The sequence below is a fragment of the Peribacillus sp. NPDC094092 genome, assembly GCF_050279365.1.
Lineage (GTDB): Bacteria > Bacillota > Bacilli > Bacillales > DSM-1321 > Peribacillus.
On record NZ_JBNNUC010000007.1, the window covers coordinates 93,115 to 189,841 of the forward strand.

General features: G+C 34.3%; 91 protein-coding genes and 11 pseudogenes (1 of these 102 cut by a window edge). 32 read left to right on the forward strand and 70 right to left on the reverse strand.

Features of this window, described 5'->3' with window-relative positions:
- The 10 genes and pseudogenes from ACQKNS_RS24200 to ACQKNS_RS24245 all read left to right on the forward strand — a co-directional run.
- A protein-coding gene (locus tag ACQKNS_RS24200; protein WP_427645795.1) for a sulfatase-like hydrolase/transferase crosses the window boundary here: on the forward strand, positions 1-93 show its 3' portion. The gene continues 1,413 nt to the left of window position 1, outside the view; 93 of the gene's 1,506 nt are visible here — the last part of the coding sequence; the start codon falls outside the window, past its left edge; it ends in the stop codon at positions 91-93.
- Between the two features lie 39 nt (positions 94-132).
- Positions 133-1,098 (forward strand): formylglycine-generating enzyme family protein, encoded by a 966-nt coding sequence (locus ACQKNS_RS24205; RefSeq protein ID WP_427645796.1) that lies wholly within the window; start codon positions 133-135, stop codon positions 1,096-1,098.
- A 54-nt stretch (positions 1,099-1,152) separates the two neighbouring features.
- Positions 1,153-2,049: a LysR substrate-binding domain-containing protein gene (locus ACQKNS_RS24210; RefSeq protein WP_427645797.1), complete on the forward strand. Its 897-nt coding sequence runs from the start codon at positions 1,153-1,155 to the stop codon at positions 2,047-2,049.
- 290 nt (positions 2,050-2,339) lie between these two features.
- A pseudogene (locus ACQKNS_RS24215) lies at positions 2,340-2,745 on the forward strand (NUDIX domain-containing protein); the annotation flags it as partial.
- Positions 2,746-2,886: 141 nt separating this feature from the next.
- Positions 2,887-3,297 (forward strand): hypothetical protein, encoded by a 411-nt coding sequence (locus ACQKNS_RS24220; RefSeq protein ID WP_427645798.1) that lies wholly within the window; start codon positions 2,887-2,889, stop codon positions 3,295-3,297.
- Between the two features lie 311 nt (positions 3,298-3,608).
- Entirely contained in the window at positions 3,609-4,433 is an 825-nt protein-coding gene (locus ACQKNS_RS24225) for an STAS domain-containing protein (RefSeq protein WP_427645799.1), read from the forward strand.
- 347 nt (positions 4,434-4,780) lie between these two features.
- The gene (locus tag ACQKNS_RS24230) at positions 4,781-5,089 is read left to right on the forward strand and encodes a hypothetical protein (protein WP_427645800.1); all 309 of its coding nucleotides are present in this window, start codon (positions 4,781-4,783) and stop codon (positions 5,087-5,089) included.
- Positions 5,090-5,291: 202 nt separating this feature from the next.
- Positions 5,292-5,921, forward strand: coding sequence for a TetR/AcrR family transcriptional regulator (locus ACQKNS_RS24235; protein ID WP_427645801.1), 630 nt, complete (start codon positions 5,292-5,294; stop codon positions 5,919-5,921).
- Between the two features lie 22 nt (positions 5,922-5,943).
- Complete coding sequence (locus tag ACQKNS_RS24240; RefSeq protein ID WP_427645802.1) at positions 5,944-6,108, forward strand: DUF2197 domain-containing protein; 165 nt, start codon at positions 5,944-5,946, stop codon at positions 6,106-6,108.
- Positions 6,109-6,365: 257 nt separating this feature from the next.
- Positions 6,366-6,848 carry a DinB family protein gene (locus tag ACQKNS_RS24245; RefSeq protein ID WP_427645803.1) on the forward strand — a complete coding sequence of 161 codons (483 nt, stop codon included), beginning with the start codon at positions 6,366-6,368 and terminating at the stop codon, positions 6,846-6,848.
- A gap of 1,265 nt (positions 6,849-8,113) precedes the next feature.
- Here ACQKNS_RS24245 and ACQKNS_RS24250 read toward each other — a convergent pair.
- Positions 8,114-8,388 (reverse strand): annotated as a pseudogene (locus ACQKNS_RS24250) (alpha-ketoglutarate transporter); the annotation flags it as partial.
- A 549-nt stretch (positions 8,389-8,937) separates the two neighbouring features.
- Here ACQKNS_RS24250 and mntA point away from each other — a divergent pair.
- The 4 genes from mntA to xerS all read left to right on the forward strand — a co-directional run bounded on the left by mntA (position 8,938) and on the right by xerS (position 11,176).
- Positions 8,938-9,345, forward strand: coding sequence for a type VII toxin-antitoxin system MntA family adenylyltransferase antitoxin (gene mntA / locus ACQKNS_RS24255; protein ID WP_427645804.1), 408 nt, complete (start codon positions 8,938-8,940; stop codon positions 9,343-9,345).
- Complete coding sequence (gene hepT, locus ACQKNS_RS24260; RefSeq protein ID WP_427645805.1) at positions 9,335-9,739, forward strand: type VII toxin-antitoxin system HepT family RNase toxin; 405 nt, start codon at positions 9,335-9,337, stop codon at positions 9,737-9,739. Before mntA ends, hepT begins: the two co-directional genes overlap by 11 nt.
- A 15-nt stretch (positions 9,740-9,754) precedes the next feature.
- Positions 9,755-9,916 carry a hypothetical protein gene (locus ACQKNS_RS24265; RefSeq protein WP_427645806.1) on the forward strand — a complete coding sequence of 54 codons (162 nt, stop codon included), beginning with the start codon at positions 9,755-9,757 and terminating at the stop codon, positions 9,914-9,916.
- Between the two features lie 132 nt (positions 9,917-10,048).
- On the forward strand, positions 10,049-11,176 hold the full coding sequence (gene xerS, locus ACQKNS_RS24270) for a tyrosine recombinase XerS (RefSeq protein WP_427645807.1): 1,128 nt from the start codon (positions 10,049-10,051) through the stop codon (positions 11,174-11,176).
- Between the two features lie 158 nt (positions 11,177-11,334).
- Here xerS and ACQKNS_RS24275 read toward each other — a convergent pair whose 3' ends face one another.
- Positions 11,335-12,702: an MFS transporter gene (locus ACQKNS_RS24275; protein ID WP_427645808.1), complete on the reverse strand. Its 1,368-nt coding sequence runs from the start codon at positions 12,700-12,702 to the stop codon at positions 11,335-11,337.
- A gap of 138 nt (positions 12,703-12,840) precedes the next feature.
- Here ACQKNS_RS24275 and ACQKNS_RS24280 point away from each other — a divergent pair, with 138 nt between their 5' ends.
- On the forward strand, positions 12,841-13,005 hold the full coding sequence (locus ACQKNS_RS24280) for a hypothetical protein (protein WP_427645809.1): 165 nt from the start codon (positions 12,841-12,843) through the stop codon (positions 13,003-13,005).
- A gap of 198 nt (positions 13,006-13,203) precedes the next feature.
- On the opposite strand, the gene ACQKNS_RS24285 is transcribed toward ACQKNS_RS24280, so the two are convergent.
- Positions 13,204-14,100 carry a 3-hydroxyacyl-CoA dehydrogenase gene (locus ACQKNS_RS24285; protein ID WP_427645810.1) on the reverse strand — a complete coding sequence of 299 codons (897 nt, stop codon included), beginning with the start codon at positions 14,098-14,100 and terminating at the stop codon, positions 13,204-13,206.
- 375 nt (positions 14,101-14,475) lie between these two features.
- A complete protein-coding gene (locus tag ACQKNS_RS24290; protein ID WP_427645811.1) occupies positions 14,476-14,946 on the reverse strand; it encodes a 2,4'-dihydroxyacetophenone dioxygenase family protein in 471 nt (156 codons plus the stop codon).
- A gap of 563 nt (positions 14,947-15,509) precedes the next feature.
- Between ACQKNS_RS24290 and ACQKNS_RS24295 the strand changes: the two genes are divergently transcribed.
- Positions 15,510-16,415, forward strand: coding sequence for a LysR family transcriptional regulator (locus ACQKNS_RS24295; RefSeq protein WP_427645812.1), 906 nt, complete (start codon positions 15,510-15,512; stop codon positions 16,413-16,415).
- Positions 16,416-16,676: 261 nt separating this feature from the next.
- Here the strand turns inward: ACQKNS_RS24295 and ACQKNS_RS24300 are convergent, their stop codons facing one another.
- Positions 16,677-18,368: a hypothetical protein gene (locus ACQKNS_RS24300; protein ID WP_427645813.1), complete on the reverse strand. Its 1,692-nt coding sequence runs from the start codon at positions 18,366-18,368 to the stop codon at positions 16,677-16,679.
- Between the two features lie 732 nt (positions 18,369-19,100).
- Between ACQKNS_RS24300 and ACQKNS_RS24305 the strand changes: the two genes are divergently transcribed.
- Positions 19,101-19,301, forward strand: coding sequence for a hypothetical protein (locus ACQKNS_RS24305; RefSeq protein ID WP_427645814.1), 201 nt, complete (start codon positions 19,101-19,103; stop codon positions 19,299-19,301).
- 341 nt (positions 19,302-19,642) lie between these two features.
- On the opposite strand, the gene aroE is transcribed toward ACQKNS_RS24305, so the two are convergent.
- From aroE to ACQKNS_RS24340, 7 genes are read right to left on the reverse strand one after another with little or no spacing between them, the layout of a single operon-like run.
- The gene (gene aroE / locus ACQKNS_RS24310; RefSeq protein WP_427645815.1) at positions 19,643-20,476 is read right to left on the reverse strand and encodes a shikimate dehydrogenase; all 834 of its coding nucleotides are present in this window, start codon (positions 20,474-20,476) and stop codon (positions 19,643-19,645) included.
- 26 nt (positions 20,477-20,502) lie between these two features.
- Positions 20,503-21,924, reverse strand: a complete 1,422-nt coding sequence (locus ACQKNS_RS24315; protein ID WP_427645816.1) for an aldehyde dehydrogenase family protein — start codon at positions 21,922-21,924, stop codon at positions 20,503-20,505.
- A gap of 28 nt (positions 21,925-21,952) precedes the next feature.
- Positions 21,953-22,705: an SDR family NAD(P)-dependent oxidoreductase gene (locus tag ACQKNS_RS24320; protein WP_427645817.1), complete on the reverse strand. Its 753-nt coding sequence runs from the start codon at positions 22,703-22,705 to the stop codon at positions 21,953-21,955.
- 24 nt (positions 22,706-22,729) lie between these two features.
- Positions 22,730-24,112 (reverse strand): dihydrolipoyl dehydrogenase, encoded by a 1,383-nt coding sequence (lpdA, locus tag ACQKNS_RS24325; RefSeq protein WP_427645818.1) that lies wholly within the window; start codon positions 24,110-24,112, stop codon positions 22,730-22,732.
- Positions 24,113-24,124: 12 nt separating this feature from the next.
- On the reverse strand, positions 24,125-25,447 hold the full coding sequence (locus ACQKNS_RS24330) for a dihydrolipoamide acetyltransferase family protein (protein ID WP_427645819.1): 1,323 nt from the start codon (positions 25,445-25,447) through the stop codon (positions 24,125-24,127).
- A 12-nt stretch (positions 25,448-25,459) separates the two neighbouring features.
- Positions 25,460-26,440, reverse strand: a complete 981-nt coding sequence (locus tag ACQKNS_RS24335) for an alpha-ketoacid dehydrogenase subunit beta (RefSeq protein ID WP_427645820.1) — start codon at positions 26,438-26,440, stop codon at positions 25,460-25,462.
- A gap of 19 nt (positions 26,441-26,459) precedes the next feature.
- Complete coding sequence (locus tag ACQKNS_RS24340) at positions 26,460-27,443, reverse strand: thiamine pyrophosphate-dependent dehydrogenase E1 component subunit alpha (RefSeq protein WP_427645821.1); 984 nt, start codon at positions 27,441-27,443, stop codon at positions 26,460-26,462.
- Between the two features lie 181 nt (positions 27,444-27,624).
- On the opposite strand from ACQKNS_RS24340, the gene ACQKNS_RS24345 reads away from it, so the two are divergent.
- A complete protein-coding gene (locus ACQKNS_RS24345; RefSeq protein WP_427645822.1) occupies positions 27,625-29,289 on the forward strand; it encodes a sigma-54 interaction domain-containing protein in 1,665 nt (554 codons plus the stop codon).
- 42 nt (positions 29,290-29,331) lie between these two features.
- Here the strand turns inward: ACQKNS_RS24345 and ACQKNS_RS24350 are convergent, their stop codons facing one another.
- The 5 genes from ACQKNS_RS24350 to ACQKNS_RS24370 form a co-directional block, all read right to left on the reverse strand.
- Positions 29,332-30,654 (reverse strand): TRAP transporter large permease, encoded by a 1,323-nt coding sequence (locus tag ACQKNS_RS24350; protein ID WP_427645823.1) that lies wholly within the window; start codon positions 30,652-30,654, stop codon positions 29,332-29,334.
- Positions 30,655-30,670: 16 nt separating this feature from the next.
- Positions 30,671-31,159: a TRAP transporter small permease gene (locus tag ACQKNS_RS24355; RefSeq protein ID WP_427645824.1), complete on the reverse strand. Its 489-nt coding sequence runs from the start codon at positions 31,157-31,159 to the stop codon at positions 30,671-30,673.
- A 44-nt stretch (positions 31,160-31,203) separates the two neighbouring features.
- Positions 31,204-32,250 carry a TRAP transporter substrate-binding protein gene (locus ACQKNS_RS24360; RefSeq protein ID WP_427645825.1) on the reverse strand — a complete coding sequence of 349 codons (1,047 nt, stop codon included), beginning with the start codon at positions 32,248-32,250 and terminating at the stop codon, positions 31,204-31,206.
- A gap of 410 nt (positions 32,251-32,660) precedes the next feature.
- Complete coding sequence (locus tag ACQKNS_RS24365) at positions 32,661-33,413, reverse strand: SDR family NAD(P)-dependent oxidoreductase (RefSeq protein WP_427645826.1); 753 nt, start codon at positions 33,411-33,413, stop codon at positions 32,661-32,663.
- Between the two features lie 46 nt (positions 33,414-33,459).
- Positions 33,460-33,912, reverse strand: a complete 453-nt coding sequence (locus tag ACQKNS_RS24370) for a VOC family protein (protein WP_427645827.1) — start codon at positions 33,910-33,912, stop codon at positions 33,460-33,462.
- A 612-nt stretch (positions 33,913-34,524) separates the two neighbouring features.
- Here ACQKNS_RS24370 and ACQKNS_RS24375 point away from each other — a divergent pair.
- Together ACQKNS_RS24375 and ACQKNS_RS24380 are read left to right on the forward strand one after the other, a co-directional pair.
- Positions 34,525-35,554: pseudogene (locus ACQKNS_RS24375) on the forward strand (IS4 family transposase); the annotation flags it as partial.
- A gap of 1,005 nt (positions 35,555-36,559) precedes the next feature.
- Positions 36,560-36,796, forward strand: a complete 237-nt coding sequence (locus ACQKNS_RS24380; RefSeq protein ID WP_427645828.1) for a hypothetical protein — start codon at positions 36,560-36,562, stop codon at positions 36,794-36,796.
- Positions 36,797-36,865: 69 nt separating this feature from the next.
- Here ACQKNS_RS24380 and ACQKNS_RS24385 read toward each other — a convergent pair.
- The 6 genes and pseudogenes from ACQKNS_RS24385 to ACQKNS_RS24410 form a co-directional block, all read right to left on the reverse strand.
- Positions 36,866-37,348: pseudogene (locus tag ACQKNS_RS24385) on the reverse strand (SDR family NAD(P)-dependent oxidoreductase); the annotation flags it as partial.
- A gap of 48 nt (positions 37,349-37,396) precedes the next feature.
- Positions 37,397-37,537 carry a hypothetical protein gene (locus ACQKNS_RS24390; RefSeq protein ID WP_427645829.1) on the reverse strand — a complete coding sequence of 47 codons (141 nt, stop codon included), beginning with the start codon at positions 37,535-37,537 and terminating at the stop codon, positions 37,397-37,399.
- Between the two features lie 353 nt (positions 37,538-37,890).
- Positions 37,891-38,334, reverse strand: coding sequence for an AAA domain-containing protein (locus ACQKNS_RS24395; RefSeq protein ID WP_427645830.1), 444 nt, complete (start codon positions 38,332-38,334; stop codon positions 37,891-37,893).
- 42 nt (positions 38,335-38,376) lie between these two features.
- Positions 38,377-38,592 (reverse strand): annotated as a pseudogene (locus ACQKNS_RS24400) (YolD-like family protein); the annotation flags it as partial.
- 384 nt (positions 38,593-38,976) lie between these two features.
- Entirely contained in the window at positions 38,977-39,561 is a 585-nt protein-coding gene (locus tag ACQKNS_RS24405; RefSeq protein ID WP_427645831.1) for a hypothetical protein, read from the reverse strand.
- A 40-nt stretch (positions 39,562-39,601) separates the two neighbouring features.
- Positions 39,602-41,569 carry a hypothetical protein gene (locus ACQKNS_RS24410; protein ID WP_427645832.1) on the reverse strand — a complete coding sequence of 656 codons (1,968 nt, stop codon included), beginning with the start codon at positions 41,567-41,569 and terminating at the stop codon, positions 39,602-39,604.
- A gap of 928 nt (positions 41,570-42,497) precedes the next feature.
- On the opposite strand from ACQKNS_RS24410, the gene ACQKNS_RS24415 reads away from it, so the two are divergent.
- Positions 42,498-42,653 carry a hypothetical protein gene (locus ACQKNS_RS24415; RefSeq protein WP_427645833.1) on the forward strand — a complete coding sequence of 52 codons (156 nt, stop codon included), beginning with the start codon at positions 42,498-42,500 and terminating at the stop codon, positions 42,651-42,653.
- Positions 42,654-42,718: 65 nt separating this feature from the next.
- Here ACQKNS_RS24415 and ACQKNS_RS24420 read toward each other — a convergent pair whose 3' ends face one another.
- The 11 genes from ACQKNS_RS24420 to ACQKNS_RS24470 form a co-directional block, all read right to left on the reverse strand.
- Complete coding sequence (locus tag ACQKNS_RS24420) at positions 42,719-43,027, reverse strand: hypothetical protein (protein WP_427645834.1); 309 nt, start codon at positions 43,025-43,027, stop codon at positions 42,719-42,721.
- A 371-nt stretch (positions 43,028-43,398) separates the two neighbouring features.
- Entirely contained in the window at positions 43,399-43,995 is a 597-nt protein-coding gene (locus tag ACQKNS_RS24425) for a hypothetical protein (protein WP_427645835.1), read from the reverse strand.
- A 313-nt stretch (positions 43,996-44,308) separates the two neighbouring features.
- The gene (locus tag ACQKNS_RS24430; RefSeq protein WP_427645883.1) at positions 44,309-44,515 is read right to left on the reverse strand and encodes a hypothetical protein; all 207 of its coding nucleotides are present in this window, start codon (positions 44,513-44,515) and stop codon (positions 44,309-44,311) included.
- 237 nt (positions 44,516-44,752) lie between these two features.
- Positions 44,753-46,669, reverse strand: a complete 1,917-nt coding sequence (locus tag ACQKNS_RS24435; RefSeq protein ID WP_427645836.1) for a hypothetical protein — start codon at positions 46,667-46,669, stop codon at positions 44,753-44,755.
- A 306-nt stretch (positions 46,670-46,975) separates the two neighbouring features.
- Positions 46,976-47,413 (reverse strand): hypothetical protein, encoded by a 438-nt coding sequence (locus ACQKNS_RS24440; RefSeq protein WP_427645837.1) that lies wholly within the window; start codon positions 47,411-47,413, stop codon positions 46,976-46,978.
- A gap of 1,700 nt (positions 47,414-49,113) precedes the next feature.
- On the reverse strand, positions 49,114-49,368 hold the full coding sequence (locus ACQKNS_RS24445; RefSeq protein ID WP_427645838.1) for a hypothetical protein: 255 nt from the start codon (positions 49,366-49,368) through the stop codon (positions 49,114-49,116).
- Between the two features lie 591 nt (positions 49,369-49,959).
- Complete coding sequence (locus ACQKNS_RS24450) at positions 49,960-50,247, reverse strand: hypothetical protein (protein WP_427645839.1); 288 nt, start codon at positions 50,245-50,247, stop codon at positions 49,960-49,962.
- Positions 50,248-50,300: 53 nt separating this feature from the next.
- Positions 50,301-51,284, reverse strand: coding sequence for a hypothetical protein (locus tag ACQKNS_RS24455; RefSeq protein ID WP_427645840.1), 984 nt, complete (start codon positions 51,282-51,284; stop codon positions 50,301-50,303).
- Positions 51,285-51,672: 388 nt separating this feature from the next.
- Positions 51,673-54,072, reverse strand: coding sequence for a hypothetical protein (locus ACQKNS_RS24460; protein ID WP_427645841.1), 2,400 nt, complete (start codon positions 54,070-54,072; stop codon positions 51,673-51,675).
- 12 nt (positions 54,073-54,084) lie between these two features.
- Positions 54,085-54,459, reverse strand: coding sequence for a hypothetical protein (locus ACQKNS_RS24465; RefSeq protein WP_427645842.1), 375 nt, complete (start codon positions 54,457-54,459; stop codon positions 54,085-54,087).
- Positions 54,460-54,543: 84 nt separating this feature from the next.
- Positions 54,544-55,251 (reverse strand): DUF4062 domain-containing protein, encoded by a 708-nt coding sequence (locus ACQKNS_RS24470; RefSeq protein ID WP_427645843.1) that lies wholly within the window; start codon positions 55,249-55,251, stop codon positions 54,544-54,546.
- Positions 55,252-55,464: 213 nt separating this feature from the next.
- Here ACQKNS_RS24470 and ACQKNS_RS24475 point away from each other — a divergent pair, with 213 nt between their 5' ends.
- Positions 55,465-56,145 (forward strand): EcsC family protein, encoded by a 681-nt coding sequence (locus ACQKNS_RS24475; protein ID WP_427645844.1) that lies wholly within the window; start codon positions 55,465-55,467, stop codon positions 56,143-56,145.
- 184 nt (positions 56,146-56,329) lie between these two features.
- On the opposite strand, the gene ACQKNS_RS24480 is transcribed toward ACQKNS_RS24475, so the two are convergent.
- Genes ACQKNS_RS24480 through ACQKNS_RS24490 form a run of 3 tightly spaced genes read right to left on the reverse strand, consistent with a single transcriptional unit; the run spans position 56,330 to position 62,402 of the window.
- A complete protein-coding gene (locus ACQKNS_RS24480) occupies positions 56,330-59,674 on the reverse strand; it encodes a DEAD/DEAH box helicase family protein (RefSeq protein ID WP_427645845.1) in 3,345 nt (1,114 codons plus the stop codon).
- A 46-nt stretch (positions 59,675-59,720) separates the two neighbouring features.
- The gene (locus tag ACQKNS_RS24485; RefSeq protein WP_427645846.1) at positions 59,721-60,923 is read right to left on the reverse strand and encodes a restriction endonuclease subunit S; all 1,203 of its coding nucleotides are present in this window, start codon (positions 60,921-60,923) and stop codon (positions 59,721-59,723) included.
- Positions 60,924-60,932: 9 nt separating this feature from the next.
- Entirely contained in the window at positions 60,933-62,402 is a 1,470-nt protein-coding gene (locus ACQKNS_RS24490) for a type I restriction-modification system subunit M (protein WP_427645847.1), read from the reverse strand.
- Between the two features lie 330 nt (positions 62,403-62,732).
- Between ACQKNS_RS24490 and ACQKNS_RS24495 the strand changes: the two genes are divergently transcribed.
- Both ACQKNS_RS24495 and ACQKNS_RS24500 read left to right on the forward strand, forming a co-directional pair.
- Entirely contained in the window at positions 62,733-62,891 is a 159-nt protein-coding gene (locus tag ACQKNS_RS24495; RefSeq protein WP_427645848.1) for a hypothetical protein, read from the forward strand.
- 461 nt (positions 62,892-63,352) lie between these two features.
- Positions 63,353-63,934, forward strand: a complete 582-nt coding sequence (locus ACQKNS_RS24500) for an excalibur calcium-binding domain-containing protein (RefSeq protein ID WP_427645849.1) — start codon at positions 63,353-63,355, stop codon at positions 63,932-63,934.
- 504 nt (positions 63,935-64,438) lie between these two features.
- Here ACQKNS_RS24500 and ACQKNS_RS24505 read toward each other — a convergent pair.
- The 10 genes from ACQKNS_RS24505 to ACQKNS_RS24550 all read right to left on the reverse strand — a co-directional run bounded on the left by ACQKNS_RS24505 (position 64,439) and on the right by ACQKNS_RS24550 (position 71,504).
- The gene (locus ACQKNS_RS24505; protein WP_427645884.1) at positions 64,439-64,786 is read right to left on the reverse strand and encodes a tyrosine-type recombinase/integrase; all 348 of its coding nucleotides are present in this window, start codon (positions 64,784-64,786) and stop codon (positions 64,439-64,441) included.
- Between the two features lie 911 nt (positions 64,787-65,697).
- On the reverse strand, positions 65,698-65,958 hold the full coding sequence (locus ACQKNS_RS24510) for a 3'-5' exonuclease (RefSeq protein WP_427645850.1): 261 nt from the start codon (positions 65,956-65,958) through the stop codon (positions 65,698-65,700).
- The gene (locus tag ACQKNS_RS24515; protein WP_427645851.1) at positions 65,867-66,319 is read right to left on the reverse strand and encodes a 3'-5' exonuclease; all 453 of its coding nucleotides are present in this window, start codon (positions 66,317-66,319) and stop codon (positions 65,867-65,869) included. Before ACQKNS_RS24515 ends, ACQKNS_RS24510 begins: the two co-directional genes overlap by 92 nt.
- Positions 66,320-66,324: 5 nt before the next feature.
- Entirely contained in the window at positions 66,325-67,014 is a 690-nt protein-coding gene (locus ACQKNS_RS24520; RefSeq protein WP_427645852.1) for a 3'-5' exonuclease, read from the reverse strand.
- Positions 66,980-67,315 (reverse strand): hypothetical protein, encoded by a 336-nt coding sequence (locus ACQKNS_RS24525; protein WP_427645853.1) that lies wholly within the window; start codon positions 67,313-67,315, stop codon positions 66,980-66,982. The genes ACQKNS_RS24520 and ACQKNS_RS24525 overlap by 35 nt, the downstream gene beginning before the upstream one ends.
- 54 nt (positions 67,316-67,369) lie before the next feature.
- Complete coding sequence (locus ACQKNS_RS24530; protein ID WP_427645854.1) at positions 67,370-67,702, reverse strand: hypothetical protein; 333 nt, start codon at positions 67,700-67,702, stop codon at positions 67,370-67,372.
- The gene (locus ACQKNS_RS24535; RefSeq protein ID WP_427645855.1) at positions 67,611-68,042 is read right to left on the reverse strand and encodes a hypothetical protein; all 432 of its coding nucleotides are present in this window, start codon (positions 68,040-68,042) and stop codon (positions 67,611-67,613) included. Before ACQKNS_RS24535 ends, ACQKNS_RS24530 begins: the two co-directional genes overlap by 92 nt.
- Positions 68,043-68,065: 23 nt before the next feature.
- Positions 68,066-69,373: a metallophosphoesterase family protein gene (locus ACQKNS_RS24540; RefSeq protein WP_427645856.1), complete on the reverse strand. Its 1,308-nt coding sequence runs from the start codon at positions 69,371-69,373 to the stop codon at positions 68,066-68,068.
- A gap of 321 nt (positions 69,374-69,694) precedes the next feature.
- Positions 69,695-70,078: a hypothetical protein gene (locus ACQKNS_RS24545; RefSeq protein ID WP_427645857.1), complete on the reverse strand. Its 384-nt coding sequence runs from the start codon at positions 70,076-70,078 to the stop codon at positions 69,695-69,697.
- 175 nt (positions 70,079-70,253) lie between these two features.
- Positions 70,254-71,504 carry a helix-turn-helix domain-containing protein gene (locus ACQKNS_RS24550; RefSeq protein ID WP_427645858.1) on the reverse strand — a complete coding sequence of 417 codons (1,251 nt, stop codon included), beginning with the start codon at positions 71,502-71,504 and terminating at the stop codon, positions 70,254-70,256.
- Positions 71,505-71,864: 360 nt separating this feature from the next.
- Here ACQKNS_RS24550 and ACQKNS_RS24555 point away from each other — a divergent pair, with 360 nt between their 5' ends.
- Together ACQKNS_RS24555 and eutH are read left to right on the forward strand one after the other, a co-directional pair.
- Positions 71,865-73,010 (forward strand): tyrosine-type recombinase/integrase, encoded by a 1,146-nt coding sequence (locus ACQKNS_RS24555; RefSeq protein WP_427645859.1) that lies wholly within the window; start codon positions 71,865-71,867, stop codon positions 73,008-73,010.
- Positions 73,011-73,177: 167 nt separating this feature from the next.
- A pseudogene (eutH, locus tag ACQKNS_RS24560) lies at positions 73,178-73,632 on the forward strand (ethanolamine utilization protein EutH).
- A gap of 179 nt (positions 73,633-73,811) precedes the next feature.
- Here the strand turns inward: eutH and ACQKNS_RS24565 are convergent.
- A complete protein-coding gene (locus ACQKNS_RS24565) occupies positions 73,812-74,384 on the reverse strand; it encodes a flavodoxin family protein (protein WP_427645860.1) in 573 nt (190 codons plus the stop codon).
- Between the two features lie 116 nt (positions 74,385-74,500).
- On the opposite strand from ACQKNS_RS24565, the gene ACQKNS_RS24570 reads away from it, so the two are divergent.
- The gene (locus ACQKNS_RS24570; RefSeq protein ID WP_427645861.1) at positions 74,501-75,412 is read left to right on the forward strand and encodes a LysR family transcriptional regulator; all 912 of its coding nucleotides are present in this window, start codon (positions 74,501-74,503) and stop codon (positions 75,410-75,412) included.
- Between the two features lie 689 nt (positions 75,413-76,101).
- Here ACQKNS_RS24570 and ACQKNS_RS24575 read toward each other — a convergent pair.
- Together ACQKNS_RS24575 and ACQKNS_RS24580 are read right to left on the reverse strand one after the other, a co-directional pair.
- Positions 76,102-76,176 (reverse strand): annotated as a pseudogene (locus ACQKNS_RS24575) (recombinase family protein); the annotation flags it as partial.
- Positions 76,177-76,483: 307 nt separating this feature from the next.
- Positions 76,484-76,681, reverse strand: a complete 198-nt coding sequence (locus tag ACQKNS_RS24580; RefSeq protein WP_427645862.1) for an IDEAL domain-containing protein — start codon at positions 76,679-76,681, stop codon at positions 76,484-76,486.
- 92 nt (positions 76,682-76,773) lie between these two features.
- On the opposite strand from ACQKNS_RS24580, the gene ACQKNS_RS24585 reads away from it, so the two are divergent.
- On the forward strand, positions 76,774-77,667 hold the full coding sequence (locus ACQKNS_RS24585; protein WP_427645863.1) for an AbgT family transporter: 894 nt from the start codon (positions 76,774-76,776) through the stop codon (positions 77,665-77,667).
- Between the two features lie 482 nt (positions 77,668-78,149).
- Here ACQKNS_RS24585 and ACQKNS_RS24590 read toward each other — a convergent pair whose 3' ends face one another.
- Genes ACQKNS_RS24590 through ACQKNS_RS24600 form a run of 3 tightly spaced genes read right to left on the reverse strand, consistent with a single transcriptional unit; the run spans position 78,150 to position 79,891 of the window.
- Positions 78,150-79,286 carry a zinc-dependent alcohol dehydrogenase gene (locus ACQKNS_RS24590; protein ID WP_427645864.1) on the reverse strand — a complete coding sequence of 379 codons (1,137 nt, stop codon included), beginning with the start codon at positions 79,284-79,286 and terminating at the stop codon, positions 78,150-78,152.
- 14 nt (positions 79,287-79,300) lie between these two features.
- The gene (locus ACQKNS_RS24595) at positions 79,301-79,663 is read right to left on the reverse strand and encodes a spore coat protein (protein WP_048682441.1); all 363 of its coding nucleotides are present in this window, start codon (positions 79,661-79,663) and stop codon (positions 79,301-79,303) included.
- 12 nt (positions 79,664-79,675) lie between these two features.
- The gene (locus ACQKNS_RS24600; RefSeq protein ID WP_063575944.1) at positions 79,676-79,891 is read right to left on the reverse strand and encodes a hypothetical protein; all 216 of its coding nucleotides are present in this window, start codon (positions 79,889-79,891) and stop codon (positions 79,676-79,678) included.
- Positions 79,892-80,283: 392 nt separating this feature from the next.
- On the opposite strand from ACQKNS_RS24600, the gene ACQKNS_RS24605 reads away from it, so the two are divergent.
- Complete coding sequence (locus ACQKNS_RS24605) at positions 80,284-80,583, forward strand: spore coat protein (protein WP_427645865.1); 300 nt, start codon at positions 80,284-80,286, stop codon at positions 80,581-80,583.
- Positions 80,584-81,165: 582 nt separating this feature from the next.
- Here the strand turns inward: ACQKNS_RS24605 and ACQKNS_RS24610 are convergent.
- The 3 genes and pseudogenes from ACQKNS_RS24610 to ACQKNS_RS24620 all read right to left on the reverse strand — a co-directional run bounded on the left by ACQKNS_RS24610 (position 81,166) and on the right by ACQKNS_RS24620 (position 83,607).
- Complete coding sequence (locus ACQKNS_RS24610) at positions 81,166-81,567, reverse strand: DUF3784 domain-containing protein (RefSeq protein WP_427645866.1); 402 nt, start codon at positions 81,565-81,567, stop codon at positions 81,166-81,168.
- A 370-nt stretch (positions 81,568-81,937) separates the two neighbouring features.
- A pseudogene (locus ACQKNS_RS24615) lies at positions 81,938-82,286 on the reverse strand (VOC family protein).
- Between the two features lie 223 nt (positions 82,287-82,509).
- The gene (locus ACQKNS_RS24620; protein WP_427645867.1) at positions 82,510-83,607 is read right to left on the reverse strand and encodes an L-dopachrome tautomerase-related protein; all 1,098 of its coding nucleotides are present in this window, start codon (positions 83,605-83,607) and stop codon (positions 82,510-82,512) included.
- A gap of 273 nt (positions 83,608-83,880) precedes the next feature.
- On the opposite strand from ACQKNS_RS24620, the gene ACQKNS_RS24625 reads away from it, so the two are divergent.
- Positions 83,881-84,171 (forward strand): benzoate/H(+) symporter BenE family transporter, encoded by a 291-nt coding sequence (locus ACQKNS_RS24625; RefSeq protein WP_427645885.1) that lies wholly within the window; start codon positions 83,881-83,883, stop codon positions 84,169-84,171.
- A 188-nt stretch (positions 84,172-84,359) separates the two neighbouring features.
- Here ACQKNS_RS24625 and ACQKNS_RS24630 read toward each other — a convergent pair.
- A pseudogene (locus ACQKNS_RS24630) lies at positions 84,360-84,778 on the reverse strand (LURP-one-related/scramblase family protein); the annotation flags it as partial.
- 308 nt (positions 84,779-85,086) lie between these two features.
- Entirely contained in the window at positions 85,087-86,073 is a 987-nt protein-coding gene (locus tag ACQKNS_RS24635) for a YhdH/YhfP family quinone oxidoreductase (RefSeq protein ID WP_427645868.1), read from the reverse strand.
- Positions 86,074-86,176: 103 nt separating this feature from the next.
- On the opposite strand from ACQKNS_RS24635, the gene ACQKNS_RS24640 reads away from it, so the two are divergent.
- Complete coding sequence (locus tag ACQKNS_RS24640; protein WP_427645869.1) at positions 86,177-86,596, forward strand: MarR family winged helix-turn-helix transcriptional regulator; 420 nt, start codon at positions 86,177-86,179, stop codon at positions 86,594-86,596.
- Positions 86,597-87,323: 727 nt separating this feature from the next.
- Here the strand turns inward: ACQKNS_RS24640 and ACQKNS_RS24645 are convergent.
- Positions 87,324-87,611, reverse strand: coding sequence for a hypothetical protein (locus ACQKNS_RS24645; protein WP_427645870.1), 288 nt, complete (start codon positions 87,609-87,611; stop codon positions 87,324-87,326).
- Positions 87,612-87,938: 327 nt separating this feature from the next.
- On the opposite strand from ACQKNS_RS24645, the gene ACQKNS_RS24650 reads away from it, so the two are divergent.
- Positions 87,939-88,502: a peptidoglycan-binding domain-containing protein gene (locus tag ACQKNS_RS24650; RefSeq protein ID WP_427645871.1), complete on the forward strand. Its 564-nt coding sequence runs from the start codon at positions 87,939-87,941 to the stop codon at positions 88,500-88,502.
- 309 nt (positions 88,503-88,811) lie between these two features.
- On the opposite strand, the pseudogene ACQKNS_RS24655 reads toward ACQKNS_RS24650, so the two are convergent.
- The 11 genes and pseudogenes from ACQKNS_RS24655 to ACQKNS_RS24705 all read right to left on the reverse strand — a co-directional run.
- Positions 88,812-89,293, reverse strand: a pseudogene (locus tag ACQKNS_RS24655) (phosphatase PAP2 family protein).
- Positions 89,294-89,421: 128 nt separating this feature from the next.
- On the reverse strand, positions 89,422-89,616 hold the full coding sequence (locus ACQKNS_RS24660) for a hypothetical protein (RefSeq protein ID WP_427645872.1): 195 nt from the start codon (positions 89,614-89,616) through the stop codon (positions 89,422-89,424).
- Positions 89,617-89,825: 209 nt separating this feature from the next.
- Positions 89,826-90,245, reverse strand: a complete 420-nt coding sequence (arsC, locus tag ACQKNS_RS24665) for an arsenate reductase (thioredoxin) (protein ID WP_427645873.1) — start codon at positions 90,243-90,245, stop codon at positions 89,826-89,828.
- A gap of 15 nt (positions 90,246-90,260) precedes the next feature.
- Positions 90,261-90,764 (reverse strand): annotated as a pseudogene (locus ACQKNS_RS24670) (ArsB/NhaD family transporter); the annotation flags it as partial.
- A 165-nt stretch (positions 90,765-90,929) separates the two neighbouring features.
- Positions 90,930-91,169, reverse strand: coding sequence for a hypothetical protein (locus ACQKNS_RS24675; RefSeq protein WP_427645874.1), 240 nt, complete (start codon positions 91,167-91,169; stop codon positions 90,930-90,932).
- A gap of 272 nt (positions 91,170-91,441) precedes the next feature.
- A complete protein-coding gene (locus ACQKNS_RS24680; protein ID WP_427645875.1) occupies positions 91,442-91,594 on the reverse strand; it encodes a hypothetical protein in 153 nt (50 codons plus the stop codon).
- Positions 91,595-91,962: 368 nt separating this feature from the next.
- On the reverse strand, positions 91,963-92,736 hold the full coding sequence (locus tag ACQKNS_RS24685; protein WP_427645876.1) for a GNAT family N-acetyltransferase: 774 nt from the start codon (positions 92,734-92,736) through the stop codon (positions 91,963-91,965).
- Between the two features lie 748 nt (positions 92,737-93,484).
- Positions 93,485-94,276, reverse strand: coding sequence for a phosphotransferase (locus tag ACQKNS_RS24690; RefSeq protein WP_427645877.1), 792 nt, complete (start codon positions 94,274-94,276; stop codon positions 93,485-93,487).
- A gap of 262 nt (positions 94,277-94,538) precedes the next feature.
- Complete coding sequence (locus tag ACQKNS_RS24695) at positions 94,539-94,781, reverse strand: hypothetical protein (RefSeq protein ID WP_427645878.1); 243 nt, start codon at positions 94,779-94,781, stop codon at positions 94,539-94,541.
- 63 nt (positions 94,782-94,844) lie between these two features.
- Positions 94,845-95,087, reverse strand: a complete 243-nt coding sequence (locus tag ACQKNS_RS24700; protein ID WP_427645886.1) for a YolD-like family protein — start codon at positions 95,085-95,087, stop codon at positions 94,845-94,847.
- Between the two features lie 1,348 nt (positions 95,088-96,435).
- Positions 96,436-96,727, reverse strand: a 292-nt coding sequence (locus tag ACQKNS_RS24705; protein ID WP_427645879.1) for a hypothetical protein, incomplete at its 5' end; no start/stop codon positions are given.

Consider the following 96,727-nt stretch of genomic DNA (forward strand, 5'->3'; position numbering starts at 1 on the left):
ACAGCTGTTACTCCGGGGCTTGAACTATCTGCCATGGAAAAAGAAAAAAGAAAGAATGCCTATCCATTCTTTCATCCGATGGGACTACACTAATTTTAACTGAAAATATTCATCCGATTGGGGGGAAAAGGATTGTCTAAAAAAAACTGTTGTACTGCGAAGAGGGAAAATGGATTAGGAAGCAGTATCTCACTATGCGAAGCAGTTTATGAGTTAACACCAACAAAGTTAACACGACATGAAGAAAATCTTATTAAATTACCTGGTGGAGAATTTTTAATGGGGACGGATGAACAAGAAAGCTTTCCCGATGATGGGGAAGGACCGATTCGAAAAGTATACTTAAAACCTTTTGCCATTGACCGTTATGCTGTCACAAATGCACAATTCAAGGAGTTTGTGGAGGATACTGGGTATATTACAGATGCAGAACGTTATAGGTGGTCATTTGTGTTTCACTTATTTCTATCTGAGGAAGTGAAGAAACGGGTAACTCATTCACCAAAGGAAACTCCATGGTGGTTTGCGGTAGAGGGGGCTTACTGGAAGTACCCTGAAGGTCCTGATTCTTCTATTGTTGATAGGATGAATCACCCTGTTATCCACATTTCATGGAACGATGCGATGGCTTATTGTAAGTGGGCGGGCAAAAGGCTACCTACAGAAGCAGAATGGGAATACGCTGCTCGTGGAGGATTAGTGAAGAAGAAATATCCTTGGGGGAATAAACTTACCTATAAAGGAGAACACCGCTGTAATATTTGGCAAGGCAGGTTTCCGATAGAAAATACAGGGGAGGATAGCTATCTTTCAACTGCTCCAGTTGATGCATTCTCACAGAATGGGTTTGGTTTATATAATGTATCAGGAAATGTATGGGAGTGGTGTTCGGATTGGTTTTCCAAAGTACATACTCAGGCAAAGTTCTGCCAAAACCCCATTGGACCTGAAAAAGGGACAACACGTGTGATGAAAGGTGGGTCTTATCTATGTCATAAATCATATTGTAACCGATATCGTGTGGCTGCCCGAAGCTCCAATACCCCTGATAGTTCATCAGGAAATTTGGGTTTCCGGTGTGCTGCAGATATTGAATAACATAGGAAATCTACCATATTATTAAGAACTCTGAAGATATAAAGTGGTGATTAAATGAAGATAGAAAATCTAGAGGTTTTTTGTCTTGTTGTAGAGGAAGGGAGCATTAATAAGGCTTCAAGAAAAAAATATCTTACTCAACCAGCTGTTACTAGACAGATTCATCAAATAGAAAAAGTCTATGATACTTTATTATTTGAAAGAGAGTACGGAAAACTAACTTTATCAGAAAGCGGAAAAGTGTTATATCCAATTGCCAAAAAAATCGTGAATGATTTTGACCAATCCTTGGCTATTGTTAATGAGTCAAAAGAAAAGGGTAGTTTTGCTTTGAATATTGGTGCTTCTCTAACAATAGGGGAATATTTATTACCTAAAATACTAGGGGAATTTAAAACGGAATTTCCCGAAATTGAGGTAACATTAAAAATTGGAAGTACACCATCAATACTCAAACAATTAAAAAGGGATGAAATCCAAATTGCCTTAGTTGAAGGAGAAGTGGAAGGCGGAGAATATAAAGTAAAAAGGTTTGCCGAAGATGAGGTTGTGGTTGTTTGTTCCGCTAATCATAAGTGGAAGGATTGGGAAAAAGTATGTATAGAAGAAGTAATGGCTGAAAAAATTATCTGGCGGGAAGAGAATTCTGGAATCAGAATAGTTGTAGAAGATATACTTAAGAACATTCAAGTGTTTGAACAATTAAAGATTTATATGGAATTCGGAAGTACACAAGCAATCAAAGGGGCAGTCGAAGAGAACTTAGGGATATCCATTTTATCTAAGCTCACACTAGAAAAAGAAATAAGAGAGGGTTCATTAAAGGCTTTATCAATCGAGGGCATAGACTTTAAAAGGAACTTGTGGATCGTGCAGAAAAAAGAGTATATTACAAAGGGATTGGTCAAAGAGTTCCGTAATTATTTATTTCAGCGAATCGGGCTTGATTAAATGTTTTGGACATAATTTACCATTTCATGGTGGATTTTGTCCTTTTTTTGTTTCTTTCCATTTCTGCAATGAGCACATCATTTGGAACGTTTTTGCCCATAAAGGTTCATTGAGATTCCGCCAGCAGTGGCAGCTTTATCAATGCTTAGCAGATTTGCAATTGGACGACAAGAACTGGTCGAGATAACAAATACACTTTCAACATAATGGGTATTCGCTGATACATATCGAGTTCATCTGGATTGACGTGATGATAAAATGAATGGGTTAATACTCTAATATCTTTCAGGATTAGGTCGGTTGTCTTTAGAGATAATAAGATTTTAATGGTTAGAGAAAACACTGATGGAGGTTGGTCTTTACCAGGAGGTTGGGGCGACATAGGATTAGCTCCCAGTGAAGTTGCAGTCAAAGAAGTAAGGGAGAATCAGGGTTTGATGTTAAGCGATTAAATTGTTAGGTGTCCTTGATAAGAAGTGTCATCCCACACCCTCCTTCACTTTATCACGTTTATAAAATGTCTATCCTATGTGAAGTAATTGGGGGACAACCTAAAGAAGGACTAAAAACGAGTGCAGTTGAGTTTTTTGCTGAAAATGAACTACCATCATTATCAATAGCTAGAAATACAGAATCACAAATTGAATTGGCTTTTAAGCATTAACATATCCACAAGAACCTGTCTATTTTGATTAATTTTTCAAATGGGTGTGCCTCCAGTTAAAGAACTAACGGGTGCGTTAGCCGAAAATCAGAGCTGTCTTTAAGGAAGCTTTTTCTTTATGGAACTATCGGGGCAGAATAGTTTAAAAAGGATTATCAAAGGAGTCGGTAAGAATGAGTTTAGCTTCCTACATTGGCTGTAATATAGAATTACCAATTAACCATGATGAATATTCAGATGATTCTTTTTACATTGGAAGATGTTTTGCAGGAGATAGCGAACTGCAAAATGTAAAAAAATATCAGTTTACTACCCCTTATGTTTACGAGGTATCAAGTCATTGGGGAATTGAGATTTCGGAATATATGAATCAAGAAACCTGTGCTGAATCAAAAGTAAAACTGTTAGAACTTTGTAAAAGAATGGACAGCTATCTTGAAAAAGGGGATTATTTTGAACTGTATAGCTGTTGGGTTGGAGATGAAACTAATAAGCGAGAGGGTGAGATAACTTTCCAAATCAATAACTTTGATATTGACCAGATTGAAATACCAGAAAAAACGTTAGTGAGATTTGAAAAATAAAGGTTTCTGTGCTTTAGCTGAAGATCGGAGCAGTCTTTAAGGCAGCTTTTTCTTGTGGAACTAAAGGGGCAGGATAGTTCAACAAGCATAGTGTCTTCGAACTGTTCGCTAAACAATTTACTAATAGAAAATGTGTTATAATCATTTATCTAGAGTTTATGCACTGATAAACCTGTAGCCATTTGAACATTAGTACATGCCCATTCACCCATTGTTTTTAATTAATTCCCCTTACAGTATCTCCTGCTCTGTTATTCGGTCTGCAGCCATAATCTCAGTAAAGAGTATAATAATTTAGGAGGTTAATTCTTTTGGAAAACACCGAAAGCATCTTAAATTCAAGAATTAAAGAGATTTCAAATCATATTTTATTTATAAAAGAAAAGCTCGCCCTACAACGTTTTGAGTTCGATTCAAACACATATACAAGCGATGTTGCTAGTCAGATTAAAATTTGGAGAGAAAATCTTATTGATATATATGCAATGTCTATTAATCAAGATCAGAAAGAGATTTATAAGATATTAAAAACATGGGGTATGGAAACAGTTGACTTACTGGTTAATCTCAATTTGCCTCTTGATTTGGCTATTGAAGAAGTTCGTTTTTATCGAGATACAATTGGCGAAATTATAAAAGATATGGCTAAGGATTTTTCAATGACAATTGATGACTTTTATAATATTCTATCAGCCTTTGATTCTGTGATAGATAGAGCGATTCATTGGCTCAGTATTTCATATTCTAGAAGCTATTCAGCAAGAATAACTCTAGCAGAAACAACAGCTTATGATCTTTCCATCCCTGTCGTAAGAATAACTACCGAGATAGGTGTAATTCCACTCATAGGTGTTCTTGACACACAAAGAGCCAGTCATCTAATGAGTCAAGCACTTGAAATAGGAACCAAATTTAATTTAAACTATATTGTTATTGACTTGTCGGGTGTACCTATACTTGACACAATGGTCGCAGATCAAATATTTAAAGTCATTGATTCTTTACGGCTTATTGGTATAGAAACCCGATTATCTGGCATTCGTCCAGAAATTGCCCAAACAATGGTTAAATTAAATATTAAACTTACTGAAAAAACATCTTCAAGTTTACATTTGGCAATTAAGGATATACTTTAAAATCTTACCCCAAGTTTTTTACTGCACAGTATGTGTCAACTCTTCATTAAGGAACACAAAAATCTTCGAGTATTTCGGTCATACAGACCGTTTAATAGTTTTGTGAACTTTTTTTTATTGAGTAAAACGCTAACACTTGTTATACGGCTTACTAGGGCCTTAAAACACCACCTTATAGTAAGTCCTTCGACTTAAATACGATTCGTAAACATTCATTGATTAATTCGGACTTAACTCTATCGAGTCACCTATAATTTTACATATTTGTATTTTTGTTAATCACTCTCTAACCTCTTGCTGTGATGGTAAAATGAGTTGTTTTGGATAGAGCCTAGGGGGAAAAGAGAATGGCAGTTAGCATTTTTATTTTTTGGGGAGCAGTCGCTCTTCTTGTGACGGCGATTGTTTTCTTGGTGGAGAAGAAATTCAAGAAAGCTCTTATGATGTTTGGACTTATGCTTGTATCATTGATCCTATTTATCATAGCCGTCATGTTTACGGATATAGGAACGGAAGCAACTACTGAAGAGGTGGAGCCTGAAACAGTCGAGCTGACTGCAACAGTAGAAACTGCCACTTTTAACAAGAAAAAAAATACGGTCTTTGCACAATTTCCAGATCACACACCTGGGCGATCCATACAATATTCCCCTTGAAAAAATCTTTTCCTACTCTGTATGACGGACTTACTTAACTAACGGGTGCGTTTGCTGAAGATCGGAGCTGTCTTTAAGACAGCTTTTTCTTATTGCACTAAAGGGGCAGGATAGTTGTATAAAGGGGTTCAAAAACATTTAGATAATCTTCACCTAAATGTTTTTTGGTTGATTTTTTGTACGACTGTACTAAAATAAGAACATGAGTAAAAAAAATAATCCAACTAACCAAAAACAAATGTCATTCATCGAAAAAGCTCGTAGAGCTCAAATTGTGGAATGTGCGATTGAAACAATCGCAGAAGTAGGTTACGCTCAAGCCTCTTTAGGACAAATTGCAAAACGTGCAAAAATCAGTAAGGGGGTTATTTCATATCACTTTGCAAATAAAGAGGAATTATTGGAGCAAATACCTATTGAATACTATATGGCTTGGCAATCATATATTGTTCCACGAATAGAAGCTCAAAAATCTCCTAAAGAAATGCTTCGGGTGTATATTGAATCCAATCTTACATTCGTAGATGAAAATCGGAAGCATGTTTTCGCTGTTATAGAAACGGTTTCTAATCAGAGAACTGCTGATGGTAAACTTCGGTTTGCAGCAGACCATGATGAAACTATTTTACTTCCAATTGAAAATATTCTCACCCTAGGGATGCAAGAAGGAATTTTCCGAGAATTTACAAGACCATCGGCAAGGGTGATGGCGTTAACAATAAGAAATGCCGTTGACGGGTTCACCATTGAATTAATGAGAAAACCACATTTAGATGTTCAGGAGTATACTAGAGAACTGGTTACAATCTTCGATAAATCAACTAAAAAGTAATGTGTCACATAGGAGGATAACAATGATTTACTATGAGGTACTTTGTTATAGTTGTAAAAAAATATTCAGAGTATACGAAGGTTCACTAAAATATAAACAATTTAAGGAAAGAAAGAGTAGGACTTTTTGTTGCGATGATTGTGCTCATAAAATACGCATTGAAGCAATCAAAAATTTCTTTAGATAGTTTTTTGGGGAGAGTCCTACTAATAGATTGTGAAGGATTGTACTTAAACTAACGGGTGCGTTATCTGAAGATCGGAGGTCTATAAGGCAGCTTTTTCATATGGAACTATAGGGGCAGATTAGTTGAACAAGTAAAAGGTTTTTGTAGTGGTTGTCTCGAAACTAAATGATTAGGAAAATCATTTTAACATTAGGGAGGATGCCTGTTGTACTTAATTTAGGGATCTATATTCAAATTAGAATTGAGGAGTGAATAGAATGACCAACGTAAAAGATATTATTTCTGACCAGTTCTTAGCGAATGCTAATGACCCTAGTTGGTACAAGCCATTTTCAGAATCAGTTGAAAATTTGACGGAAGAACAGGCTTTATGGAAGCCAAGCAAAGATAGTAACAGTATAGCTGAAATTGTACAACATCTGATTTATTGGAATCAAACTTGGCAAACCAGGTACGAAAAATCCAACGTAGACGCTGTATCTTCAATCGGAGATAATAATCGGAGCTTTTTAAGTCCTGAATATATGTCCTTTAAAGATTTGAAAAAAATCTTATTAGAAGTCCTTTTAAAGTGGGAAGAGTTATTAACTAATGAAAAAATAGAAAATGATGTTATAGGTTTTCCTGAAAATGTTAAGTGGTGGCAAATTCTTGGAAATGCAACTACCCATAATGCATATCATATCGGTCAAATAATTTATATTAGGAAACTGCAAAACAGTTGGAAGGCGAATGAATGAGAAGTTGACTAGCTGCTAATTGGAACTTTTTCTCTAGAATGGATTGCTGCGGCAATCCTTTTTTCTTGTTCAACTAAAGGGGCAGGTTAGTTCAATAAGCGCAGTGTTTTCGTACTGTGACATAGATTCTATTTGTATTACCCAATATAGATTTCCATAAATAGGTTTCGTTTTTAAATATATAAGGTACTTATACCTGTAATTGTTATATAGGGAATGAGGAGAATGAATTGGATAATAAACAGGAAATTGTTAATCACATATTAAATAAAGATAGGGTTTATTTTTCGAAAATCTATTAAATCAACGTCAAAATTAAATACTATAAAGTCACCGTACAAAATATGAGTGATTTAAGGTTAGCTTATTCACCAGGAGTTGCAGAACCTTTTTTAGAAATAAAAAAGGAGGACGACAGAATATATGATTATAAATGAAGGGAAACCTCGTTGCTGTTGTGTCTAATGCTGTTCATTATTCTTTGTTCAATATCCTACCTATTTTTTTTATGTTACATTACATAAAAATTCTCGCTAAAGTAGTTAATAAGCTAGACTGTCAATGAGTGAAGCAGTTGTTTTAAGAGCTGCTTCATTTTTTGAATTTACACTTTGTTGTAGAAATAATTACAGAATAATACCTTAACTTCAATCTTAAGAATAAGGTTAATGGCACTGCAATTTGTTAGAACCAAGGAACGGATGACAATGAACGTAGTAAGCATTGAATATATTAAATGTTTTACTTTAAGTAACTAGTTTGATAAACATATTACTTACTATGTATTACAGTATACACCTCGATAGAATATATGATTTACAAAGAAACATTGGTTAGTAGGGAAGGGCTCTTTTAAAAGATGTGGGCATTAGCAAAAAGATGCTCACGATTAAAAATCTCATAAAAAATGTTGAGTGGTGAAAAGCACCATGTCTGGGAGACACATTCTCCATATCAACTCCAATTTTCTCCTGATAACCTTAAGGAAATCTACTCTAGATTAGAATTTTGAGTAGAGCTATATTTTGTTGATTTTCACCCCAATAAGATACTGATTCCGACCTTTTTGGGGTGAAAATCAAATCTATACTGAGAATTAAATGAGTAATATAGATTAATCTAGATTAATCTATATTAATCTATATTACTGAAAAAAGGATTAATCTTAATGAACTAAAATGTGAGTCTGTTGATTAAAGATGATGCAATAGATGGGTCAATAAAAAGTTCAGTTTTTTATTCTGTAATATCAAAATTCGAATAAACAGTTGTCCGGCAACAAGTGTGACATACTGAAAACTCGAGTAGAAGCCGCGTCGGCCACTGCTTGCACTCTCGGACAGGTGCGTTGCCGAGGTTCCATACTCTCCACATAGCGGGGCAGCCGTGCTAGAACCAGAATAATGGGAGCCAACACACCAATGGTATTATATCTTGGGGTTAAAGCAATGATCAGAGAACCACCGGCCATAGCGGTGATGGAAAGCGTAAGCACGGCACGACGCCCATAACGATCAGCGTAGCCTCCCATAAGAAGGCTCCTTAACGACGCATCAGGCTGGAGCGAGATCAGTTCTGAATGAGAAGAGGAATCTGTCATGATACCACAACCAGCAGTATACAGTTAAGCTATCCTTTGTGAAATCAAGCCAAAACGAATTGCGACTGCAAATAAAGATGGGGCAGGACTACCGTAATCAAGTCACCATGTTTATTTAACTTAACTAAAAAGCTATTTCAAGAGATATAAGAATGCTCTCACGTGACTTTTAATCATTACGAGGCATTCTTTTATTTTTGTATCAAAAATCCTTCGGCAGCATTTATTTCTAAAATGTACACAACAAAAATTGGCTTTCACTCTATAAAATTATAAAAAACAGGACAGGGGCAAAACGGTAAATATAAGGATTTATATTTACAGACGTCTTTATGTATTGATTTTGACAGTTGCTTTTTTTCAGACTTCGTTTTGGGGAAGAGAATCAGACTTCCTTAATTATGCGTAAAATTTCAGTTTTACGAATAAATGGACGTGAGAATGAATGTTTGGTATAATCTTCTTATAATAATTAAGGGAGCGTGTCTTATGTATACAGAGATGTTTCAAACCATTCAAGATACTCTCATAAAAAAAATAGATCCCGTTTTCATTATTATCTTTGGTTCTTATGCCAAAAAATCTACACATAAAGACAGTGATATCGATATTGCTTTCTACAGTGAAAATCAATCGCTTACTACATATGAAGTTTTTCAGCTAGGACAGGAATTGGCAGATATTCTGAAAATCGAGGTGGATTTGGTCAATATCCGTACAGCATCCACAGTATTTAAAGCCCAGATATATAGTACCGGTACCATTATATATTCAGCGAATGACACTCTTCTTAAAAACCTCCAAATGACTGCACTAAGCATGTACGCTAAATTGAACGAGGAACGCGAAAATATCTTAAAAAAAATTGGAGAAAGTGGGACCATCTATGAAGAATGATGTGATATTGAACAAAATCAGTGTGATAGAACGCTGTATGAATCGGGTTAAGGTTGTATACGAAAACAATCCAGAAAACCTAAAGGACTATACAAAACAAGACTCCATCATCCTCAATATACAAAGGGCCTGCGAAGCGTCAATCGACTTGGCTATGCATATTGTAGCTGAACGGAAATTAGGATTGCCCCAAACCAGCAGAGATGCTTTTGATATGCTTCATGAGGCCTTAATTATTGACGAAAATACGGTCAAACGATTAAAGGCCATGGTGGGTTTCAGAAACATAGCCGTTCATGATTACCAGACGGTGAATCTAGACATTTTACAGCAAATTGTTGCGAACCATCTTGAGGATTTCACAGACTATACAAAACAAATCCTCAAATTTTAATAAAGGAGTTTTATGATGAATTACAAAATCCGTGTTTACGATCTCGGTACAAATAAAGAAACAATCAAGGTAGATAAAATCTTTGAAACGAAAGATGCTGCTGAAGCTGCTATCGAAAACCATAAACTCCAAAACCCAGAAAAATATGAGTATGTAAAAGTTCCTGTGAAAAGTTAATTATTTCAGTCCTACCCTTCTGTTCAGGACCTATAACGTTAGTATATTAGCTTGAACATAATATTATTATGTAAACAACTATTCGTAAAAATTGAATTTTACGCATAAATTAAATTTAAAAAGGAGTCAAAAATGGCCAATACCAGACAACATCAAGTCCATGAGCAGAAATTGGAACAGCTGGTTAAGTCCATGCCTTTCTATATCGTTGAATATGTTGACAATAAATTGGATACCCGGTCCCCTTCCACCCTCTTGAATTACGTTCTTGATTATAAATTATTCTTGGAGTGGCTGATTGCGGAAGGCATTGCTGAGCAGGAGCTTATTAAGGATATCCCCCTGTCCGTGCTGGAAAAGTTGAAGTTGATCGAAGCTCAATCCTTTATCAAATTTTTGGAACGAAGAAATATTCCCATCAATAAGCAGGAAACAAAAAAAGCGGAAAAGGTTTCCGTCAATCGGAAAATTTCAGCACTACGTTCCCTTTTCAAGTATTTAACGACCCAGACGGAAAATGAAGACGGCGAACCTTACTTCTATCGGAATGTCATGTTGAAAATTGAAGTGAATAAAGTGAAGGAAACTTTGGGGGCGCGTGCTTCCAGAATATCGACGAAGATTTTCCACAATGATGAGGATGCACGGTTTCTTGAATTCGTGAAGCATGACTATGAACGAGAGCTACCTGAAAAGTCCAGGAAACTCATATACTTTAAAAGGGACAAGGAACGTGATTTTGCGATCTTATCCCTCTTCTTAGGAAGTGGCATCCGGGTGAATGAGTTATCCAACTTAAGGCTACGAGACTTGGATTTCGAGGAAAAACAGATACATGTATTACGTAAGGGTGGAAAAAAGGATGTAGTGGCAGTCTCCCCTCCGTCCATGCAGGACATAAAAGATTACCTAGCTGTGCGATCGGAACGTTATAGGGGATCAAACGATGATGCGGCCTATGTATTCTTGACTAGGGTGAATGATGGAGCCACCCCCCTTTCCAACCGCGCCATCGAGGCGTTAGTAAAGAAATACACGAAGGCCTTTAAGTCCAATAAATCCATGTCCCCACACAAACTGAGGCATACCTATGGGACGAATTTAATGGAGCAGTCAGGAGATATTCATTTGCTGATGACTCAACTGGGTCATACGTCGACCACAACGGCTGCCCTCTATACAAACCCTGAACAGGAGAAGGCTAAAAAGGCTGCGAAAAAGCTGGGTGAGAGAAGAACCAATTATCGTGAAAGGGATTAAAAGAGAAGATTTTCTAGTCTTCTCTTTTTTTATTGGTTAGCTTTAACTTATAATGAAAAATCCAAACAATGGATTATAATTGAGGTAAAATTACTATGCATTGAATATAGATTTTATGAAAGGAAAAATGAACTGCGATTAGGTTGTTTAAAATTACTTTATAAAGATTTGGATTTTCTTTTATGAAGTTCCGCTAATATCGTTGAATATTGTTTATCAAGATTAAATATTAGCAAAAGCAGGATCGTAATAATGGCTAATGCTATGGGAACATATATGTTTAGGGCTATTATCATTTGAAGTGCTAATGACGTCTGTTCACTTGCCCCTCCAACATATCCTCCATATCCCAATAACCAACCAATTAGTGCAAGCCCAAGTCCTGATCCGACTTTTATTCCAAAACTTAAACCACTGTTTACTAAACCAATTGTTCTTTGCCCCGTTTTATATTCTCCGTACTCAACTGTGTCGTTAGTCATTGCGAATAATAACGCAGAGGTTGGAGCGAAACCAAGACCTGTGACGATATTACCGATTAAAAATGTTGTTAGATCGTATGGGTCAATCATTTTGACAAACAAACTAATAATTAAAAGAATATTACCAATCATAACTGTGTTTCGCTTCCCTACTCTAGAAACTAACCTACCAACTATGAAAACACCTAATAGCATTGGTACCATCAAAGTAAAGGCAAGGAGTGGGAATACGTCACCATCTTTTAAAATCCAGGTAGCGTAATATAAAGCAACACCAGTAATAACTGCATGCATGGCATAGTAAATAAAACCATATGCAGAGATAATAAGCCAGTACTTATTTTTAAATAATGATTTCACTCCTGCTAATATCGATACCTTTTCTTCTTGAGATGTAGTCGATCCTACCCTTTCCTTTGTTGAACGGAAGGTACCATAGATGGTGATCATTGATAATAATGCATAAATTGAAACAAGAGCGGGCCACCCTATTGCTTCTGATATTGGTTGGGTTAAAATAACTACGAAGAGTGTTCCAGCTAGAGTTAGAACGGATGAATAAACGTTAGATAAAGACCGACTATGTTGGTGTTGAGTCATCAGTCCTAATAATGTTTTATATGGGATGGATACAGCAGTATAAGCCATTACAAACAACATATAAGTTACATAGGCATAAAGGATCTTTCCTTCCACTTCAATATTTGGGACACTAAACAAAAATACGGTTGAAACCCCAAATGGAAAGGCCATCCAAAGTAACCAAGGACGGGCTTTTCCATGTTTTGAATTCGTTTTATCAACGATTACTCCCATTCCTATGTCGGTTACCCCATCAAAAATTCGTGTGACTAACATGAGCGTTCCTACTACAACCCCGGTCAATCCAACAATTTCTGTGTAGTAAAAGGTTAGAAATGTACCAATAAGTGTCCAGATAGAAAAAATACCATAAGAAGCCAGGCCATATGCCCACATTTCTTTTATTCTTGGTTTTTCTAATTCTAAATTAAGTGGTTTCTCGCTATCTTCTTTTACTAACATAACCATCTCTCCTAGAAAATATTTTATACAATAACACTAGCATTGCATTACATTTACCAAGAGTTAATTCCATACAATACACCCCGATAGTGTACAGTTAGCCCCTCTCCATAAAACTCAATATTAGGAGAAACGCCTATGGAACAAGATATTATAAAAACCACATCTAAGAAATATGTTGCACTATTTAACTTTGAGCACTTTTTTCAGCTTACAAATAGTTGCATAAAATTAAGTACAGGAAAAAAATTAAATTCTATTGGTTTTTGCTCAGTTGAGAGGACAGCCGAACGATGCCGGTAATACACATCGAAATGGCGGAAAGTACACTTAACAGCAGATAAAAAAGGAAAAAGTAACATTTTCTATTAATAGAAGGGAGTTAAAATATAAATTCACACTCCATTTAGGCGGTAGATACCTTGGAATTACGGAAATATCCACAGTAGGGTCAATTAATAAACCAATACTAACTAGTCAGAAAGTATATGAGTCTAGCATTTAATTTTTCAAGAAATCTGGTTTCATGTATTTAGGGTTAGGATATTTGTAGAAGCCTTCTCCAGATTCTCTTCCGAATTTCCCCTTTTCGATAAACTCTGTTTTTAACCACTCCGCAACTTCAGCAGCTTTATAGTTACCACCTTTTGCTTTTACAAGAAGGGCATTGTATGGAGTATTAAAACCAATAACATCATAAACACCAAACGGACCTATCGGAGAACCAGAAGCTATCATCCAAGTTTTATCAACCGTTTCTGGATCAGCAATTCCATTCATCACCAAGTACGTAGCAGCCTCCAAAAACGGACCTAATAAAGTATTTAGAATATACCCTGGTTGTTCTTTGTATAGGGGTATGGCCACCATACCAATCGCTTTTGCAAATTCAATCACATCATCGAACACATTCATGTCGGTTTCCTCGTGTTTCATTATTTCAGCCGTATTGTTTTTCCAAATTTCATTTGCAAAATGTAAAGCCAAGAATTTTTCTGGGCGTCCTGTCGCTTCCGCAAATTGACTTGGTAATAATGTAGAAGAGTTTGTCACGAAAGTGGTCTTCTCAGGTGCTACTCTCCCTAACTCCTTATAAAAATTAACTTTAATTTGAACTACTTCAGAAACGGCTTCAATCAAGAGGTCAGCATTGGATACTGCTTCTGATAAATCACTGCAAAAAGAAATGCGATTATAAGCCGAATTCACTTCTTCCTCTAGAGCCCCTAAATCTTCTTGATAACGCTGTTTTAAATTTCTGATTCTAACCTTTGCACGTTCTATAGCTTCATCATTAATATCATATACTGTTACATTGAATCCCTTAAATGCCGTTTGAAAGGCAATCTGACTTCCTAAAACACCACTACCAGCAACAGTTATATTCATATATTCCATACTTTCAATCTCCTTTTCAAAGGTCCTATTTACACCTTGTTCTGAATAATTTTGAAGATTAACCAAATGATGAAAGTATTATATTCTTGTCCTTATGTATAGTTCTTTATATTGATTTGGAAAGGAACCACCTGGCCTTTTCTATTGTCTGGTTGGTTTTGCATATATAGTACACATCCCGCGCTTTCTGGTACACGACTTTTGAAGGCATGACATTTAGGCCTTCAAAAATCGTGTATTGTTACCAACTTTGTTCTTTTAAAAAAGTAGTATTTCTCCCTAAGAACGCCCTCTTCGACTGTGATTGCAGACCATCTACGGTTTGGACGATTGCCCTGTGTGATGAAAGACACTAGCATCCGGATAAGAATTGAATTAATATATTGTTACATCAACCGGTTTGATACCGTTTTCTGAACAATATTCGTGGTATTTCTCCAATACTGTTTGCGAATTACTGGTAAATAAGGTGTTACCGTTTTCATCTTTAAATTCCAGTGCGCCATCTATAACAACAAATGTTATTATATCTTCATCTTGAGACATAGCCACTGGCCTATGCAGTGAACCAGCAGGTTCAAATACAACGTCCCCTGGTCCCGATACCCATCCATCTTCAATATACTTCCATTTACCTTGAATAGTATAGACAATAACAGTGCCATGGTGGAGGTGGGCAGGAACGTCTTGATCACCCCCAGGGCTTTTAGTAAGTACAATATATTGACCTGTTATTGGGTTTACCTTACATAATTTTGTTTCCATACCACCTAATCCAGTCGGAACCCAAGGCAACTCCTTCGGATCAACATAATTAGACGCTAGTATGTTATTTGTAATTTTCATTAATATTCCCCTCTTCCCATTTGTTTTTAGGCTTTTTCTCTCTTAGCTACTTTAAGCGAAAAGAATATTATATTGGGAGTGAAAACCTCCTACCCTTTATATTTTTAGAATATTCAATATATTCTTGAGTGTAGTGTACCAATTAATTTCTTTCTGATAAAACAGTTGTTAGTCATGATAAACATGACTAACAATCATATAGAATGCAAGTAATGGGCAGTATCATAATTTCCTGCAAACCCATCTGCACCATTTCTTCTGACCCGCTCAAAGGTTTTGGTTTCTTCCATAATTGGGAATACAGACCGTCCATCCATCACATAAACTAGAAGGTCTGACAAGTCTTCTAGACTTTTATAGAGAAGTCGAAGATGTATCAGGGAGCTGCTCTCTACTATGTTTAATTATTTCAATTTTCTAAATTAAAATTGACTATGATACCACTTGGTTGTAGTATTTAATTATGAGTAAACGATTACATTTAGGAGCGTTATCTGATTGAACGGGATCTATTTATGGAAGGATTCATAATAAAATATATATAAGGATACAGGGAATGATCCATGCATATTGAGCAATTGGAATATATCGTAGAAATAGCAAAAACCGGTTCATTTTCTGTTGCGGCAGAAAACCTTCATGTAACCCAATCAGGTATCAGTAAATCAATCGGAAAGCTTGAAGAGGAATTAGGGATCAAAATATTTAACCGGTCACGGTCAGGAGCATTACCAACTAAGGAAGGAAAAGCTGTAATTGAAAAAGCGTATGAGGTAATAATCAAACTTCAAGAATTCAGGAAAACAGCAAAAACACAATCGTTTCAAGCGCTTAGAGATCTGAAAATATCCGTATATCCACTTCTTATAGAATCTATATTTAAAAACCTTTCGTCCTTTACTGAGGATAACCCACACATCCAAATTGAAATAAAAGAAGCTCCTTCACAAATCATTATTGAAAAAATCAAAAAGAAGTCGGTAGATATCGGGCTTACGTATATCACTAAACAGATACTAGAGGATGAGGAATTAGAATCTGAAGTGCTATTAAATAGTAAAGCGAAAATTTGTGTAAGCAAAGACTCTCCATTGGCTTCTAAAGAATACTTGACGCCCCAAAATTTGCTCAATCAGTCTATCATTTTATATGATTCAAAAGAAATGATAGAGGAAATGCATAATTTTTTTAAAAAATACGGGGAATTGAATGTATTGTGTGTTACAAATAATGTTAATTTGATTAGACAATACGTTGCAGAAGGATTAGCCATATGCGTTACATCTGACATATTCTTAAGAAACAATCCTTATGTATCATCGGGGAAAGTTATTCCGATTGAGTTATCACAATATTCCAATACATCATTATCCATAGGATGGGTAAGATTGAAAGAAAGAATGATTAAGAAATCCACTAAAACATTCTTAAAACATTTGAAAGACCAGTTCCTAATAGATAACTATTAGGGGATTTATTTTGATCTCTGAATACGATTGTCCAGGATCAGTCACATTCAGAAAAAGCCTCTAAGCTCATTCTTATAGAGGTTTTTTTTATTGAATCTCATTGCAAAAAATAATCTTAACTTATGAGACGAAAAAAATGAGATGATCCATAATTCCAATACAAATTTGCCATCCTATTTAAGAATGACTAATTCCCTTCTTTATACTAAAAAGACGGCTCTCAATTTGAGTGCCGCCCCCTTTTCCGAACTCTAATATGCATTATTCTGCTTTGAAAGTTTTCTTCACTTTGTCGCTTTCATTCATTCCAGGGCGTGTCGCTGTTACATATACAGAACCTGAGCCCTTACCTAACTGCTTGACCGTAATGGTAGCAGAGGAAGAAGTGGATGTTTTACTAGATAGATACTTCCCGGAGGATGAATAGAGTTTTACAACATCGCTTTTTTTCAATCCTTTGACTATTACTGTATCTGATTTACCCTTATTATTCTTAATCGTAATGTTGGAAGCGCTTGGCTTAGGTGTCTTCGGTTCTGCTTTAAACGATACCTTTACTCTAGAACTCTCAAGCATTCCACTTCGTGTGTTTGACACATAGATAAAACCAGCATTCTTTCCTAATTGTTTGATGCTAAAAGTTGTAGAGGAACCTGAAACTGGTTTAGATGTAGCAAATAGCTTTCCTTTCGAATCGAACAACTTCACTACATCGCCTTTAGCCAGGGTACTCACTTTCACGCTATCCGATTTGCCTACATAATTTGTTATTTGTACCGACTTACTGCTAATAGACGGCGTTTGAACTTTTACAGCCAGTTGGTATTTATAATTACGAGTGTTTGAATAATCATCCACCGATATATAGTACCGCCCTGCAGGAAGGGAATACTTCTTCGATTCTATCCCCCTTGCAAACTGGTCATACTTCGTATTAAAGGATCCCACTTCATCACCATTTGAATTATAGAGGTTCATATACCAACTAACAGATGGCTTCCTTCCCATCTCTAGAGATACACTTGATGGTTTTGATAGGAAAAACGTAAAATAATCAGTGTCATTGTAATCTTGGAGATTTCCATAATAGTTTTTGCCCAACCCAATACTGTTTGCCTGCTGGGCGTTGTTATTGAATTCTTTTTCATAGGTAGTTGACTTTGCGAACTTCACGGTAAAGGCATAGGGCTGGTAAGTTGAACCCCAACTGTCTTCAATATGGATTAAGTAATCACCTTTAGGTAGCCCGACCGTCCGTTCCGTCGGTTTTGTGACGTTCGAAGAACTTTCTGTCGTCAACTCACTAAGCACTTCACCCTCTAAATTTAAAATACTCGCATTCCATCCGTTACCAGACTTCTGACTCATATTGAGAGTGACAGCTCCACTTTCAGGAAGGGTGAATCTATAATAATCCTCATCATTATAATTTTGTATCTCACCCACGTAAGGTGTATTTAATTTAATTTTATTTGCTGCACTTGAACTATCGTTGAATTCGTATTCCACATTTGCATTTTCAGCAAAATTAACAGCAAAATAATAGGTTTTGTTAATAGAATTCCAATCATCTTCAATATGTACGTAATATGTACCAGCTGGCAATCCTATTTTCCTTGCCGTCACACCCATGGCTTTATTGCTGTCATCTGTTGTTCCATCTGTAAACTCATTTCCACTACCATCTAGGATTTCAAAATCCCATGCATATCCCGGATAGTTATTCATGTTAAAGGTGACTTGCCCCGGTTTTGTCAGCGTGAATTTCCAATAATCTTCGTAATCTCCATTTCCATTAAGAATTGCATGATTAACAGCATTTACATTAATGGGCTTTGCTGTTTGCATGGTTTCCTGTCCAACGTTTGCTGAAACCTTCAAGGCTCCGCTAACCAAGATGAGACATAGTACCCCCAAAAAAGCACTTGCTGCCATTAAGTGTTTTTTCATCATTAAATTCCCCCTATGACATTTTTACTAGAATATTATTCTACCATGTTTCACAAATAATCTTCCCAATTTTTTAATCTATTGGAATTTTTTTATCTAGATGTCAGATGTATTAACCTGTAACTCCTCAATGTAAAGAACAGTTGAGACAAAAAAGATATTCTTATTATTGTACTTCTTCTGTTGATGGTGATCTGCTTTATCTATAGTGATATATATTGCATCCGCCTCTTCTCCATGTCTCCACTTCTTTATTAGTCTTTTGAAATTCTTTTTCAAGTTCTGCCTTTGTCACTTCGATTGTGTTTGCCATTTCCACACCACTCGTGATGTCGGCAACAAGCCTTTTTCCAATGAGTGTATGTTGTTTTTGATAGGTTTGTTCATTATCCTAAATGCTTTGTGAGTGATTTCGACGAGCTAGATCATGCTACTCGCTTTTCGAATGATTGCGATTGTAACAGGAGTTTTAATTTCACTTGCATGGTTGTTGCAAGTGAAACCATGCCGATCGCTAAACGTGGACTTGTTATATCATTCGTGGCTTTACTCTTACAAACGTGATTGGAGTAACAATAGGCACTATCACCGCTTAATGGTACGAATAGAATACAACCTTCCTGTTAACATCTTTTCTCGGAGGAATTTCGTTTTTTGCATCAAGACTGCATATTGGCCGACTATGCACAGTACACTTCGCAGTTCGATTGAAAAGAACTTTATTTAGCGAATAAAATGTCAATTGCTAATGAAATTTCAGACAAATATTTTGGCATAGGTGGAGACTTTCTAAAAGCCACGATTGATGATATTGATAAACTGCGATTGCTCATTCCTAAATTGGAAAATGTCGTGGCTGAGTTGGATGGAATATCAGATGAAATAGCCGCCACTTCAGATGATTCATCAGATGATGAAACGGAACTGTCTTTTTAAGTTACAGGAAAACAAAGACACCGTACATTGGTTACGGTGTCCGTTTCTCTGATTATTTAGTTCGCTTGTTATCACGTTTTCGACTAATTATATTTTCAGAGCCAAAGAACCCATGACTTGCATGTTTTTCCTGAACAGTTGTATCAGCAAAATGAACATATCATAGAACAATTCTGTGGTCAGCCTGTCCCAATTTTAATCGATAAACTCTTTCTCTATGCGAAATAGATCATCACCCCTTCAAGGGGGCCCACTCCCGTTTAAAGATAAAGGGCAATTCCTCCACCGCACAGTCCTACACACATTCATCCTTTTTGCTTTTTATCTAAAATAAAAGACACTTAACTTAAAGCTTCTTCAAGTGACTCGATCATCTTTTGATCATTTACTTTATGGCCAGTCCATTTTTCAATCGAGAGTGCATTTTGTGAAGCTAGCATCTTTATACCATTTTGTGTCCGTGCTCCATTTTCGCGAGCTCGTTTTAATATTTTCGTTTCTGCAGGATTATAAATGATATCCGAAACAAATGCATCTTTTTTTAAATGAGTTATGTTAATAGGCGATTGGTCTGTTTTTGGCCACATCCCAATCGATGTTGTTTGAATAATAATATCATACTGGTCTTGCTTGTTTTCGGCTTCCTCAAGAGAAATAGCATGTGTATGTTTGTGATGTGCCCTTAATTTTTTTACTGCATCCGCTTTCTCAAGCGTTCGATTAGCAATATCGATACGTACATCTTCAAATTGTGATAGCGTATAATAAATGGATTGGGCAGCACCCCCAGCACCTAAAATGAGGATATTTTCCTTCATTAAGCTTGGTTTGCCCATATCTTCTAAAATAGCTTTAAGACATGCTTCTCCATCAAAGTTGTATCCAACATACTTTTCATCAATCAATTGGACAACATTCACTGCCTGCGTTCTTTCGGCTATTGGGTCTATTTCATCTAAAAACGGGATCACTTTAGCTTTAAAAGGGACTGTTACCAAAAATCCTTTTATGCCAATCGCTTTCATTCCCTTTATGGCTGTCTCTAAATCTTCATGCTCTACGTGAAAAGCTTGAAAATGAGCATTCATTTTATTTAATTTATAGGCTTCATTTTGAATTAAGGGTGACAGAGAGTGCGCTATCGGGTTTCCTATTATGCCAAATAATTCGCTCATGTAAATTCCTCACTAAACAAAATATATTATTCTTGATTCCAAACGACTAATTTCATTTCTGTCATTTCTTCAATCGTATATTTCAACCCTTCACGCGCATTACCACTTTCTTTAACACCACCATATGGCATTTGGTCTACTCGATACGTTGGGATATCATTAATCATAACGCCACCTACTTCAAGTTTCTTAGAAGCATGCAAAGCCGTGTGAATATCCTTTGTGAAAATTCCTGCCTGTAGCCCATATCTTGAATCGTTGATGTAGTCAATGCCTTCATCTACATTTTTAATAGGATTAATCGTGACAATCGGTGCAAACACTTCTTGGCAAGAAACTTTTGAATGGGATTCTACACCAACGATGATAGTCGGTAAAAGAATATTATTTTCAATTGCACCACCTGTAATGACCTGCCCACCATCTTTTACAGCTTCATCAATCCAAGCTTTCCCTCTTTCTTGTTCTTCTCTAGAAATAAGCGATGATAAATCTGTGTTTTCAGCTAACGGATCTCCCAATACAAGTTTCTCTGTTGCCTCTTTAAATTTTGCCGTAAATGTCTCAAGTAAATGTTCATGAATATAAATTCTTTGAAGAGAGATACAGACTTGTCCTTGGTTAGAAAAAGCACCTAGTACACATTTCGGGATGATCTTATCTACATCCACTCCCTCATCTATGATAAGACCAGCATTAGAACCTAGTTCTAATGCTACTTTCTTTAAACCCGCTTTATTTCTAATACCTATCCCTACTTCTGGACTACCAGTAAAAGTAACCATGCTGACCTTATCACTTGTTACTAGTCTATCCCCAACTAAACGTCCACTTCCAGTCACAACATTAAAGGCACCCTTTGGTACTCCTGCTTCTTCCAATAACTCGGCAAGAAAATAAGCTGATATAGGAGTTTGAGATGCTGGTTTTAAGACAATTGTATTCCCAGCTGCTATGGCTGGTCCCACTTTATGAGCAACTAGATTCATCGGAAAATTAAATGGTGTAATGGCAGCGACGACGCCAATCGGCTCTCTTAACGTATATCCTAGTCTATTCGCACCGTTTTTTGCGGCATCTAAAGGAACCATTTCACCATGAATGCGTTTAGCTTCTTCTGCTGCGAACTTATATGTTTCAATCGTTCTGTCTACTTCACCTAAAGAGAACTTTAAAGGCTTGGAAGATTCCATAGAAATAATTTGAGCAGCCTTTAATCTGTTTTCTTTTAACAAACTGACTAATTTCTCTAGTATTTCAGCCTTTTCATATGCTGTTAACTTTGCCATTACTTCTCGATTATTATAGGCAGCATCAATAGCAGCATCTACTTGTTTTTCTGATGCTTGAGGGATCTCTGCAATTTTCTCTTCCGAATAAGGAGAAAATAAATCTGCATATTGTTCAGATTCAATCCATTCACCATTAATAAATAATTTCTTTTTCAATCCATCTCACACTCCCTCTAAATTCTATTTACCTTCCTAATACGCCACCATCTACAGGAATTAATGTGCCTGTCACATAATTAGAAGCAGGAGCAGCTAAAAACAAAGCAACGCCAGCAACATCTTCAGGTGTTCCCCATCTTTTAGCAGGAATTCTAGCTTCCACTTGTGGTCCTCTTACTGCATCGTTCATCAAATCCGTATTCATCGTCGTTAACATATAGCCTGGTGCAATGGCATTCACTTGAATACCGAATTCCGCCCACTCATTCGATAAAGACTTTGTTAATTGTAAGACTGCCCCTTTACTAGTCGAATAAGCAGCTGCATTAAAACCACCTAATACTGAAAGGATAGATCCCATATTAATGATTTTCCCTGATCCCTGCTTCTTCATTTCAACCGCAGCTAATCTAGACAATTCAAAAACAGAAGTTACGTTCAGCCCTAGAATTCTATTCCAACTTTCGAGCGAAAATTCTAATGCAGGTTTTCTCTCAATTAACCCAGCGCTGTTAATTAAAATATCAACTGTGCCGCCTAGTTTCTCTAAAGCCTCTTTAAAAGACTGTCTTAAGCTGTCCATGTCTAATAAATTCCCTTTAACACCATGAACTTTTGCATCCCCAGCTTCTAATTTATTGGAAATATTAACTATTTCATCAGAAATATCGATCACAGCAACTTCAACACCCGCATTATGAAAAGCCTCTACCATTGAAAATCCTAATCCTTGAGCACCACCCGTTATAATCGCCTTTTTTCCATGTAAATTAAACATAATTTCATCCTTCCTAATTAATCGTTAAGAATGAATCCCTTTTCCAATAAGTGCATTGGCAGATTCCATTAATACTTCAGAGAGGGATGGATGAGGTTGTACCATTTGCGCAAGCTCATCAACCGTCCCTTCTAGATACATATAAGCAGAGGATTGACCAATCATTTCAGTTACATGAGCGCCTACCATAACAACGCCTAAGATTTCGCCATATTTCTCATCAATCATCACTTTAGAAAATCCTTCTGTTTCACCCATTGTCAAAGCTTTTCCATTACCCGAAAAAGAATATTTATTGACCTTATACTTAATTGACTTTTCTTTCAGTTCCGCTTCACTCATCCCCACACTAGCGACTTGTGGGGATGTATAAATACAGCGAGGCATCACTTTGTAATTCATCTTTTCTTTTTCTTCATCTAGATTCTCAACAACCGTTAAACCTTCAGCGCTAGCGACATGCGCTAATTGTAGCCCTCCAATCACATCACCTACAGCAAAATAACCTTTTTTGCTCGTTTCTAGATAATCATTGACTGCGATATGTTTGCCATTCATTTTAAGATCCAGTTCAGAAACAGCAGAGAGGTTAGGTTTACGGCCAACAGCCAGCAGTATTTCATCTGCTATAAGGGTCTCTGTTTTACCTTGCTGCGAGGTGATACTTAACTCTTTTTCATTCTTACTTTCTTTAATGGATGTCACTTGATATTTCGTTAAAACTTTAATTCCTTTTTTCTTTAAGCTTTTGAGTAAAGCCTTCGAAGCATCTTCATCTTCTGTTGGGATAATTCGATCACCGAGTTCAACAATAGTAACTTCTGTTTTTAAACTAGCGAAAATGTTAGCAAATTCTACCCCTATGACCCCTCCACCAACAATCACAATGGATTGAGGGATCTCTGTAATATCAAAAATCGAATCTGTTGTTTGATAATTCACAGAATCAAGGCCATCAATTGGCGGCACGACAGGTTGGCTGCCTGTCGCAATAATAATTTTTCCACCCGTAATTTGTTTCGTCTCATTTCCGGTTTGAACTGTTACTTTCTTATCAGCGTGAATGGTACCGTATCCTTTGTAGACATCGATCTTCCCCGCACTTAATAAATGTTCAATGCCTCTTCTTAGAGTCGTAATCACTTTATCTTTCCGTGCAAACATGTCTTTCAATGAAAAGCTCAGATTATCTATTTTAATTCCCCAGTTTTTCGCCTTTTCAATTTCTTCGATAATTTCTGCATGTTTTAATAAAGTTTTGGAAGGAATACAGCCTCTATTTAAACAAGTACCACCTAAATAATCCGCTTCCACAAGCGCTGTCCGCTTACCGTTTTTGGCAGCCCTAAGCGCGGCAACGTATCCTCCTGGACCGCCACCGACAATTACTACATCATACGACATCATGTTGTCACCACCTTATATCATTAATTTGAATGGATTTTCTAGTACATCTTTTAAATCAGTTAAGAACGCTGCTGCCGGAGCACCATCAATAATGCGATGGTCAAAAGATAAGCTTAAGCTCATCATTGATCGAACGGCTACTTCATCATTCACGATAACTGGCTTTTTCTGAATACGTCCTACGCCTAAAATAGCAGCATTTGGACTATTAATAATCGGTGTGAAGCCATCAACAGCAAACATCCCTAAATTGCTGATTGTAAACGTGCTTCCCTGCATATCGTCAGGAGAAAGTTGTCCATCACGAGCTTGTTTTCCAATACTTTTAGCTTCCTTTGTAATAACTGCTAGACCTTTTTGGTCTACATCTCTAAGAACTGGAACGACCAAGCCATCTGGTACTGCCACAGCCATACCGATATTTATATTCGAATGATAGACAATCTCTTTTTCCTCTAATGAAATATTAATGCTTGGATTTTGCTTTAAAGCAAAGGCTGTTGCTTTAATCAAAATTTCATTGAAAGATATTCTTAAACCTTCTGCTTTTTCAATAACAGGTAATAAATCTTGACGAAGAGACACACAATTAGTCATATCTATCTCTGATAACAGTGTTACATGCGGAGCTGTATAGGCACTTTCAGAAATCCGATCTGCTATGACTTTGCGCATACCTTTAAATGGCACTCGTTTGTTGACTTGATTGTTCATTGAATTCTCATCTTTTTCACTTGTAGAATTTGATGAAACAAGATCGTCCTTAAGAATTTTCCCATATGAGCCTGTTCCCTTAATATCGTTGTAATCGATACCTTGATCATCAGCAATTTTCTTCGCTAATGGCGTGATTTTCTTAGCATGCTTCTCTAAATAATTTTCAACGTCCATTTTTTGAATACATCCAAGTGGGCCGGATCCCACAATGTTGCTTAAATTAATTTGATGATCTTCAGCAAGCTTTCTTGCAGCTGGTGTTCTTCTGATTTTATTGCCATTAACTGTCGGTTCTTCTTCAGTCGGCGTTTGTTTCTTCTCTTCAACAGGTTCATCAGAAGCATTTGATGGATGTTTTTCTATGCCTTCTACACTTTCGCCTTCTTCACCTAAATAGGCAATAACCTCATGTACTTTTACCACCGAGTCTACATCGTAGACTGTTTTTAGCAAAACACCCGTCGTCTCTGCTTCAATCTCCATCAAGATTTTATCCGTTTGAATTTCAGCAATCGGGTCACCTTCTTCTACTATTTCTCCAATTTGAACTAACCAGGAAGCAATTGTCCCTTCCTCCATTGTTGCGCCTAGTTTAGGCATGACTACTGCTGATGCCATTGTGGCACCTCCTTACTTATTCATCAATTTTCTACATTCTTGAACAATGTCATTCACCTGTGGAACTGCTGCTTTTTCTAATTCTGGATTATATGGAATAGGCGTAGCTACTCCACCTAAGCGTCTAATTGGAGCATCTAAGTAGTCAAAGACATCGCTTTCCGCAATCATACTGGCAATTTCAGCACCGTATCCGCCTCTTTTTACCGCTTCATAAACAACTAGGACTCGACTCGTTTTCTTGACAGATTCTAAAATGGTTTCTGTATCTAACGGTACTAAAGTACGAGGATCAATCACTTCCACGCTAATACCTTCTTTTTCAAGTTCCTCAGCTGCTTCAAGTGCTCTATTAACCATGATCGCTGTCGCTACGATTGTGATATCAGTACCTTCCTTTTTAACATCCGCTTGACCTAGTGGAATCTCATAGTCTTCTTCCGGCACTTCTCCTTTAGTATTGTAAAGAAGTTTATGCTCATAAAATAAAACTGGATTATCATCTTTAATCGCTGCTTTCATTAAACCTTTTGCATCGTAAGCATTTGAAGGTTGTACCACTTTCAAGCCAGGAACATGCGTCATCCATGCTTCTAAGCTTTGTGAATGCTGTGCAGCAAATCCTGCACCAGAACCGCCTGGAAGCCTAACAACAACAGGAACTTTTGTTTTTCCCCCAAACATATATCGCATTTTTGCAGCTTGGTTCACGATATTATCCATCGCAATCATAACGAAATCTGAAAACTGAATTTCTAAAATAGGTCTCATACCTGTCATAGCTGCACCAACTGCACATCCACTAATTGCAGCCTCAGAAATAGGGGTATTTCTTACTCGTTCCGGGCCAAATTCTTCAATCATACCGTTCGTTAATCCGAAAGCCCCTCCATAAATACCAATATCTTCCCCCATGATAAAAACATCTTGATCATTGCGCATCTCTTGACTCATGGATTCTCTAATTGCTTCTAAATAAGTAATTTCTCTCACTTCATTCATCACCTTTCAATTATGCATAAATGTCTGTTTCTAACGTTTCTAAACCTGGTGCTTTGCTATTCTCAGCAAATTCTACTGCTTCGTCCATTTCAGCTTGAACTTGTTTATCCAACTCGATAAATTCTTCTTCTGTTATCACGTTTTCTGCAATTAATTGCTCTTTAAATAAAGCAATTGGATCTCTAGTTTTCTTCCATTCTTTTTCCTCGTCTCTTGTTCTATACTTTCTTGCATCACTTCGCGAATGCCCTCTCCATCTATAAGTGTGGGCTTCAATTAAAGTTGGCCCTTCACCTTTTCTTGCTCTTTCAACTGCCTTTTCTGTTGCTTTCACAACTTCTAATACATCGTTGCCATTAATCGTTTCACTTGGAATACCATATGCTGCGCCACGTTCTGCGATATTTTCAATATTTGTCATTTCTTTTATCGACCCTGACATACCGTATAAATTGTTTTCACAGAAGAAAACAACGGGTAAGTCCCAAATGGATGCTAAGTTAAGTGATTCATGGAAAGCGCCCTCATTTGTAGAACCATCCCCGAAGAAGCATACAACGACGTAGCCTAAATTTTTCATTTTTGACGTTAAGGCTGCACCTGTTCCTAAAGGTAAACCAGCTGCAACAATACCATTCGCACCTAAATTTCCTACATCTAGGTCAGCAATATGCATCGAGCCACCCTTACCTTTACAATAGCCTGTTTCTTTGCCAAGTAATTCAGCCATCATTCCCTTAACTTTTGTTCCTTTTGCAATACTATGGCCATGACCGCGATGAGTACTTGTGATTTTATCCTCGTTTGTTAACGGTACACACGCACCCACTGCCGTTGCTTCTTGCCCAATACATAAATGCATCGTTCCATGAATTTTCCCTTGTTGAAATAATTTTTCCACTGTTTCTTCAAAACTTCTGATTACCATCATGTCGTATAACATCGTTTTTAATTTTGCTGGTGAAAAAGAAGCTTCTTTTATTAAGTTAGACATATATTCATACCTCCTAAATTTTATATGAAAGCCCTCTCATTTATTTTATTGCAATTTACATGCCAACTCTTAAACGCTTATTTTCCTTGGTAATTCTATTTTTTTGCAAAAAATGATGTATAATTGATTAAATTGATGCAAAATTTCATCGATTTTAATAGTGATGCAAGGAGGTAGAATTATGGAGAACATACTGTCTAAAATCAACATCATTGGTATTCTTATATTAAATAAACAAGGAGAAATCCTGTTTTCAAATTCCATAGCAAAAAAATATAACTACTATTTTGAAAATATTATTGAGACGACTTTGAAAGGCGCCCAATCTTTCACCTTGATAAATTATCCAGCAGAAGTCACAACTTTTATTAACAATAATCAATTTGTTGTTTTAATTAATCCGATGCATGAGTTAGTCAGATTAAAGAATGAAAAAGAATCTTTACAAAGTTTAAGAAATGAATTAAACGAAGTTATTAATTCCTCTTTTGATGGTATTGTTATTTGCGATAATGAGGGTATTATCATTCATCAAAATCCATCTTATGAACAAATTACAGGTTTATCCGCCAAAGATTGTATTGGTAGAAGTTTAAAAGAGCTTGAAGATGAAGGCGTAATTGATGCTTCAGCTTCTTTAAGAGCTTTAAAAGAAAATAAAGAAGTCACTATCATACAAAAAATCAGCACAGGATCTACCGTCCTAGTTTCGGCTGCTCCGATTCGAAATAAAAATGGTGAAATCGATAAAGTGGTTAATAATGTAAGAGACTTAACCCATTTAAATATGCTTGAATCAGAAATCCAGCAATTAGAGCAACAAAATCAACAAATTCACGAAGAATTAGAGTTATTAAAAGAACAAAACGATCCAAAGCTATCTATTATTGCCTATTCAGATATCATGAAAGAGGTATTGGACCGGGCATTAAGAGTAGCGCAAATTGATTCCATCGTTCTCATTCAAGGAGCTTCAGGGGTAGGTAAGGAAAAGATAGTTGAATTAATCCATCGTCATAGTTTTAGAAGAGATTATCCATTAATTAAAATTAATTGTGGTGCGATACCAGAATCATTATTAGAGTCGGAACTGTTCGGCTATGAATCCGGCTCTTTCACAGGTGCCAATCAAAAAGGAAAAGCAGGATTATTTGAAGCAGCTAATCACGGCACCATCTTTTTAGATGAAATCGGTGAAATGCCGCTCCATTTACAGGTTAAATTATTGCGAGTTTTACAAGAACATGAAATCACACGTGTGGGTGGAATAAAACCCATCCCTGTTGATATTCGAATTATTGCAGCAACACATCGTGATATATCAGAAATGATAATAAATGGCCAATTTAGAGAAGATTTATATTATCGTTTAAATGTCATCCCTATTAAAATACCTCCTTTGAAAGAAAGAAAAGATGATATTATTCCACTGATTTATCATTTCTTAAATGGGATTAACCATAAATATGGCATTAACCGAAAATTTTCAAACGATGCTTTAAATGCCTTTACACATTATGATTGGCCGGGAAATGTACGTGAATTACAAAATTTAGTGGAGAGAATTGCTTTAATGAGTTTAAACCCCGAAATAGATCTTGATGATTTACAAAAGGAATTACAATTTAATGATGGTCTGCAATTTAACGTGAATACAGCACCATCTGAGTCACCTTCTAATAGATCAAATCTGGAGCCATTAAAAAATCGCTTAGAATCATTTGAAGCGGAGATTATTAGGGACGCCATCAATAGCTTCCCTAGTATTCGGAAAGCTGCAACAGCATTGAAAGTTGATCAATCAACACTAGTGAGGAAAATGCAAAAGTATAAAATTGAAAAATAGAAAAAGAACATCGTCGATAATGGACGATGTTCTTTTTCTTCATCAACCTCCAAATAAATTTGGAAGAAATAATGTAATAGATGGCACATAAGTTATAATCAATAATACAACCAATAAAGCACCAAAAATCGGCGCAACATATTTAAATGTCTTTTCGAATGGGATATTGGCAATATTACTGCCAATGAATAAATTGATTCCTAAAGGCGGAGTAATTAATCCTAAACTTAAATTCAAGCAAATGATCATACCGAAATGAACAGGATCAATCCCTAAAGGAATAATTATAGGAAGCAATAACGGCACGAATATTAATACCGCTGCTACGGTTTCCATGAACATCCCAACAATTAATAGGAAAATATTTATTAATAGTAAAATAATAATCGGATTCGTTGTTAAGCCCTGAATGGATTCTGCTAAAAATTGCGGAATTCGCTCAATTGATAATACTTGTCCAAAAAATGAGGCTGCACTAACAAAGATTAAAACAGATCCTGTTGTACGAGCTGATTGTAAGAAGATATCCAACAAATTTTTCATATTAATTTCCCGATAGATGAGAGTACAAATAATTAAACTATATACAACGGCAACAACAGCTGCTTCAGTAGGTGTTACGATTCCACCGTAAATCCCGCCGAGTATCAAAATTGGAGCCAACAATGCCCATTTTGCTTCATTTAGTGCTTTCCAAAAGCTGACCTTTTCATTTTCTGCTACAGTTGCTGCCAATTCTAAAAGAGCCTTCTTATCAACTACGCCGAACCCATCCCTTTTACAAATAATGTAATTAACAATCACTAATGCGATAGCAACTAAAATACCCGGGATAATCCCTGCAATAAACAAATCACTAATTGATGAATTTGACATTACTCCATAAAGGATAAAGACAATACTTGGGGGAACAATAGGACCTAATGCCCCAGCACTGGCAGCTATCGATGCTGCATAACCAGGAGCGTAGCCATTCTTCAGCATGTAAGGAATAAGAATAGCCCCAATACTTGCTACTGTTGCAGCTCCTGATCCTGAAATTGCCGCAAAAATAAAGCTGGCAAAGATCGTAATAATACCTAGACTCCCTGTTAATGAACCGACAAAGCTTTGTATAAATTCAACTAACCTTCTGGCCATGCCGCCTCTGCTCATAATATCACCCGCTAAAATAAAGAACGGGATCGCTACTAAAGGGAATGAATCCATTGAACTAAATGACGTCTGAATAAACAATGTTAACGGAACGGTTCCTTCAATTAATACAACCAATAGACTTGCTGCAGCTAAAGCAATAGCGATTGGAACCTGAAGTAAAACCAAAAGAATTAATAAACCAAATAACATCAGTGTAACTGTACCCATGAATCCTTCCCCTCCTTTACACCTTTATCTCTTGATTGATTGAATTAGAATTTTTTTTGAAAAGTATTATTATTAATCTGATAGACATGATCAAATAACCGATTGGAATACCTAGATAGATGATTCCTTTTGCTAGTCCTAATGCCGGTGAATTTCCACCAAATTCTAACATGGATAACGAATAGTTAAATCCAATATAAGTAATCACAAATGAAAAAACTAACCAAATAAGTAGTCCTATTTTTTTAATTAATGGTTGTATGTTTTTTGGAAATAGAGATATTGCCGCATCCACCTTTATATGAGACTTTGTAGCTGTTACATAAGCAGCACTTATAAAAGTAAGCCAGATAAATAAATATCTTGTCAGTTCCTCAACCCATATAAATGATGAACCAAAAATATATCTGCTTACAACCTCTACAAACATTAGAGCAGTCATTACGACCATTAAAAGAACACAAAATAAACCTTCTATTGCAATTTTAGTCTTCTCCTCTTTCATATTGCTCACCTCAAGTTTCTTTATTGAGTCCTGCTATAGTCGAGTTATTTGGTTTTCCCCAAAAACTCCAAAGCCATTTCATAGTTTTCCTCTCCTACTTTATCAATGTTATTATCGATTGCAGGCTGAACAGCTTTTTTGAATAATTCCAACTCTTCCGGCGTCGGTTCTACGACCTTAACACCTTCTTCTTTCATTCCCTCACTCGCTTCTTTTTCAGCTTTAACCGCTAATTCTCTCGCATATTTGATTTGTTCCTTTGCCGCTTTATCTACTACTTTTTTCAGTTCATCTGTTAATCCATTATAAAAATCTTTATTGACCATCATAATGTGAGGTAACGGGAAATGTCTTGTAAGCGTCAATTGCTCTGCAACTTCATAAAATCGATCCGCATGAATTAACGGAGTAGTCGTCTGAACGCCATCGATTGTCCCCTGTTGTAAAGAAGTGAAGATTTCTCCATATGAAATTGGCGTTGGATTTGCCCCCATTGCAGCAATTGTACTTGCTTGAAGAGGTGTAGTAGTACTTCTAATCTTTAGACCTTCTAAATCTGAAGGTTCGCGTACCTCCTGCTTATTATTTGCAATAGCAAAAGAACCGATACTGAATGCTCCTAAATAATAGCCGTTTGAGTTATTTTCTAATTCTTCTTTTAGGATTTCTCCATACTCACCATCTGTTAATTTATACATTTCTTCCTCGTTTGAAAATAAAAATGGCACATCAAAAATGTTAAAGGAAGGTGCTTGTGCGTTACTTGCTACGACGAAACCTGCATTTGTTACAACGTCTATTACTCCCGTTTGAAGCATTTCATATTCCATATCTTCTGAAGGGGTTAAGGTTCCATTGTTGTAAATTTGCACTTCAATTTGTCCATTGCTTTCTGCTTCTGCAACCTCTTTAAATTTTTTATAACCAGTATGGAGAAAGTTATTGTCTGTCACCAGATTCGCCATTCTAATGATAACTTTTTCACCATCTTCACCAACCGTTCCAGCCTCTTTTCCAGCACTGCACCCTGAAAGAATAAAAAATGTGGAAACGAGCGCTAAAAAAATTAACTTTAGCTTTTTTTTCCCCAAAGTAAGTCCCCCTTTGTTGATTTACAAAAACCTATTAAAAGAATTATTTTACAAAATATAATACTCTTGCTTTTTTACTATAAAAATTTTTTTCCCATCTCAGATGAATTCGCTTACATTATTAACAATAAAATTCACCAGTTTTCCCCTATCAGCAAACTCAATTTTATTTACCTCCTTAATAATTTGTTTGCATTCTTAATCTTTGCAAAATTCATGCCAATCTTATTTCCTGATTTTAAATGATATTTTACGTAAGAATTCATTTTTTTGATGCATTTTTACAATAAATGATGCAAATTTACAAATAATAAGAGTTGAAAATTAATTGTCCTTCACTCATTTTTTAGATTCGTTTCACTATATAGATAATGATTTAAAAGAATTGATTTTAATGAAAGAAAACTGACCTATCTTCCGAGAAATCCACCATCTACCGGAATAATTGCTCCGTTAATATAATTAGATAAGTTTGAAGATAGGAATTGTACGGTTCCAGCTAGTTCTTCTGGATTGCCCAATCGTCCTGCAGGTATACGGCTCACCAAGGAATCCAATCTTTCTTTATCATCAAGAATATGGCGATTTAATTCTGTTACATAATAGCCCGGTGCAATCGCATTTACATTAATTCCCTCACTTGCCCATTCATTCGATAACGATTTTGTCAATTGTGCTACAGCACCTTTACTAGCTGAATATGCAGCCGCATTAAATCCACCCATAAAACTTAATACAGATGCAATATTAATAATTTTTCCCTTTCCTTTCTTTTTCATTTCCTCCGCTGCAAGTCTGCATAATTGGAAAACCGTCGTTACATTCACATCCAATATTCTCTGAAAATCTTTGGCTGGCAACTCCACAGCCGGCATTGGTTTATGGATACCAGCATTATTGACTAAAATATCTAACTCACCGTCTAATAATTCCACAGCTTTATTAAACACATTGGTGATCTGTTCTTGATCAGATAAATCAGCATGCAGCCCTACTACAATAAAGTCTTTTTTTCTTAAATCCTCTACTGTTTGATCCAAATTTGGCGAAATATCTAAAATACAAACTTTTACACCATGTGAACAAAGCCCTTCCGCCATTGCTAAACCTAATCCTTGTGCTGCACCCGTTACAATTGCCTTTTTACCATACAAATCTTTCATTTATTACACCTCTCATTGTTTCCGCTTCTAATTTTTACAGTGATTTTTATTTTTCCATTAACTCAAGAATGTAGCCATCCGGATCAAGCATATAAACAGCCTTCGATCCTGTATTAGCACCCACTGTAATATGGGCTACTTTTTTTGACTTAAATTGAACCCCTTTTGCTTTTAATTCACTAAACATTTCTTCCAAATTTTCAACCAATAAACAAATATGTCCTGTTCCGTAATCGCACGAACGTGAACTTCCTGAATAAGTATCAATTCCTACATATTCTAATAGTTCAATTACATGCCCACCAGGAATCTGAACAAAAGCAATATTAATTTCTTTTAATCCGGGGATTTCAACAATGTCAAAAATGTAGTCACTATTCGCAACTTGAGTTGATAAAAGTTCAAAACCTAATATATTTACATAAAAATCTAGTGCGCGTTCTAAATTTTTTACAGTAATTCCACTATGAATAAATCCAACCACTTTACCTTTATCCATTTTTATCCTCCTTATTTACTTTCTCAATGTATTTATTGCAATATTCATGCCAACATTTTTAATTCGATTTAATACTATAAATCGTGATTATTCTGCATTTTTTGATGCACTTTTCCAAAACTGATGCAAAAATGAGACAAAGGAGGAAGGCTGAGACTAATAAAAGGTCTAGTTTTTCAGCTTCCTTGTTGAAAACGGCTGACAAAATCCATTTTTTGTAAATTTCGTAAAACAATCAACTTGAACCAGAATCAGAGAGGATAGTATGCTCGTTATCCTCTTTAAGTTAACTGCTAATCCAGTTAATTATACTTGTGCAGACACGCTTTTTAGACCGTACCCCCCAGCACGATCTAACTCATGTTTTGAGAAACTAAAAACACAAATTAACCTTTCAAAGAAGCCTTACTTTGTAGACACTTGATTGGAGTAGAGAGAAGTCTCTGCTTTTTTATTTTGGTCGCATGCGTAATATTTGTGTGAATTGCGTATTAATGTTTGTTATTCACACAACTTTCGCACCGAAAAAATAAGTGCTAATTGGGGTAGCGTCACATGCCCTTCAAGCTAAGGGCAAATAAATACCCCAAAAGCGAAAAAAACCCTATCCTTTCTGTAATATCACTCCCAGATATGTTTGCCTCAGCCTATCAAGGATCTGGAGGCAGTAGTCATACAGCTGGCGAAAAGGTTCAATTAAAATATGATCTCCTCAGTGGTCAATTCCTGCACGTTCACTCAGGACCTGGTAAACAAAATGATAAAATCTACGGTTCTACGTGCTTACAAACGGTAGAAATGGGTGACTTATGTATACGTGATTTAGGTTATTTTGACTTGAAAGATCTCTATCAAATTGATAAGAAAGGAGCCTTTTATATCTCTCGCTTAAAATTAAAACTCTCGGAATTATCTGCGAAATTCTAATCCCGAATACTTCAAAAATGGAACGGTCAAAAAAACAAATGGATATTGAAAAGATTATGCATCAATTAAAACCAGGACAAACCTATGAGATCTCTGACGTTTACATTGGCCAGTATAAAAAGTTGCCGACTAGAGTCATTATCCACCGACTTACGGAAGAACAAACCCGAAAACGGTGGGAAAATCAAGCCCTAAAGGAGAAAAAGAAAGGGATTGTCATGAAAGAACGCTGTAAACGATTAGTGCTATGAATGTATACATAACCAATGCTCTACCCGAAGATGTTCCAACGGAACATGTTCACGATCTTTATTCCTTACGTTGGCAAATCGAATTACTCTTTAAAACTTGGAAATCCTTCTTTGAAATAGATGATTGTAAAGAGATCAAAAAAGAACGATTAGAATGTCATCTCTATGGTCAACTGATTAGCATTCTTCTCTGTTTTTCTACCATGCTTCAAATGCGACAACTACTCCTCATCCAGAAAAACGAGTACTTAGTGAATATAAAGCTATTTATATCATCAAAGACTATTCTTTACTGCTGTTTCAAGCGATACAAAAAAGCACCAAGAGCTATCAAAGATTCTACTTCGCTGTTTGTCCTCCTACAGAAAAACGGGCGAAAATCCCACCGTTATAAGAAAAAGACAGTCTTTGATATATTGGGTGTTGTCTATCAGTATACCATGTGTCACAAGAGTGCAGCATAGCGCAAAAAAATGACCTATCGGAGGCTTATTTGGCATGTCTTTCTTTAATTGCATGAACGATTATCTTATAGAAATAGATCTACTTTAAGTACTCATTGGTGTTAGCTTGATGGGCATGTGGCGGTACCCCTTTTTGGAGAGATCCTTTTATCCTTGCTAAACAATTTCATAAAGCCTTTACGCTGCTTTTTCTCTTCCTTGGCTTCCAGGAGGAGTTTTTTTGTTTCTTGGGATTCCTTTATATTCTCTTGAATAAGTTGTTCACGCTTATCTAATCGTCTTCTATGTATTGTTGCTGTTCGTCTAATCGTTGCAAAAGCTTTTTATTAAACTCTTCTTGCCGTTCTATATGATCCAACAAATCTTGTATGACTTAATCTCCATAACGGTTTGAAGGAAAAGCGATCTCGGTGTTCTTTTCCTCGGACGCATCTTCATTAACCTTTGTTAACAATTAATGAAGCGTTCTCCAAGCTTAAATTCTGAACTCGAACCAACTGTCTCAACTGGCGAAGTACAACCATGTCCTTCTCGAAGAACACCCTACTGTTATTATCCGTTCTTGGGAAATTGTATCCATGATGTTCAATAGCAAGACACCACTTCCTTAATGTACTATCCCCTATACCTAACGAGACACTCGCTTCTAGAGGAGCTATTGGCTTGTCCGTTACTTCCATCGTTGCCCTTCCGGTCTTTAGGATTATTGTAGTCCAAGTTGCCCAAGGATAGAGAACGTGGATTTGGCTCCTTAACTAAATGCTTTCTTTTATACAGTTCTACTAAATAATTATAACAACGAAAAATATTTTGATCTGTGTATGGTCCTTTGATAATTGTTACTTTCATCGGGAACACTCCTTATATACTTTTTGAAAAATTGCGTAGTTACTATAAAATATTGATAATTAACCACAAATGAAGATTATGATTATTCGAAATTAACGTCCAGTAATTCATCGGAAATTAATTAGTTTTTCTTCTGGAATCTTATGAGGTGTAAGAATGAACATTAATATCAAAGTTTATTTACATTCGAAGGGAACTAAATTTTTACAGAGTGGGAGCTTCCCTGTTCCTAATTCTGATTATAAGAAGGATCCAGATCGGGCTGCTGCCGTTACGGCATATGAATGGATTCAACAAATCAAAATTAGCTTTGCTGCTAGCGAGGATTTTCGTATTGATCAGGTGATTTATAATGAGGATATTAATATTACGGAGTTAATGAAAAAAGGTTAATTCTATAATTCAAGTCAATTTGCTCTTTTAAAGTTTTTCACTTTTTTTGTGATAAACCTATAAAATCACCACTTCTTCTCGGGAAATCCCCTGTCTATCAGCATTTATCTGATCAAGATGGTCCGTTCTTTCTGTTGCAATTCTGCCCGGCGCAACCGTATTAACTAAAATATTATAAGGGGCCAATTCTACAGAAAGCGTTTTCGTAAGACCAACGATCCCCAAACGGATTGTGTTAGAAAGAATGAGTCCTGGAATCGGCTGTTTAATAGAGGTGGAAGCAATATTAATAATTCTTCCTCCTCTCTTCTTCATATCCGGGAGCACTTCTCGAATAATTCGAATATAGCGAAGGAGGTTCAATTCGAAGGATTTCTGCCAATCATCATCAGAAATCTGTTCAAAATTCCCTCCAGGAGGACCACCTGCATTATTAACCAAAATGTCAATTGACCCAAAGGTTTCTCGAGTAAACAGTACCAGTGAACGTATATTTTCAATATTCGTACCATCAGAACGCCTGGCAACCTGTCCCTTTCCTATCTGCTGTAGAATTACCGTATAGATGTAACGCCAGCACCCAATGGATGTTGGCGTTTTTTATTTACTATATTTCTCGATTAAATCTGTTATCGCAAGCTCGAGAATATCTCTCTGCAGACGAGCCAAGTATAGGTTCTCCTTCGCCATAGCTGATTCTGCTTCTGTGCGGTTGTTACTTGCTTGTAGCGCTTTTACCATATTAATAGCTTCCATTTCCATGGTTTCATTTTTACGGTCAATTGCTGAATGTGATTTTTTATACTATGAGATTTTTATTTATGGCGGCAGTTTTTGCAGACTTTGATGGTTTGGTTTGTTTCAGTTTTGTGCGGGTAGAGAAGCTTTACTCCTGTTCTTTCACACAGTGGGCATGTCCCTCTGCCATTTGAAGGCAAGTAGCTGATTGATTTTCCTCGGTTTCTTTTTGCCATTCCCCATCATTCCTATTCATAATAATTCTTGTTTCTTTATTAAATGTTGGACTGTCACAAAGGTTGATAGGCATTTAATGGCTTTTAACAAACGGCTCTTGCATATTTCAAGTAAGACTTTTATAGCTTCGGCCCGTGTTCGGACGTGTTGGCTATATTTAGGTCTTCTGGTTCGATACTAGAAACCACGATGATTCCTTCTTTTGCACGTGTAAACGCTACGTTTAATCGATTTTCTCCGCCTCTTTGGTTAAGCGAACCGAAACGGTTGTACACTTTGCCTTCTTCATTTTTTGCATAGCCAATGGAGAAAATAATGATATCTCGCTCGTTTCCTTGTACGTTTTCAATGTTTTTGACAAATAGCCGTTCATCTAGATCACGTGCCATTAGTTCATTATAAAGGGTTCTAAATTCTTCATCTTCTGCTGCTACAGCTTCAATCACATCTTGTACTTTTGACTGTTGTTTCGCATTAAAAGTGATGACCCCGACTGTTAACATAAATCTACAACCATTATATCGAAGCGTGTATAGACAAGACATATATATAAATAAAAACACTGCAAAGTCCTCCTGAATTTTAAGAAGGGCTTTTTTTAATCCTCAAATTACATTAATAACTTCATTAAATTTAATTTTCTCAAAGGAACTATCTTTTTTCTGAATACGTAGCTCTTTCGTGACAGGATCAATATACACACAGTATCCATGCAGTTCAATTGGATTTCCCTCGTTATGCAATCTAAAACTTATAGGTAAATGATATTCCATCGCATAGTGAATGTTGTTTTCAAATTCTTCAACTTGGTATTCATCTAGGGCAGGTTTTTTATTTAAGAAATAATCGTCCTTATCCTTTCTTTAATATAATGCTTTATGTTCAGGTAACATCAATGCTGCTTGCCATTTAATGATTCCTCTATCACGAATTGTACCCATTAGAAAGATCTCTCCTTTTCATTTATCATATACAAACTAGCGTTCTTATGAAAGGTGGAGAAAAATGGCTATTTACGAGAATGGATTTTTCCATTGAAAAAGGCAATAAAGTTATTTTAAAACCTTAAAGAGGTTCTACCGTCAAAACGCAGATAATATACGCTAAGACAATTTTTGGATGTAAAAAAGCGATTTTCCCTACAATAAGAATGAAATCGCTTCTTTGGTTCTGGTTTCACTAAAGTTATCCGTTACTTTAATAAGTTAGAAGAAGTCTCTCTCTATATCTTTCATATCTCTTTCGGTATACCGATGAATATATTTATATAACTCATTTTTATTTTCTATATTACGCATATGATTAATAACTTTAGCACCAAAGTAATTACTTTCGTAAGAGGGAGAGTTATAAGCTTTAAAGAGTTCTTCATAGTTTTTAGTTTTAATTTTATCTTCAATTTGAATTTGGATTTGTCTCCATGTTTTAGAACGTCTTGAATGTAGAGGTTTATTAATAACTAATTCATTTGCTTCTTCTTGATGGATTTGCTTTATAAAATTGTCTATTTCTTGTGTGTATGAATTTAATTGTATATATGAATATGAATCTAGTTTTGGCAATATCTCATTGTAATATTTTAAGTATTGTGTTTTTCTATAATGAACTTTTCCACTTTTTTGTTTTTTTTGTACTCGTACTTCTTTACCATTTACCCATTCCTGACCTAATTTTGCAGCGCCCCCTAATCCGGCTATAACTTCCTTTGGATTTTTTTTAACAAAATCAATAAATTTTGGAGCAGCAGTTTTCGTAAATTCAATAATTGGCTTAGCAGGTATTTTGGACATATGAATTCCTCACACTCCTATCTTTAAAACACTAATTAAATTAATAATACTGTTCTATAAGTGACCGATCGAAATCATTTAAATTAACACCTATATTCAATGTATGATTGACTTTAAGATTTCGCCTAAAATCAAAAAAGTCAAGGGATAATTCTTTTTGTTGGTACAATTCTTCTGTTATTTTTATCTGGGGTGGAGAACTCAAGAAATCTTTCATTTTTTGCGCTGTTAGTTCTCCCTTGTAAATATCAAATTTTGTACTAGGATACTTTATATAAGAACCCTTCTCAAAATATTCTAATGATGGCGGAACCCTATCTATAAACATAGTAAAAGATGATTCGTCAATAATATGCACCCCATTAACATATAAGGGTGTTCCTATCATGGAAGTAGTCAATAAGATTCGATGTACTTTGTTTGGAACAAAACCCTCATCCAATTTGAGTTGCTCTCTTACAATAGATAAGTTTTCCTCGAAAAAATCAGCTATTCTATTTAATTGAGAGGTCTCTTTATATAATTTATATAAATGACTTGCATGTTGCCTTGTTGTATAAGGCTGCACATGTGCTTTACACTCTACAAAGACTAAATCATTATTTAAAATAAATGCTATATCACATTCATATTCAGTTTTATCAATCTTCTTATATAATCCTGAATTCTTTATACCATTCATCTCTAACCCTACTTTACTTCTTTCCTCAAAACCTATACCCTTAAAATCCAAATTAATATTCTTATTAAGGAAATTAGATGCTAGTGCTCTAGAAGCATCTGCTTGAGATGTTAAAGAGGGTAGGATTATTAAGCTATCATCAATTTTAACAAATGGACAATCAATTAAATCTAATGATTTTTTATCAAATGTAAAATATTCAATAATTGTTTCTGATTCTTCGATTGAAAATCCATTTTGTTGGAAGAATTTCTTCCATTTATAGATAGATTTACTTATGCAAACTTTATCAAGATTGTACACATTTAAAGTTCTCTGTCGCTTTAAAAACCTCTTACTTTCATCAATTAATATCTGATATGCACGAATCCATTGTTTTATTTCAATTCTATTTATTTTTTCCTCCAATAGTGGAGAACCAAAGTATAAAGTTGAAAACAAATAATTAAGACGTGTAGTTATTTGTGGCAGTATGGTATCAAAAGGTGTATCATTTCTTCCATAATGCATTTTTTGCATTTCACCTATTTCACTCATTTGCCAACCTTGACGAAGATTATTAAACCTCTCATTGGAAATTAAATTATTCAATTCAAATTTATCATCTACAATTTCAAAAAAAACTTTACCATCATCTTTTACTGAAACATTCACATCTGAGTATTTCCAATATTCCAATATATCGTTTAACTGGTACCAATATTCACTAAAGGTTACATGAGTCAAAGAAGCATCTAGAATTCTTGGTGATATATTTCTTTTACTACCCTTAAATTCATTTTCCTTATGCATAAAATATTTTAGTATCATACCAGTAGACTCAATAGCAGAATCGAATAAAGCTGATTTTTCTCTATAATTATTCTTATTCTTTTTAGACACGTCCACCAATGCATTTTCACCAAATATAAAGGACTTATCAGTTAGTCCTTTTAAATATAATTCTAAAGAAATTAAGTAAGAAACCACTTTATATTTATCATCTATAGTTTCATATTTATCAAAAAAACTTGTTCTTAATTGGTCGAATTGTTTAAATACAAGATCAAAAATTAAAGTTTCCCTTCTAAAATCTTCAATTTTTTTTATATCGTCACTTTCAAGCTGAATTAAAATATGGTTCAATATTTCATTAAAAAGTGATTTGTGTTTACTATTATTAAAAAAATTTACTGATAGACCTGAAGCCTTTAATGAAGTTATAACACTGTCGACTCCATTAGAAATTAAAATTTCATCTAAATATTTAATAAATTTATCTTTACCTTTTTTTAATTCATTTTCCAATTTATAAAAATTATATCTTTCTGGGTTTCCTAATACCATCCTTACAATTCTCCAGTCCCTCATTTTATAATTAAGGTTTCAGTATTTATTTTTTTATTTATACAATATCATTATATATCATTTGTGTTTTTTTATATGAAATTTAAAAGATAAACATATAAACCCGGTCCTGTCCAATACTAAAAAAAGAAACCAGGCACCTCAACAAAGAAAAATTCGGTCTGATAAGCTTCATGACATAAAAATTCCAGTTACAGATCTTATCGAAACAATCATTTTGCGTGAATCTCGAAAACAATGGAAAGGATCTAAAACTACAATAGGAACGGAAGTACTTTTATTTGGTCTTGAAAATCTTTTCATTTAGCCTGACGTCACCTATTCCAACTTCCTTTCTACTGTCCATTACAAGGTGGATCATGCTACTTATCAAAAGATAGGAGAACATGCAACCGAATGGAGATGCAGTATAAGAAAGGCAGCTCACCGAATCTTTATGGAGGCTTATAAGAAGAAACAACTAGGAGTCATAACCAATGGGGAAATATAGCCAAGCGAATCTTATAGATGAAGAACTATCCCTGATAAGATCAACTAACTTTATCGGTAAAATGCTACATAAAATGAATAAAACATCCGTGATCTTATTATCCGTACATGTTCCCCTAAACAGTTATTTAAGAGCAGAAATATTCTGCGAAGATATTCAAGACATATCAGAAATGCCATTTTCACAAAACGATTTAATGAAGCTTCTATATGAAGATTTTCTTTACTTTGCAAAAAAGAATCCAACCCAAAGAAAATGTTTAAAATGCTTACAACTCTGGAACGGGAATCTGGTAAAGATACGGTATTGGAAAAACAAACGGATTCCATTTTTAAACTCATTCATAAGAATCAACATCAAGAATAAGAAATTCTAGATATAAGAAAGAGACGAAAATATGCCCTGCGTGGTGAAGTCTTGCTTGCTGATTTGGAAGAAGACCACCCAAATCATGGCAATGCCATTGAACGAGTCATTGAACTTCTCTACATGGATTTTATTGATAAATTACGAAAAGGAGATAACACTGAAGCTATGAAGACCACTCTCCGTATTCTAGATAGTGAAGAATAATAAATAGTTTATCCTAGAGGATTTGGCAGGGTTAACCCTGCTATGGACCTTTAGGTATAAGGGTGTCAGTTAGTTCTTATTAGATCAATAATTTGTTGCATTCCCCAAATTAAAGTTCTGAATGGTGAATATAAATCATCAGCAATAACACTTTCCATTTCTTTAATCATTTTATTCAGGCTTTCTTTAAGTTCCAATATTGAACTGGGATCATCTAATGTATCCAATTCAATAATATCTAATTTCATAATGGTAAGTATGCTGTTCAGTTCATTCAAAACACAGTCATCATATGCAGGGTCACCCACCTGCCGTTCAACCCTTGCCAAAAGGTTATCTATGTCTTCTAATAGAAAATCTACAAGTTCTCTCATTTGATAATCCACTCCCTAGATAATATCTGATTTACCCCATGTTTCCTGTACTATTTTTTGAATAAAAATGAATAACACCTCTTGGTGTACAGAAATTTTTTTTGTGAGATGTTCCCTATTGTTACGCCAAAAACGTTTTTATAAACCTACTAAATAATAAATCTAGGTATTAGAATATAACTTCAAATTGGAGGTATGTAATTTGGGAAATGGGGTAACCTCTCTACATTCATATTTGAAAGAATAAAGACATGAAAAAAGAAGGTACATAATGTACCTTCTCAATGTGTTGCTTAGAACTATCTTACAATGCCTGACACTTGTATAAGGAGATTTCATATGCTGTACCATCTTTTAAATAGATAGTGAAATTAGATTGTTTTGGAACTATCAACTTCACAATTGTATTTCTTTATTTCATCATAGTAGTGCTCATAATATTCTGAAGCCAACATTTGTTTATGCTTAAAAGACATTAGAACATCTGATTTAAGAGATACCCATATGTTTGTAAGTAATATTTTAGCTTCATCGATATAAGTCATGTCTTTATTAAAAGTACTATAAAAATCTTTATCCTTCTTAAATTCCGTCAAAGTTTCCTTACTTAACGTGTCTTTAATTCTTTTATAATCCTTTTTAGTAAATTCATAAGTTAAATTATGAGCAAATTTATTCCTAATGTCATTTATCGAGGAGATAGGTTCATAAAGTTGTTTTTCAATAATCCCAAGTGAATAAAGCAGATTAAGTCTAGCTTTAAACTTATACTCTGACAACTTTTTAGGAAACTTAAAAAATTCCTCAGTTAATTCAATCATTTCTTTTTCAATGTATAAATGTGTTTTTAGAATAACCATTAAGATATCATTATGCTCTACATCTTTAACAAATTGTTTTCGCTGAACTGAAAATTCATCCAATTTTTTTTTTACTACACACAACTCTATATCGTCTTCTATTCGCATTAATTAAACTCCTGAATTGTTTTATATTTTTTTCCATAACTAAATTATATTTCTAATTTGAATCGAATAGGTAATTATAAATAATATCCCTTTATATATGTTTCGTGGTCAAAATGTGGTCAAAGTTAAAAGGTATTTGTCATACAATAGTAGTTCCAATATGGTGGAGAAAAGTTAAAATAACAGTAGAATTACTTTGTTAAATCGTAATAGATTTAGCATAAGAACTAATTGTATATTAGAAAACGCTTGGATAAACCAAGCGTTTTTTCAATCCTTATTCAAGAATTGCGCCCTATTCTGGAAGAGTGTCTCAGAATAGCGTATGAAAGAAAAATCCCTTAGTAGTTGAACAAAAGTTAATAGCTTTTGATGGGAAAAAAGTAAAAAGCTCCACCGACCATCCATAAAGCATGCCAGACATTGCAAACCGATGGCAAAATGTATGGCGAAACGTGTGTGCAGATACTCGAATATCTTTGAAATTCATTTTCTGCCCTAGATATTTAAAAACTAACATCAATGTGTTTTCAGTCAATTGTTTGTTATCTCTTTTTACAAAAACAAGATCACTCAAAGTCCCCCAATGTTTGTTTGTAAAAACTTTGATATCCCGCTAACTCCTTTGACAACTTCTGTTATCGTAATTGTATCTTTCCTTCTGCTTTTTCCAAAAACCGAAATTGCGTTGAGATTCTATTAATACTTGCTCTTCTTGATAAATTAAATCGATTATTCTCATAGTCCTCAACTCCAACTAAACGTTCTTAAGATTCCTCAATTCATTTCTCCACTCTTTTACAAGAGTCGTTACATTCCTATATTCATCATTTGAAGACGGCAACAAAACAATTATTATCAGAGTAACTATATCCATTAAGAAAGAAACTTCAAAATAAAATGTAAGTTGCATAGCTAGTTCACGGCTGAACCCCATCAAAAGAAAAAACACAGCATTGGCCATAGTTAGCGGTTTTAACCCAATAATTAATAGAACTAAAATCCAGAATGATATTTTCCGGAACTTTTTGCTTCCTAAAAAATTATCATAAGACATCGCTCTTGCAACAATTGCGGAAACTAGACTAACCACAAGAAATACTCCCATTATTCCCTTAAGACTTTCTAATGGATTTATTACATCAAAAAAATAATAAAAAGCACCTGCTAGAGCAATATGAGGAAGTACTAAAATAGCGAATGACAGGTATCCTCTTGATATTGCAAAATTATTATACTGAGGCTTTGAAAAATCCCTCCATAACGCGAAGTTAGTATTAATAATAATCATAAAGATATAGACTATTCCAAAGATAATGCCCGCTAACCCTATTTCGTTTAAGTAATTGTATCCGATTAGCAAGAATGGAACAAGAGTAAAAAAATAATTAAGAGCAATGGCTGTGCTACAGTTCATTGCTTCTTCATTGCCCATTCCTGTATTTAATTTTTCTTTATCATTTGCCCTTGAAATTGAAAAGACAAAGCTAAAAGATGAAAAAACCGATAACATCGTGTAGTAAAAATAGTCATTATTAAGTGAACTAGAACTGCTTACTGCAGGGGGTAATTGTTTAATGATTAAGAATATACCTACTATATGGACTCCCAACATAATAAAAGTGAAGATGGGCTTTATTGACTGAGGACTTTTTCCGTACAGAAATATAAATAGTAGCTGACCGAACTTTTTTCCAAAGTAAAATTGTAAGGCCTCTAGTATATTGGCTGAATTAAGTAAACTTGTAACATGTAATAGTTTATCTAGTGGGGACAATATTCGTAGAAATGTTAACCCTAAAAAAATTGAAATTAAAAAGTAGAATATTATTCCGAAACTATTCGCAATATTTGAGTTTTTTATAGATTCCAAAATTAATAATACAAGTGCTAACGAAATTCCTGTGGGAATATAGTGCTGCAACGTGCCCGGAATCCTAGTTTTATTAATTAAAAACGTTGTTCCTAGATAAATAAAAAGAAGTCCTACAAATACCACTATCTGGATAAAGAAGTCTTCAAATTGTAACTGAAGCCCTCCCTTAATTATTAACGGATATGATGCAAGAAGAACAATAATCGCCGCTGTACTTTCTGTACTTGATCTTACCTGATCACTAAAAGAAAGTACTTTATCGAAAAATCTAAGAATAAGCATAACAACAATAAAAATGAACACTACTGTATACATCGCGTCCGTCGATTGCGAGATCATAAATACTGCTAGTACAATGCCAAACAAATTACCCGATATTATATATTTTCCAATATTAACAAATAGAATAAACGTCATTACTACAATGGTTGCAACAATTGGCTTTAACGGTTGTTCATATGCTATGGCTATTAACCCCAGACCAACAGAAAAAATAGATAGCTGAAGTACTTTTCTGACAACAACCATATAGTTAGTATTAAATAAATTTGTTTTTTCGAGTATCCAAGTAACCCCTCGACTTAAAAAGGGGACAAGCGGAATAACGAGACCCTTTATTCCTAACTGAAAAATACCGACTAGAGGAATAACAATAATTGCCACTATTGCTGACAATAAAAGAAACATCTTTGAGCCCATACGAATAATTCTATTAGGATGACGATTAATCAAGATAAAAAATGGAAGCAACAGTATTATAGGAAGAATGAAGCCCATATTAGCCACTGATATTGACATTATAGTCCCCCTGTCTAGTATTTGAAGATTTGCATACCTGTGTTAACACTTCTCTCATTATTTTTCTACAAAATTCTCCAAAATCATTAATCTGGCAATAAATAAAAGTCAAGCTGCAGAGAACACTCAACTTTTTGTTACTAAAGTACAGACTCTAATGCAACTGAATAAAAGCAATTAATTACATTTTTTCTTTTTTTAATATCTTAATTAACTTTCTTACTGGGGATAATATGAAATTCGCGACTTTTTCGAATACTTCATTCCTTTTAGAGTGGCCAGGTAAAAATATACTTATAAATGCAATTAAACTAATGGAAATCGCGGCCAAAAGTAAATTCCAAAAAATATGGTATCAGCACTTATGTAAAATATTAGTTCACTAAAGTTCTGTAAGTGTTTCCCTATTTCCAAAGCTATTTTAACAGGAAAAGGTCTATTTAAAACTGTATTAAACCAGTTATAATCATTATATAAAGATTGGAAAGAATTCCAATAGTGTTTATCTAACTTGCTGTAAAATTGCTCCAAGTTAATATAAAACTCTTTTTGATCTTTATATGTTCTGTTTCTGAGTTTCCTATAACCCTTTTCTAAATCTAAATAAGAATTTATCAAATTAAGGTCACCCAATTTAAAAAGAGTCATCTCAAGACGACTATGCTTATTAAACCATTTTTGTATTTCATAGTTTTTTTCAAACTCATCCTCAATTTGGAGAATAATTCTTAAGTCAAAATACATTGATCCTAATATGCCCTCCAAGCTCTCTTTTGCCTGAGCATAAAAATTATTAAGTTTATTATTTCTTTTTGCATATAAATATGCTTATGATGCTGCAACAATTGCTACCAATATAGGGAGATACTCTTTAGTTAAGGTCATAAAGTAAAAGTCACCTCAAATAATAAAACACTCATATTTTTAGCCCCAAAATACTGTTTCTTCACCATTTACCATATTAAAAGCCTTCTTAAACATTTTCTTTCTTTTTATTATTCAGGGATAAAATAAACTATTGATCAAAAAGGACATACCTAGAGAACAAAAGTATTTGCAAGAAATTGAACAATTACATCTTCACTTTGATCGTAATTTTCTCCTCTTGTTAAGTCCATATCATTCTTGAACTTTTCGATATTAAACTTAAGGAACTGATTACGAAAGTATTCTAAGTAATGAAGATAGATGGTTCATCGATTAACATTTGCTCTGCCTGCAATATCCTGAATGGTAATGTCAAAGTGCGAATCTGTTTGCCACTAAAATGGCTGAACTAGGGTTCGTTACTTTGTCCTTGGATTTGTCTTTCTGGGGAGAGAGTGATGGTCAGCCTCGCAACGCTGTTTCTCCGGATATCTATTCGAGGATTTCTGTACTGCGTTGGATTTCCTAGGCACCTGTTCGTTTGTTGGCAGGAACCGGATTGTTGTTATACCACAACAGCTGCTGCCCTCTAAACTACTCCTGAACAGGAGAAGGCTGAAAAGGCTGCGAAACAGCTGGGAGAGAGAAGAATTAATCTTCTTGGAAATGACTAAATAAAAAAAGGAGAAGATTTTCTAGTCTTCTCTTTTTTTTGTGAATAGACATGAAAACATAAGAAACAATCTATGCTTCTATCACTTGGTAAGGCCAAATAAATAGTTGCTAATTATCCGTATTAATTGCTATGAATAATTCTTTACAAAGAGCTCATAATATATGTTATGTAAACTATAAAAATTGTGTAATAAATAAAGAACCCTTAAAGCTCTACTCTATTATTGCGCGGGTACTGCATAATGTCAAAAGTTAGGAAGATGATCAAAAACCAGTCATAGCAGGGGCTTCTACTTTAAGATGACCTATGAGGGATTCGAACCCACGACCCCTTCCTTGTCAATTTTGTTTCATATAATCAAACTGGTTTAACTGAATTAAATAAGTGTAAAGAAGGTTGATTTCTCAATGTTTAGTAGGGTCTTGATATCAGCTCAGTAAAATAAATAAAGCTCAATGAAATAATTATGTTAGCAAATGTGTGAGCAAGATGGTGAGCAGGTGGTCTGCTATAATTATCATTGTGACTAATCGTTTAATTTTCACATACTGACCAGTTAGGAAACAGGATTATCATTACAATTAAGTATTTTTTTATCTGAATGGGGCTCACTATTTGGATTACACATAATAACATCTGTTCTGCATTTACTGTGATACATAACTTATATCAACTTGGTTAGTTTTTATCTCTTCTAAACTTTTTTGAGGGTGCCTGAACCATAAACAATATGTGTGGAATGTAATTGACAACACAATGGATGTTGGTGGGTTTATCAACATTCTTATGGCCATAACACTTAGACCATCATTTTCTAAAGGATGCTACTTAAGATGTTGGCACCTGTTAAACAAAAGCTCCCTTTACCTTCCTCCACTATTGCATAACATTTTTCCCAATTTCATTCGAAATCCACTTGGCTAGGTTCAATTCCTAATCTTGCTGCCACATCTTTAATTAATTCATTAGCAGAATGATATTCGGCATTTATCATTTCACCAACATTTAAATTGATTCCAAATTCTTCGTGTTCTTCTAGCTCAATCTGTTGACCGTCCTCTTTAAAAAAGTTTAAATCTGCAATTCTTATTAACCCATCCATATATTCAGGCATATCATCATCTACATAAACTAAGACATTATAGTATTTTGACATATTTTCCATCTCCTTTTCTGCTAATATTCGACAGATAAAGATAAATTCCTTTTATTGTTGGCGAACAATTTCTTCACAACCGTATACTTATCAACCTAATGACCCCTTATATAGCCCAACAAATACAAAAGCAATTTATCACTTCAACTAAGCCACTCCGTTAGTCGAATAAGGAAAAAGCGGCCTTTCGATATTGAAGATATAGAATAGTTGTCACTATCTCCCCTTATTCTCTTTACTTTTGGAGGGGATATACGACGAAATATACTATATAAATTTTGTACGAGTTAAAAAAAGATTCACTGTAGAGTTATGATTGCTCCCTAGCAAAGCCTATTGCTTTTTCTATTAGTTCAAGCTAAAGCACAATTGAACATCCACCAAGTTGAATTTTTCTTCCTCTCATTCCCGGTTTAATCTCCATCTGGATCTTCTAATGGTAAATCAGATGTCTTTAAACAATATGCCCAGTAACTTCAATAATGAAAAAGCGATTCTTCATAATTGAAGAATCGCACCTGTTATCTTAAAATGAAATATCTATTTCGTCTAGGCCTTCAACAAAAAAATAACTCACAATTATTCCCTTGGCTATCTTAACTGCTCTAAGGTTCCGCCAAAAAGATTTGGTCTAGAATTTAAAAATGGGGCAACCTTGTATAACTCAATTACAAATTTATATTCAGTATATTTCGGTACACTATTAATGCCTATTCCGGAGTATTCTCCTAAAATATATATATCATTATCCTCCTTTGCAGCAATAAATTGGCCAAGACGGGTAGTAGAAAATGTCACAATACTTCCTTCTTCAAGATGTTTGATTATGCTAACGATATTTTCATTATTCCATTCAACAGCTTCTAGTAATGATTGCATAATAATCCTCCTAAATAAGTTGTTTACTAAACTTAATAATTCTTTCACCCTTTTTATAAGATGGTTTGTGCAAAAATTCTTTCTAAATCTGACTTTATATTAATTTCTAATGAAGAGTTAATCTCCTTAATACGATGTACTTCTAGTAAATACTCAATATTTTCTTTTCTTAATAAAAAGTTATCTCCTAATAAATCTCTAAAAACTTCAAGATAGCAGAGAAGTGATTCCCAAATATAGACTCTTATATCAGTATAGTAATCACCTTCATCAATTTCTTCAGGGTGAGTATTTTGATAGTAACGTTCCTTTGAAGTAAAATCTCTAATATTAGATGTAGGGTAATTAATCCTATTAAACCTTTCCTGAATATTTGAATCAAACCACTCTAATTCGTGAAAACCTTCTAAATATTCTAACGAATAATTAACTTCGTTTCTAATTGAAGGATTAGTTAAGTATTGATCTAACACAAAATTAAAACGTTCATTCTTTATACCATCTACTCCTTTTAATGAGTTTAATAATGCCCACCAAACTTGATGTGAACCAATGCCATTTTTAAATAACTCATTATATTCTGTATTTTTTTGATTAAACAATTGCAGTTTTGTATCAAAATAGAAAAAAAACTTCTTATCATTTTTATCTTTTAAAGGCTCCTTGTCATACGACTTCATTACTATATAACCTCTTTGGAAGAGAAAACATATTGCTTTAATAATATAAAATTTACTATAATATGCAGTTACTTCAGACCAAGTGTTAAATTTTCTTGACTCTAAAGTTATTAATGCTAAAAACAAATCAAATGACCTATAAAAACACACTGTGCTATTGTATATAAATTTTTGTTTGAATTCGTTAGTGATTTCCTTATCAGTATTCCTCTCAAGAAATACATTAAGATCTTTTGAATTACCTTGGTTTAAATAATGGTAGAATAGCTTCTCAATAGATTGTCTATGCATCTCAAAATATGGTTTAAAACATTCATAATCCTGTTTTAGGATTGCATAATCAGTTTTTAATTCCAAATTATCTATCCCCTTTAAAAGATAACCCCCACGTACAGCGGTTATCAGAAGTAATTGTTGAAACGCCTATACAGATGGCATTTTTTATAATATATTACAATGATTTCAACATCCATTATAGTTAAACCAAATTGAAATCAAGACTAAATTATATCGATATAATTATCGAAATCATTTATTCGAAGGCTCTTAATTTGTAAGGTATAATCCAAGTTTAATGCTAAGTAGTATGAAACTTCTTCATTAATTTTTCTGGGAATATATCAAATCTTAGTTTGATTTAAATAAATAGCAATTTTCATAATCATCAAATAAATTATCTGTTTCTCTAAAAACAGATTGGTTTTCAAACCAATCCGATCTAAAAATAAAATCTTTATTAGTTAACTTACATAAATGAAGAACGGCTGTCTATATCCTCGTTCTGAAGGATTACAATTTCAATGTTTTTTGTGTTACTTTGATATTTTTTTAATACCGTTAATGTACCTTCACTCCATTGACATATAGTACTGAAGACTACTTTGTGGGCTTGAACTTTTTCAGCGAGTCTTATGTATTTTTTTACTACAATTTCATCAGTATTTTTCTTATTATCCTTTAAGGAGGTTGCATTCTTGCATTCTCCAATTATAATATCTCCGTCCACGACACAACAAATATCTATTTCCATATCAGGTTTTGAAGATTGTTTATCCTGCCTAAGCTCAATTTCAGGAATATAATCAAAACTAGTAGTAGATAATCTTTTGAGTTTGGCAAGTGTTAAAATAGGGACCAATGAGTTATTCAAATAGGCTTGATAAATCATTTCATTTAATTTGTAATACCAAATAGGCTGGACTCTATTCAAATCTGACTGTAATTGTAAGGTATCAGGTGTATAGTTTTGAACTTTATCGCAACGAGTACATTTGAAAGTATTGCTGACAACTGAAATGTCATACCAATCTGCGTTACGACAGCTATGGCATTTAAAAATAAATCCTCGTTCAATAACTCCCTTTTCTAAAAGATTATTAATTATGTTTGAGACTAAATCTGTATCCTTAATTATTTCAAAAATTGTATCGTAATCCAAATGCCGCCTTTGATTTACAACGACCCCATTGGTATAGTTTCCCGTTTGGTTTTTGGATTTGTCTATAAATTTATTTAAAATTCCCCTATAACCATCTGATAATAAGGTTTCGGCTAAGTTATCAAGACCGTCAAACTTATCAATAAATACTTTTTCAAAATTCCCTTTATCAGAGTTCTTTATAAAATAACCTGAGGCTTGAAAAAGCTTCTCAAATAAATTATAGGTATTTGGTAACTTAAAGTTGGGATTAACTTTTGTTAATTTAATATTTTCACCCATTGCAGATACATATATATAATTAGGAGAGAAGTAGCTAACACCTTTATTCGTAATCCGTATATTTCGACTATTATAATGACGTACTGTGAGTAGTTCATTAACAAGGTTTTGATTTTTAGGAAATATAATATCTTTGACAAAAATATCTGTTATCCAAAAGTGTCCATATGGTAACACTTTAGAAAAGTAAAGGGGTATAGGAGTATCAATAGGGTAAATACTTTGATTAGTTTCAGTATCAAATAAAAGAACTTGTTCATTTATATCATTGTCCTTACAATACGTGTATAATATATTCTTTAATAGATAATGTATACTTTCTTTTATAGCATACGGGAGCATTTCTGAGGGTATCTGCTTTTTTGCTTCAATAGCTTCCATAGCACCCATAATCTTTTCTATGTCTTCAGCATTTAAAGATGTTGATACTAAATTAATTTTGTTAAAATATCTCGTCAATTGACGTTTAGAATTAATAATATGATGTACCTCTTCATTAAATTCAGAATGTGTAGGTAACCAGAATACTTGATTGTTTATTCTTGATAAACAGTAGTATAAACAGAAATCAGAAAGCGTGTTACCTAAAATCATAATAGGATCATATTGTTCTGTATTTACGTCTAAATTGATATAGTACTCAATATGAATACTCGGGATTTTGAACCCATAACTTCTTCTATTAAATGTATTATTTAAATCATAAATTGAATCTAAGAGCCAATATAAATCTTGTTCATATTTCACTTTATTGTATTTTAGCGAAATATTCTCCGTTCTTAAGACTTCCTCTAAATAAGGGTCAACAAGTCCAAAATTTGAATGTAATAATAAGCTTGTTAAAAGTGTAGGTTCGCTATATTTTAGTGCCACAACGTTTTCAATGCCGGAATATTTTATTATATCCTTCATATCAGTTAGTGGATATGAAATCCTCTCATCGTACTTAAAGGGGAGAATTATTTCCTTGGGTTGATTACTAAACAAGAGTAAATTCTTTTGCAATGTGTCCATTAATTGTTCGCTAATCTGGAAATCACTTATTGTCATACTCAAAAAGTCAGAGCGTTTTTCTAATTTTTCAATAGTTAAAGGTTGATTTGTAACGGGACTTTCATTTATGAATTTCTCTACAAATTTTTCGAACTGAGGGCTATCAAAAAGTTTTAACTGATGCACTGAACTGACATAATAATATATGTAATCTGGGTCATACTTACTCATTATATCTAAAAAAGAGGGAGCTATGGTATTTCCATCTGTTGGAACTATTAAATGATAATCCCCTCCCCAAGTTCTGTTAAACATTGCTAATATCGCTAAGCAGTCTGACTCCCAATACTCTGAGTTTATATTTACTAAGATAACGACTTTAGCCGGACGTACTCCCGTATTTATAGGAAGATACTTTAAATTATTATTCATATTTTACTCTCCTTATATAGTATTATGTTCAAGAAATTGGAGAGCAATAATCCCTGAATTAGTAATTTTAATTTTATTGAAATCTACCATTAAAACATTATTTTGGTATTTTGAATTCATACGCCCACCATTTGTAAATGAATTGCCCTCTATTCTTAATAAATTATTTTCCTCTAAACGTTTAACATAAAAGGCAAGTTCAAAGTTTCCCTCAGTAATATGATCTTTTACATTGGGGTAGTTTTCTTCTGTCAACATATTATCTCTGTCAAATAAAAATTTCAACACGGCTTTCTCTACTTCACTTAGTGGAGGATATTCCCCCCTTATATCATCAATTAATTTTACTCCTTGATGCGTGATCGCAATATGGCCACCTATAGCCATAAATTTAAGTAAGCCTTCCTGTTTTAAGTACTCTGTAACTCGTGAAATTTTTTCCTTTTCAAATCCGACTTCGCTTCCTAGTTCCTACATACTAACTATTGTATTAAGGCGACCCTTTGTAACTCTAAATAATTGAATTAAAAATTTTAAGTAGTCCCCTTTAACTCTATTTGGTTGAATTGTAGGAGTTGCTTGAAAGGTCTTTAGCATTATCTTTAGTTGTTCATTTTCAGTTTTTAATTTGGATAATTCCATTTCTAATTCAGTGACATTTGGTATATCCTTAGCAGGAATCCACCCATTTAAATGTTTATCTTTTTCTAGTTCAGCTAACTTTTGAGTAACAGCAAGTTGAATGTCCTTTGTGTCACTAAACATTCTTGATATTTTCTCTAAAACTTGTGTTCTAAATTCTCGATATTTAGGGTAGTTCTCACGTTCTGTCGTCCAAATTCCAATAGACCGGGCTTTTTCTTCGATAGCATCTTCTTCCATTACCAATGCAAATCGTGGCAAACCAGTTTCTCCAGCATAGTTATACTCCCAATGTGTAAAGCTATTACCTGTTTCACTGTCGATGGAACCATACCGACCCCCAAGTATTAATAAATAAACATCAGCTTCATTAATCCAACGACTAATTAATTTTTTCTGAGGTTCATCTCCCGGATTAAATTGCTCCATCCCAGTTGGTATATGTCCTGCATTTAATATTGCTTCAACAGCTGCTTGTCTTTCTTTAACCATATCAGTAAAAGTAGAAGAAATAAAAACTTGTAGCTTTTTTTTCATTTGCAATTACCTCCCCTATCCAAAATAGTATAAAAATAGAATATAAATTTATTATAGTACTTTATAGGATATTTTACTTAAATTATTTCTTTTAAAGAGGTAGATTTCTTTATAAGTGGTTAACATTATTCATTTCTCATTCAATTATTTACCATATGTATGAGTGGGTATAGTATAATATTACCATAACAAAAAAGGTAGGGTGAGGAGATAATGTCTAAGGGAAAATCCTTAACACAGGAAACAATAATGAAGGCTTTAGATTGGTCATATGATATGGCTATTAATGGTGGTGTTCCTGGAATGGATACAGCCATAGAATTAGCAGACAGTTACTTAAAGAAGAATGGTACGCTAGACGAAAAAGTTAAAAGTCTAATTCTTTGGCAAAATTCTAAAAGTGCGACTAGTGGTTTCCTATCAGGACTTGGAGGAATTATAACTTTACCTGTTGCTATTCCAGCTAATATTACCAGCGTGTTATTGGTTCAAATGAGAATGATAGCTGCTATTGCCCATATGGGAGGATATGACCTTAAAGATGATCAGGTAAAATGTTTTGTTTATGCTTGTTTAGCCGGCAATGGAGCGAAAGATATCCTTAAAAATGCAGGTATTCAAATAGGAAAGAAGCTCGTAGTATCAGGTATTAAAAAGGTACCTTTTGAAGTGATAAAAAAAATAAATCAGGCTGTAGGATTTCGTCTATTAACTAAGTTTGGTGAAAAAGGAGTTATTAATTTAGGTAAGATGGTTCCTTTTGCGGGAGGAATAATTGGCGGCACAATTGATGCTGTGGCAACAAATACGGTAGGTAAAGTTGCTAATATGCTTTTTATTCAAGATTCACTAGTTGAAAACTATGATGAACCAATTATTATAGATATGAAATAAGTTTGTAAAAGACTTTGATAAAGAACTCAAAGATGATTGCAATGTAATAAAATATTTAAGCTACTATAAATCCACCCAAATAACAGGAAAAAGAAATAATATACTGTTATTTGGGTTGCAATAAAATTATAAATAATAGAAAATAACAGTTCAACGGATCCCTTAGTAAAAGGGCTTTATTTTCTTAAGCCCCTTCAAACTCCTCAGTATTCCTATTAATCATATCAATGACCCGTATAATTCCACGTACATTGTCTAAATTATCCCTAAATAAATCAGTTACACTTCCTAAAGAACGGAATGGATCTTCTTGCAAGACTTTCTTTTCCAGAGTTCCGTTTTTCACCACATAATCGATGATGAGTTTGACAAATCGAAGTTGCTGTACGTTTAGTTTTTCTTTATTTAGGAATTCTGAAAATGCCTCATTTGCTGCTTTTTGATCTAAGCCTATAACTTGTCTCACTAGCTTGGTAACCGGAGTGTCGCCGAATTCCTTTATATAATCCTCTGGTGTTCCTAAGTCGTTCCACAAGATTTCTTCAAGTTTTTGCACGTCTTGATGAGTTAATGGTTTGTTATGACGTAGTTTATAGATGGCAGTTTGATCTTGATGTTCTTTTAAGTATTGATTGACCTTTTTGCGGTAGTTTTTCAGGTCATTAGATCCATAAAATGCCGATTCTTCTTTGCCAATCATCGTGAAAATGTCTTTAAAATTCGTATAATAATCTTTCTGCTTTTCTTTTTCTAAAAACTTAACAAGCTCACGAATTGCTTCCCGAACTTCTTCAAGTTCAAATATATTTGAATCCTCCCAAAAAGCCTGGGATTGAACTTTAAGTAATATATCTCGCTTCGCATTAATCTGCGGAATGGTACTCAGTTTAGATAATTCCTCCGCTGTTTGAACCACACTTTTTATTGGTCTAGTGGCATTCTTTGCTGTAAGTTTGGCAAGTTCAATCGAATACATTACACTATCAAAGCGTTTTGCAAGTTCATCATCCACAATAGAAATTATCAACGGAGAAATATGCTCTTGAATCTCACTTACATACGTGACATTAAGTGCTTGCCAATTCGTACGGTTTTTATATTTGTGGACAAACTGTAAATGCATTCTTACTTGGAAATTTTCATCATTTAGACGATGAAGTTCTTGATAGACTTCATCGATTAATTCGTTTCGATGTCTTATGTACGGCTCTTCTTGATAATCTAAGGCTTGTAGTTCTTTTATAATGTCTACCTTTAAATTAAAAATCCGTTCGGTTAATCCTACGGAAACAGTACCCTCAATTCCTTTTTCATTCTCACGAAAAAACTCAAAATTTCGCAAATAGTCAAATATTAAAAAGTACTTTTTATCCTCACCTATTCCAAACAGATTGGGACAGAGGCGGGTACCACGACCAATCATTTGCCAAAATTTCGATTTAGAACGAACCTTTTTAAAGAATACGAGATTGACGACTTCAGGAATGTCTACACCTGTATCCAGCATATCCACGGATACTGCAATTTGTGGAAACTTATCTTTTGTTGAAAAATCATTAATAAGCGTTTGGACATAGTCAACTTTATAATCAATTTGGCGTGCGAAGTTCCCATTATACTCTGGATAAATGTGATCAAATCGTTCAACAATACGTTTGGCGTGCTTCGAATTATTGGCAAAGATAATTGTTTTTCCTAGCTTATCGCCACCTTCAACTTTTATCCCATTCTCCATTAAGTCATTTAATACTTGATCTATAGTATTGTCATTAAATAACCACTGATTAACTGCAGAATTACTTATTTCTTCACCTTGTTCATCGTCAAAGGTATCTTCATATTGTTCCTTTTCTTCATCGGATAGTTTATCATAACGTAACCCATCATCCAGAATTTTAGAAGAGGATTCAATTGTACGATATTCAACAAGAAACTCATCGGATATTGCTTTTTCAAGTTCATAAGCATACGTTGGAGCACCTGTTTCCAAACCGAAAATATCATACGTATTTTTATCAATTTCATCTTTTGGGGTAGCAGTCAGTCCTAATACTATCCCATCAAAATAATCAAATATAGCTCGATATTTCTTATAAATACTCCGGTGACTTTCATCAACAATAATTAAATCAAAATGTCCAACTGTGAATAGTTTATTGCCATCTTTCCGCTTCGTATCATCAATTGCGTTCATCATCGTTGGATACGTAGAGAAGACCATCCGACTTAATTCTGGATTATCCTTGTTATCTAATAGATTACATAAAGTCATACTAGGAAGAAGGTTATTAAAGTTTTTCTTTGCTTGTAAAACAAGAGCGGTTCTATCTGCTAAAAATAGAACATTTTTTACCCAGTTATGTCGTACAAGTACATCAACTATAGAAATAGCTGTCCTGGTTTTCCCACTTCCCGTTGCCATTACCAAAAGAGTTTTTCTTTGCTTCGCTTGGATTGCCTCACATACAGACAGAATAGCTTCCTTTTGATAGTAACGATTTGTGATATCATTATTTATTTCTATATCTGTTAAAGGCCTTTTAATCGTGCGTCGATCAATTAAGAGTTGAAGATCTGCCTTAGTATAAAATCCGGATACTTTTCGTTCTGGATAATTTAAATCATCCCAAATACGTATATCAAACCCATTTGTATAGAAGATTACTGGACGTTGACCGTGCATTTGTTCAATACAGTCCGCATATAATTTGGCTTGCTGCTTCCCTTTGTTGGCATCATATGATGTTCTCTTCGCTTCGACCACAGCTATTGGCTTACCATTGTCACTAAGCAACACATAATCTACAAATCCAATCCCTTGACTATTTGGCATTCCAGATACTTGATATTCTTCAAGAACATCTTTTTTAAATTCCCAACCTGCTAATTTAAGTTCCAAGTCTATGTAAATTTTTCTCGTATTAAACTCAGAGAGCTCATCTACTTGAAAATCATATTGTTCTGTATTTTCAATTCTTATTTCTGTTAAGCCCTTACGAAGCTCTGCGTTTTCTTTCATCAAATCTTCAAGCTTTCGATCCTTCGAACTTAACTTTTCGTACAATTTTTTATATTCTTCCGGTCTTTTTCGTGGTTCTTCTCCATTCAGAAGAACTTCCTCTTTAAATTCCGATTCTGAGTAATCTTCTGAATAACAATAGTCCAACCAATCGATGAATTGGTGAAGGTTATGTAACCCTAACACCGCTTCATCTCTTGAAATCATTGAATTTGTATGAACTGCTACATTCCCTAATTTAATAATATATTTCATTAAAGGGAAAAGATTTTCATCTATAATTGACATAAAAGTCCGCTCGTGAATTAAACTTGATATGTTATCCTGATATGGTATTTTCAAATCACTGTCTGAAGCGTATAACCATTTCACAGCAAGCTCCAGTGCACGTCGAGTCAAAATAGAGCAAGTTGCAGGACTTACCTGTAGGCTTTTCTCTGCCTCCAAGCAAGCATTGGCAAAACTGCTAAATTGAGCTTTCTTCTGTAAAAACTCAAAATTATTTAACAAATGGATCCCTCCTAATCAGTGGTTTAGAGTTATATAAATGTGGCGATTAATCGTTGAATAATTCACCATTGAATGCTTGTTGCATAAGGGATTGGAAGTTGTTTTCAAAAATTAATAAACCATTCTTTAGCAATTCTTTTTGTCCTTCAATTTTTATAATTCCCTCTGAAAACTGCTTTTGTAATTCCATTGGTGGTACAACTATACCTAATTTCAATAAATTTTTCTTTGAGATATTAGGCATTGAACCTGCACTTCCTTCAGCTAAATCAGTTACCCTTAACCTAAATCTATTATTGTTGAGTAATCTCCAAAGGTAAATAGGATGAATATTATCTTGAGTAGGTTTAAACACCAGTCTAAAAATAGTATCTGGTAACATAAGATTTGTGGGTGTATTAAAAACAAATGCACAAGCCCCTACTAATTCTCTAGTATTTTTCCTAGTAACAAGTAGATCACCATTTTTAACTTCGAATGCCTCTTTAAATGGTGTATCAGCAAAGAGTGCTTTATTTTCTGAGTGTCGATACACCCCTTTTGTTACTGCACTTAATTTAAGTACTCCTTTTTCACCTTCCATTGCAGGAATTGACTCACTCTTAGGACTCCAACCACTATCAATTTTATTTAAAAAATCACCTAATGGTTTAACACTCCAATTTTTCGGGTTCGTAATTGGATCCTCAAACATCTCTAAAAACACACTTTGTGTGAGGGAGGATAATGCTTCTATTTGGGCTTTACGTTTTTCAATTAATTCATATGCCTTATCTAATACTTCTACAATTTTCATCTGCACTTTTATACTAGGGATAGGTATAATAACCTCTTTTAAAAATTTGAAATGTCGATTATATCCTGTATTAGGAATATCAATGGTCTCTAAGAAATAATAAAGATATTTTGTAAGTACTTCTTCTTCCGATTTAATATTTTTCAATAACTTAACACCATCTGCACCTATAAAGGTAGGAAAATCAATATATTTTAATATTCTTGTGTGATCCCCAAAAATAATATAAGGCTTATTATTATATAACCCTTTAATTTCATTACTATAACCACCAACAAGTTTTTTCCCTTGATCAATTATTGGATACTTTCCAGCTGCTAAGTAGTCTTCTTTTTTTATTTTACTTGCTAACCTTGTTTCATCTATTAATACTTTATTAAAAGGAATTAAATGCCAAGAATTTTGTTCTGCCTTGTGTAGGAGAGAGCTATTTTGAAATTGATTTATTTTCATTAAAATCACCTATCTTTTTATCAACTTTTCAATTTCATTTATTCCATTCATAATTTGCTCTTCTAAAACCTTAATATTGCTTAGTATTATTTCAGGCTTCTCATACTCCACTTCATCATACTCAATCTCTTTATATTTATTAATCGACAAATCGTACCCATTATCACGAATTTCTCCCACTGGTACAAAAAACGATTTTTCAGTACGTTTTCTGTCGGTTTCCTCACCTAAATCATTAAATCTAGTTAAAATATCTGGAATATCATTTGCTTCAATTTTATTCCGTTTGTCATCTAGAGAATATCCGTCTGCTTTCATATCATAAAACCAAACGTTATCAGTACCACCAGCACCTGTTTTTGTAAAGATAATTATTGCAGTAGAAACTCCTGCATACGGTTTGAAGACACCCGAAGGCATTGAAATGATGGCTTCTAATTTGTTATTATCAATAATTTCTTTACGAATGGAATTATGAGCATTAGAGCTCCCGAAAAGAACACCATCAGGAACAATTACCGCAGCTCTTCCTCCCTTTTTTAGCATTCTTAAAAATAATGCTAAAAATAGTAGCTCTGTTTTCTTTGTTTTAGTTATCTTTAATAAATCATCTGAAACTGAATCATAGTCTAATGATCCTTTAAATGGTGGGTTAGCAAGGACCAGTGTATATTGTTCCGTATCTTTGTTTTGTTCCGATAAACTATCACGATAAGCAATATTTGGATTATCTACTCCGTGAAGCATCATATTCATCGCTCCAATTCGAAGCATTGTCCCATCCATTTCAAATCCGTGGAACATTTTTTGATTGAAATGTTCTCTTAAACTTTGGATTAAGAACATATCATTATGAGTTTCTTTTAAATAATCACCTGAAGCAACAAGAAAGCCTGCTGATCCTGCTGCCGGATCCACAATAATATCCTCCGGCGTTGGCTTCATTAACCGTACAATCATATCAATAATATGGCGTGGTGTTCTAAATTGACCATTTGTTCCTGCAGTGGAAAGCTTTGATAATAAATATTCATAAAGATCACCTAAAGTATCCTTTTTCCCACTGGTATTGCTAGCTTGTAATAAACCATTAATTCCGGCAACCACTCTTGCTAATAAGGAAGGGGTGGGGATTACAAAGATTGCATCTTTCATAAACTTTGAATACACCGACTCATTCCCACCTAAGTCTTTAATAAATGGGAAGACTTCTTCTGTTACAACTTTAAACATTTCATCCGGACCCATATTAGAGAAAATGGACCACCGTAACTGAGGCTTATCCTTTGGAAAAATTCCTTCAAAATCGAGGCCTAATAATTCAGCATCCATTTCTTTTTTCTTCTCATTATCATCTAGTGTTTTTATATATAAAAGATACGTAAACTGCTCAATCACAGTTAACGGATTTGTAATTCCACCCGTCCAGAATGTTTCCCAAACTTTATCCACTTTATTTTTCAATTCTCCAGTAATCATAGTTGCACCCCATTCAAAATAAAAAATCATATGCATCTAAATTATACTACATTCTCACAGGAAATAAGCTTGAATTAAAACTACTTAATACCCTTACTTTATTCTTCTTTTTTTTTCAGAAATTAATATATTAAAGAGAATTTTAAACTTTTTCCTTAGAACCTTGTTTTTAAAAAGATTCAAAGAATATAATTCGTTTGTAAAAATTCAAGACGAAAAAGTTGGATGTAATTAAACGAATGCTATAGCTTCCTATCTCAAATCTAGAATTCAGTGATGATTATTTTCCTACTATTAAATAAATTCAAACAAACAAAGGAGATTGCATAATTGAAAGTTATTTTTTACTACGCTTCATCAGAAAATGCAGATGTACAAAATATTATCCGGGACCTCTTAGTAGCAGAACTAGAGAGCTTAATAAATACTAACCAGCCACAAGTAAATAAAGAACTTCCTAATCAGAGTAAAGGTCGTGAAAGTGCTTGATTTTTTATGATTCAACCAAAGAGATATTCACAAGTACGGTACATCCTGATCAGCCTGAAAGATTTTCAACTACTCATCCCTTAAGTCATCCTACAAACTTAGCTGAGAAAATTAAGAAGCTTGAATTAGAAGGGCATTTATCACCATTCCTTGTTCATAGTTTCCTAGAACAACTACAAAGGAGAGACGATTATGAAAGAAAAGGAGCGTGAGGATTTTCCTGGACAGGAAAAGGGGATAATTAAAATTTTCATCAAGAGTTCAGATGAAGAAGATGGAAAAGATTGTTAAAAATTGTACTTAAGCTAAGTAAAAGTATTAATGATCGATAAAGTGTCCCTTCTTTTAATTCAAACTGATCATCACTTTTTTTCTCGGACCAAATTTTTAATTTACTTATCATGTGTTTACAACTAAAATTGATTAGTGCTAATTGACTAGAATATTAACGGAGGAACAAAATGAAGGACAAGGATATTATTAAAGTAATTAAATTGTTGCTTATACTTGGATGCCTATACTTGTTTATGCTTATATTAGAATGTATTGTAGGTTCAATTTGGAATCTCATATTATTTCTTGCAATTATTCTTACAGTTTTATGGTGCTATTATAGAAAGAAAAAAGAAAAAACATATGCCAAAGGAGTCCTTTTCCTAATAATAATATTATTATTTTTAATTTGGTCTATTGGCCCCTGTGTTTACGAACGACATATAGCTGAAATGAAGAAAACAAAGTTAGAAGAAAAACAAAGAGAAATTGAAGGTAAAAAGTACGCAAAAGAAATGGAAGAAGATATGAAGAGAGCTCAAGAAGAAACAGAGGAAGAACATGCTAAAAGAAAAGTAGAAGAAGACGAATCTAAAAAAGCTGAAAAAGCCAATGTCTCATCTACTCCAATTTACATTTTTAAAGAAGATAGGGATTGTTCTGATTTTAGTAGCGCTTCTGAAGCAACTGAATTTATGAAAGAATCAAAGGCAGCTGGCTTTGGAGACCATCGCTTGGATAAAAATAGAGACGGTATTGCTTGTAACTAATGATAGAAAGAATTGAGTGATTTTAGGACTGAGGTAATATTTTTTTAGGTTATTCCATTAAAGGGCACTATTATGGAATAAAAACTAGTTATTAAACGACTTTATTGTTGCTTTTTAAGTTCAATGAAGTGTTTTTTATCAAAATTTAAACAACTTTATTTTAACCCTATCCTAATTTTAGGACAGGGTTAGGTGTGTTAAGGTTTTAAAATTAAATAGCTTTATTGTCATTCTACATAAGTATTTTGCAGTCACACTTTTAAAATTGTTAATCATTTATAAAGACGAGTTTCTTCTATATGTTTTGATACTTTCTATAGTTAGTAAAGAAAAACAATATACATTAAAATAAAACTTTTCTTATAAATAGGGTAATATTCAATATTTTTACGTTATAAGCTTTTCTATTTACTTTCACAGTTTTTTTCGTGAAAACGGTGCTTACATAATTTAGACTTTATGATTTCTGCTTATGATAATTTAGATATATCTTCCCAATTACCTTTAATAACATAGATTGCAAATATGCTTAAAAACTCGGTAACACCTCGAATGGAGATATACTTCTCTAATTGCTCCCTCATAGTTTTTTGGATGGGAACAATCCTTTCTAGGTACGTTTTGGAGTGTCTGATGTGAATAGCCCCCCTCTTTTAATCGCACATTACTTAAATCAATCCCAACCAACTCGTTAACCCTAATTCCTGTCTCCAATAGTAAAAGCATTAAAGTATAATCCCTTAAACCTGTAAACGTCCTTAAATCGGCTTGCTTTAGAAGGTGCTCAAGTTGGTCGGTTGAGAATGTTTGTACAATGTGTTTTCTATCCTTGAGTAGCTTAATGTTTTTTATCTACTGGGTTCTGTCTAATGTGTTTTTGCTTATAAAGAAAATTGAAGTACGCTCTAATGGCTCTTAATCTAGTATTAATAGTGACAGTTTTTAAGTCTTGCACCTTCATATGAAGAATCAAATTCCGTTGGATTATCTCGTAAGTAACACTATTCGGGTCTGACACTAAATCTTGCTCCTTTCAACTCATTAGTTTAGTAACGAATGGAATGTGATCGTAAGTTTCTTAGTTTGCAATCATCAATAAACAACTCAAGGGAATCTTTGAAGTCATACGATTGGAGTTTTTATGCACTTGGGAGAGTTCACTACTGGAGAGAAAGTTATGTCGTCTAGACAATTTATACACCCCTTTTCAACTTGTGGTCGTACGACTCGTGGAATACGACTGTAGGAAATAATCGTGCTGTAAACACAAAAAAAGTTCCCTACTAAGTAGGGGACTCCTTTGTCTTACTGAAAAAATTCATACCGGTGGCCGAGGTCGAACCGGCACTCCAGAGGAACACGATTTTGAGTCGGGCTAATCCATAACATAATTTACAAAGTCTTAAAAATACTACATCCATTAGAAAATATTCCACCAAATTGTATATGTTTATTTACAGTTAGGAGTCAAAATGGAGTCAATTTAATTCATACAAATGTTTACTCTGTTAACTAGAATTTTCGTAGATTTACGTATCCTTTTATATGTATATAAATATGAAGTTTTACAAACTTAAAGAATTAAATTTCATAAATTTTCAAGGTTTTTTATAATTTTAGTGGTCATTTTGGTGGTCAGTGGTCATTTTAGAGCGCTCCACCTTTTGGCAATAAGATGTTTTTTTAACGAATTTCTGTTATTTTGTATTTGGCATTTAATTTATGTATGAAATGGAAGTATAATTTTTGCATAACAAAAAGACTTATGACTTAACTACTTTAGTTGATTTTGTTACATCTATTAAATGTAAGTTGAGTTCTTTTAGAAAGATTGAACATGCTACCGGTCTATTGTTTATCGTTCTAGGACAGGTTATATATAAATTATTCCTAGCTCTTGTTACTGCTACATATATTAATCTTCGTTCTTCCTCAATTATAGTAACAGGTTCCGCTTTTTCTTTTGCAACATTTACATCTATTTTTAACAGATCTCGATTTGCCAGAAGGTATCCCACCATCATATGCACCTATAATGAATACATTGGAGAATGCTAGTCCCTTACTGGAATGAATAGTTAACAGATATAAAACATTATATTCATTATAGTGATATCTTCTTACGTTTTTCTCCATTTCATTTTGCTGCTTTTTAAGTTTTAGATAATAATCATGTAATTCAATCCAGCTACTTAAATCGCCACATATCCCCAATATCTCTTCTTTTTGTACATCATCCATTTCTTTTTTAACCTTTGGAAATTCAAATATTAATTTACTAAGATGATTAACATTTGTTTCTCCCTTTTGCAATAATTCATCCATATGTTTAAAATATTGTCTGATTAATTGGCTATCTATTTTACTTTTTGAATTGTTATTCAAAAAATTCAGGAATGATTCATAGATGTTCCCTCATTATTCTTGGTGTATTCTTTAATTTTTTTAAAAGAAATATAGTAGTTAGAAGCAATTGTTGTATAAATATTAGTCAAATTCTGTATTGTTATTAATTCTAACCATGAATGGAAATACAAGTTAAAAAATGGATAATTAAAAATACCTAATAAGTCGTCTGTTTTTTCTATAACAAAAGGAATGTTTCGTCTTGTTAATACATTAATGAATTCCGTTAACTGCCTTTTAGAACGATATAACACGACTCTTTTTGTATAATTTATTTTTTCCAGTTTATTAAATGTAAAAGGTTCTTCTTTCTCTCCAAGAATATGACACTGATCTATAATGATATTCGCTTCTTCTTTTTGATCTTTTGTGAAAATGGTAAAAGTATCAGCCTCTTTCTGATGAAACGGAATCATAGCTTTTTCAATTCTTTCGTGTTTATTAAGGGCAATAACACGATTCCCCGCTTTAACAATTTCAGCAGCAGAACGATAGTTTGTCATTAGCTCAATTGTATAGGTGTGATAATGTTCCGAAAATTCTTTAATATAAATAGGGTCGGATGCTCTGAATGCGTAAATCGACTGGTCGTCATCTCCAACGATAAATAACTTTGTTTCATTAGGGGCTGCCGTAATCTTATCCGGTGGACAAATTAATTCTAAAATCTTCATTTGGAGACCCTAAATTATCTATGTCATTCCCAAATTGATTAATATGGGTGTCTATAATACGTTGATATGATTTAATATTGTTTTTCTTTTGAAACAACTTCACATGGTGACGTATTTTTTTTATATCAGGTTCTAACTTAACAGAGTCACCTAATATTTCTTTATTTATCTGATAAATCATTAAACACATGTCTCTAATTAAAGGAAAGACTGGAACAGCTGGATGTTTTTTGTTATTTTTCAAACTTATTAAACCTGTCATTCCCATTAAATCATAGTATGCTGTGTAAATTACGGACATAAGCACCACCCTTAAAGCGTTCAAAATGTAATGAAAGCTGTATCTTCAAATCTACTAGAGTTCTATCCTTCTTGCTTTTTCTTTTTCAATATAATTTAAACTTTTCTCTTCCAAAGAACTAATTAATATAATATCTAAGGGAAGACTGTGTTTTTTTAAAAACTGTTGACGAAGCACTTTTCTGAATTCTAATAAATCATATATGGGCGTATTTTCACGATTGTATACTATAATAATATCTACATCATTTGGCTTTTTTGAAATCAAAATAGACCCTAAAACATAGTATTTAAGCTCAGAAAGAAAATGGGTTTTGTTTTTTTTCTCTTTTTCGAATCGCTTCACGTTCTGCTGGAGAAATGTAATTAATAAAGCTATTTCCATCAAAGTTTAGTGCCCCCATAAATTCGGACATGAGAAATAAACCTATATCGTTTTCTCTTGCCGTTTCTCTACCTAAGTAAGAATAACTATTCCAGTTACTAATAGTTACTATCGCATTAATCTCATAATACTCTGACATTATTTCGTAAACTTCAGCTTCAGTTACAATATAAAAATCTGTTAAATATACAATTAACTTTTTTCCATTTTTCTTCTTAATTTTGAAAACATGCTCATGTCCTTGTTCATGTTCAATTTCCAATACAGTTCTATGGGTTTGAATTCTTGATATAAAATACTCAATACTCTCACGTCTAGGTCTCTTAAATCCCTTTTTATCCATAATAATTCTTCACGCCCTTTACTTTAATGGAAAACACTTTTTATCTGCTGAGGGAATGTTGGAACATTAGCATTTTTATATTCTGATAAATGATTCATTTTAAAACCTTCAATATGGTTCTTATACTCCTCAACAATAGGTTGCTTTTCTAAAGGAATTAAATCTATGTTTTCTAAAATTAATTCTAATATCTTATCATTATTAGGTATTAAAGTATTTATACAATACTCCCTCCATATATGTGCCAACTCAGAATGAGGCGATTGTTGAGCAGTTATGCTATAGGGCCCATATTGTTTAAAAATACGCTCATTTTCATTAAACAGTATTTCTATTTTTTTTATAACTTCTAACTTTCTAGTATCATTGATCTGTTCATTGGGCTTATTAATAAACCTAGATAGTGGCAATTTCAAGACACCATCCATCATTTTTCTCCCTAGCTGGTTGTTAACAGTCCAGTATGCATGTTGTGAATTCCATACATACTGTGTAATTGCAACATTACTATTTCTAACATTAACATCCACGAACCCACTAACTGTATATCCATCATTGTGTAAGCCAGAACAAATAATATTTAACATATTTCTAGATTGATTAGCTTCTATATGATAACCGGCCTTATGAACATGTCCAGCAAAATAGATGTCAATATTATAATCATCAAATAAGGTATCTAAAATGTGTTTCTCAGTCTCTTTAAAACACTCTAGAGAATGATGACCCATAGCAATATTTAATTTACCATTTCCAGTATTTAATTCTTCTAAGGCATCTAATAATTTTTGTTTCCCAATTAATAAAGTACCTTCTTCACCTGATTTATCAGCAATAATGCAGGTATTTAAAAAAATTAAATTACATCTTTGTTCCTCCACAATAAAATGTAAATTTTCTAAAGGATAATTTTTATTAAAAAGGGAATTATAAAATGTTTGGAAAGAATTGAAACTCTTTAATAAGGTTGAACTCTTCTCTGTATCTTCCATATAATTATCTAAAGTATCTGAAGAATCACCTGATTCGTTAATCATATTGATTAAGTTAGATCTTTCTTTGTCTCTATTGATATCGTGGTTTCCAGGTACTAGGTACAAATTTTCAATAGATAAATCTAAAACTGTTAAGACTTCCATTAAAAATTTTTGTTGACTATCTGTAAATTCCTGTCCCTGATGAGATATGTCACCTGTTAATATTACAAAATCGTATTTTTTTTCTCGATGTAATTCAGATAGTTTATTTATAAAATTGCTTCTCAGTCTTCGAGAGTGAAAGTTTTCAATTTGAAAATGAATATCTGATATCTGTAGAAAGTTAAACTCCACTTGTATCTCTCCTTAGACCCATTTATTTTGAATATTCCCTTCAATTAATATTTTACCAGAATTAATCATTTAAGGACTATATTATCAGAAATAAGTAAATCTTTAGTATTCAAAAGTTTTTTATTTTTTTACGCCTCTTTTCAATAAAATGAATTATCACCTAATTCTCCTCAAAAACCGTGGTTTTTGAGATAAAGAAAAAGAGGTGATATTCACCTCTTTTTTACGTTGTTTTTCTATCAAAATTCAATATCCTAAACGCTGTTTTTGGACTGTTAATAATCAGTCTTGTAAACATAACCAGAATGCAAATACACCCTTTTATTTGTTTAGAAAATTCCCAATTTTATGGTTTTCACTATATATATCCCTAAGAAACTCAAAGCCTTTTTCTCCATACAATACACATATTTTATCTGCAATTCCACCTTGGTTTTCGTTATAAAGACTCGATACTATCTGCCTTATCTCCTCTTCTTGATAATCACAGTATATATCCGCAGAAAGCATCTCCAACATTATTTCTCCAACTTCCTTAGGTGTTTTCTTTACATGTAAAGTCAAGTGATCAATTAACACGTCAGATCTATAATTTTCCTTGCTATATACTGCTGATAATTTTACCCACTTTAAGATGTCTTGATCTATATAATCAATAAATTTTAACCACTCGATTAAAAGTGATAACGCTTTTCTGTTTTGCACTTCTTCTTGATTTTGTATTAGAATATTGTAAAGTTGCCCCCTTGCCCGTAAGATAATTCCGACCCTGTACCTTATCGGAAGACAGAATTTAATCATTCAGGGCCGTAAAGTATAACCTGCGGGATCCAGGTGAGATTGCCTTTGTACCATTTTCGCCATAAAAATTTTTATATAGTTATTTTATTATCGAAGATAATTTTTGCTCCACCCATTTACTGATACTAATCCCTTCTTGTTCAGCTAAATCTGAAATTGTTTCTAACAATTCGATAGGTAATTCAAAACTAGTTTTTCTATTTGGACTACGTAATATCAAAGTATCATCTTCATGATGTATTCCTCCATTGATTAGATACGGTAAGATATCAGCAATACCAAACACCTCGGATGTTAACGGTTTCTCCCCTGCCCGAATGTAGAGTAAAACTGTTTCACTTTGTTCTCTAAGTCGAATGTTTTCCACTCCCCAAATTTCATATAGATAATCAATGAAGGGATAAAATACTACTTCGTTTTTCGGTACCTGAAGCTCCACATAGCCATTATAATCCAAAGTAGGTTGGTGGATCGAGTATGATGGCTTTAAGGTATAAGTTTTCATTCCTTCTTCATAGGTCAGCCACTTTTGGATATTGGGTAGGTAGAAACCAAATACATTTTCTTCATTACGAAGCACTCGTGCCTCTGGTATTTTAGACGAATGAAATCTTTGATACAAAGCCATGTCATTTTTTGAATCATAATATTCATATTTTTTTGGGCGTTGTGTTTCAGTTGGTTTGAGTGATTTCTCTGCTTCCTGATAGGCGGCTTCCGAAATGACATACGTGATTCTTTCATCCCCATAAGGGACGGCCTTAGCCTTAATCGAACCATCTTGTATATACTTATAAACACTTTGTACAGATAACCCCAATTTCTTTGCCACCTCATTAGGGCTCATACCTGTGGGTAAAGATTGCTTTTCATACACTAATCGATCCACTTCCGCTTTTTCATAACGGGCCTCTTTATGCAGTCGATGGGGGTCCTGAATCTTCATGATTTTCTTCTGCTTTCCATAATGGTAGACCGTTGCCTTGGATACGCCTAGTAAATCAGCGACTTCTTTTTGTGTATACCATTCCACTTTATCCCCCTCCCATTCTTCTTGATGATCCGTTCCTGTTATTGGAATATCCCTTTGGTTACCATGCGTCAATTCCTCATGATACAAGACTGCTTCCGCCTGGCCAAATTTCACACGATATTGGAGACGTGGGTGTTCGATCACTTCCAAAATCACCCCTTCTTTTTTTTCAAATTGTTTAAAGTAGTAAAAACTCTCAGGGTCTTCTTCTTCCGTACATGTTGGGAGAACATAAACCGTTTCCCCTATTTCATAAGATGCAGTCTGCAAGTTTTTTTCAAGGTTTAATTTATTCATGATTTGTCTCTTCACCTTTTATCTTTTATTGTTATATCTCTTTCTATTTCATGATTAACTATTTAATTCATATATTTATCATTATATATAATATTGTCTTAAATAAGTATATTTATAGATTCCTTTTATATAAAACATTATAGATGTAATATTTGAATCTAACAATATTATTATAAGTTTAGAATCTAATTATATAATAATTATCGCAAACCTAAATAAATGGAGGATTTATTTAGGTCTTCCTTAATTAATAAATCTTTGTAATTTGTTATAATGTAAGTAGGATTCATAACATGGGGAGTACATAGATATACACATTACCTTATTAATACGCGAATGATAAAAGTGAGGGGTACAGGTATGCATGAACTGATAGAAAAAAAGAAAGGACTTCAGAGTAGTGCATGGAAAAATAGCCTTTCAGAAATATCCATCCATACGTTACAAGAACGATTAGATACGACAGAGAAGAATGGGCAAGATCCCTTTTCCGATTTTAGCGATCTAGACATGCTACAGTGGTATCTTCATCGGCGAGAACATTTAAACCAGCAACATGAAAAGTCCATCCGCACCGTCCAAGCCTATGAGCGGGAACTTCTTCAATTTATTGAACAAATGCTCACCTATTCAGTTGAAATCAATGTCGACTTGGGACAAGTTGTGGATGGTTCCCTCTTTAAATCGTTATCCTCTCGCCACATACGAAGATATCAGGAATGGTTATCGGAAAAAAGCCCTTATGTCTTAACAAAAGGAGCGTATTCCGTTGCCACCTTATCCAGAAAGACAACCATCATTAAGACTTTTTTGACATTCCTGTTCGAATCAGGCTATATCACAGAGCCCATTCATGAAGGTTTCTTTAAGGTCAATATCCGAAAGGATGATCGGCCGAACCGTGATTTGGGACCCAAGGAAGTCATTTTGCTACTTGATTACTTCAGGGAAATCAACCACCCCATCGTTTTTTCGATCATTCATATCCTGACGATGACAGGCATGCGTAATGAAGAGTTTACAAGACTCCGAGTCAAGGATCTTCAATATGATTCCATTACCAGCACGTATTTTTTAGAGGTCCTAGGTAAAGGAAATAAAAGAAGGCAAATCCCATTGAAAGAAAAAGGAATGAATAGCATTCGCATGTTCCGTTCGGCCAGGGGAATCGACGATCTAGATGCAGCAGAAGGAGACGACCCGCTCTTTACGACCAATACTGGCCGTGCCTACTCTCCCTCTTATTTGTCTCAATACATAACAAAAGCCGTTAAGGAGAGTGGATTGCCTTTTTTGAAGTTTCGTTCCTCTTCCATTGGTCCTCATACCTTCCGGCATGCTTTTGCCATCATTTCTCACTTAAATGGAGTGGATGTCTATCAGATTATGAAGAGTCTGGGCCATGAGCAGCTCTCCACTACAGAGATTTATTTGGAGAAGGTTTTTGAAAAAGAACGCCATGCGATTCATTTGTGGAAATCAGATGTGTTTGGGGAGTATATATAATAGAAGAAACTCGTCATAATTAGAGAAGTTTTTGCTGAATTTTTGAATTCCAATTGACTTAGAAGATCCCTTCATACAATGGTTTAAAGTTTGAAGATATGATAAATGGTCAGGCATGATGATTACGGGATTTCATCTTTTTTGGTAAATGCATTGAGGTCATAGCTATGGTAGGCCTGACAGCGGTCATCATTGAAACATTAACAGGTTTTATTATTATTCCGAATATGACACCAATCACAGAAGGAATAAAAATTGTTGGCATGATTGCAATTACGCTCCTGGAGCATTTCCCATGATTGCTTTCATCACAAAATTGTTTAAAAACCCTTTGGAGAAACTAGGGTATTTTCTAGGAATAAGTGATATTTCAACAGCAGGTCTTATTGCATCTCTTGCAAATAATATACCTATGCTCATGACGCTAAAGAACATGGATCCAAGAGGAAAGGTAATGAATGTTGCTTTTACCGTCAGTGCTGCTTTTGTTTTTGGAGGGAATCTAGGTTTTGTGGCAGGTGTTAATAAAGAAATAGTGTTTGCCATGATTGTTGGGAAGCTTATAGGAGGCCTTACAGCAATTGCATTAGCTATTATCACTACTTCTAAATCTACTACTTAAATATCACAAATATCCACTTTGCCTTCCTAAAAGAGGAGGGCAATCGTTTTTTATTTTGAGGTTCGGTTAAACAGCCAAGGCTCTCGCGCAAGCACCTGGCTGTTTTTATCTTTCTATTTAGGATTAATCCCTATTAGGATTCATGTCGAAAAGTGCTTATACCATTATTGGTAAGATAACTATTCCTTTTTGCTCTTCCTCAGATTCAGCAACAATTTAAGATTTTCATTTAATAAATTAGCTTGCGATAAAGCTTGACAATCCTCTAGAATATCACCCGGTTTGTTTGCCTCACCTAAAATGTAAGATGAAAAACGCATATTTAAGAAATCGAAAGTATATTGGAATTGTTGAATAAGAGGCAAACCTTTAATTCTTGGTTCGTCACCACCTACTGCTATAACAATCGTTTCTACTTCCTGTAAACGTTCTTTAAACAGCGGGTACCTTTCATCACGTATGGCATGGCTAAGTCGATCAATCATATTTTTCATCAACCCCGACATACTATACCAGTATATAGGTGTAGCAAAGATTATCACATCGTTTTCCATGAATACCTTTACGACTTGTTCATAATCATCCTCTACTATTTGAAATCCTTCACTTGTATGACGTAAATCTTCAATTGGTTGAATGGATAGATCCTTTAAATATATCTTTTGATGGTTTATCCCCTTCAAGGCCAAGTCCGCTAGTAATTCACTGTTACCCTCTGTTCTTGAGCTACCTATGAATGTTGCGATGTTCATTTTAAAACCCCTTTTCTATACTTTAGTATAAAAAAAGTTTATACTTAGATTAACAATCGATAAAGATGAATATTTCGATTTAATTAATCGAAAAAAACGATTTAGAGGTGTATAATTTGGAAATTAAGCATTTGCATACGTTTTTAACTGCTACTAAGACGTTGAATTTTACTCAAACAGCTAAAATACTAGATTATGCACAATCTAGTATTACTGCACAAATTAAGTCATTAGAAGAGGAATTAGGAACGCCATTATTTGAGCGACTGGGGAAACGAATCTACTTAACAGAAGCTGGCATACAGCTGAAACAATACGCACAAAAGATGCTTGCTCTTGACAAAGAAATGAGGCAAACGTTATCTGGTCAAAATGAGACCAATGCCGTTTTAACGATTGGTGCCCAGGAAAGCCAATGCACATACCGACTTCCAGATATTTTACAATTTTTCAAACAACGCCACCCACAAGTCAGGCTGATTTTTAAACCTGTTCATACAATTGATATAGCAAAGAATCTATTGCAATCTGGTACCCTCGACTTAGCTTTCATCACAGATACCTTAAAAGAAATGCCTGCGCTTCATAAGGAGATGTTAATTGAGGAAGACTTAATATTCGTAGCATCCCCTTCACATCATTTAACTAAAAAAAAGCGGTTGACTGCAGGGGAACTCGCACAAGAAACGATTCTGTTAACGGAAAAAGGCTGCTCTTATCGAACTCAATTTGAACATAGAATTCAAATAGAAGGTTTTTATCCGGAACAAGTTATTGAATTTGGTAGTATCGAAGCAATCAAACAATGTGTTATGGCAGGATTAGGTACTTCACTTTTACCTAAAATGGCGGTAGAAAAAGAACTAGATAAGGGTCGTTTAATCGAACTACCTACATCTATCGTTCTAGAACCCGTATTTACAGAAATTGCTTGGCATAAGGATAAATATATTCCCTCTTATCTGGAGGATTTCATACAGATTTCACGAGAACAATATAAGGAATTTAATGAGAAATCGAAAAATTAAAAAATAAATAATACGTTTCTTTCGATAATTGGAAAGATCTAAGAGAGAGAAATATTTTGGAATACTGTCCAAATTCGAGTTGATATAAATAAACCATACATATTAGTCAGGCTAATCCTTATGATCCCTTATTTGTGTTGTTAACGCAAAATAAGTATCAAAAGTTAGAGGTACCCATAATAAAAAATCTTTACATGATAAAGAATAAAAGAATATCACCTGTAACTTCTGTATTATTGTATTTTTATTCTTGTTAATACTACTCTATCAACGTTTATATGGTTACAAAAGAATACAATATTGTATCCTCATGTAACCCTTTTTGTAATTCAAAACTTTATTGTGCTGAAGTCAAATCCCAACTTTTTGATAATATCTTTATTATTTAAAATCCCTTTAAGAGCCCTAACACTTTTATTATTAGTTGTGTAATCAACATCCAAGTCCTTATTTTTAAAAGTGATTGTAACATTTCTTTTCAACCAGGCAGATAGAATTTGCTTTACATTTCCCCCTAGGCTTTCTTTAATGGCGATTTGTTGTGGAGAGTGTCACGTTGAATTAAAGAGTGATGATTATGTCACATTAGATGAATTTAGCACGATGAGGCACACATATTGCGGTTATGATCTTATTGCCGATCTGATCAAAGACATACACCCCATTTGTCTGCGATGTCTTTAATCGGTGTACCATGTAAGAGCGTCCATCTGTAAATCTAAATTTTGTAATCCCGTCGACACACGTGTATATCCAATTAACACTCAAATCACTCTTTTTTATTTTTCTATTATATTTATTGTAATATAATAGAAAAATAGATAAGTTATTGAACATAGAATAATGAACAGAGTTTTGTTGCAATAAAGGCAATAAAAAACGTCCTTTTCTATTCGAACAGTGATGTGTTCAGAAAAGGGACGAGTTATGGAACAAATAATAACTTATTTATAATATCGTGCTTGATCGATAAATATCAAATAAATGCCAATCCCTTATAGATAAGGGATTGGCATTTTGGCGTACTTCTTAAAGTTACAAATATGTTAAGTTCATTTTATAAACAACATTTTAAGAAATGTTTTTCAATTCCTCAGTTAATCGTAGGAATTCTTCTTTGTTTTTATTCTGTAATGACTGGTCAATCTCTTTTCGGATTTGCTCTTTTCGGAAATTAAGAAGGGCTTTATTTATCACCATTTCAGCGAATTCAGAATCCTTGACGTTTATTTCAAGTTGTGGTGTTGTATTAGCCAAATTCTTTTCCATAGGAAATCAACTCCTTGACCTTTTTTCTATTATACCAAAAACTTTAAGAATATTCAAATAATTAACCAAGTAGTTCCAATGAAATAATCCGTTTGCTCAATGAAAATGGGTCAGTGAAAAATATAAGTGAAAAATTGGTTACTGAAAAAATTATTGAACCAAGGTTAGGACCATATAAGGGAAATGAAAAAATTACATATGATAATGATAAAGATCCCAAGGTTAGTTTATTAATAAGCAAAGCCCTGAGAAATACTCTTATCGCAGCTATTTTATACATTGCTCTCGTTAACTTGGCCCTTTTCATACCTGACTCACCACTAAGAGGCGAAAACGGAAGTGTCATAGATTCACCCCTAATGAGTGGTATCAGCACATTTATTTTCCTTTTCTTTATTATTATTGGTTTAACTTATGGGATTACTGCAAAAAAAATTAATAGTCCTACAGATGCGGTAAATTACATGATTGAAGCCATAAAGGACATCTCAGGATTTGTTGTCTTAGTCTTTATAATTGCACAATTTATAGCATATCTTCAATGGACGGACATATCCTTATTAACGGCAGTTAACGGTGCTGAGTTGCTTAAATCAGTTGATTTGGTTGGTATACCAGCCATTGTCTTGTTGGTTCTGCTAACTGTAATTTCAAGTTTATTCATTACGAGTGGTTCAGCTCTCTGGTCAGTTTTAGCCCCTATATTTATTCCTATGTTTATGTTATTAGACATTCACCCTGCTATCATACAGGCTGGTTATCGAATTGGTGATTCTGTGACAAACATGATTACTCCACTGAATCCTTTCGTTGCCGTTATGTTAGGGTTTTTAATGAAATATGATAAAAAAGCAGAGTTAGGTACACATGTGGCTTTAATCTTGCCTTACACCATTGCATTTTTGATTGTTTGGATTATTATGCTCATTGCATTTTTATTATTAGATATTCCTATCGGGCCAGGGGTAACAAAGAATATAAAGTAAGTAGGAGTTGAAAATAGTATTGAAGCTATACGGATCCTATAGACATCAAGTTAAGAAAGATACCTGGTTTATTAGAATATTTTTATGTATCCTTTCATAGAAAAATCATTTAAGTTTTGGGTAAGGTTAGTTCAAAAAAAGAGACTGACTATAAAAAGTCAATCTTAGGTGACGTCAGGTGCTTCCTCACGTCTTATATATATTATGCAAGTGTTTGACAAGCGTTTACTCTATCTATTAAGTTTTGGCACTTTTTGAGCAAAATCATAACCTGGTCTCCCAGTTTGAATTGCGAAATTAGTAGTAGGGATAATTAAATAAATAATGACAAAGGGAATACAGAACCCTTTGTCCTTTTTATTCTTAATCAAAAATACTGTCTAAATTTTTCAAACCAATAAATTTATACTATTGCTGATTTTTAGTCCACTCTAATTCAATTTCATATATTTCTTCTTTACCGAGAAGACTTCTATTGGAACTTATGGCTTAAGGACCACTTTAATACATCCATCTGTCCTTGTATCAAATACTTCATACCCATGCTTTGCTTGGTCAATTGGAAGTACATGGGTTACAACATCACCAGGATCTACTTTTCCTTCTGATATTAGTTTATAAAGGTAGGGCATATATGGAATAACAGGAGCCTGTCCGGTTTTAATATCCACGTTTCTTTGGAAAATATCTCCTAGGGGGAATCCATTATAACGTCCGCCATAAACGCCTGTTATCTGTATGGTTCCCGCCTTACGCACGGCTTGGGACGCAATTACAATCCCTCCCATGGCTCCCCCATGTAATTTAAGACCCGATGCAAGATATTCCATCGGAGTCATTTTGCCACTCATCCCGGAACAGTCAATAACGATATCTGCACCACCTTTAGTGATTTCTTTAAGGTATTCGCCGGTGTTTTCATATTGTGCAAAATTTACGGTTTCCACTTTATTCGTCCTTTTTGCATGCTCTAAACGATAATCGAGATGATCGACAGCAATCACCCTTTTCGCCCCTTTAAACCAAGCGAATTTTTGAGTAAGTAGACCTACAGGACCACATCCTAAAACGATAACCGTATCGCCAGGTTTGACACCTGCGTGATCTACACTCCAGAATGCTGTGGATGCTGCATCAGCGAGCAACACCAATTTTTCATCTTCTACCTCGCAGTTTTCTGGGATTTTGAAAGGGGTAAAGTTTCCATAAGGAACACGCATATATTCAGCTTGCCCGCCCGCATACCCACCAGTTGTTTCTGAGTATCCAAAAAAACCACCCATTTCCCCATGAGGATTTGAATTATCGCACTGACTTGTAAGGTCGTGGTTGCAATACCAGCAGCTCCCGCAACTAACGTTAAAGGGGATAATGACCCGGTCTCCCTTCTTTACCTTAGTTACCCCTGGTCCAACTTCCTCAACAACTCCCATCGGCTCATGACCAATCACATAATCTGTAGGCATATTGGGAATTAATTGATGAATTAAGTGCAAATCGGAGCCGCAAATCGCTGAAGTAGTGATTTTTACAATAATATCATCCGAATTTTTGATGGTAGGGTCTTTAACTTCTTTAACCTGTACATTTTTATTGCCCTGGTAAGTTACGGCTTTCATATGCTTTTCCTCCTTTATTTATTCGGCGTTGCGAACATGCCGAGTCTGTCAGTATCATTCGGGAAAAGATTCATTCCAGCAATACTTACCGCCATATCGGCTGATTTCAAATCTAATTCCACCTGTTTACCTACATCGTTCGGATAAAGCCAGCCCTTCCTGATCATTAAATCAGATAACTCACCATGTAAGTCAATAGATTGCTCCATTTGCTGGTACAATGCTTTTCTCAATGCGGGATTCGCTGTTTCAGATAATGCAATACCATAAGTATGAATCCCACTTTTGATAGAGAGTAGAAAATCTAGCGCGAAAGAGGAATCAGCCATTTCCGGCATATGTTCAGCACCTTGAGGGTCTAAAAAATCCATTTCCATTTAAATTTCACCTCATTTTTCATAGTTTGTCCGGGCTCCTGTATAAAAACCCTTTAACTCGTTTATAGCAGCTATAGATTGTTGTACGTCTTTTTCCATTAATGCTTTTAAGTCATTGTCAAAGCAAATTCCTTGCATTAATTTAGATCGCATTAAACCTATTGTTTTTAAATTTAAAATTTCATGCGTTTCCATGGTTTCATGAAATGCCAAGCTTTCATTTTCCATACGTTCACCTCCCTAATCTATATAACAAAAATACCTTTCCCAGTTCATCTGTTTGTTATACGGAGTATTAACCGATATTTAGTTTATTTCGCAAAGTACACGTTACATTTGCAAATGATCATGTATAAAAACTTTTGTATTACTAAAGATATGTAAGTGAATTCTCAATGAAATGGGGCGAAAAAAATCATGACGAAAAATTTAGGACTGCATGAAACTTTAGAGGCGCACGAAATTTTAACTTTCAAGAGTCTTTGTCTAACAAAGTCCTCTACAATGAGCAGTTTAGTGCAGGATACAGAATTACAAAATATTCTATTAAAAGACATGAGCACAGGGACACAAGATATTCAACAACTGCAGGAAATTCTGACGAATCGAGGGGATCATTAATGACAAATTTTTTGCAAAATATGGCTGGTATGGGTGGCATGACTGATCAGGTGATTGCAACGGACTTCTTAATATCCACAAAATCAGGAATTAGAAATCTTGCATTTGCCATTACAGAATCAAAAACACCTGAATTAAAAGCAGCCTTAAGAGAACAGCTTCGTGTTGCTGTAGAAAGACACGGAGAGATAAGTAACTATATGATTTCAAAAGGTTACTATCATCCACATGATTTAAGTGAACAACTACAAGTTGCTTTAAATACAGCAAATACAGCCCTAAACCTTCCTCAACAATAAAGTCAACTCATGGTTGTGAAAAACAGACAGATTACACAGAGGGACAGGCAAATGGAAAAAAAGCAATGGATTTCTCGAACTTGAAATACATTGCTTTTTTCAGGGGGATAATAGAAAGTCCTTAGCAAAAGGGAAATAATGGTATGTAGATGATTCAATCTATAAGCTGCTGTGTTTTAACTAATTTTACTTATTTCTTAATGGTTAAATCGATTTATTTAACCTTACTTTCAACTAAGTGTTACCTCAATAGGCATAGCCACCACTCACGTTGTTAGGATAATCTTCGTAGTCATAAATAATTATGGTGTCATATTCTTTTCCTCTAGAATTTCTTCAGATAAAGTAAAATCACCTTCACTATTTATTTGATTATATATATTCTACGAGAGGCGGATTGCTCCGCTTATCAAAACCTAAATTATAAAAAACCTAAAAAAATAAAGGAGAACACATATTAGCCATGTATAATATGTACTCTCCTTTTATTTTTTAATGAACTAACGCACCCGCTAGTTCCATAAGAAAAAGAGCTGATCGTGACCGTCACAGCTCATTAAAGCTATAGTACCTTTGGTTGGATTAATCAAGTAACCTTCTATTGATGAATACGTACACAATGGTTAATAAAATCAACATAGCAATGATAAGAACCGTTAACTCATAAGGATAGTCAATAAAACTATTGACGACTAGTAACAATCCCAACGGAAGGAAAAAAAACCCACCTGTTACCGTGCCTAATAAGGACTTATTTTTTATCATCTTTTCATTAAAACCTGCTAACAACCAGGTTTGCTTTTTCACAGCTACTAAGTACGACACAAGTAAAAGAGCTATACCAATTACCAATAATCCATAATCCAACTTTTCACCCCCAAAGGACACTTTATTTCCGGATACTTTTTTATACGAACCAAAAAGGTAAAAGTTCCCTTTTTTCAAACTGACCTGCACCGATAGTTGCATAAGAAAAAGTTGCAATAATGACAGCTCCCGATTGTCAGCCTGTTAGTTCTATAAGAAAAGCGAACCTTATTCAAGAATCGCGCCCGAGAACGAATATAAGCACTTGGTGGGCAGGTTTTCCCAAATTAATACATGTCTACTTCTATGGGCGCAATGCACTGTCACTTTTTATTAATAAAGAAAGTTTCATCCCCATTTGGTGGTTAGAAGTTTCTCTGTCTCCATTCTGGAAATTTGGGTGATTATCGTGGAATTTCTAAAAGAAGCGTTGAAAGGGATTGTTTCCAGGCAATCTCATGTCTCTTTCTCAGCAAAGAAAACCACCACCCCGCGTAGGAAACAAAAGGGTGGTTCCCGATCAATCTTTATTCACCAAACATGGATCCTATTTTGCATTCCCATCAGCTTGATGAATTCCGAATATATTCCCTTCGTATCAATATAGTATCCTTTCCACGCCTTTACAGTGCTTATTTGGGCAATGCGACCTTGCCGCCATTCTCAAGATTAATGGCTTCCGCTTCGTAATAATTATTGACACCCATTATACAAGCATCCCCATTAAGAGCTTGGCCAGCTTCCTGCGGAGGACTTTGACCCTGCATCAAAGCACATTTTCCCAGGTTCATTCTCATCGCCAGTCACGCTCCCAGGTAAGGCCTTCCTGCGAAATCACTCCAATCTTGAAATGACCATCCAAATACCTCACCATAAAATTTCTTTGCCCGTTCCATGTCATCCACATGAATTTCGAGGTGAACTAATCTTCCCTTGATTACCTCCTAGTTTTGTTCAAAACTTTTCCTCTTACCGTAAGTATGCCTATGGAGCTTTATTTATGATGAAGCAAGCTTTTCAATTTGAGTTAAGTCACCTCTTTATTATAGGACGGTTGCGGGAGTATCTAACAAAAAAGGAAGCTCCCTGATGTGGGATAGCCACCTTCGTTTACGATTACTATGAAAAGGTAGGAGCAGGGAAGTCATCAATTCTCATACGAAGTAAACTATATGGTTTTTCCCGGAGGTCTCTTCCATAATGAAATCTCGCCTGCCGATGTAATTGATTCACAATGACATATAAGTATTGATCTGGGCCAATCGAAAAAGTATCCGGCCATAAAATTCTCGGGTCATGTGCGATGGTCTCCATTGCGCCATTCGGCAATATCTTCCGGATACTATTGTTTTCATAGTCTCCCGCATAAACTGTTCCTTTTGCGCCGGTGATCATTCCATCAGACGCACCTTTTTCCCCCCAATACTTCACATATTGGGATAAATTCAGGTCCTGTATCCTTCTGTCTCTTAGGGCTTCTGTTGAGATCGAGTACAGCTGACGGCTGGTTAGCGGAGCATAAAATAAAACCTTTCCATCAGGAGAAATCGCTAAACTATCGGAAGCCAATCTAAATGGGAAAGTCGAGCCGTCCGGGTTTCGATTCATCAAAATTCCACCTTCTACTTTCGGTAAAAAATAGGGATCAGGTGAAGTTGATATGGCCCCATTTAACCGTCTAAACGCGTTCCCATTTTCTAAATCTACGACGATTATAGCCCCTGGCCCTCTGGAAGAAGAATCCGTTATATATGCATAGCCTGCTCTTCCAACCCGAAAATCCAAACGGACATCATTCAGATAAGTTGTTGGCAAGACCACATCTTCTGTAAAGGTATATACTCTCCTTATTGCATTCGTACTTAAATCAACGGCAACTAATTTAGCTCCCCCTTGAATAGGTTCAGAAAAATTTGGTGCCCCTGTATCTAGTACCCAAAGTGTTCCTCTTCCATCAGCAACGATACTTTGGACACTGACGAAAGACATCGTAATATTCCAAGTATTAACTAAATTGGCTTCTACACTGGGATAAGGCTGCAATTCACCCTCAACAATTTCAGCCACAGTAAATTGAACGTCGTCTCCCCATTTCGGAAAGCATACAAAAATACGACCGGTTTCGGAAACGCTGACACCTGTAGGCATAGCCCCATAAAAAGCATGCACCAGTTCAAACTGCCCAAAATATTTTTCCATAGGTAACATAGGTTGCATGATATCCTCCTCATCAAATCCGAACGGATATCACCTATATATGATGAAATTTTTTTGTAGTGCCTGGTTCTCGATAAATTTTTCTATCGGGATGGAAGCTGTGGGTTTATTAGTCCAGGAGAAACATGGGAGTTTCGATAAAGGGATTCAAACTTCCACTGGTTCTCCAAAGACGGGGAATGAGAGCATTTGAATTTACGTTTGCAGTCAATTTTAGAACTAACATATAAACTATTATGATTTGCACCCGTCCAGCAGCCTGTTCCATATGTCATTCCTTCCTCATTAATTCAATTACTAGGTGGCGTCGCCATGATTAGTGTACTGGTTGACTCTTTGAAAATGAGTTTCTCTGGTCCATTCAAATCAGGCGCCCTCTTTTCCTTTATCATCACAACCTCTGGGATCTCTATTCTCCATATTGGAGCGCCATTCTGGGGTCTGGTTGGGGGTACCTTGACCACCGTATTCTTGGATAAACAAGATTTTTATCAATCCGAATCAAGTGACCAAAACAATGAAACTAACTTGAGTGAAGCTCTTTACAAGGACAAAATTTCCTAACACCGCTTCTTTAGACCTCGGATACATCTCATGAGAAAATAAATGCCACCTAGACATAGTGCAGTCTAGGTGGCATTTATTTCTTTGTATAGAATAAAAACCTCATATACTTATGATACGATTCACCCGCACCTATTCAAGCAGTGATTTTTTAAAAAATGTCAGCCTTTTAATTTTACACTTCTAATTTAAATCGACGCTGCTGAGGAAGCAGCTGCTTGATAAGCCTTCACACAATCAATTGCAACAACGAGTGCAATAAGAATGGTTTCCATCTCTTCATCTATTATTTGAACCTTGTAGCTATCTCCCCAAGTGAACCACTCCTTGCCCACTTCAACTACGATTTTACCATGCTGTAAAACTCAAATATCCATATCCCACCAATTACCATGTACTTCAATGACTGCCGCATCAATGGTATATCGTGCTTTTAAGAAGGAAAGTTCCTTCTTTATTGTTAATACCTCTCGACCCTTCACCTCAACCAATAACTTTGGTAAAATGCTGAACACCTTTTTCGCAATGAGTGCTACTTCACCTCTTGCTGTATTCATAATGGAGAAAGCTTTGGAACTTGCATAAAAAAACTTCCCTCCACGTAATATTTAAGTCTTTTACATTACTTTCGTTTGAAATGGGCATCGGTTCCAATCTTATGCATGAAACTCCAAATAATAGTTTCACTTAAAAGCGCCTTCTTTTCGTTCACCACTATTTATCCTTACTCATTTACCTTTTGTAAAGTCAGCAATTCTTCCTTCGCAATCTGGCCCAATTGTTGAATAACTCCTTATGTACTCTTCAACTAGCTGCCCCGGTGGTTCCATAAGAAAAAGCTGCCTTAAAGACAGCTCTGATCTTCAGCTAACTAAGATGAGCGTTGTTTACTTCTTGAAAAAGGTTAAATGTTTTTTAATATTTAATAATTGTTCTTCCCAAATGGTGACCATTTTTAATCGCTTCAATCGTTTGAGGTAATTCCTCAAGTGAAATTTCACTTATTAGAGTAGTTTGAGAAATATTCCATTCATTCGCTATTTTCCCCCAGATATAACCACGATCTTTGATTGGTACATTTACAGAATCAATTCCCAAAAGGTTAATTCCTCTAAGTATAAACGGCAATACTGTTGATGTTAGTTTTATACCACCTGCATTCCCACACATACTCATACTTCCACCATAAGAAATTTGAGGAATTAATACAGAAGCAATTTCCCCACCAACAGTATCTAGGACGAAGTCAAACTTTTGCTTATTTAATGGTTTATTTTGCACTCCTAATTCATTTGCAAGAATGACATCGGTAGCTCCTAAAGATATAGCTACCTCTATTTGGTGTTCTTTTCGAACTAAAGCAGCAATATTTTTGTAACCAATTTTAGATAAAATTTGTAAAGCAATACTACCTACTCCCCCAGTTGATCCAGTGACTAGAATCCTAGGGTTTTTAATTATATCCATACCTTTCTCCTCTAAAGCTATGATTGAAAGGGCAGCCGTAAACCCCGCTGTTCCAAAAACCATAGCATCTTTTAAGGATAAGTTGACTGGCATAGGAACAATCCAATCTCCAGGGACTCTAGCATATTCTGCAAATCCTCCTGTATGGCTCATCCCCATAGCAAAACCTGTAACAATAACCTTCTGTCCCTCTGTGTAACGATTATCTGTTGTATGAACAATGGTTCCACTTAAATCAATTCCGGGGATCATTGGGTAATTCCGAATAACTCCTCCATTTTTTTGAACAGCTAACATATCCTTATAATTTATTGAAGAATATGACACCTTAATTAAAACCTCACCGTCCGAAAGACTGTCAAGATTAACATCTTCCAAAGCATAAATTACTTGATCATGTTTTTCTTTTACAATAATTGCCTTGAATGCATTCATAGATATCTACCTCCTTTTTGATGCAAAACATTTTTGTAGCAAAAATGTTTCATTACAAAAACTAACATGATATTATAGGTAATGTCAATATGGAGGAGATACTATGGAATTAAAAGATTGCATGAACTTTTTACTAAGTGCTAGTCAGAATAAAGTTTTTAAATATTTCAGCAAGCTTTTAGAGGAATATGGAGTAACACCAGCTCAATATGGTGTATTGAATTGTTTGTGGAGAGAAGGACAATTATCTCCTAAACAAATTGGAGAAATGGTATATTTAGAAGCTCCTACTGTCTCGGGAATATTAGATAAAATGCAAAAAGCTGAATTAATAGAACGTTCGGTTGATCCAAAAAATCGTAGAAATGTTTTAGTGATGGCTACTCAAAAATCTAAGAGAATCAGAGATGAAGTTGAAGCTGCAACAATTAAGTTGAATAATAAGGTTCTTCAAAACTTGTCGGATAATGATATAGTAGTACTAAAAAAAGCATTAAATACAATAATAAAGTCTGATTTTTAACGATATGTAGCCAATATAATAACACTTATTTTCTTAACCTACGCTTGGAACAGTACTTGGTTGGTGTGTAAATTTGCAGATTAGCTTACTAGTTTGTTAATATAAAAAAATTAAATTAGCCCCCCTCATAATGGTTGATGGGGGGGGCCTGACTACGTTGTAAAATGTAAGACTTATAAATCCCATTGTTAAACTAACCTGCCCCTTTAATTCCATAGAGAAAACTGCCTGAAAGGACAGTTTTTATCTTAAGCTAATAAACATTATCCCACAATGGATTCAAACAATTTACAAAGATATGGGATTTAGTGGTAAGCCCTCTTTTATAGAGAGGTTTTATTTATTGAAATGGTATAAAATGTATATGGTTGGAAGACAATAATACTACCAGCTACTCCACTATTCCAACTTAAAAGGCCCCTCTCATAATCGAGATGGACTTTTTTGTTTAATGAAGGTAAATCAAAATTTAGGTCTAACCTTCTTAACTAATGTGGATTTGAAATAAAGTATGAGCAAATTAATCCAAGAAACCTTGATAAATGAATAAATAGAAAGAGCATGCTTTGAAAAAAGATTAATCAAAACATGCCCTTATAATATTTAATTGGATTATTCTTTTATAAAAAAGATTGATCATTTTTGTGTTCCTTATGCAACAACGCACCCGTTAGTTCATTAAGAAAAGCTAAATTTCTTTAAGAATCGCGCCCTTTAGTTGAAGAAGTTACATGACATTCTCTATTTCTTTTTTCTTAAATATGCCTACCAGTAGCATAATAAGTCCTATGATGAAACCGATTGGGAACATGTACCACATAATCAAAGCTGCCCAACCATTCCCAACAGTAAATGCGTATGTTAGCCCTACCGCAAAAGATAAGAATGGTGAAATTGCCAACATAAGAGCAATACCCCAAACAATGAGTTTTCTTTTTTTCGACTTACCTTTGCTAAGTTGATAAGCTACAAGTGCTCCTATAAATGCAATTCCATACCCTACGGCAAATGCCATCTTTTGTTACTCCCCTCTCTAAATTTCACAATACTCTTATATATGTGTACCTCTGCTGATTTAGATTAATGTATATCTCCCTGATTTTAACATAATTATCCAACCATCTTTAAGAAGTATCTTTAACAAAATGGCCCAATTGTTGAATAAAGATCAACAGACTCTTCAACTATCCTGCCCCTTAAAAAATCCTTAACATTTTTTTCTCGTACTTCACGAAAAAAAGATGTAATACCACCATTTTTAAAAAGAGAAAAGTTCTAAAAGGGATCAAGTAAAATAAAATAGCAAGTGGGAACTTAAAAACATTCTAAAGGAGATGGTTAGTTGAGAAAGTGGAAATACTTAGTATCTTTAATTTTGACGGCATCAGTCTTATTTATTGGAGTGCCAACAGATACAAGTGCACAGGAAAAGGTAGATTACTCTATTTTCGATCTACCTAAAAAGGGGTATTTGAAGCAGGGTGATCGCGGAGAAAATGTGAAGATCTTGCAAAGATCCTTAAATAAGGTAGTGTCTTCAGGATTGGTTGTAGATGGGATTTACGGAGTTAAAACGAAAAATGCTGTCCTTAAGTTTCAGAAAACCTCCAAAAGTTTAAAGGATACTGGAATATACGATCGCAGCACCCACAAAGCCCTTTCAGAGAAAATCAATTCATTTGGTTTTTCAAAATCAGTATTGAAAGAGGGCAGCCGCGGTGAAGCTGTTCGGACATTGCAAAAAGGATTGAATCAGTTGGGATATGGTCTTTCAGAGGATGGTGTTTTTGGCCCAAAAACAAAAGCCGCTGTCATCAAGTTCCAAAAACGATATACTGAATTAACACCGAACGGCATTTTTGATGGAAAAACTAGAAATTTACTAGATAAAGTTCTGCATGATTAGAATTTTGACTATTTATCGATATTTGCGACATTTTACCGAATAATCGATATAATGAAAATTCCGAAGATAAAAGAGCAATTTTTTATATCGAAGATAAAATATTATTTTTCGAAGATAAAGTCCTACTTACGTAGATAACTATCATTAAATTTAGGATGAACCCAACATTTTAATGTGAAAAATAGCTACAGTAGCAAATCCATCTATATTTCCTGTCATTTTCCAATCTATAAACCTTCATAAAGATTAAAAAAGACCAAATCAATTTTCGATTTGGTCTGCCTTTTTTCCCTTTCTTTAAACATCCTTTCATTTACTTTCCTTTGATTTGGATAATGGAGAAAGAATAAGTTGTTCACCTTTTTCGTACCCCCCCCTATAAACTTCTTCGTCACGCTTAATTTAGGAACAACCTGGTAAACAATAGCTGCTGATAGGATACTGATAAGAGCTCCAACAAGAACATCTGCTGGATAATGGACTCCTACCCAAATACGCGAAATACCTACAAGGACAGCTAAAACTCCCCATAAAAAGCCCCAACCTTTTTTGAATAGCCAAAAGGATATACAAAATGAAAAAAATATAAACGTATGATCACTTGGAAAAAAATTATTGACTGCTTTTTCAACTAACTTATTGACATTAGCCAGCTCGGCAAATGGTTGATTATTCGAGTGAAGTTTCCCTGCCATTTTCGCAATGATTTCAGAGATAAAAAAAGTAATAAAAGCGCAGATAATCATGATTCTATTTTTATTACTCCGTGAAAATCCGATCTTCAGCCCTATAGTTTAAGTAGAAACCTTCACAATCTCTTCTAAGCTTTAATAATGTGTTGTTCTAGAATCTGGTGCAATACAAAAAGACGCCTTCTTATTAAAGAAAAGCGCCGATTTGTTAATTAATATAAAATCATTTAATCTTTTTTACTTTGATTTACCTTAATTAATTCATCAAGCTTCTCATTTTTTTCTTTGTCTAATTTTATTTTTTCATTCATGAACTTTATTACCTTAACTACAAAATAAATAGCAAAGACAGTAAGAACTAAATAAAAAATAATAGGTAAAAAAGCTACAAGAGCAAATAATCCATCTCCACCGTTAATCATTTCAGACCTCCAAAAATATTAAATATATCTATAATATACAGTATTTTCTTCAATTAAAATGTCCGGTTAATTGGGGATTACTTGAATTCGAAAGTATGGTAATAATCAATAATCTTACATTCATAGGCCGCCAATTGGCTGCCTTCTTATGACGCTAACGCACCCTTTAGTTTAAGTACATTTTTTCACAATCTTCCTAACTAGAATCCTTATTTCTCAGTTTTAGCAAAACGTTCAATTCTTTCCCCAATTTCATCACGAACACGTTGGAAGAGCGCCCATTTTTCTTCATTAGTACCTTCTGCTTTAGCTGGATCATCAAAGCCCCAGTGTACACGTTTGATATGGGGAGGAGTAACTGGACAATTATCTGCTGCATGACCACAAAGAGTTACAATTAAATCCGCATTATTTAATATTTTTGAATCAATCACATCAGATGTTTGATTAGAAATATCGATTCCTGCTTCCTTCATAGCTTTAACTGCGTTTGGGTTTATTCCGTGAGCTTCAAGGCCTGCACTTTTTACTTCCCACTCATCATTTAAATGTTTTTTCGCCCAACCTTCAGCCATTTGGCTTCTGCAAGAATTTCCAGTACATAATAAGTAAATTGTTTTTCTAGACATGATGTATATCTCCTTTTAGTTAATTAATAATGAAAAGAATAGACCTAGTAAGGTAATAAATAGAATTGGGATCGTTAAAACAATTTCTGTTTTGAAATACGTCCCCCATGAAATTTTTACTCCCTTTAGAGATAAAACATGGAGCCTCACTAAGGTCGCTAACGATCCGATTGGAGTAATTTTCGGACCTAAGTCAGACCCAATAACATTTGCGTAAATGAGAGCTTCCCTGATGGTACCAGACGTGTTGGTTTCAGCAATAGCTAATGCATCGATCATGACGGTTGGCATATTATTCATCAAAGAAGATAAGAAAGCTGCTGTAAAGCCCATACCTATCGTTGCAACAAATAAACCTTGTTCAGCAGTTGCTTGAATGACACTAGCTAACGATTCAGTTAGCCAAGCATTTCCTAAACCATATACAACCACATACATTCCTATTGATAAAAAGACAACTGACCAAGGAGCACCTTTTACAACTGTTTTTGTATTAACTGCATTACTTCTTCTGGCCAATTTAACATTTTCTTATACAACTATCCTGCCCCTTTAGTACCATAAGAAAAGAGCTGTCTTAAACCAGCTCCGATCATCAGCCAACGGACCCGTTAGTTTCTTAAGAGTTGTAGAGTTGACGCAAACTGTGCGATAAGAAACCTTTTCAAATCAAAAAAACACCCATTAAATAGGAGTGTTTTTTGTAATAATATTCTGGATTGCTTTGGCAGCAACATCTATATCATTAATTAATTCTACTTTACCGCAATTAGAACAAACTAATTCAAAAGTATGTTGTGAATTAAATGTTAAGCATCTAACTTTTAGAGATTGAGTTTTATTAAATGTAAAAGTATGAGTAATATCAACATTATGATAATAGCATAGGTCGGAAAGTAAACTTTTTAAGCGTTCAAATGTCATAATCTTCCCCTTTCAATAAATGGGAAGTGACTAAGAAAAGTCTGGTAAGACCCAAATATACTTTATTATCTCTTACTGTAACATCTAGAATTTTGAATGTATATAACTACCGTTTTACAAATAGTTACATTTTATCTGAAATCATGCCGTACAGTCCGAATACACTGCGCTTATGAACTAACCTGCCCCGATAGTTCATAAAGAAAGAGTTGCCTTTAAGATAGCTCTGATCTTCAGCTAAAGCACCGTTAGCTCTATTCTGACTAACCACTTCACCAAATGTTTTTTATTAAGCGAATCATCATTCTTGGTATAAACATTAGGATGTTCCAAGCCACTTCAAATAAGATTGAATCCCTAAGCTCAATTAGGATTTCTTTAAATAAGCCGTTCTGCCTTTCTTTTTTTCTTTTTTTATTTTTCATCTGCCTAACTCCCAATAACTCTATATTATTTAAATTATTATAATCCAATTTTCTTGTTGCAATAAATAGTTTGATACTCCTTTACTTCATATATTAATCATCAGCAAGGTCTCAATCTTTGTTTAATTATTCTGCCCCGATAGTTCCATAACAAAAAGAGCTGCCAAAGCAACTCTCTTATTGAAGTAAGCACCCGTTAGTTTAAGTGTATAAAATCACAAACTTAGCTGGTTTTGTTTAATAAAAGAGGTGTGCTCAATACTAATTTTATTTATTACAGGAATGCTCCCCCTTTAATTGCATAACAAAAGGGTCGCTTCATCAACCTCTATTATTGGAGTAAATCACCCGATAGCGAAAAGTGCTTTTTACCTTCTAACGAATACCGAATATTCCATTGGATTTTCGAATCCTAATCTTTCAGCTAGCTTTATCGACGCAAAATTGTTAACATCACAGTCCCAATTGGGTTCCAAATTTCTTTCAATACAGTGTTCAATGAATATATCTGCAACATTTTGAGCTAAGCCCATTCCTCTATACTTATTTTGAGTTGCAATATCAATTTCAGCAAATTGTGATGAACTAAATATAGATGTACACTCACTTACAACGGTATCATTATGTAACAAACAATAGCCAAATCCATTCTCTAGAAAATTTGATACTGAACCCCAATATTCATTATAATAAGATTCATTAAATTCCAGACTTTCAGTAATTATCTTTTCATCTATTCTCTTTACTATAAAATCTTTAGGGACTTTTTCCATATTTACTGCGGAATATGTATCCTTATTAAAATGAAAAGCATATCTGTGCATTTGCCTTAACTCATTTCCAAGCATTTTATTTATAACTTGATCCCATTCTTTTGATGGAGAAAACAAAGTAAAACGCTTTTTATCATTTTTTATACTTCTATAAACCTCTAAAAATATGCTTTCAAGACCATTGTTCATTTCATCTCCACCAACAACAAAAATACCTGAATCAGTGCCAACTAAAACTGCTTTCTTTAATTCATCCATATAAACCTTTCCAGGAATATAATTATTTAATACAGAGTAAATAAATGTCGGATATGTTTCTTTATCATTATTTTTTAGTAAATTTATTACCTTCTCAAATTCAGTATTCATACACTGGTTCCCCTTTTGTTTTTACTATTCTTTCTTTTGTACTTTCCTTCTCAATAATTTGCCCCGATAGTTCTTGATGAAAAGAGTTCCAGAAGCAACCTCCCTTATTGAAGAAATCTTATTTTTCACAAGAAAAAATCAAAAATTTATCATCAATGTAAACTGATGCACCTCTGTACTTTTCCATCAAATTACCTCCCTAACATTACCAACCATATCAAAAAACATTTTTTTATAATTCCTTAACTTTTTATCGGAAAATTCACACTTTTTGAACTAACCTGCCCCTATACTTGCATAAGAAAAGGAGCAGCTGATCAGCTCCTGGTATGAAGTAAAGCACCCGTTAGTTCACTAAAAGAAAACTAAAAGTAACCTTAGTTATGAATTTATTTGAGCTATTACAACAACTATTAAAATTGCAAAGCCAATTAGCCACAACAACACAGCCCAAGTACGTGAACTAAAAAGATTGAATAATTGAATAGACATTATATCAAATACAAAGTCGGTTAAAACCTCCCAAAAGGGTACTTTCGGGTCTCCCTTTTTCCATAAGTTGATGCTAGTAAGATTAATATTATTCCTAGTAAAAAAAATATAATTCTAATCATTCAAGTCGATTCCACCAGACAGTAATTCTTATTTTAAAAAGATATTAACTTTCCTCCCATTGACTTGTCACTGGTAAGTATTAGGAGTGTTTGTTATTAAACTACTGCCCCGTTAGTTCAATAAAAACCTTACCTTAAATCCACTCTTTTCCATGTTCACGAATGAATTTAATATCGTTTTGATAATGTTCAAGATGCCCTTCATCTACCATCTTTTGAAAAGCAATGTCACCTTCACTGGATTTTCTTGTAATTGTTTTACATACCCCTTCTAATCGTAGCAATACCATTTCCAAATAATCTTCTTCTAATCTCTTACCGTAAGATTCAAAAAACAATCTAACTCTTCGTTTTATATGGTTAGCATGCTGTAATGAATTATAATTAACTTTCTCACCTGTTTCAGAAAGATAAAATCTACTTAAGGGGACGCAAGTATAAAGAGTATAAGCTATGTCCCAAAGTCTTGGACCAGGTCCAGCAACATCAAAATCAATAATGCCTGTTGGTCTTTCATAATTAAAAATAATGTTGTATATTGCAAAATCGTTATGACATAGTACCTCAAATGGTTGGGGGGTGTTATCTATCGATTCCCAGCTATCATCAAGTGAAAAACCACTTACAGAATCATGATAAAGACGGAGCATTTTCCCTATTTCTATTAAGACATCATCAGACCACATGTATTCTTTTAAAGGATAATTACCAGCTTCTCCTTCAATAAATGATAATATCTCTCTTCCTTTTTCATCAATACCTAAAAACTTTGGTGCATAACTGAAACCTTTGTTCTCCAAATGCTGTAATAGCTTATGAATTTTGGGACTATCTGGCTTTAATTCTCGTCGCACAGTATCCCCCGAACGATAAACGTTTGAGACATTTCCTCCTGTTAGCATTTCTTCATTTTCATGGTTTGACATCTAAATACCCCTACCTAATTTTATCTTCACTTATTTGAACTCCCAATTAAACAATCATTCCTTTTGATATTTTACCACAAATATCCATTACCCTTGTTGAACTATCCTGCCCCTTTAGTTCCAAAAGAAAAAGCTGCCTTAAAGACAGCTCCGATCTTCAGCTAACACACCCGTTAGTTCATTAAGGGGTACCCATTTGGAACAGTCAATTAAAAAAGAACCTCTAAAGAGATCCCTAAATTATATTTTTAGTTGATTAATTTTAAAAAGGTAAATCATCTTTTATTATAGGGTGTACCTTTCTTACTAAATCTGTAATGTCATTTTCTCCGTCGTAAACAACACTAACAATCTGAAAGTCGCCTGGATAGCGAACAGAGCCTTTTATCTTTTGTATCCACTCATAAGCTGATACAGCAGCAGTCCATTTCGGTTCTTTTCTAAAGTCAGTTGTTATGACTGAACAGCTACCAGACTGTAAAAACTTAGCACCGTTCGCAAACAATTGAACCCAATCCGAATCTCCATTTGTATACTCCTAAATTTCCGTTCCTTTTCCTTCCTGAATTTAAAAAGGGCTTTTTTTATCCTCAAAAAGCACACTAATAATTTCATTAAATTTGATTTTCTTGAAGGCACTATCTTTCTTCTGAATATTTAACTCTTTCGTGACATGATCAATATACACACAGTATCCAAGTAGTTCAATTGGATTTCCCTCGTTATGCAATCTAAAGCTTATCGGTAAATGATGTTCCATCGCATTGTGAATGTTGTTTTCAAATTCTTCAATCTGGTATTCATCAAGGATGGTTTTTTATTTAAGAAATAATCATCCTTATCCTTTCTTTAATATAATGCTTTATGTTCAGGTAACATCAATGCTGCTTGCCATTTAATGATTCCTCTATCACCACGAATTGTACCCATTATAAAGATTCCACCTTTTTCATTTATTATACAAGAACGAATACTCCCATTAAAGGGAGGGAAAAATGCCTGTTCCAAAGATGCGAAACGAACTGTGCATCAATAAGCCTTAATTATGGAACAGTTTATTATAATTAAAAATTTTATAGGCTAAACCCTATTTAGTTTAATAGAATAAAATCCACATAAATAAGGGGATTTTTTTTGTAGGGCTATAGGTTTAAACGGTTTACTTTAATAAAATAGCTCCACTTGATTAAGTAAGAGGGGGAATTTAAATGTTAAATACGAAAGTTTTATGTAGGCAAGGTAAAGAACAGGTGGAATAGTTTCACAGTAGGGATAATTGTTGGTATCGGAAATGATCAATATGTTTAGAGATGAAAGGAAAGATAGATGTGTACATACACATACGTCTAAATGGCATGATATATCGGTGATGACGCCTCTGAATGAGCAAGGGAAGACTTATATTGATTGGTATTGTGAGCGGTGTTTGCCTGCTGTTAAAAGTAGAGGGGCCAAGCTTCCCTATAGCCATCTATTCACCTGGGGGAAAAGGCCAGGCCAAATAAAAAAAGCCCCCGATACCGAGAACTCTTCAGTACCGTTGGGGGATTATAAAACAAACTAATAAAAGGACTACATTATATGTCCACGGTGAAGCTTCTGTTACTCTCTATACAAAGAATATCCCCCGTACAGCTGTAGAGGGACTACGGTTTTCCATACAAAGGACTATATATTTCCGAATAAGGAATCTATGCCAATTAATATAAAAAGAAAAACCCCATACAGTCAGAAACCGTACAGGGGGACGGGTGGGCTATCTACCTTGGGGGAGGTCCCCATGTATGTATATTCAAATGAGGTAAATTCGGGACCTCACCTGTACGAAGACACAAAGATAAGTACGTTAGGGGACATGAATTTGAGTACATAGAGTTATTGATCCACTCAAAACCGCAGCAATTTAATCTCTAACTGTTTTGAGATACAAAATCGAGTCATTATAAACAATACAGTCATACAAATTTATCTGTAAACACAAAGGGGGAGGCAATATCTATACCCTCCCCTTTTTCGAACAACATTTTTTAATCTTCTTGATTATTTTATAAAAAAGATTGAAATTATTTTTGTGACCCTTAATCAACGAAAGCACCCGTTAGTTTAAGTACAATTTTTCACAATCTTATGGTTTGAACATTAAACATTTAAGAAACACTCTAAAAATATAATTTCTTTTTAACATATAATTGAGGATTCGTGATTAATTTAGCCTTCGCTATTCCTCGCTTAAATCTTACATTGTTTAACCATTCAACAATTGCTTTTGCATCATAACTAGGGTGAAGTCTTTCCCCATTTTCTAAAGCCCAATATTCTGTATTCTTTTCCTCGTCAAAAATCCAATTTAGAAAGCCCTCCTGAATACTGTTCATCTTCCTACCTACTTTTGTTGAACAAGAAATGTATTGAATAAAATCGTCACCAAAGTCAATTTTTATAATCATAAGA

Coding starts and splice junctions, on each gene's coding strand:
- ACQKNS_RS24210 (WP_427645797.1), top strand. CDS start 1,153: ATGAAGATAGAAAATCTAGAGGTTTTTTGTCTTGTTGTAGAGGAAGGG.
- ACQKNS_RS24220 (WP_427645798.1), top strand. CDS start 2,887: ATGAGTTTAGCTTCCTACATTGGCTGTAATATAGAATTACCAATTAAC.
- ACQKNS_RS24230 (WP_427645800.1), top strand. CDS start 4,781: ATGGCAGTTAGCATTTTTATTTTTTGGGGAGCAGTCGCTCTTCTTGTG.
- ACQKNS_RS24235 (WP_427645801.1), top strand. CDS start 5,292: ATGAGTAAAAAAAATAATCCAACTAACCAAAAACAAATGTCATTCATC.
- ACQKNS_RS24240 (WP_427645802.1), top strand. CDS start 5,944: ATGATTTACTATGAGGTACTTTGTTATAGTTGTAAAAAAATATTCAGA.
- ACQKNS_RS24245 (WP_427645803.1), top strand. CDS start 6,366: ATGACCAACGTAAAAGATATTATTTCTGACCAGTTCTTAGCGAATGCT.
- mntA (WP_427645804.1), top strand. CDS start 8,938: ATGTATACAGAGATGTTTCAAACCATTCAAGATACTCTCATAAAAAAA.
- hepT (WP_427645805.1), top strand. CDS start 9,335: ATGAAGAATGATGTGATATTGAACAAAATCAGTGTGATAGAACGCTGT.
- ACQKNS_RS24265 (WP_427645806.1), top strand. CDS start 9,755: ATGAATTACAAAATCCGTGTTTACGATCTCGGTACAAATAAAGAAACA.
- xerS (WP_427645807.1), top strand. CDS start 10,049: ATGGCCAATACCAGACAACATCAAGTCCATGAGCAGAAATTGGAACAG.
- ACQKNS_RS24275 (WP_427645808.1), bottom strand. CDS start 12,702: ATGTTAGTAAAAGAAGATAGCGAGAAACCACTTAATTTAGAATTAGAA.
- ACQKNS_RS24280 (WP_427645809.1), top strand. CDS start 12,841: ATGGAACAAGATATTATAAAAACCACATCTAAGAAATATGTTGCACTA.
- ACQKNS_RS24285 (WP_427645810.1), bottom strand. CDS start 14,100: ATGGAATATATGAATATAACTGTTGCTGGTAGTGGTGTTTTAGGAAGT.
- ACQKNS_RS24290 (WP_427645811.1), bottom strand. CDS start 14,946: ATGAAAATTACAAATAACATACTAGCGTCTAATTATGTTGATCCGAAG.
- ACQKNS_RS24295 (WP_427645812.1), top strand. CDS start 15,510: ATGCATATTGAGCAATTGGAATATATCGTAGAAATAGCAAAAACCGGT.
- ACQKNS_RS24300 (WP_427645813.1), bottom strand. CDS start 18,368: ATGATGAAAAAACACTTAATGGCAGCAAGTGCTTTTTTGGGGGTACTA.
- ACQKNS_RS24305 (WP_427645814.1), top strand. CDS start 19,101: ATGTCAATTGCTAATGAAATTTCAGACAAATATTTTGGCATAGGTGGA.
- aroE (WP_427645815.1), bottom strand. CDS start 20,476: ATGAGCGAATTATTTGGCATAATAGGAAACCCGATAGCGCACTCTCTG.
- ACQKNS_RS24320 (WP_427645817.1), bottom strand. CDS start 22,705: ATGTTTAATTTACATGGAAAAAAGGCGATTATAACGGGTGGTGCTCAA.
- lpdA (WP_427645818.1), bottom strand. CDS start 24,112: ATGATGTCGTATGATGTAGTAATTGTCGGTGGCGGTCCAGGAGGATAC.
- ACQKNS_RS24330 (WP_427645819.1), bottom strand. CDS start 25,447: ATGGCATCAGCAGTAGTCATGCCTAAACTAGGCGCAACAATGGAGGAA.
- ACQKNS_RS24340 (WP_427645821.1), bottom strand. CDS start 27,443: ATGTCTAACTTAATAAAAGAAGCTTCTTTTTCACCAGCAAAATTAAAA.
- ACQKNS_RS24345 (WP_427645822.1), top strand. CDS start 27,625: ATGGAGAACATACTGTCTAAAATCAACATCATTGGTATTCTTATATTA.
- ACQKNS_RS24350 (WP_427645823.1), bottom strand. CDS start 30,654: ATGGGTACAGTTACACTGATGTTATTTGGTTTATTAATTCTTTTGGTT.
- ACQKNS_RS24355 (WP_427645824.1), bottom strand. CDS start 31,159: ATGAAAGAGGAGAAGACTAAAATTGCAATAGAAGGTTTATTTTGTGTT.
- ACQKNS_RS24365 (WP_427645826.1), bottom strand. CDS start 33,413: ATGAAAGATTTGTATGGTAAAAAGGCAATTGTAACGGGTGCAGCACAA.
- ACQKNS_RS24370 (WP_427645827.1), bottom strand. CDS start 33,912: ATGGATAAAGGTAAAGTGGTTGGATTTATTCATAGTGGAATTACTGTA.
- ACQKNS_RS24380 (WP_427645828.1), top strand. CDS start 36,560: ATGAACATTAATATCAAAGTTTATTTACATTCGAAGGGAACTAAATTT.
- ACQKNS_RS24390 (WP_427645829.1), bottom strand. CDS start 37,537: ATGGTAAAAGCGCTACAAGCAAGTAACAACCGCACAGAAGCAGAATCA.
- ACQKNS_RS24405 (WP_427645831.1), bottom strand. CDS start 39,561: ATGTCCAAAATACCTGCTAAGCCAATTATTGAATTTACGAAAACTGCT.
- ACQKNS_RS24410 (WP_427645832.1), bottom strand. CDS start 41,569: ATGGTATTAGGAAACCCAGAAAGATATAATTTTTATAAATTGGAAAAT.
- ACQKNS_RS24420 (WP_427645834.1), bottom strand. CDS start 43,027: ATGAGAGAACTTGTAGATTTTCTATTAGAAGACATAGATAACCTTTTG.
- ACQKNS_RS24425 (WP_427645835.1), bottom strand. CDS start 43,995: ATGCGAATAGAAGACGATATAGAGTTGTGTGTAGTAAAAAAAAAATTG.
- ACQKNS_RS24430 (WP_427645883.1), bottom strand. CDS start 44,515: ATGTTAGTTTTTAAATATCTAGGGCAGAAAATGAATTTCAAAGATATT.
- ACQKNS_RS24435 (WP_427645836.1), bottom strand. CDS start 46,669: ATGTCAATATCAGTGGCTAATATGGGCTTCATTCTTCCTATAATACTG.
- ACQKNS_RS24440 (WP_427645837.1), bottom strand. CDS start 47,413: ATGTATTTTGACTTAAGAATTATTCTCCAAATTGAGGATGAGTTTGAA.
- ACQKNS_RS24445 (WP_427645838.1), bottom strand. CDS start 49,368: ATGTCAAAATACTATAATGTCTTAGTTTATGTAGATGATGATATGCCT.
- ACQKNS_RS24450 (WP_427645839.1), bottom strand. CDS start 50,247: ATGCAATCATTACTAGAAGCTGTTGAATGGAATAATGAAAATATCGTT.
- ACQKNS_RS24460 (WP_427645841.1), bottom strand. CDS start 54,072: ATGAATAATAATTTAAAGTATCTTCCTATAAATACGGGAGTACGTCCG.
- ACQKNS_RS24465 (WP_427645842.1), bottom strand. CDS start 54,459: ATGGCTATAGGTGGCCATATTGCGATCACGCATCAAGGAGTAAAATTA.
- ACQKNS_RS24470 (WP_427645843.1), bottom strand. CDS start 55,251: ATGAAAAAAAAGCTACAAGTTTTTATTTCTTCTACTTTTACTGATATG.
- ACQKNS_RS24475 (WP_427645844.1), top strand. CDS start 55,465: ATGTCTAAGGGAAAATCCTTAACACAGGAAACAATAATGAAGGCTTTA.
- ACQKNS_RS24485 (WP_427645846.1), bottom strand. CDS start 60,923: ATGAAAATAAATCAATTTCAAAATAGCTCTCTCCTACACAAGGCAGAA.
- ACQKNS_RS24490 (WP_427645847.1), bottom strand. CDS start 62,402: ATGATTACTGGAGAATTGAAAAATAAAGTGGATAAAGTTTGGGAAACA.
- ACQKNS_RS24500 (WP_427645849.1), top strand. CDS start 63,353: ATGAAGGACAAGGATATTATTAAAGTAATTAAATTGTTGCTTATACTT.
- ACQKNS_RS24510 (WP_427645850.1), bottom strand. CDS start 65,958: ATGATGGTGGGATACCTTCTGGCAAATCGAGATCTGTTAAAAATAGAT.
- ACQKNS_RS24520 (WP_427645852.1), bottom strand. CDS start 67,014: ATGAAGATTTTAGAATTAATTTGTCCACCGGATAAGATTACGGCAGCC.
- ACQKNS_RS24525 (WP_427645853.1), bottom strand. CDS start 67,315: ATGTCCGTAATTTACACAGCATACTATGATTTAATGGGAATGACAGGT.
- ACQKNS_RS24535 (WP_427645855.1), bottom strand. CDS start 68,042: ATGGATAAAAAGGGATTTAAGAGACCTAGACGTGAGAGTATTGAGTAT.
- ACQKNS_RS24550 (WP_427645858.1), bottom strand. CDS start 71,504: ATGAATAAATTAAACCTTGAAAAAAACTTGCAGACTGCATCTTATGAA.
- ACQKNS_RS24555 (WP_427645859.1), top strand. CDS start 71,865: ATGCATGAACTGATAGAAAAAAAGAAAGGACTTCAGAGTAGTGCATGG.
- ACQKNS_RS24565 (WP_427645860.1), bottom strand. CDS start 74,384: ATGAACATCGCAACATTCATAGGTAGCTCAAGAACAGAGGGTAACAGT.
- ACQKNS_RS24580 (WP_427645862.1), bottom strand. CDS start 76,681: ATGGAAAAGAATTTGGCTAATACAACACCACAACTTGAAATAAACGTC.
- ACQKNS_RS24590 (WP_427645864.1), bottom strand. CDS start 79,286: ATGAAAGCCGTAACTTACCAGGGCAATAAAAATGTACAGGTTAAAGAA.
- ACQKNS_RS24595 (WP_048682441.1), bottom strand. CDS start 79,663: ATGGAAATGGATTTTTTAGACCCTCAAGGTGCTGAACATATGCCGGAA.
- ACQKNS_RS24600 (WP_063575944.1), bottom strand. CDS start 79,891: ATGGAAAATGAAAGCTTGGCATTTCATGAAACCATGGAAACGCATGAA.
- ACQKNS_RS24605 (WP_427645865.1), top strand. CDS start 80,284: ATGACAAATTTTTTGCAAAATATGGCTGGTATGGGTGGCATGACTGAT.
- ACQKNS_RS24620 (WP_427645867.1), bottom strand. CDS start 83,607: ATGCAACCTATGTTACCTATGGAAAAATATTTTGGGCAGTTTGAACTG.
- ACQKNS_RS24635 (WP_427645868.1), bottom strand. CDS start 86,073: ATGAATGCATTCAAGGCAATTATTGTAAAAGAAAAACATGATCAAGTA.
- ACQKNS_RS24640 (WP_427645869.1), top strand. CDS start 86,177: ATGGAATTAAAAGATTGCATGAACTTTTTACTAAGTGCTAGTCAGAAT.
- ACQKNS_RS24645 (WP_427645870.1), bottom strand. CDS start 87,611: ATGGCATTTGCCGTAGGGTATGGAATTGCATTTATAGGAGCACTTGTA.
- ACQKNS_RS24660 (WP_427645872.1), bottom strand. CDS start 89,616: ATGATTAACGGTGGAGATGGATTATTTGCTCTTGTAGCTTTTTTACCT.
- arsC (WP_427645873.1), bottom strand. CDS start 90,245: ATGTCTAGAAAAACAATTTACTTATTATGTACTGGAAATTCTTGCAGA.
- ACQKNS_RS24675 (WP_427645874.1), bottom strand. CDS start 91,169: ATGACATTTGAACGCTTAAAAAGTTTACTTTCCGACCTATGCTATTAT.
- ACQKNS_RS24680 (WP_427645875.1), bottom strand. CDS start 91,594: ATGAAAAATAAAAAAAGAAAAAAAGAAAGGCAGAACGGCTTATTTAAA.
- ACQKNS_RS24685 (WP_427645876.1), bottom strand. CDS start 92,736: ATGAATACTGAATTTGAGAAGGTAATAAATTTACTAAAAAATAATGAT.
- ACQKNS_RS24690 (WP_427645877.1), bottom strand. CDS start 94,276: ATGTCAAACCATGAAAATGAAGAAATGCTAACAGGAGGAAATGTCTCA.